The sequence below is a fragment of the Amycolatopsis sp. genome (assembly GCF_035276945.1).
GTDB lineage: Bacteria > Actinomycetota > Actinomycetes > Mycobacteriales > Pseudonocardiaceae > Amycolatopsis_E.
This window is the reverse complement of record NZ_DATELF010000020.1, coordinates 55,676-163,284: the sequence shown is the minus strand read 5'-3', so window position 1 is coordinate 163,284 and position 107,609 is coordinate 55,676. Positions and strand designations below refer to the sequence as shown.

At 69.9% G+C, this 107,609-nt stretch carries 104 protein-coding genes and 1 pseudogene; 71 read left to right on the top strand and 34 right to left on the bottom strand.

The window, feature by feature from the left end; genetic code table 11:
• Nucleotides 1–139 precede the first annotated feature (139 nt).
• From VJT49_RS02935 to VJT49_RS02925, 3 genes and pseudogenes are all read right to left on the bottom strand, one after another.
• Nucleotides 140–640, bottom strand: a complete 501-nt coding sequence (locus VJT49_RS02935) for a DUF3455 domain-containing protein (RefSeq protein WP_324162854.1) — start codon at nt 638–640, stop codon at nt 140–142.
• Nucleotides 641–679: 39 nt separating this feature from the next.
• A complete protein-coding gene (locus tag VJT49_RS02930) occupies nt 680–1,615 on the bottom strand; it encodes a sensor histidine kinase (protein WP_324162852.1) in 936 nt (311 codons plus the stop codon).
• Between the two features lie 70 nt (nt 1,616–1,685).
• Nucleotides 1,686–4,631: pseudogene (locus VJT49_RS02925) on the bottom strand (HAMP domain-containing protein); the annotation flags it as partial.
• Between the two features lie 177 nt (nt 4,632–4,808).
• Between VJT49_RS02925 and VJT49_RS02920 the strand changes: the two are divergent.
• Genes VJT49_RS02920 through VJT49_RS02905 form a run of 4 tightly spaced genes read left to right on the top strand, consistent with a single transcriptional unit; the run spans nt 4,809 to nt 8,458 of the window.
• The gene (locus VJT49_RS02920; protein WP_324162848.1) at nt 4,809–7,082 is read left to right on the top strand and encodes a SpoIIE family protein phosphatase; all 2,274 of its coding nucleotides are present in this window, start codon (nt 4,809–4,811) and stop codon (nt 7,080–7,082) included.
• Nucleotides 7,083–7,136: 54 nt separating this feature from the next.
• Nucleotides 7,137–7,487, top strand: a complete 351-nt coding sequence (locus VJT49_RS02915; protein ID WP_324162846.1) for an STAS domain-containing protein — start codon at nt 7,137–7,139, stop codon at nt 7,485–7,487.
• A gap of 14 nt (nt 7,488–7,501) precedes the next feature.
• On the top strand, nt 7,502–7,918 hold the full coding sequence (locus VJT49_RS02910; protein ID WP_324162844.1) for an anti-sigma factor antagonist: 417 nt from the start codon (nt 7,502–7,504) through the stop codon (nt 7,916–7,918).
• Nucleotides 7,919–7,957: 39 nt separating this feature from the next.
• Nucleotides 7,958–8,458: an ATP-binding protein gene (locus tag VJT49_RS02905; RefSeq protein WP_324162842.1), complete on the top strand. Its 501-nt coding sequence runs from the start codon at nt 7,958–7,960 to the stop codon at nt 8,456–8,458.
• A gap of 4 nt (nt 8,459–8,462) precedes the next feature.
• Here the strand turns inward: VJT49_RS02905 and VJT49_RS02900 are convergent, their stop codons facing one another.
• Nucleotides 8,463–8,828, bottom strand: coding sequence for an STAS domain-containing protein (locus VJT49_RS02900; RefSeq protein WP_324162840.1), 366 nt, complete (start codon nt 8,826–8,828; stop codon nt 8,463–8,465).
• A gap of 112 nt (nt 8,829–8,940) precedes the next feature.
• Between VJT49_RS02900 and VJT49_RS02895 the strand changes: the two genes are divergently transcribed.
• From VJT49_RS02895 to VJT49_RS02860, 8 genes are all read left to right on the top strand, one after another.
• A complete protein-coding gene (locus VJT49_RS02895) occupies nt 8,941–9,468 on the top strand; it encodes a hypothetical protein (RefSeq protein ID WP_324162838.1) in 528 nt (175 codons plus the stop codon).
• Entirely contained in the window at nt 9,450–9,800 is a 351-nt protein-coding gene (locus VJT49_RS02890; protein WP_324162836.1) for an STAS domain-containing protein, read from the top strand. Before VJT49_RS02895 ends, VJT49_RS02890 begins: the two co-directional genes overlap by 19 nt.
• Complete coding sequence (locus VJT49_RS02885; RefSeq protein ID WP_324162834.1) at nt 9,800–10,144, top strand: STAS domain-containing protein; 345 nt, start codon at nt 9,800–9,802, stop codon at nt 10,142–10,144. Before VJT49_RS02890 ends, VJT49_RS02885 begins: the two co-directional genes overlap by 1 nt.
• Nucleotides 10,141–10,530, top strand: coding sequence for an ATP-binding protein (locus VJT49_RS02880; protein ID WP_324162832.1), 390 nt, complete (start codon nt 10,141–10,143; stop codon nt 10,528–10,530). The genes VJT49_RS02885 and VJT49_RS02880 overlap by 4 nt, the downstream gene beginning before the upstream one ends.
• On the top strand, nt 10,530–11,501 hold the full coding sequence (locus VJT49_RS02875; RefSeq protein WP_324162830.1) for a SpoIIE family protein phosphatase: 972 nt from the start codon (nt 10,530–10,532) through the stop codon (nt 11,499–11,501). Before VJT49_RS02880 ends, VJT49_RS02875 begins: the two co-directional genes overlap by 1 nt.
• A gap of 282 nt (nt 11,502–11,783) precedes the next feature.
• Nucleotides 11,784–12,113, top strand: coding sequence for a GAF domain-containing protein (locus VJT49_RS02870; protein ID WP_324162828.1), 330 nt, complete (start codon nt 11,784–11,786; stop codon nt 12,111–12,113).
• Nucleotides 12,114–12,115: 2 nt separating this feature from the next.
• Nucleotides 12,116–12,826: a PP2C family protein-serine/threonine phosphatase gene (locus tag VJT49_RS02865; protein WP_324162879.1), complete on the top strand. Its 711-nt coding sequence runs from the start codon at nt 12,116–12,118 to the stop codon at nt 12,824–12,826.
• Nucleotides 12,823–13,119, top strand: coding sequence for a hypothetical protein (locus VJT49_RS02860; protein WP_324162826.1), 297 nt, complete (start codon nt 12,823–12,825; stop codon nt 13,117–13,119). The genes VJT49_RS02865 and VJT49_RS02860 overlap by 4 nt, the downstream gene beginning before the upstream one ends.
• Here VJT49_RS02860 and VJT49_RS02855 read toward each other — a convergent pair.
• Complete coding sequence (locus tag VJT49_RS02855; RefSeq protein WP_324162824.1) at nt 13,116–14,234, bottom strand: AI-2E family transporter; 1,119 nt, start codon at nt 14,232–14,234, stop codon at nt 13,116–13,118. The two genes, VJT49_RS02860 and VJT49_RS02855, sit on opposite strands and share 4 nt — an antisense overlap.
• Before the next feature lie 375 nt (nt 14,235–14,609).
• Between VJT49_RS02855 and VJT49_RS02850 the strand changes: the two genes are divergently transcribed.
• Complete coding sequence (locus VJT49_RS02850) at nt 14,610–15,041, top strand: hypothetical protein (RefSeq protein WP_324162822.1); 432 nt, start codon at nt 14,610–14,612, stop codon at nt 15,039–15,041.
• A gap of 133 nt (nt 15,042–15,174) precedes the next feature.
• On the opposite strand, the gene VJT49_RS02845 is transcribed toward VJT49_RS02850, so the two are convergent.
• Nucleotides 15,175–16,023: a hypothetical protein gene (locus tag VJT49_RS02845; RefSeq protein WP_324162820.1), complete on the bottom strand. Its 849-nt coding sequence runs from the start codon at nt 16,021–16,023 to the stop codon at nt 15,175–15,177.
• Nucleotides 16,024–16,517: 494 nt separating this feature from the next.
• Between VJT49_RS02845 and VJT49_RS02840 the strand changes: the two genes are divergently transcribed.
• Nucleotides 16,518–17,051, top strand: a complete 534-nt coding sequence (locus VJT49_RS02840) for a hypothetical protein (RefSeq protein ID WP_324162818.1) — start codon at nt 16,518–16,520, stop codon at nt 17,049–17,051.
• A gap of 278 nt (nt 17,052–17,329) precedes the next feature.
• Here the strand turns inward: VJT49_RS02840 and VJT49_RS02835 are convergent, their stop codons facing one another.
• Complete coding sequence (locus VJT49_RS02835; RefSeq protein ID WP_324162816.1) at nt 17,330–17,953, bottom strand: alpha-ketoglutarate-dependent dioxygenase AlkB; 624 nt, start codon at nt 17,951–17,953, stop codon at nt 17,330–17,332.
• An 84-nt stretch (nt 17,954–18,037) separates the two neighbouring features.
• Here VJT49_RS02835 and VJT49_RS02830 point away from each other — a divergent pair, with 84 nt between their 5' ends.
• Complete coding sequence (locus VJT49_RS02830; RefSeq protein WP_324162814.1) at nt 18,038–19,504, top strand: LCP family protein; 1,467 nt, start codon at nt 18,038–18,040, stop codon at nt 19,502–19,504.
• 36 nt (nt 19,505–19,540) lie between these two features.
• Here VJT49_RS02830 and VJT49_RS02825 read toward each other — a convergent pair whose 3' ends face one another.
• Both VJT49_RS02825 and VJT49_RS02820 read right to left on the bottom strand, forming a co-directional pair.
• A complete protein-coding gene (locus VJT49_RS02825) occupies nt 19,541–20,269 on the bottom strand; it encodes a murein transglycosylase (protein WP_324162812.1) in 729 nt (242 codons plus the stop codon).
• A gap of 287 nt (nt 20,270–20,556) precedes the next feature.
• Nucleotides 20,557–21,276, bottom strand: a complete 720-nt coding sequence (locus tag VJT49_RS02820) for an IclR family transcriptional regulator (RefSeq protein WP_324162810.1) — start codon at nt 21,274–21,276, stop codon at nt 20,557–20,559.
• Nucleotides 21,277–21,386: 110 nt separating this feature from the next.
• Between VJT49_RS02820 and leuC the strand changes: the two genes are divergently transcribed.
• The 3 genes from leuC (at nt 21,387) to VJT49_RS02805 (ending at nt 24,327) form a co-directional block, all read left to right on the top strand.
• Complete coding sequence (gene leuC / locus VJT49_RS02815; RefSeq protein ID WP_324162808.1) at nt 21,387–22,817, top strand: 3-isopropylmalate dehydratase large subunit; 1,431 nt, start codon at nt 21,387–21,389, stop codon at nt 22,815–22,817.
• A gap of 101 nt (nt 22,818–22,918) precedes the next feature.
• On the top strand, nt 22,919–23,521 hold the full coding sequence (gene leuD, locus VJT49_RS02810; RefSeq protein WP_324162806.1) for a 3-isopropylmalate dehydratase small subunit: 603 nt from the start codon (nt 22,919–22,921) through the stop codon (nt 23,519–23,521).
• A gap of 215 nt (nt 23,522–23,736) precedes the next feature.
• Complete coding sequence (locus VJT49_RS02805) at nt 23,737–24,327, top strand: HU family DNA-binding protein (protein WP_324162803.1); 591 nt, start codon at nt 23,737–23,739, stop codon at nt 24,325–24,327.
• Nucleotides 24,328–24,396: 69 nt separating this feature from the next.
• Here VJT49_RS02805 and VJT49_RS02800 read toward each other — a convergent pair whose 3' ends face one another.
• From VJT49_RS02800 to cofC, 3 genes are all read right to left on the bottom strand, one after another.
• Complete coding sequence (locus VJT49_RS02800) at nt 24,397–25,344, bottom strand: NUDIX hydrolase (protein ID WP_324162801.1); 948 nt, start codon at nt 25,342–25,344, stop codon at nt 24,397–24,399.
• A complete protein-coding gene (locus VJT49_RS02795; protein WP_414635794.1) occupies nt 25,341–27,521 on the bottom strand; it encodes an RNA degradosome polyphosphate kinase in 2,181 nt (726 codons plus the stop codon). The genes VJT49_RS02800 and VJT49_RS02795 overlap by 4 nt, the downstream gene beginning before the upstream one ends.
• 128 nt (nt 27,522–27,649) lie before the next feature.
• The gene (cofC, locus tag VJT49_RS02790) at nt 27,650–28,267 is read right to left on the bottom strand and encodes a 2-phospho-L-lactate guanylyltransferase (RefSeq protein ID WP_324162875.1); all 618 of its coding nucleotides are present in this window, start codon (nt 28,265–28,267) and stop codon (nt 27,650–27,652) included.
• 74 nt (nt 28,268–28,341) lie between these two features.
• Here cofC and VJT49_RS02785 point away from each other — a divergent pair, with 74 nt between their 5' ends.
• The 3 genes from VJT49_RS02785 (at nt 28,342) to VJT49_RS02775 (ending at nt 30,839) form a co-directional block, all read left to right on the top strand.
• Nucleotides 28,342–29,055, top strand: a complete 714-nt coding sequence (locus tag VJT49_RS02785) for a lysophospholipid acyltransferase family protein (RefSeq protein WP_324162799.1) — start codon at nt 28,342–28,344, stop codon at nt 29,053–29,055.
• 14 nt (nt 29,056–29,069) lie between these two features.
• Nucleotides 29,070–30,095 (top strand): NAD(P)H-dependent glycerol-3-phosphate dehydrogenase, encoded by a 1,026-nt coding sequence (locus VJT49_RS02780; protein WP_324162797.1) that lies wholly within the window; start codon nt 29,070–29,072, stop codon nt 30,093–30,095.
• Nucleotides 30,096–30,359: 264 nt separating this feature from the next.
• On the top strand, nt 30,360–30,839 hold the full coding sequence (locus VJT49_RS02775; RefSeq protein ID WP_324162795.1) for a cysteine dioxygenase family protein: 480 nt from the start codon (nt 30,360–30,362) through the stop codon (nt 30,837–30,839).
• 148 nt (nt 30,840–30,987) lie between these two features.
• On the opposite strand, the gene VJT49_RS02770 is transcribed toward VJT49_RS02775, so the two are convergent.
• Nucleotides 30,988–31,659: a pyridoxamine 5'-phosphate oxidase family protein gene (locus VJT49_RS02770; RefSeq protein ID WP_324162793.1), complete on the bottom strand. Its 672-nt coding sequence runs from the start codon at nt 31,657–31,659 to the stop codon at nt 30,988–30,990.
• Between the two features lie 68 nt (nt 31,660–31,727).
• On the opposite strand from VJT49_RS02770, the gene VJT49_RS02765 reads away from it, so the two are divergent.
• Together VJT49_RS02765 and VJT49_RS02760 are read left to right on the top strand one after the other, a co-directional pair.
• Entirely contained in the window at nt 31,728–33,089 is a 1,362-nt protein-coding gene (locus VJT49_RS02765; protein WP_324162791.1) for a PLP-dependent aminotransferase family protein, read from the top strand.
• Between the two features lie 120 nt (nt 33,090–33,209).
• On the top strand, nt 33,210–34,301 hold the full coding sequence (locus tag VJT49_RS02760) for a D-alanine--D-alanine ligase family protein (RefSeq protein WP_324162789.1): 1,092 nt from the start codon (nt 33,210–33,212) through the stop codon (nt 34,299–34,301).
• A gap of 25 nt (nt 34,302–34,326) precedes the next feature.
• Here the strand turns inward: VJT49_RS02760 and VJT49_RS02755 are convergent, their stop codons facing one another.
• On the bottom strand, nt 34,327–34,863 hold the full coding sequence (locus tag VJT49_RS02755; protein ID WP_324162787.1) for a DUF3515 domain-containing protein: 537 nt from the start codon (nt 34,861–34,863) through the stop codon (nt 34,327–34,329).
• A 20-nt stretch (nt 34,864–34,883) separates the two neighbouring features.
• A complete protein-coding gene (locus VJT49_RS02750; RefSeq protein WP_324162873.1) occupies nt 34,884–35,117 on the bottom strand; it encodes an Lrp/AsnC ligand binding domain-containing protein in 234 nt (77 codons plus the stop codon).
• Nucleotides 35,118–35,230: 113 nt separating this feature from the next.
• Between VJT49_RS02750 and VJT49_RS02745 the strand changes: the two genes are divergently transcribed.
• From VJT49_RS02745 to VJT49_RS02730, 4 genes are all read left to right on the top strand, one after another.
• Complete coding sequence (locus tag VJT49_RS02745; RefSeq protein ID WP_324162785.1) at nt 35,231–36,193, top strand: thiamine-phosphate kinase; 963 nt, start codon at nt 35,231–35,233, stop codon at nt 36,191–36,193.
• Between the two features lie 7 nt (nt 36,194–36,200).
• Nucleotides 36,201–36,653 carry a GNAT family N-acetyltransferase gene (locus VJT49_RS02740; RefSeq protein ID WP_324162783.1) on the top strand — a complete coding sequence of 151 codons (453 nt, stop codon included), beginning with the start codon at nt 36,201–36,203 and terminating at the stop codon, nt 36,651–36,653.
• A 131-nt stretch (nt 36,654–36,784) separates the two neighbouring features.
• Nucleotides 36,785–37,309: a gamma carbonic anhydrase family protein gene (locus VJT49_RS02735; protein WP_324162781.1), complete on the top strand. Its 525-nt coding sequence runs from the start codon at nt 36,785–36,787 to the stop codon at nt 37,307–37,309.
• Between the two features lie 83 nt (nt 37,310–37,392).
• On the top strand, nt 37,393–38,067 hold the full coding sequence (locus VJT49_RS02730; RefSeq protein ID WP_324162779.1) for a uracil-DNA glycosylase: 675 nt from the start codon (nt 37,393–37,395) through the stop codon (nt 38,065–38,067).
• Nucleotides 38,068–38,128: 61 nt separating this feature from the next.
• Here VJT49_RS02730 and rpmB read toward each other — a convergent pair whose 3' ends face one another.
• Nucleotides 38,129–38,320: a 50S ribosomal protein L28 gene (rpmB, locus tag VJT49_RS02725; protein WP_324162777.1), complete on the bottom strand. Its 192-nt coding sequence runs from the start codon at nt 38,318–38,320 to the stop codon at nt 38,129–38,131.
• 111 nt (nt 38,321–38,431) lie between these two features.
• Here rpmB and VJT49_RS02720 point away from each other — a divergent pair, with 111 nt between their 5' ends.
• The 6 genes from VJT49_RS02720 to VJT49_RS02695 all read left to right on the top strand — a co-directional run bounded on the left by VJT49_RS02720 (nt 38,432) and on the right by VJT49_RS02695 (nt 49,406).
• On the top strand, nt 38,432–40,021 hold the full coding sequence (locus VJT49_RS02720) for a DAK2 domain-containing protein (protein WP_324162775.1): 1,590 nt from the start codon (nt 38,432–38,434) through the stop codon (nt 40,019–40,021).
• Nucleotide 40,022: 1 nt separating this feature from the next.
• Nucleotides 40,023–42,179, top strand: coding sequence for an ATP-dependent DNA helicase RecG (gene recG / locus VJT49_RS02715; protein ID WP_324162773.1), 2,157 nt, complete (start codon nt 40,023–40,025; stop codon nt 42,177–42,179).
• A 426-nt stretch (nt 42,180–42,605) separates the two neighbouring features.
• Entirely contained in the window at nt 42,606–43,160 is a 555-nt protein-coding gene (locus VJT49_RS02710) for a hypothetical protein (RefSeq protein WP_324162771.1), read from the top strand.
• Between the two features lie 10 nt (nt 43,161–43,170).
• Nucleotides 43,171–44,331, top strand: coding sequence for an erythromycin esterase family protein (locus VJT49_RS02705; protein ID WP_324162768.1), 1,161 nt, complete (start codon nt 43,171–43,173; stop codon nt 44,329–44,331).
• Between the two features lie 310 nt (nt 44,332–44,641).
• Nucleotides 44,642–48,016 carry a pyruvate carboxylase gene (locus VJT49_RS02700; protein WP_324162766.1) on the top strand — a complete coding sequence of 1,125 codons (3,375 nt, stop codon included), beginning with the start codon at nt 44,642–44,644 and terminating at the stop codon, nt 48,014–48,016.
• A gap of 70 nt (nt 48,017–48,086) precedes the next feature.
• Nucleotides 48,087–49,406 carry a cyclopropane-fatty-acyl-phospholipid synthase family protein gene (locus VJT49_RS02695; RefSeq protein ID WP_324162764.1) on the top strand — a complete coding sequence of 440 codons (1,320 nt, stop codon included), beginning with the start codon at nt 48,087–48,089 and terminating at the stop codon, nt 49,404–49,406.
• 231 nt (nt 49,407–49,637) lie between these two features.
• Here VJT49_RS02695 and VJT49_RS02690 read toward each other — a convergent pair whose 3' ends face one another.
• Nucleotides 49,638–50,636 carry an LLM class flavin-dependent oxidoreductase gene (locus tag VJT49_RS02690; protein ID WP_324162762.1) on the bottom strand — a complete coding sequence of 333 codons (999 nt, stop codon included), beginning with the start codon at nt 50,634–50,636 and terminating at the stop codon, nt 49,638–49,640.
• Nucleotides 50,637–50,805: 169 nt separating this feature from the next.
• Entirely contained in the window at nt 50,806–52,929 is a 2,124-nt protein-coding gene (locus VJT49_RS02685) for a HelD family protein (protein ID WP_324162759.1), read from the bottom strand.
• Between the two features lie 141 nt (nt 52,930–53,070).
• On the opposite strand from VJT49_RS02685, the gene rsmD reads away from it, so the two are divergent.
• From rsmD to VJT49_RS02645, 8 genes are all read left to right on the top strand, one after another.
• A complete protein-coding gene (rsmD, locus tag VJT49_RS02680; protein WP_324162757.1) occupies nt 53,071–53,646 on the top strand; it encodes a 16S rRNA (guanine(966)-N(2))-methyltransferase RsmD in 576 nt (191 codons plus the stop codon).
• 22 nt (nt 53,647–53,668) lie between these two features.
• Nucleotides 53,669–54,154, top strand: coding sequence for a pantetheine-phosphate adenylyltransferase (coaD, locus tag VJT49_RS02675; RefSeq protein WP_324162755.1), 486 nt, complete (start codon nt 53,669–53,671; stop codon nt 54,152–54,154).
• 268 nt (nt 54,155–54,422) lie between these two features.
• On the top strand, nt 54,423–55,109 hold the full coding sequence (locus VJT49_RS02670) for a DivIVA domain-containing protein (RefSeq protein WP_324162751.1): 687 nt from the start codon (nt 54,423–54,425) through the stop codon (nt 55,107–55,109).
• A gap of 44 nt (nt 55,110–55,153) precedes the next feature.
• Entirely contained in the window at nt 55,154–55,699 is a 546-nt protein-coding gene (locus tag VJT49_RS02665) for a YceD family protein (protein WP_324162749.1), read from the top strand.
• A 95-nt stretch (nt 55,700–55,794) separates the two neighbouring features.
• A complete protein-coding gene (gene rpmF / locus VJT49_RS02660; protein ID WP_324162747.1) occupies nt 55,795–55,977 on the top strand; it encodes a 50S ribosomal protein L32 in 183 nt (60 codons plus the stop codon).
• A gap of 14 nt (nt 55,978–55,991) precedes the next feature.
• Nucleotides 55,992–56,738, top strand: a complete 747-nt coding sequence (gene rnc, locus VJT49_RS02655; RefSeq protein ID WP_324162745.1) for a ribonuclease III — start codon at nt 55,992–55,994, stop codon at nt 56,736–56,738.
• Nucleotides 56,739–57,267: 529 nt separating this feature from the next.
• Nucleotides 57,268–58,125, top strand: a complete 858-nt coding sequence (mutM, locus tag VJT49_RS02650; RefSeq protein ID WP_324162743.1) for a bifunctional DNA-formamidopyrimidine glycosylase/DNA-(apurinic or apyrimidinic site) lyase — start codon at nt 57,268–57,270, stop codon at nt 58,123–58,125.
• A 44-nt stretch (nt 58,126–58,169) separates the two neighbouring features.
• The gene (locus tag VJT49_RS02645; RefSeq protein WP_324162741.1) at nt 58,170–59,165 is read left to right on the top strand and encodes an alpha/beta fold hydrolase; all 996 of its coding nucleotides are present in this window, start codon (nt 58,170–58,172) and stop codon (nt 59,163–59,165) included.
• Here VJT49_RS02645 and VJT49_RS02640 read toward each other — a convergent pair.
• On the bottom strand, nt 59,162–59,674 hold the full coding sequence (locus VJT49_RS02640) for a general stress protein (protein WP_324162739.1): 513 nt from the start codon (nt 59,672–59,674) through the stop codon (nt 59,162–59,164). The two genes, VJT49_RS02645 and VJT49_RS02640, sit on opposite strands and share 4 nt — an antisense overlap.
• Nucleotides 59,675–59,752: 78 nt before the next feature.
• Nucleotides 59,753–61,585, bottom strand: a complete 1,833-nt coding sequence (gene asnB, locus VJT49_RS02635; RefSeq protein WP_324162737.1) for an asparagine synthase (glutamine-hydrolyzing) — start codon at nt 61,583–61,585, stop codon at nt 59,753–59,755.
• Between the two features lie 116 nt (nt 61,586–61,701).
• Between asnB and VJT49_RS02630 the strand changes: the two genes are divergently transcribed.
• From VJT49_RS02630 to VJT49_RS02580, 11 genes are all read left to right on the top strand, one after another.
• On the top strand, nt 61,702–61,893 hold the full coding sequence (locus VJT49_RS02630; protein WP_324162735.1) for a hypothetical protein: 192 nt from the start codon (nt 61,702–61,704) through the stop codon (nt 61,891–61,893).
• Nucleotides 61,890–61,991 carry a K(+)-transporting ATPase subunit F gene (gene kdpF / locus VJT49_RS02625; RefSeq protein ID WP_324162733.1) on the top strand — a complete coding sequence of 34 codons (102 nt, stop codon included), beginning with the start codon at nt 61,890–61,892 and terminating at the stop codon, nt 61,989–61,991. The genes VJT49_RS02630 and kdpF overlap by 4 nt, the downstream gene beginning before the upstream one ends.
• Before the next feature lies 1 nt (nt 61,992).
• Complete coding sequence (kdpA, locus tag VJT49_RS02620; RefSeq protein ID WP_324162731.1) at nt 61,993–63,654, top strand: potassium-transporting ATPase subunit KdpA; 1,662 nt, start codon at nt 61,993–61,995, stop codon at nt 63,652–63,654.
• Nucleotides 63,651–65,735 (top strand): potassium-transporting ATPase subunit KdpB, encoded by a 2,085-nt coding sequence (gene kdpB / locus VJT49_RS02615; protein WP_324162729.1) that lies wholly within the window; start codon nt 63,651–63,653, stop codon nt 65,733–65,735. The genes kdpA and kdpB overlap by 4 nt, the downstream gene beginning before the upstream one ends.
• On the top strand, nt 65,732–66,337 hold the full coding sequence (locus VJT49_RS02610) for a potassium-transporting ATPase subunit C (protein ID WP_324162727.1): 606 nt from the start codon (nt 65,732–65,734) through the stop codon (nt 66,335–66,337). Before kdpB ends, VJT49_RS02610 begins: the two co-directional genes overlap by 4 nt.
• Nucleotides 66,338–66,341: 4 nt before the next feature.
• Entirely contained in the window at nt 66,342–68,891 is a 2,550-nt protein-coding gene (locus tag VJT49_RS02605; RefSeq protein ID WP_324162725.1) for a sensor histidine kinase KdpD, read from the top strand.
• Nucleotides 68,888–69,574 (top strand): response regulator, encoded by a 687-nt coding sequence (locus VJT49_RS02600; RefSeq protein ID WP_324162722.1) that lies wholly within the window; start codon nt 68,888–68,890, stop codon nt 69,572–69,574. Before VJT49_RS02605 ends, VJT49_RS02600 begins: the two co-directional genes overlap by 4 nt.
• Before the next feature lie 62 nt (nt 69,575–69,636).
• Nucleotides 69,637–70,050, top strand: a complete 414-nt coding sequence (locus tag VJT49_RS02595) for a hypothetical protein (RefSeq protein WP_324162720.1) — start codon at nt 69,637–69,639, stop codon at nt 70,048–70,050.
• 258 nt (nt 70,051–70,308) lie between these two features.
• On the top strand, nt 70,309–70,605 hold the full coding sequence (locus VJT49_RS02590) for an acylphosphatase (protein ID WP_324162871.1): 297 nt from the start codon (nt 70,309–70,311) through the stop codon (nt 70,603–70,605).
• Nucleotides 70,606–70,718: 113 nt separating this feature from the next.
• Nucleotides 70,719–74,411, top strand: a complete 3,693-nt coding sequence (locus VJT49_RS02585) for a chromosome segregation protein SMC (protein ID WP_324162718.1) — start codon at nt 70,719–70,721, stop codon at nt 74,409–74,411.
• Between the two features lie 437 nt (nt 74,412–74,848).
• Nucleotides 74,849–77,434: a glycoside hydrolase family 172 protein gene (locus VJT49_RS02580; protein WP_324162716.1), complete on the top strand. Its 2,586-nt coding sequence runs from the start codon at nt 74,849–74,851 to the stop codon at nt 77,432–77,434.
• A 380-nt stretch (nt 77,435–77,814) separates the two neighbouring features.
• Here VJT49_RS02580 and VJT49_RS02575 read toward each other — a convergent pair whose 3' ends face one another.
• On the bottom strand, nt 77,815–79,359 hold the full coding sequence (locus VJT49_RS02575) for a sodium:solute symporter (protein ID WP_324162714.1): 1,545 nt from the start codon (nt 79,357–79,359) through the stop codon (nt 77,815–77,817).
• An 8-nt stretch (nt 79,360–79,367) separates the two neighbouring features.
• Nucleotides 79,368–80,609 carry an anhydro-N-acetylmuramic acid kinase gene (locus VJT49_RS02570; RefSeq protein WP_324162712.1) on the bottom strand — a complete coding sequence of 414 codons (1,242 nt, stop codon included), beginning with the start codon at nt 80,607–80,609 and terminating at the stop codon, nt 79,368–79,370.
• A 121-nt stretch (nt 80,610–80,730) separates the two neighbouring features.
• Here VJT49_RS02570 and ftsY point away from each other — a divergent pair, with 121 nt between their 5' ends.
• The 7 genes from ftsY to VJT49_RS02535 all read left to right on the top strand — a co-directional run bounded on the left by ftsY (nt 80,731) and on the right by VJT49_RS02535 (nt 85,991).
• Nucleotides 80,731–82,059 carry a signal recognition particle-docking protein FtsY gene (gene ftsY, locus VJT49_RS02565; RefSeq protein ID WP_324162709.1) on the top strand — a complete coding sequence of 443 codons (1,329 nt, stop codon included), beginning with the start codon at nt 80,731–80,733 and terminating at the stop codon, nt 82,057–82,059.
• Between the two features lie 125 nt (nt 82,060–82,184).
• A complete protein-coding gene (locus VJT49_RS02560) occupies nt 82,185–82,637 on the top strand; it encodes a hypothetical protein (RefSeq protein ID WP_324162707.1) in 453 nt (150 codons plus the stop codon).
• The gene (locus VJT49_RS02555) at nt 82,637–83,959 is read left to right on the top strand and encodes a putative T7SS-secreted protein (RefSeq protein WP_324162704.1); all 1,323 of its coding nucleotides are present in this window, start codon (nt 82,637–82,639) and stop codon (nt 83,957–83,959) included. Before VJT49_RS02560 ends, VJT49_RS02555 begins: the two co-directional genes overlap by 1 nt.
• Before the next feature lie 12 nt (nt 83,960–83,971).
• On the top strand, nt 83,972–84,463 hold the full coding sequence (locus VJT49_RS02550) for a hypothetical protein (protein WP_324162702.1): 492 nt from the start codon (nt 83,972–83,974) through the stop codon (nt 84,461–84,463).
• Complete coding sequence (locus VJT49_RS02545) at nt 84,460–84,933, top strand: YbaB/EbfC family nucleoid-associated protein (protein WP_324162700.1); 474 nt, start codon at nt 84,460–84,462, stop codon at nt 84,931–84,933. The genes VJT49_RS02550 and VJT49_RS02545 overlap by 4 nt, the downstream gene beginning before the upstream one ends.
• Nucleotides 84,933–85,664 (top strand): hypothetical protein, encoded by a 732-nt coding sequence (locus VJT49_RS02540; protein ID WP_324162698.1) that lies wholly within the window; start codon nt 84,933–84,935, stop codon nt 85,662–85,664. The genes VJT49_RS02545 and VJT49_RS02540 overlap by 1 nt, the downstream gene beginning before the upstream one ends.
• Entirely contained in the window at nt 85,665–85,991 is a 327-nt protein-coding gene (locus VJT49_RS02535) for a DUF4333 domain-containing protein (RefSeq protein WP_324162696.1), read from the top strand.
• A 10-nt stretch (nt 85,992–86,001) separates the two neighbouring features.
• Here VJT49_RS02535 and VJT49_RS02530 read toward each other — a convergent pair whose 3' ends face one another.
• Complete coding sequence (locus VJT49_RS02530; RefSeq protein ID WP_324162694.1) at nt 86,002–86,778, bottom strand: IclR family transcriptional regulator; 777 nt, start codon at nt 86,776–86,778, stop codon at nt 86,002–86,004.
• 85 nt (nt 86,779–86,863) lie between these two features.
• Here VJT49_RS02530 and aceB point away from each other — a divergent pair, with 85 nt between their 5' ends.
• Together aceB and VJT49_RS02520 are read left to right on the top strand one after the other, a co-directional pair.
• Complete coding sequence (gene aceB, locus VJT49_RS02525) at nt 86,864–88,438, top strand: malate synthase A (protein WP_324162691.1); 1,575 nt, start codon at nt 86,864–86,866, stop codon at nt 88,436–88,438.
• Nucleotides 88,439–88,441: 3 nt separating this feature from the next.
• Nucleotides 88,442–89,644, top strand: a complete 1,203-nt coding sequence (locus VJT49_RS02520; protein ID WP_324162690.1) for a DUF6986 family protein — start codon at nt 88,442–88,444, stop codon at nt 89,642–89,644.
• A 34-nt stretch (nt 89,645–89,678) separates the two neighbouring features.
• Here the strand turns inward: VJT49_RS02520 and VJT49_RS02515 are convergent, their stop codons facing one another.
• Nucleotides 89,679–91,136 carry a PucR family transcriptional regulator gene (locus VJT49_RS02515; protein ID WP_324162688.1) on the bottom strand — a complete coding sequence of 486 codons (1,458 nt, stop codon included), beginning with the start codon at nt 91,134–91,136 and terminating at the stop codon, nt 89,679–89,681.
• A 62-nt stretch (nt 91,137–91,198) separates the two neighbouring features.
• Between VJT49_RS02515 and VJT49_RS02510 the strand changes: the two genes are divergently transcribed.
• The 6 genes from VJT49_RS02510 (at nt 91,199) to pucD (ending at nt 97,202) form a co-directional block, all read left to right on the top strand.
• Entirely contained in the window at nt 91,199–91,543 is a 345-nt protein-coding gene (locus VJT49_RS02510) for a metalloregulator ArsR/SmtB family transcription factor (protein ID WP_324162686.1), read from the top strand.
• Entirely contained in the window at nt 91,543–92,151 is a 609-nt protein-coding gene (locus tag VJT49_RS02505) for an SRPBCC family protein (protein ID WP_324162684.1), read from the top strand. Before VJT49_RS02510 ends, VJT49_RS02505 begins: the two co-directional genes overlap by 1 nt.
• A gap of 125 nt (nt 92,152–92,276) precedes the next feature.
• Entirely contained in the window at nt 92,277–93,143 is an 867-nt protein-coding gene (locus tag VJT49_RS02500; RefSeq protein WP_324162683.1) for an FAD binding domain-containing protein, read from the top strand.
• Entirely contained in the window at nt 93,134–93,589 is a 456-nt protein-coding gene (locus tag VJT49_RS02495; protein WP_324162681.1) for a (2Fe-2S)-binding protein, read from the top strand. The genes VJT49_RS02500 and VJT49_RS02495 overlap by 10 nt, the downstream gene beginning before the upstream one ends.
• Entirely contained in the window at nt 93,586–94,923 is a 1,338-nt protein-coding gene (locus tag VJT49_RS02490) for an 8-oxoguanine deaminase (RefSeq protein WP_324162679.1), read from the top strand. The genes VJT49_RS02495 and VJT49_RS02490 overlap by 4 nt, the downstream gene beginning before the upstream one ends.
• Nucleotides 94,920–97,202 carry a xanthine dehydrogenase subunit D gene (gene pucD, locus VJT49_RS02485; RefSeq protein WP_324162677.1) on the top strand — a complete coding sequence of 761 codons (2,283 nt, stop codon included), beginning with the start codon at nt 94,920–94,922 and terminating at the stop codon, nt 97,200–97,202. Before VJT49_RS02490 ends, pucD begins: the two co-directional genes overlap by 4 nt.
• Before the next feature lie 109 nt (nt 97,203–97,311).
• Here the strand turns inward: pucD and VJT49_RS02480 are convergent, their stop codons facing one another.
• The 7 genes from VJT49_RS02480 to VJT49_RS02450 form a co-directional block, all read right to left on the bottom strand.
• Nucleotides 97,312–97,440, bottom strand: a complete 129-nt coding sequence (locus VJT49_RS02480) for a hypothetical protein (protein WP_324162675.1) — start codon at nt 97,438–97,440, stop codon at nt 97,312–97,314.
• A gap of 147 nt (nt 97,441–97,587) precedes the next feature.
• A complete protein-coding gene (locus tag VJT49_RS02475) occupies nt 97,588–98,025 on the bottom strand; it encodes a CPBP family intramembrane glutamic endopeptidase (RefSeq protein WP_324162673.1) in 438 nt (145 codons plus the stop codon).
• Complete coding sequence (locus tag VJT49_RS02470; RefSeq protein ID WP_324162671.1) at nt 98,026–98,187, bottom strand: hypothetical protein; 162 nt, start codon at nt 98,185–98,187, stop codon at nt 98,026–98,028.
• Between the two features lie 300 nt (nt 98,188–98,487).
• On the bottom strand, nt 98,488–99,369 hold the full coding sequence (gene pucL / locus VJT49_RS02465; protein WP_324162669.1) for a factor-independent urate hydroxylase: 882 nt from the start codon (nt 99,367–99,369) through the stop codon (nt 98,488–98,490).
• Between the two features lie 5 nt (nt 99,370–99,374).
• Nucleotides 99,375–99,689 (bottom strand): hydroxyisourate hydrolase, encoded by a 315-nt coding sequence (uraH, locus tag VJT49_RS02460; RefSeq protein WP_324162667.1) that lies wholly within the window; start codon nt 99,687–99,689, stop codon nt 99,375–99,377.
• Nucleotides 99,686–100,156 carry a 2-oxo-4-hydroxy-4-carboxy-5-ureidoimidazoline decarboxylase gene (uraD, locus tag VJT49_RS02455; protein WP_324162664.1) on the bottom strand — a complete coding sequence of 157 codons (471 nt, stop codon included), beginning with the start codon at nt 100,154–100,156 and terminating at the stop codon, nt 99,686–99,688. The genes uraH and uraD overlap by 4 nt, the downstream gene beginning before the upstream one ends.
• A gap of 42 nt (nt 100,157–100,198) precedes the next feature.
• Nucleotides 100,199–100,666 carry a helix-turn-helix domain-containing protein gene (locus VJT49_RS02450; RefSeq protein ID WP_324162662.1) on the bottom strand — a complete coding sequence of 156 codons (468 nt, stop codon included), beginning with the start codon at nt 100,664–100,666 and terminating at the stop codon, nt 100,199–100,201.
• A gap of 91 nt (nt 100,667–100,757) precedes the next feature.
• Here VJT49_RS02450 and VJT49_RS02445 point away from each other — a divergent pair, with 91 nt between their 5' ends.
• Genes VJT49_RS02445 through alc form a run of 4 tightly spaced genes read left to right on the top strand, consistent with a single transcriptional unit; the run spans nt 100,758 to nt 104,813 of the window.
• Nucleotides 100,758–101,540, top strand: a complete 783-nt coding sequence (locus VJT49_RS02445; protein WP_324162660.1) for a hydroxypyruvate isomerase family protein — start codon at nt 100,758–100,760, stop codon at nt 101,538–101,540.
• 15 nt (nt 101,541–101,555) lie between these two features.
• Nucleotides 101,556–102,440, top strand: coding sequence for a 2-hydroxy-3-oxopropionate reductase (locus VJT49_RS02440; RefSeq protein WP_324162658.1), 885 nt, complete (start codon nt 101,556–101,558; stop codon nt 102,438–102,440).
• Between the two features lie 58 nt (nt 102,441–102,498).
• The gene (allB, locus tag VJT49_RS02435) at nt 102,499–103,818 is read left to right on the top strand and encodes an allantoinase AllB (protein WP_324162869.1); all 1,320 of its coding nucleotides are present in this window, start codon (nt 102,499–102,501) and stop codon (nt 103,816–103,818) included.
• Nucleotides 103,815–104,813: an allantoicase gene (alc, locus tag VJT49_RS02430; protein WP_324162656.1), complete on the top strand. Its 999-nt coding sequence runs from the start codon at nt 103,815–103,817 to the stop codon at nt 104,811–104,813. The genes allB and alc overlap by 4 nt, the downstream gene beginning before the upstream one ends.
• Before the next feature lie 149 nt (nt 104,814–104,962).
• On the opposite strand, the gene VJT49_RS02425 is transcribed toward alc, so the two are convergent.
• The 3 genes from VJT49_RS02425 to VJT49_RS02415 are packed head-to-tail and all read right to left on the bottom strand — an operon-like array spanning nt 104,963 to nt 107,536.
• A complete protein-coding gene (locus VJT49_RS02425) occupies nt 104,963–105,730 on the bottom strand; it encodes an MBL fold metallo-hydrolase (RefSeq protein ID WP_324162654.1) in 768 nt (255 codons plus the stop codon).
• A 40-nt stretch (nt 105,731–105,770) separates the two neighbouring features.
• Entirely contained in the window at nt 105,771–106,250 is a 480-nt protein-coding gene (locus tag VJT49_RS02420; protein WP_324162652.1) for a CoA-binding protein, read from the bottom strand.
• Nucleotides 106,247–107,536 carry an O-acetylhomoserine aminocarboxypropyltransferase/cysteine synthase family protein gene (locus VJT49_RS02415; RefSeq protein WP_324162650.1) on the bottom strand — a complete coding sequence of 430 codons (1,290 nt, stop codon included), beginning with the start codon at nt 107,534–107,536 and terminating at the stop codon, nt 106,247–106,249. Before VJT49_RS02415 ends, VJT49_RS02420 begins: the two co-directional genes overlap by 4 nt.
• Nucleotides 107,537–107,609: the final 73 nt, after the last annotated feature.

The window sequence follows — 107,609 nt, the reverse complement described above, 5'->3', positions numbered from 1 at the left end:
ACACCGTTCGACTGGACCTTCACCCGAGACGACCTCCGCGACCTACTCGCAAGGATCGACCGACACGAACAACAAGAGACCGCCGTTCGCATCCCACAGGCCGCCTGATCACCCCCGAAAGACTTCCAAAACCCACCACTTAGGGAGCCCAGAACAGGTAGTTGGCGGTGTAGGGCACTGACGTCGTTGTTCCCTCTTCGCACGAGCCGGCCGGGGCGGCGCCACCGCGGGTGGCCAGGCGCTGGACGTAGGTGACCTTCGCGAGCAGCCCCGGCCCCCGGTTGCCGGTGGATTTCAGCAGCAGCTCGGGAATCGTGCCGGTGACGGGGGAGTTCGCGATCGCCGTTCCGGTCACCGAACTGCCGTCCAGGACCGATGTCCACACCGGACCGCGCGAGTGCAGCACCTGCGGGAGCCCCCGGTATTCGAGGATCGCGTCCGGCTGGACGAAGGTCCAGACGTTGTTCGCGCACTGATAGGTCTGGACACCGCGCGCCGACATCGAGGCGATCATCTGGTTGCCGTCGGGCACTCGTAGTTGCGGGGGCACTGGACGGTCCTCGGGGTGGGCGCTGGCGGAGCCGGCCGCCGCTCCCGCCATCAGCACCGTGGTCAGCAGCGCGACCAGCACATGTCTCATCCTCATGACTATGTATACGGATGCGCGCTTCACCCGGTTTTAACGAATATGGCAGTGAATCTGAATGGTGGTACCGGTGGGGGTGGTGTGCGTCCGGACCAGATCGGCGAGGTGGTTGACCAGCAACAAGCCTCGCCCGCCGAGCTGCCCCGGCTCGGTCGGCCGCCGCCCCGCGAGCGGATCGCGGAGGTAGCCGCTGTCGCCCGTTTCGGCGATCACGTCCGCGCCCTCGCGCCAGATCCGGATCCGGCAACTGCTGCCCGCGTGCGCCAGGCTGTTGCTGGCCAGTTCGTTGATCATGAGCGTGAGGTCTTCGACCCGCTCGCCGGCCAAGCCGAGTTCGCGGGCCCGGGTGGCGACGAACTGGCGGGCGAAGGCCAGGCCGGCGGTGTCGTTCACGACACACGTCGGAGCCTCCGCGGGGGCGGGAAGCTCCTGGTTGTAGTCGGCGACCACGCGTTCCGGCGCGTACTGTTCGCTGATCGACCGGCGGTCGCCCTCCCACAGCACGGGATGCGTGGCGACGGCATCCATGAGCGTGCGCGAATCGAGCCCGTCGGCGTCGTACGGGCAGACGATGGTGACGTCCCGGCCGGTGAAGGCCAGGTTGATCAGCGCCTCGTGCTGCACGCAGGCGGGATACTCGCGATCGGTGCGGCCGGGCCAGATGGGCTCGCCGATGATCCGCACATGCCCGCCGGTGTGCTGGTCCGCGAACTGCCGCAGCACCCCGGGGATGATCCGTCCCGGGTTGCGGCCCGCCCGGGTCATGTCGAGCATCCGCACCCCGTCCGCCGTCGGGCCGAGCGCGTCGCGCAGCAGGGCGAGCCGGTCGGCGGGGACGGCCATCGCCACCGGCTCGTCCAGGGAAAGACCTTCTTCGATGAACGGAACGAGACCGGCCAGGTACTCCTGGTCGCCCCGGTAGAAGAGCGCGGGATGCGTGAATCGCTCCGTTTGCTGGATTGCCGTCATAACACTGGCCAAGGATTCGGGGGATCTCCCCAGAAGGTTTCCCGGCCGTCCGACGTGGCAAACGTGCCCTTCATCCCAACCACCTTCGCAGGCAGGCGAGCAACTCGTCGGGTTCGATGGGTTTGATCAGATAGTCGTTCGCGCCGGCGGCCAGGCATTTCTCCCGGTCGCCGCGCATCGCCTTCGCGGTGACCGCGATGATCGGCAGATCGGCGAACCTCGGCATCTCGCGGATGGCGGCCGTGGCCGCGTAGCCGTCCATCTCCGGCATCATCACGTCCATCAGCACCAGGTCGACGTTCTCGGTGCCGAGCAGGGTGTCGATGCCCTCGCGGCCGTGCGAGGCACGAAGCACCAACGCGCCGTGATCTTCCAGGACACCGGTCAGCGCGAACACGTTCCTCGGGTCGTCCTCGACGAGCAGGATCTTGCGGCCGCGCAGTTGCCCGTCCGCTTCCGGTCCGGCCTCGTCCGGGCGGGAGGTGATCACCAGGGACGACGCGGGGCGCTCGGCGGGCGCGGTCACCGGCAGGTAGAGGGTGAACGTGCTGCCGCGGCCGAGTTCGCTCCGCACCTGGATCTCGCCACCCAGCCGGTCGGCGACCTCCCGGCTGATCGACAGTCCCAGCCCGGTCCCGCCGTAGCGGCGGCTGGTGGTGCCGTCGGCCTGCCGGAACGCGGTGAAGATGGCCGGGATGTGCTCCTTCGCGATGCCGACGCCGGTGTCGCGCACGTCGAACGCGATCCTGTCGCCTGCCATTCGCACGTGGAGCTCGACCTGCCCGGATTCGGTGAACTTCACCGCGTTGGACACCAGGTTCCGCAGCACCTGGCGCAGCCGTTGCTCGTCGGTGACCAGCTCGGCCGGCACGTCCGGATCGGCGGTCAGGGTGAACTCCAGCCGCTTCTCCGCGGTGAGCGGTTGGAAGGTGACCTGCACGTAGTCCAGCAGCTGGCGCAGCGGGAGCGGCGCCGGATGCACGTCGACCTTGCCGGCCTCGACCTTCGACAGGTCCAGGATGTCGTTGATCATCTGCAGCAGGTCGGTGCCCGCCGAGTGGATCACTTCGGCGTACTCGACCTGCTTGGTGGTGAGATTGCCCGCGGTGTTCTGTGAGAGCAGCCGGGCCAGCACCAGCAGGCTGTTCAGCGGCGTCCGCAGCTCGTGCGACATGTTGGCGAGGAACTCCGACTTGTACTTCGAGGCCAGCGCGAGCTGTTCCGCGCGTTCCTCCAGCTCGTCCTGCTGCGCGCGCAGTTCCGCGGCCAGCCGCTGCGACTCCTCCAGCAGCGCGTCGGTGCGGGCGCTGGCGATGATCGTGTTGAGGTTGACCCCGATGGTGTCCATGAGCTGCTCGAGAAACGCCTGGTGCACCGGGGTGAACGGGGCGAAGGCGCCGATTTCGAGCACCCCGAGCGTGCGGCCCTCGAACACGATCGGCAGCACGATCAGGCTGGCCGGCGCGGCCTCGCCCAGCCCGGACGAGATCTTGATGTACCCCGGCGGGGTATGGTCGACGATGATCGGCCTCCGGCTCCGCGCCGCCTGCCCGACCAGCGACTGGCCGAGTTCCACCTCCACGGGACCTTGGTCGTATCCGCCGTAGGCGGCGATCCGGCGCAACCGCCGGGGGTTTTCGGTGGCGGTCAGGAAGAACGCGCCGTACTGCGCGGACACCAGCGGCACCAGCTCGTCGAGGATCAATTCGGCGACCGTGGTGAGGTCGCGCCGGCCCTGGGCCAGCCCCGACAGCCGCGCCAGGTTGGTCTTGAGCCAGTCCTGTTCCTGGTTGGCCTGCGTGGTCTCGCGCAGCGACCGCACCATCGTGTTGATGTTGTCCTTGAGCTGGGCGACCTCGCCCTGCGCTTCCACGGCGATGGATCTGGTCAGGTCGCCGGTGGCGACCGCGCCGGCGACCTCGGCGATCGCGCGCACCTGGCGGGTCAGGTTGCCCGCCAGCTCGTTGACGTTCTCGGTGAGGCGCTTCCAGGTGCCGGAGACGCCTTCGACCTCGGCCTGGCCACCCAGCCTGCCCTCGCTGCCCACCTCACGGGCCACTCTGGTGACCTCCGCGGCGAAGGAGCCGAGCGTGTCGACCATCGTGTTGATGGTGGTCTTCAGTTCGAGGATCTCGCCGCGCGCGTCGACGTCGATCTTGCGGGTCAGGTCGCCCGAGGCGACGGCGGTGGTGACCTTGGCGATGTTGCGCACCTGGTTGGTCAGGTTGTTGGCCATCGAGTTGACGTTGTCGGTGAGGTCCTTCCAGGTCCCGGCCACGTTCGGCACCCTGGCCTGGCCGCCCAGGATGCCTTCGGTGCCGACTTCCCTGGCCACTCTGGTGACTTCGGCCGCGAAGGCCGACAGCTGATCGACCATCCGGTTGATGGTTTCCTTCAGCTCCAGGATCTCGCCGCGCGCGTCGACCCGGATCTTCTGGGACAGGTCGCCCTCGGCGACGGCGGTGGCCACCTGGGCGATCGAGCGGACCTGACGGGTCAGGTTGCCGGCCATGGAGTTGACGGACTCGGTCAGCGCGCGCCAGGTGCCGCCGACGCCCGGCACCCTGGCCTGGCCGCCCAGGATGCCTTCGGTGCCGACTTCCCTGGCCACTCTGGTGACCTCGTCGGCGAACCCGGAAAGCTGGTCGACCATCGTGTTGATGGTGTTCTTGAGTTCGAGGATCTCGCCCCGCGCGTCCACCGCGATCTTCTGGGACAGGTCGCCCCGCGCGACCGCGGTGGCCACCTGCGCGATGTCGCGCACCTGATCGGTCAGGTTGCCCGCCATGGCGTTCACCGAGTCGGTGAGGTCCTTCCAGCTCCCCGACACCCCGGTCACCTCGGCCTGCCCGCCGAGCTTGCCGTCCGTGCCGACCTCACGCGCCACGCGGGTCACCTCGGCGGTGAACCGGGCCAGCTGGCTGACCATCCCGTTGAACACCCGGGCGATCTCGTCGGTCAGCTCGTCCCCGACCTGGGGCAGGCGGGTGCTGAAGTCACCGTCGCGGACCGCGGTCAACCCGGCGAGCAGTTGCTTGAGCCGGGGGTCGCGCCAGCCCTTTTCCACCGCCGCCGTCGTTTCGGTATCCGTCACCAGCGCACTCCTGTCCGCCCGTGAAATAAGCGCCGCCACTGCAAGAATCTACGCTGTCATGGCTAGGATGAGATCTTCCGGCGGCGAAATGAGGGCGCGGTGACGACCGACCAGCCCGGCACCACCGACGCGACGATCGCGCGGCTGGCCGCCGTCGTGGAACGCCAGCAGCGCGAAATCGAAACGCTCCGCGCCGGCGATGCGCGGCGCAGGCTCGTGCACCTGGCCGAAGGCATGCTCATCGAGCAATTGCGCTGCCTGCCAACGGAAGCGGCCGAGCATCTGCGCCGGCTGGCCGAACGGGCCGGGGTCTCTTCGGCCGAGCTGGCCGCGGATCTGGTGGGGCAGCCGGAGGCCGTTGCGGGCACGGCCGGCCGGGATCAGCGGGTCCGGCTGAGCGTGGTCGACGCGGCCGCGCAGGTGGCCCGGGACGGGTCCGAGCTGGCTTCCGCCTTGCTGGGCGAAGCGCTCGGTACCGCGGGCGCGGTCGCCGTCGCGCTGTGGCAACTCGTCGGCGACGGTGCGCTGGAACTCGCCGGGCACGCGGGATTCGACGTGCTGGAAGCGAGCCGGTGGCAGCGCATTCCGCCGCAGATGGACGCGCTTCCACAGCGGGTCGTGCGCACCGCGCGCCCGCTCTGGCTCGCCAGTACCGTCGGCGTTCCGGTGCCGATCTTCGGCTCCTGGCCCGGCGGTGCCCGGGCGCTGATTCCCTTGTCCGGAGCCAAGAGTCTGGTCGGGGTGCTGGAGGTGGTCTGGCCGGACGAGCGGGCGGAGATTCCCCAACGGCTCCGGCGCGAACTGACGACGCTGGCCGGAGTCTGCGCACGTGCCGTCGACTTCCGGCTCGCACTCGGCGAACCGATGCGCCCCGACAAGACCGAAGCCGCGCTGATCTCCTCGGGGCTGCTCGCCCGTCCCGTCCGCGACGAGGCGGGCGAGGTGGCCGACTTCGAGATCACGCATGCCGGCGAGCACCTGGAGGATCCGGCGGGCCGTCCGCCCCGGCAGATCGTCGGGCGCGGCCTCACCCAGGCCTTCCCGTGGCTCGGCGCGAGCGAGGCGTTCGAGAAGGCGGTGGAGGTCTTCGAGACCGGCGCACCCTGCCGGCTCGACCGCGTGCCGTGCACCGCCCTGTCCCACGACGCGGTCACCCCGGCGGTCACCAGCGTGCGGATCATCCGGTTCTTCGACGGTGTGCTGATCGACTGGCGGCTCGATTACGACGCCGAACGGCTGGCCGCCCTGTTGCAAACCATGCAGCGCCTCGGCCGGATCGGTGGCTGGGAGTACAGCCTGGTGACCGGCGAGACGAGCTGGACCGGCGAGACCTTCGCGCTGTTCGGGCTGCCGGCCTCGGCCCGCCCGGCCGGCCCGCTCGAACTCCGCGACCACGTCCATCCCGGCGATGTGGCGGCGGTGAGCGTCTTCCAGGACATGTTGCGGCGCCGCGACGACGCGGTCGCCACCTTCCGGCTCATCCGGCCGGACGGCACGCTGCGGCAGGTCCGCGCACACGGCGAACCGGTGGTCTCCGAAGCCGGGGAACTGACCGCGCTGCGCGGGATCTACCAGGACATCTCCGCCCAGTACCAGAGCCAGGTCGCGCTCGCCGCCACCCAGGACCGGCTCGCCGACACCGAGGAGGAGGTCCGGCAGCAGCACCGGATCGCCCGGCAGTTGCAGGAGGCGATCCTGCCTCCGTCGCTGCGGCCGTCGGTGACCGGGCTGGAGGTCGCCGTCCGGTACCGGCCCGCCGAGCACGAGCACGAGGTCGGCGGCGACTGGTACGACGCGGTGATGCTCGCCGACGGCCGGGTGCTGCTGGTCATCGGCGACGTGGCCGGGCACGGCATCGAAGCGGCGACCGACATGGTCGCGCTGCGGAACATGCTGCGCGGGCTGTCCATCACGGGTGCCGGACCGGGCAAGCTGCTCGGCTGGCTCAACGCCACGGCCTGCCAGCTCGCGCGCGGCACGACCGGCACCGTGGTCTGCGGTCTCTACGAACCGGACAGGCGCGAACTTCGCTGGGCCAGGGCGGGGCATCTGCCACCGCTGCTGATCCGTGGTGACACGGCGGAGTTCCTGCCGCTGCCCAAGGGGGTCCTGCTCGGCGCGGTGCCGGACGCGGAGTTCCGGGAGGCCACCATCGAGCTGTGCCCGGGGGACACCCTGGTGTTCTACACCGACGGGCTCATCGAACGCCGTTCGGTGCTCATCGACGACAGCCTCGCCCGGCTCGCCCGCTCCGCGACGAGCCTGGCCGGAGACATCGAGCAAGTCGCCGACGAACTGCTGCACCACACCTCGGTGGACACCGACGACGACACATGCCTTATCGTGATCCGGCCCAGCCAAGCGGCCCCCTAGCCACCGCCGTTCGGCCCTGCCACGCCACGGCTTCGGTCGGGTATCTTCTGGTGGTTGACTGACCACGGAGAGAACATGGACGGCCAGCTCCTGCAAGTCGCGACCGAGCGACACGGTTCCGGCGTCTTCGTGCGCGCCGGTGGTGAGGTGGACATGAACACCGTCACCACTTTCCGCCGCGCGCTGGACGAGGCATGTGAAGCCGCCAAGCCACCGTTGAGGGTGGTCGCCGATCTGACCAAGGTGACCTTCCTCTCCTCGGCCGGGCTCACCGCTCTCCTGGACGCTCATCACCGATGCCGGGAGCAGGGCACACCGCTGCGGGTGGCGGTCACGCACCACACGGTCCGGCGGGCACTGGAGATCACTGGTGTGGACCAGATCCTGGACCTGCACGAGGACTGAGTAGTGTCGCGCAGGTGAAACCTGCCAGTGACGAACTGACGCCGGACGGCGGCGAGCGGGCTCGCGAAAGACCCGACCTCGAACAGCTGATGACCGCCCGGACCGGCGATCACGAAGATGTGATCATCGTGACGGTGGAGGGCGAGATCGACGGGCTGACCGCGCCCCGGCTGCGGACCGTGCTCGCCGAGGCCTTCGACCGGCTCGACGGACGGGTGCTCGTCGTCGATCTCACCCGAGTCGGCTTCCTGGGCTCCGCGGGCTTGCGCACGCTGGGCAACAGCGCCACGGAAGCCGTGCGGCACCGTGGTTTCCAACCCCTGCGTATCGTGGTCGACGAGTCCCGCCCGGTGATCCGGCCGATCGAGATCGTCGGACTGGACCAGATGCTGGCCTTGTACCACACGGTCACCGACGCGCTCACGCCCTGAAACCAAGCAGCATCACCGGAAACTGGGACAATAACTCTCGTGCCCCCGACATCCGAGCAGCAGGATGAACATCCAGCACACAGTGCGCAGGCGCCGGACGACGGCCCCGCCACGACACTTCATCTCCTCCTGCCCGTCGAGTGGGTTTCCCCGTCCATCGCGCGTGATCGCGTGCGGCACTGGCTGCGCGCTCACGAATGTTCCCCCGCGCATGTCGACGAACTCGTGCTCGCCGTCAGCGAAGCGGTGAGCAACAGCATCGAGCACGGCTATGGAGTAGCCCCGGAAAGCGCGGAACAGCTCACCGATCCTCCCGGTGTCATCGAGTTCGACGCCGAGGTGGTCACCGGTGACGACGGCCGCCGTGTCGAGTTCACCATCGCCGACAAGGGTCGCTGGCTCGACCCGTCACCCGTGAAGGGCTGCCGCGGGCACGGCCTCACCATCATCCGGGCCTGCGCCGACGAGGTCCGCATCGACGGGGGCGCGGGCGGGACGGTGCTCTTCCTCCGCAGCCGTCCCATCCCGCCACCGCTCTAGCTCGCTAGCCGGCGCCCTCCGTCGCCACGTCTTCTTCGACCGTGAACGAGGAAAGCAGGCCGGTCAGGTCGAGGATCCGCCGCGCGTACCGGTCGAGGTTGGCCAGCATCATCGTGCCTCCGCGGTCTTCGGCCTGCGCCCGCGCCCTGACCAGCGCGCTGATGCAGGCGGAATCGAAGAACGACAGGTTTTCGAAATCCATTACGAGCCGGACCGCACCGGCGTCGAGCAGTTCGTGCAATGCCTGGTCAAGCTGCGCGACCGCGCCGTGATCGATCTCACCGAACAGCAGGACGCGTGCCGTATCGCCGTCCACAACTGTCCGGACCACGGACGCGCCCGGTTCGCGGATTCCTTCGTGCCTGGTCATGGTCGGTTTCTCTTTCCCTCGTCGTGCCAGTCGTCCACGGGTCCAAGTTGTGTGGTGACCACGTCGTCACCCAAGTTTGCCGGAAGGCAACGAACTTCGCGGGCCGAGGACGATGACGACGACTTCCGAACGCAGGGCCACCGGCATCGTGGGCGATTTCCTGGCCGACCGCAGCGAAGAGCTGGTCACCGAGTCCTCCCGCGCACCGTTTTTCGGCCTGACGGGCGCCGAGGAGGAGCAGGTCGCCCGTGACTGTCGGGAAGTGGTGACCGGCTTGCGACGGGCCATCCTGGCCGACGCGGCGGAAAACCCGGCGGCGGAAGGCTTTTCGGAGCCGCGGGCGCTGCTCGCCGCGCTGACCGCGCAGCACGGCGGTGACGACCTGACCGCGGAAACCGCTGTCAAGACAAGCGGGCTCAAGGGGCCCTTGCTGCGGCTGTGGCTGGCCGACGAGCGGTCCGCCGAGGTGGCGACCGAAGGTGTCGTGCTGCTCTCCGCGGTGGTCGACACGCTGCGGCTGGTGTTGCTGGACACCACGTTGGGCTCGGTCCGGGAACCGTTGCCACACAGCGCGAGCAGCTCACCGAGCTGTCCACTCCGGTCGTCAAACTGTGGGACGGGGTGCTGGCCATCCCGCTGATCGGCACCCTGGACAGCATGCGCAGCCAGGTCGCCACGGAAAGCCTGCTCCAGACGATCGTGACGCACCAGGCACGGGTGGCCATCCTGGACATCACCGGCGTGGAGACGGTGGACACGATGGTCGCGCAACATCTGCTGAAGACCGCGCAGGCGGCCCGGCTGATGGGCGCGGAATGCGTGATCAGCGGCATCCGCCCGCAGATCGCCACGACCATGGTGCAGCTCGGCATCGACCTCGACGACGTGGTCACCAAGGCGCGGCTGGCCAGCGCCTTCGAGTACGCGCTCGGCCTGCTCGGCCTCACGGTTTCCGCCGTCGGTTCACGCTGATGCCGGCCGTCCCCATCGCCGACCTCGATGGTGTGCTCCTGGTCACGGTCGGCGAGGAACTTCAGGACCGGACGGTCGCCGAGCTCCAGCGGGAGCTGACCGAACGGGTCGTCGACACCGGCGCGCGCGGCGTACTGATCGACATCTCGGTGCTCGACGTGGTCGACTCCTACCTGGCCCGCGCCCTGCACGAGATCGCGGCCGCGACGGCGCTGCTGGCCGCCCGCACGGTCCTCGTGGGCATGCGGCCCGCGGTCGCCTTCACCCTGGCCGAACTCGGCCTGACGTTGCCCGGAATGAGTACCGCGTTGTCCGTCCGTGAAGGTATGGCGGCCCTGCGGTGACCTCGGCCTCCGCAACGAGCACGGCGCCGATCAAGGACGAAGGCGACATAGTGCCTGTCCGGCAGGCCGCCAGGGAAGCCGCGGCCGCGGCCGGGTTCACCCTGGTCCAGCAGACGAAACTGGTCACCGCGGCGAGCGAACTGGCCAGGAACGCGCTGGTGCACGGCGGTGGCGGGCAGGCCGAGATCTTTGCCGGGGCCAGCGGGGTGCGCATGGTCTTCCGGGACTCGGGGCCGGGCATCGCCGACATCGAGCAGGCCATGACCGACGGCTTCACCACCGGTTCCGGCCTCGGCCCCGGACGCGGCGGCGCCAGAAGGCTCGCCGACGGGTTCCGGATCGACTCCGCGCCCACCGTCGAGATCAGCATGTCCGCGCACCGCTGATGACCCGTGACGACATCGTCGTGTCGGAGCCGGGTCACGTCGGCCGGGCCCGGCTGCTGGCGCTGGCCGCGGCGCGGCGAGCGAATCTTCTCGGGCAGCGGGTTTCGCTGGCCGCCACCGAGCTCGCCTCCAATCTGGTGAAGCACGCCGGGCGCGGGCTGTTCGGCGTGGTGGCGTGGAACGGCCGGCTCGACCTGCTCGCGATCGACTCCGGGCCGGGCATCCGCAGGCTGGCGGACAGCCTGCGGGACGGCTACTCGACCACGGGCACGCTCGGCGCCGGGCTCGGCGCGGTCCGCCGTGCCGCCGACCTTTTCGACGCCTACACCCTTGCGGGGGCCGGCGCAGTGGTGCTCGCGCGATGGCGTTCCGAGCCCACGTCAGGGCCGCGGGTCGGGGCGGCGTTGTTCACCGCACCGGGTGAAACCGACTGCGGCGACATGTGGACGGCGGTCGGTTCCGCGGGCGCGTTGACGATCGCCGTCAGCGATGGTCTTGGCCATGGCACGCCCGCCGCCGAAGCCAGCCGGGTGGCGATCTCCACCGTCTCGGAGAGCGCGGCACGTGCTCCTGGTTCTATCCTGGAATCGGTGCAGCCGAGGATCGCCCGCACCCGTGGTGCGACCGTCGCCGTCGCCCAGGTGCGTCCTGCCGAAGGAAAAGTGCGTTTCGGCGGGGTCGGAAACGTCGCCTGCCGGCTCTATTCCGCTCCGGGCGCCCGTGCCGCGCGCCTGGTTTCGCGGCCGGGCATCGTGGGCGCGGCCGGGGCAAAGCGTGCCGTGGAGTCGACGGCCGACTGGTCGAGGGAAAGCCGGCGGCTCCCGCGGACCGACGGCGTGTCGGACCGGTGGAGCGCGGGGGACTGGCCGGGACTGTTCGGCCATGATCCGGCAACGGTGGCGGCATGGGTGCTCGGCCGGCGCGGCCGCGGGCGTGATGACGCGTGCGTGGTGGCGGTGACAGGTGAGTGACAGACGGGACGGCCACCGGATTTTCCCTGCCGATCCTCGCACGGAGGCGGAAGAACTGATCCGTTCCCTGCGCGAAATCGTCGAGCAGCAGCGAGAGGAACTGGAACTGCAACCGGAGCGAATTGGCCCAGACCAACGCGGGGTTGCTCGCGTTGCATACCGAGGTCGAGCGCCAGCGCCAGCAATTGGCCTTTCTCGACGAAGTGACCAGGACGGTTTCCTCGTTCCTGCGCGGACACGAGGTCGTCAAGGCGCTCGTGCGGTTGATCGAGCGGGAAAAGCGTGGCCAGCTCGGCCGCCGTGTGGCTGTGCACCGACGGAGAACTACGCCGCGAGCCCGCGGACGGCATCCCGGACGCCGATGTGGAGCGGGTGCTGGACAACGGCAGGCCCGTGGTCCGCCCCCGTCGCCTGCTGATCCCGCTCACCGTCGGGCCCACCCTGCTCGGTGTGCTCGGACTCGCCCGCGAGACCGAGGATTTCACCAGGGAGGAACTGACGTTCCTGACCGCGGTCGCCGCCCGATCCGCGGTGGCCCTGCGCAATGCCAGTGAGTACGAACGGGAACGCGAGCTGGCCGAGCGGTTCAGCGGGCGATGTTGCCCACCTTGAGCGTGCCCGGTCAGCTGGAACTGTGCGCGCGTTACCGCCCGGCCGCGACCGGCGTGCACGTCGGCGGGGACCGGTTCGACGCGTTTTCCCGCCCGGACGGCACGATCACGCTGACCGTCGGGGACGTCACCGGGCACGGCCTGGACGCCGCGGTGATCATGGGGAAGCTGCAGAACGCTTTGCGCGCCTATGCCACCGAAGGCCACGGTCCCGCCGCGACCTTGAGACTGGCGCACGAACTGTTGCGCGGCTGGAAAAGCCCGCTGTTCGCCACCGCGGTGGTGGCCGGTCTCGACCCGGCCGCCGGTGTCCTCCGTTGGGCCAGCGCGGGACATCTGCCGATGCTGCTCGACAACGGCGCCGCGGACACGCGCTTTCTCGAATGCCCTGCCGCGCCGCTGCTGGGCTTCCCGTTCGGGTTCGAGATCACCGAGTACGAGACCGAACTCTCGCCCGGCGCAAGCCTGGTGCTCTACACCGATGGACTCGTGGAGCGCCGCGTCGAGCCGATCGACGCTGGTCTGGACCGCCTCGCCGAGGCCGTCCGGGCGGCCGCGAACCTGCCCGGCGAGGACGCGGGCGACCTGATCCTGTCCCACATGCTCGGCGACGACGAGCACGAGGACGACGTCTGCCTGCTGCTGTGCCGGTGGACCGGACCGGAGCCGGCCCCGTGTTTCGCCAACCCGGAACATGGGAAACCAGGGGTATGACCAGATCGCGAGTCTACGGCACCGGCCATCTCACGGCCGCCCGGTTGATCAGTGGAATCGGCGCCCTGTTCGCGCTCATCGAGGCCATCTACATCGTGATGGTGCTCCTCGGCGCCAACCAGGCCAACGCCTTCTTCGGCTTCATCCGCTCGCTGGCGGAACCGCTGGCGCTGTTCTTCCCCGGGCTGTTCCCGATCGGCAACTTCCAGCTGGCGGTCCTGGTGAACTACGGTCTCGCCGCGGTGTTCTGGCTGGTGGTAACCGGAATCATCGCCCGCATCTTCGCCCGCTAACCGCGGTCGAGTTTGGGGAAGAAGACCTCGTTGAGGAGCAGGCCGATCACGGCCGCGACCGGAATCGCGATGAACGCGCCGATGACGCCGAGCAGTGCGCCACCGACGACGAAGGCGACGATGGTGGTGACCGCGGGCACCCGCACGGTCCGGTCGATGATCTTCGGGACCAGCAGGTGGTCCTCGGCCACGCGGTAGGCGATGATGTATCCGCCGGTCGCCAGCGCGAGCGGCGGGGAGACGGTAAGCGCCACCAGCGTCACCACCAGCCCGGCGATGGTCGAGCCGACCACCGGGATGAGGTCCATGATGGCCACGAACAGCGAAAGCAGCACCGGGTAGGGAATCCCGGTCGCTTCCGTCCACGCGAACGTGGCCAGCCCCGCGATCAGCGACGTGATCAGGTTCCCGAGCAGGTACCCGCCGATCCGGGAGAAGATCTCGTCGCCGATCAGGATGACGCGGGGCCGCCGGGAATGGGGCACCATCCGGTAGATCGTGCGCCGGATGCGGGGCATGTCGGCGAGGAAGTAGATGGTGAGCACGACGACCGTGACCATCGACGCCACCGCGCCCAGCACGATCTGACCGGCGCCGATGACGCCCTGCAGCAGGCTACCGGCGTCGCCGCTCACCAGCGAGGTGAGCCGGTCCTGAAGGTGGAACCGGTCGTTGAGCCTGCCCAGCAGGGAGCTGTGGTTCTGCAGGTCCTGCCACCAGCGCGGCAACTGGCCGGCGAACGTGGTGGCCTGGCTGACCAGTGGCGGGATCGCGGCGGCGATGAACCCGCCGACGACGACCAGGACCGCGAACAGCACGACCAGCACCGCGGCCCAGCGGGGAAAACGCCGCCTGATCAGCCATTCGACCGCGGGATTGAGCCCGATGGCGAGAAACGCGGACAGCCCGATCAGGACCAGCACGTGGTTCGCGGTGACGAGCACCTGGAACAGGCCATAGGCGACACCGACGCCCAGCGCGCCGAACGGTCCGACGAAGAAGGGGGAGCGGCGGTCCATCGGCCGCCCCGGCGCGCCGAGCGGCCGCTCCCGCGTGCTGAGCCGGGCGGCCTCGCCTTCGGCCGCCGCGATCGGTTCTCCCTCGGCGCCGGCCACGAGTTCCGCATCCAGCTTGGTTCCGTCTCGTCCGGCACGGGGCCTGTGGTGGATTCGGCCGGTTCGTGGCGCCCCGGCGCCTGTGCTGCCCGCCATTCCCGGCGGCGCTCCCGGAGCGCCGAAAGCGTGCGCCGGATCGCCTGCCACGCCGTCATAACGGGAGCGGTACCCAGAAAATTGATCAGCCATGCCTGCGCCGCCCGGAAATCCTGGCGGCCGAGGCTGTCCACTGTGTACGTCCACTGGAAGAGCCCTGTACCTGGCCGGCTCGCGGTGGCTACCGTCTCCCCGTCCTTTGCCACTCACCGGTAGGAGGAACCGGCGCGACGGAGCAGGAGCGCGGCCCTGACGGGAATACTGGCCGAGGGAGTCCTCATGGCCCTTCCCGGCTCGCCGGCCACGGCGGGTGTGCGCAGAGTCGAAACACCGGTCGTGTCGAACTCGCCGGTGACCGGCGTGATCGAAACCCTGGTCCGGCTCCGGATCCCGGTGCCCGCTTCGGCCGGACCCCAGCCCGCCGAGTGCGACTGGATTCCCTACCTCCGGGACTTCCTGAACTTCCTGAACTTCCTGACCGGCAAGCCGTCCATTGAGGACTTCCGGCTGACGAACGCGGTGGCGCTGGGCGCGCTGATGGACGACAACCCACAGCCGCTCGCCTTTCTCGAGACCGGTGTCGGGTTCTTCGCCGGCGGCAAGGTGGCGGACAAGGACATCCCGTTCCCCAACGACGTCGGGGGCAATCCGGCGCTGATCTCCACCAGCCTGGCGCGGGTTAGCGCCGAGCCGCTCCCTTTTCGGACTTGACCACCGCGTTGCGACGATCCACGGCCGCACACCCGCGTCCGCCGGCTTCCGCTCGGTGAAGGGGACGAGTCCGGTGCCGGCGGACGCTCCTCCATCCTCTGCTGCTCCGCCTCGACAACCCCACGAGTGGCCCCTACCGCCGCTCGAGCCGCTTCTCCGCGGCCGAGACGGCCCGCTCGGCGGCCTTGACCGCCTTGCGGGCACCGGCGGCTTGCGCGCGTTTGTCCCGCGCGAGTTCGACGGCTTCGGCCAGCCGGGTGCGCAGGTCGGCCAGCGCCGCCGCGGCCTTTTCCGCTTCGCGTTCGGCCTTCGCCAGCGCCTGCCGGGCCCGGTCGCGCTCTCGGGCCGCTTCCTTGGCTTCCCTGCGCGCCTTTTCGAGTTCACGCTTTTCCGTCGCGCGCGTTCGAGTGGTGTGAGTCGCGGGCTTCTCCGGCGCGGGTACCGCCGGCTTCCGGCGCGGCCCCGGCTTCTGGGTCGGCACCGGCTTTTGGATCGGGACGGTGCCGGCGGTGAGCCAGTCCTCCGCGGAGCCGGGGGACAGTGCCGTGCTGAGCCGGGCGCCACGGACCGCCTCGGCGGCGTCGGGGCTGGAAACCATGGCTTCGAAGGTGTCCTCGATTTGGCGCGCCGTCGCGTCCCCGAACGGGTGGCCCGCCTTGCGCGCCAGCCATCGTGCGCGCTGGTTCAGTACGTCGATCAGCTCGTGCCGTTTCTTCGACAGTGCGCGCAACTCGGCCCCGGCGAGGTTCTGGTGGGCCTGCCGCAGGTCCTCGCCAAGCCGCGCGAGGCGGTTGATCTCCTCGGGATGCGTCCGGCTCACCTGGTTGACGAGCCAGGCCGCCACCGTCGGCTTGCGCAGCCGTCCGATCTTCTTCGCGAGCTCGGCGTCGGGGCGGGCCTCCCGCGCCCGTTGGTCGCGGAGCGTGGTGAACTCCTCTCGCGCCCCGGCGAACAGTTCGTCCGCCACCGACTCGAAATCCATCGAACCAGTCAAGCACACCGAATTGCCGATGTCAGATTCATGACCTTGCCCGACCGCCCAACGAGCCCTTGGACGGGCGGTCGCCGAAGCGCTTTCGGTCCCATGCCCCGAATTCGACGCGGGCGGCGGTGCGGCCGGTTGTGACGATACCGGCCGGTGGGAAGCCCGGGCGGCCAGCACGGAACGTGACCCCGCCCCATTCGTTCGGATGATGTCGGATCCGCACCGGCCATGCCAGCATAGAAGGGCCCAGCATAGAAGGGCAGTGTGCTGATCTTTTCCGGCTGTGACGGGCAGCTCACAGCGGCTTTGGTCTCGTTCGCGAGCCAATTCGGGTACCGGCACGGCAAAGTGGGTATCGGCACAGTGTTCGTCGTGTTCGTCGTGTCCACCATGTCCACCATGTCCACGAGAAAGGGGGACGGAAGATCGTGAACGGACCATTCGGGCGCCTTGCCCGATTCTGGCGCCGTATCCACCTTGGTTCAAACCCGTTGGCCAGAACCTCTGACCGGGTCGAGGGCGTGCTGCTGCTCGTCGTCATGCTCGGGCTGGTCGTCGCGCTGCCGCTGGCCGTGCTGATCGGCGTCGGCACCTACCATGGACAGGCCGCGGTGTCCGCGCAGCAGCGGGCCTCCCGCCACCTCGCCGTCGCGACGCTGCTCGAGAACGCGCCGACGCCCTCCACCGACGGTGCCTTCGCCGGCAACAACGCCGCCGGGGTGCACGCCCGGTGGACCATCGCGGGGGGAGCCGAGCGGGTCGGCATCATCGCGGCGGATCCCGGCACCGCGGCCGGCACCCCGGTCCCGATCTGGCTCACCGACTCCGGTGACCCGGCTCCGCCGCCGCTGAGCGATTCGGACGTCACGACCACCGGGGTGCTCGCGGGCGTGTTCGGCTGGCTGGTCATGGGACTGGGGCTGGCGGCCGTGTACTGGACCGCCCGGTTGGTCCTCGACCGGCGCCGGGTCCGGCGGTGGGACCACGAATGGGCGACCGTCAGCGAGAAGTGGGCGCGGAGTTAGGCAGGGCTCAGCGCACGGTGGTTTTCGCGGCGTGCGCGGGCGTGGACGTGTAGGCGGATCTTGGGTTTGGTTCCGTGTTGTCGTGGGGTCTTCGGCCTGGTGCGTTCGGTGGTCGGTTTGGGGGCCGCGCGTTGCGTTTCGCTCGGCGTACTGTGGTTCTCGCGCCTGCGCGCGGGTGTGGACGTGTAGATGGATCTTCGGCCCGCTCCCGTGTTCTCGTGGGGGCTTCGGCCTGGTGCGCTCGGTGGTCGGTTTGACCGCCGCGCCTCCCCTTTCTCTCAGCGTACGTTGTGCGGGCGGAACTGGATGCTGATCCGGGGACCGACCGGTCTGGCCGTCTTCGGGATGGCGTGCTCCCAGGTGCGCTGGCAGGAGCCGCCCATCACGATCAGGTCCCCGGGCCCGAGCAGTTGCCGGACCGTCCGGCCGCCCTTGCGGGGGCGTAGCAGCAGGTTCCGCGGCGTGCCGATGGACAAAATGGCGACCATGGTGTCCTCCTCGGCGCCCCGGCCGATCGTGTCGCCGTGCCAGGCCACGCTGTCCCGCCCGTCGCGATAGAAACACAACCCGGCCGTCACGAACGGCTCCCGCAGCTCACCCCGGTAGTGCCGGCTCAACGCGGAGCGCGCCTCCTCCAGGACGGGATCGGGCAGCGGATCGCGCTCGTCGTAGAAGCACAGCAGCCGCGGCACGTCGACCACCCTGTCGTACATCCGCCGCCGCTCGGCGTGCCACGGAACCTGCTCGGCCAGCCGCTCGAACAGCACGTCCGCCCCGGTCAGCCAGCCTGGCAGCAGGTCGATCCACGCGCCCTCGCTCAACGGCGTGCGCCGCACGGCGTCGAGCGGGCCCAGCGCGACCGTCTCGGTCGCCCCGAACAGTGACCCCTGCAGTCCCGCCACACCGCCACCATACCCCAAGATCGAACATCTGTTCTACCCGAATTCTTCACCGGATCCGAATACCGGGGATGTTTGACTGGTCCCGTGGGAGTGTCACGTGTCGCGGGGCGGGTCCTGGCCGGCCTGGTCTCCGCGCTCGTTCTGGGCAGCACCGGCCTCGGCTGGGTGCAGTTGAACCGGCTGAGCGGCCTGTCCACCGCCGACGTCATCGATCCCGGCGTGTCCTCGGTCGGCGCCGCGGACGAGCAGAACATCCTGCTGGTCGGTTTGGACACCCGGACCGACGCCCAGGGCAACCCGCTGCCCCAGTCCATTCTGGACCAGCTGCACGCGGGGGAGTCCTCGGACGGCGGGGACAACACGGACACCATGATCCTCATCCACATCCCGGCCGGTGGCCAGGGCGCGGTCGCCTTTTCGATTCCCCGTGACGCCTACGTCAGGTTGGCGGGCGGCTACGGCATGCACAAGATCAATTCCGCCTACACCTTCGCCCAGGTGGCCGCGGCGAACCGCCTGCGCGCGCAGGGAATCGACGGGGCACAGCTCAACGTGCAGGCCGCCCAAGCCGGGGCCAAGAACGCGATCCAGACCGTGGAGCAGCTCACCGGGCTCACCGTCAACCACTTCGCCTCGGTGAACCTGGTCGGTTTCTACGACATCAGTGAGGCGGTCGGCGGGGTTCCCGTCTGCCTCAAGGAGGCGGTCGACGATTCGTTCTCCGGTGCGAAGTTCCCGGCCGGGCCCCAGACCGTCGCCGGCGCGCAGGCGCTGGCCTTCGTGCGGCAGCGACACGGCCTGACGGGTGGCGACCTGGACCGGATCAAGCGGCAGCAGGCGTTCATGGCCGGGATGGCGCGCACCGTGCTCTCCGCGGGCACCCTGGCCAACCCCGGAAAGCTGAACGCGCTCATCGACGCGGTCAAGAAGAACGTCACCCTGGACCAGGGCTGGGATGTGCTGTCCTTCGCGCAGCAGATGCGGAACCTGAGCGCGGGCCGGATCCAGTTCGAGACCATCCCGGTGGTCGATGTGGACTACAAGACCCCCGATGGCGATTCGATCGAGGTGGACCCCGCACAGATCAAGAAGTTGGTCTCGGCCGTGGCCGGCCCGTCCGCGCCGTCGGGTCCCGACCCGTCCTCCTCACCGGTTTCCCCCGGTCTTGAACTGCGGGGTCCGGCGCGGGTGACGATCGATGTGGACAACGGTACGGGGATCACCGGCCTCGCCGCCCGGCTGATGCAGGACCTGGCCGCCCACGGGTACACGGCCGGGACTGCGGGCAACGTCGCCGCACGGGGTTCCACCGTCGTGAGCTACGCCGGCGGTGAGCGTGCCGAAGCGGAGAAGGTGGCGCAGTATCTGGGCAGTGGCGTCACCGTGTCCGCCGGTACCGGTCTGCGCGCGGGCCACCTCCGGGTCCTGCTCGGTGCCGGATACACCGGGCCGGTCAGCCAGGCGGACACGGCCGCCGTCACCGCGCCGGCATCGTCCACAAGCAACACGCCGCCGGCCATCACCGCGGGCCAGCAGAACTGCGTGGACTGACGCGCTCCCCGGCACGCGAGTCCCCTCCCGCGGTACTCAGGGTGCTCGTGCGTAGGCGTCGGCGTTGCCGAAGACGTCCTGGGCGTAGCCGACGGAGTTGTTGTAGGCCAGCACCGCCTTCCACCAACCGTCCGGGGTGCCGAGATTCCCGCCTTGGGCGCACAGGTACCGCGCGGCGGTCACGGCGGCGTCGTCGATGTTCTGCGGGTCCGGGGACGCACCGTCGCCGGAAGCGTGCACGCCCCACCTTCGCCACGTCTGCGGCAGGAACTGCAGCGGCCCGACGCCGCGGTCCCACACGGGATCTCCGTCGAGCTTGCCGTCATCGGTGTCGGAAACCTTGCGCAGGCCGGGGGATCCGTCCAGCGCGACGCCGATCACGGGCGGGGAAGCGACGCCGTCCGTGCCGATCCTGGACTCGCCGTGGTTGCCGTGCCGGGATTCGGCTCTGCCGATGCCGGCGAGGGTGGCCCAGTCGAGGTGGCAGGCCGGAGTGCCCGACCGCGTCCGCACTTCCGCGGTCGCGTAAGCGGTCAGCGCCCGGAGCGGAAGGTCCGTCGTCGACGAGAGGTGCGTGAGCCAGGGTTCCCGGTCCTCGGGAACCCGCGTTACGGCCGGGATCGCCGAACGGGGCGCGGGCTTCAGTTCCGGCACCACGAACGGCGGAGGACCGGTCCACTCCGGTGGCCGCGAAGCGTCGTGGAGCGCGATCCCGCCCCACACCCCGGCGGCGATCAGGACGACCGCGAGGACGACGCGGGCCACGGGGCGGCGCCGTGGAGGTTCGCAATAGGGCGACGGCAAGCGATCGCTGCGCGAACTCGGCGGCGGAAGGCCCACGGTTCCACCGTACGCGAGCCCACCTCGCCGCCCCGGCCGGTCAAGACCCGCGCGAGTCCCATGTTGGCCGCGCGCGAGTTCGGCGGCCGACGACGGGAATGTGGCACACGCGCGACCGGAGTGTGGGACTCGCGTGACGGGAGTGTGGGACTCGCGTGGAGGCCGACGTGGTGTCCGGCTTGTTTGTTGGCCGGACGTCATCCGGGTCGTTCTTACAGGCGTTCCTGGAGCGCTTCGGCGGCGGCGAGGAGGTCGGCGGCCCACCGCACGCCGGGTTTGCGCCCGATGCGTTCCACCGGGCCGGAAACGGAGACGGCGGCGATGATGCTGCCCGAGGAGTCGCGCACGGGCGCGGAAACGCTGGCGACCCCGGGCTCGCGTTCGGCCACACTTTGCGCCCAGCCGCGCCGGCGGACCTCCAGCAGCGTCCGCTCGCCGAACACCGCGTCGGCGAGGATCGCGCGCTGGGTGTGCGGATCCGCCCACGCGGCCAGAACTTTGGCGCCTGAACCGGCGGTCATCGGCAGCCGTGTGCCCACCGGAACGGTGTCCCGCAGACCACTGGCCGGCTCCGAGGCGGACACGCAGACGCGCTGCACGCCGTCGCGACGGTAGAGCTGGACACTTTCCCCAGTGATGTCACGAAGTTTCGGCAGGATCGAACTCGCGGCGTCGAGCAGTGGATCGGTGGTGCCGCCGGCGAGTTCGCCCAGCGCGGTGCCCGGCCGCCACCGGCCGTCCGGTCCGCGGCGCAGCAACCGGTGCACCTCGAGACCGACCGCGAGGCGGTGCGCGGTGGCTCGCGGCAGTCCGGTCCTGCTGCACAGTTCGGCCAGCCCGCAAGGATCCTCGGCGACGGCCTGCAGCACGGCCACCGCCTTGTCGAGAACGCCGATACCGCTGTGCTGTTGAGAAGAGCTATGCTGTCCCACGACGCGATACTATCTTCCCGAATCATGGGAAGTCCACAATCTGGGAACCGCCGGACTCGAAGTGTGACGAGTTCTTTGCTTCCCAACCAAACCTCGTGGGAGGAGCGCAGATGACCACCACCCGGGCCCGCACGCTGGCCGAGAAGGTGTGGGAGGCGCACACGGTGCGCCGTGGCGAAGGTGCGGAGCCCGACCTGCTCTACATCGACCTGCACCTGGTGCACGAAGTGACCAGCCCGCAGGCATTCGACGGGCTGCGGCTGGCGGGCCGGCAGGTCCGGCGGCCGGATCTCACCATCGCCACCGAGGACCACAACGTCCCGACCGTCGACATCGAGCTGCCCATCGCCGACCCGGTTTCCCGCACGCAGGTCGACACGCTTCGCCGCAACTGCAAGGAGTTCGGCATCCGGCTGCACCCGATGGGCGATGCCGAACAGGGCATCGTGCACGTGATCGGACCGCAGCTCGGCCTGACCCAGCCGGGAATGACCGTGGTGTGCGGGGACAGCCACACCTCCACGCACGGCGCGTTCGGCGCGATGGCCTTCGGCATCGGCACCTCCGAGGTGGAGCACGTGCTCGCCACCCAGACCCTGCCGCTGCGTCCATTCAAGACGATGGCGATCAACGTCGACGGAAAGCTGCGGCCCGGCGTCACCGCCAAGGACGTCATCCTCGCGGTCATCGCGAAGATCGGCACCGGTGGCGGTCAGGGCTACGTGCTGGAGTACCGGGGCAGCGCGATCGAAGCGCTGTCCATGGAAGCCCGCATGACCATCTGCAACATGTCGATCGAAGCGGGCGCGCGCGCCGGGATGATCGCCCCGGACGAGACCACCTTCACCTACCTCGAGGGTCGTCCGCACGCCCCCAGGGGCGCCGACTGGGACGCCGCGGTGGCCGCGTGGCGCGAGTTGCGCACCGACGAGGGCGCGGTGTTCGACGTCGAGGTGCACCTCGACGCGAGCGAGCTGACCCCGTTCGTCACCTGGGGCACCAACCCGGGCCAGGGCCTGCCGCTGTCGGAGTCGGTGCCGGACCCGGCCGCGATCGCCGACGAGACCGAGCGCTTCGCCGCCGAGAAGGCCCTGTCCTATATGGATCTTGAGCCGGGCACCCCGCTGCGGGAGATCGCCGTGGACACGGTGTTCCTCGGCTCGTGTACCAATGGCCGGATCGAGGACCTCCGGGCCGCCGCGGAGGTGCTGCAGGGCCGCAAGGTGGCCGCCGACGTGCGGATGCTGGTGGTGCCGGGCTCGATGCGGGTGCGGCAGGCCGCCGAAGCCGAGGGGCTGGACAGGGTGTTCCTGGACGCGGGCGCGGAGTGGCGGCAGGCGGGCTGCTCGATGTGCCTTGGCATGAACCCGGATCAGCTCAAGCCGGGCGAGCGCAGCGCGTCCACCTCCAACCGGAACTTCGAGGGCAGGCAGGGCAAGGGGGGCCGCACGCACCTGGTTTCCCCGTTGGTGGCCGCCGCGACCGCGGTGCGGGGCACGCTGTCCTCGCCGGAGGACCTGCTTGCAGGGTCCGACCGTTGACGTTGAGGACCTGCTTGCAGGGTCCGACCGTTGACGCTGAGGACCTGCCCGCCGGGTCCGACCACTGACCGTACGAGACCTATCGACAAGGAGCCGACCAGATGGAGCCGTTCACCAGCCACACCGGCATCGGGGTGCCGCTGCGCAGGTCCAACGTGGACACTGACCAGATCATCCCGGCCGTCTACCTGAAGCGGGTCAGCCGCACCGGTTTCGAGGACGGGCTGTTCGCCGCCTGGCGCGCGGACGAGAACTTCGTGCTCAACCAGGAGCCCTTCAAGGCGGGCAGCGTGCTGGTCGCCGGGCCGGACTTCGGCACCGGCTCGTCGCGCGAACATGCTGTCTGGGCACTGATGAACTACGGGTTCCGGGTGGTCATCTCGTCCCGGTTCGCCGACATCTTCCGTGGTAACGCGGGCAAGCAGGGTCTGCTGGCCGCCCAGTGCGAGCAGGCCGACGTCGAGCAGTTGTGGAAGATCCTGGACAACGGGCCCGGCACGGAGGTCATCGTGGACCTCGAGGAGAAGACCGTGCGAGCCAAGGACTTCACCGCCCCCTTCACCATCGACGACTACACCCGCTGGCGGTTGCTCGAGGGCCTCGACGACATCGCCCTGACCCTGCGACACGCCGAGGAGATCGACAAGTTCGAGTCCGGGCGTCCCAACTGGAAGCCGGTGACCACGCCGCAGCCGGTCTCGTAGCGAAGATTCCCTGCTCAGCAAGGGAATGGCGGGCCGGGCGAGAGCACGCCGGACGGCACGCGGAGCCCCCTGGAGGGTCGCTCAAGAGGCGGAAACCACTCTCGGGTGCGAAAAAATTCCGCGTGCCGTTTGGAATTTCCGGTGGTTTGGTAATACCGTGTGCGCAAGTCGGCCGTTGTGGCCGTATGACAGGTAGTTCTTCATGGAGGACTGGAATGGCCAACAAGGCCCAGCTGATCGAGGCGCTCTCGGAGCGTTTGGGCGACAAGAAGGTTGCGTCGGAGGCCGTCGACGGTCTCGTCGACATCATCATCCGCACCGTGAACAAGGGCGAGAAGGTGAACATCACCGGCTTCGGTGTGTTCGAGAAGCGCGCCCGTGCCGCCCGCACCGCGCGCAACCCGCGCACCGGTGAGACGGTGAAGGTGAAGAAGACGAACGTGCCCGCCTTCCGCGCCGGCACCACGTTCAAGGATGTCATCAGCGGCGCCAAGAAGCTGCCGAAGGCCACCGCGGTCAAGCGGGCGAGCACGGCGTCCACCCGTGCCACGGGCACCACCGCCTCGCGGGCCACCACTTCCCGGGCGACCGCGACCCGCCCGACGGCGACCCGCAGCACCACCACCCGTGCCCGCACCACCGCGGCCGCCACCAAGACGGCGGCGCCGAAGACCCCGGCCAAGACCACCGCGGCGAAGAAGCCGGCCGCCACCAAGGCGGCGGCGCCGAAGGCCACCGCGGCGAAGACCGCGGCGACCAAGACGACGGCGGCGAAGAAGACCACCGCCGCCCGCAGGAAGAAGTAACGCTGGAACGACGGCAAGGGCCCGCACTTTCGTGTGAAGTGCGGGCCCTGCCGCGTGTTCGTGGGGTTCTCAGGCGTGCGCGGGCTGGGGAGCGGGCAGCGCGGTGGGGTAGTAGTCCGCGGCGGCGAGCACGGGGCGGCCGTCGGATCCGGTGGGGTGGAAGGACAACATCCACACCGAGCCCTTCTTGCACGGCACCTGTCCGTTCCCGTTCAGCGGCAGTGCCACGCCGGTGTGCTCGGCGACCGTGGCCACCACGTCCGGAATGACCCCGCCCTGGCTGCACACCAGCGGACGGCAGTCGCCGGAAACGATCGTGAGCAGGCGGGACAGTCCCCGCGCCCGCGCCGGCCAGTAGCCTTCCTCGGACAGCAGGCGTTCGACACCGATCTCCACACCGAGGTCCGCCGCGGCGCCTTCAACCGTCTCCCAGCACCGCGAGGGTGGCGCGGAGAACACCCGGTCCACCCCGAACAACGGCGCCAGCTTCCGCACCGCTTCCGCCTGGCGCCGCCCGGCGGGCGAAAGCGGCCTCAGGTCGTCTTCTCCGGCCCACTCGGACCGCTTGCCGGCCTTCGCATGCCGGACGAGGAGAAGCGTGCCCAGCGACGCGGGCAGGGCCGTGAACGCGCGCAGCACATCGACGTCCGCCCGATAGCTGAGCAGATCCTTTGCATCCTCCGGGGAGAGCCAGCGCAACTCGTCGACTTCGTCGTTCGGGTGAAAAGCGCCCTCGACGGCCTGTGCGCTGAAGTACTCGACCGTCTTCGTCCCGGCGGCCACCGGATACCGGACCGTCCGCAGCCGCCTGCCGAGCACGGCGCGGAAACCGGTCTCCTCCGCCAGCTCACGGATCGCCGCGGCCGGCACGGTCTCCCCGGAGTCCAGCTTGCCCTTGGGCAGCGACCAGTCGTCGTACCGCGGCCGGTGCACGACCGCGATCCGCGGCTCCCGCGAGGCTTTTCGCCACAGGACCGCGCCGGCCGCCCTGATCTCGCGTGGCGGCCGTTCGCTCACCCTTCCGCTCCGTGCAGCCTGATCATCTCGACCTGGTGGTCGCGCACCTTCGAGCCCTCGGCGGGCGAGGGCGTCCACTCGCCGGCGGCGGTGAGCACCCAGCAGCGGGTTTCCGGATGCAGCGCGGAGTCCAGCATTTCGTCCAGCCGCGTGGTGAGTTTCGGGCCCTTCACCGACACCAGCGCCTCGATGCGGCGGTCCAGATTCCGGTGCATCATGTCCGCGCTGCCGATCCAGTGCGTGCCGCCGGCCCGGAAATGGAAGATCCGCGAATGCTCCAGGAACCGGCCCAGAATGGACCGGACCGAGATGTTCTCGCTCAATCCCGGCACTCCGGGTTTGAGTGCGCAAATACCGCGGACCACCACTTCGACCGGTACGCCGTGCCGGGACGCGCGGTAAAGCGCGTCGATGACCTGCTCGTCGACCAGCGAGTTGCATTTGACGCGGATCCCCGCGTCCTCACCGGCGTGCTTGCGGTCGATCTCCTCGGAGATCAGCCGCAGGATGCCTCGCCGGATTCCGCCGGGCGAGGTGAGGATGTTGCGGTAGGTCTGCTGCCGCGAGTACCCGGTCAGCACGTTGAACAGGTCGGTCAGGTCGGCGCCGATCGCGGGGTCGGCGGTGAGCAGCCCGAGGTCTTCGTACAGGCGCGCGGTCTTCGGGTTGTAGTTGCCGGTGCCGATGTGGCAGTAACGCCGGATCGTCGAGCCCTCCTGGCGCACCACCATGGCGATCTTGCAGTGCGTCTTCAGGCCCACCAGGCCGTACACCACGTGCACCCCGGCGCGCTCCAGCGTCCGTGCCCAGGTGATGTTGGCCTGCTCGTCGAAGCGGGCCTTGATCTCCACCAGCGCCACCACCTGCTTGCCCGCCTCGGCCGCGTCGATCAGCGCGTCCACGATGGGCGAGTCGCCGGAGGTGCGGTAGAGGGTTTGCTTGATCGCCAGCACCTTCTCGTCGTGCGCGGCCTGTTCGATGAACCGCTGCACGCTGGTGGAGAACGAGTCGTACGGGTGGTGCACGAGCACGTCGCCCTCCCGCAGCGTGGCGAACACGCTCTTGGGCGTCTCGTGCTCACCGAAGGCCGGATGGGTGCCCGGGACGAAAGGGCGGTCCTTGAGCTCTTTGCGGTCCAAAGCGGACAACTGGTGCAGGCAGGTCAGATCCAGCAGGCCCGGCACCTCGACCACGTCGTGCGGGTCCACCTCCAGTTCGCGCAGCAGCAGATCGAGGACGTGCTCGGTCATGTCCTGCGCGATCTCCAGGCGCACCGGTGGCCCGAACCGGCGCTGCGCGAGCTCGCGTTCCAGCGCCTGTAACAGATCTTCGTCACGGTCCTCGTCGACTTCGAAGTCCGCGTTGCGGGTCACGCGGAACACGTGGTGCTCGATGACCTCCATCCCGGTGAACAGATCGCCCAGATGCGCGGCGATCAGTTCCTCCAGCGGCAGGAAGGTCGCCGTGCGGTTCTCCCGCCGCTGCTCGACCCGGATCAGCCGCGGCACGTTGTTGGGCACCTTGACCCTGGCGAAGCGTTCGGTGGCGCCCTCCGGGTCCCGCACGGTGACCGCGAGGTTGAGGGAAAGCCCGGAGATGTAGGGGAACGGGTGCGCCGGGTCCACCGCGAGCGGGGTGAGCACCGGGAAGATCTGCTCGATGAAGTAGGTGGACAGCCGCTGCTGGTCCTCGTCCGCCAGGTCCGTCCAGGTGACGATGTGGATGTCGTGTTCGGCGAGTTCGGGGCGGACGTGCTCCTCGAAGGCCAGGGCGTGCCGCTCGACCAGATCCTGGTTGCGCTTGGCGATGTAGGCCAGCTGTTCGCGCGGGGTCAGCCCGTCCGCGCTGCGGACCGGGAGCCCGGTCTCGTCACGGCGTTTCAGCCCGGCCACCCGGACCATGTAGAACTCGTCCAAATTGGACGCGAAGATGGCGAGGAACTTCGCGCGCTCGAGCAGGGGTTCGAAGGGATCTTCGGCCAGCGCGAGTACCCGGGCGTTGAAGTCCTGCCAGGAAAGTTCCCGGTTGAAGTAGCGGTCGTCGGGCAGTGCTTCGCCCGCGGGCTCGGCCGAGGTGGTCACGGCCGGTGGTGCGGACGGCACGGCCCGGAACCGCGCCGCGGCCCGCCCGGCCGGATTTTCGGTGCGTTCGCTGGGTACGATCTCGTCGCTGCTCACACCCGCATTGTTCCCTACCTCGGCCTTGTTTGCCGATACTCCGGCCGCCGGGTTCAGCGTGAGATTCAGCAGTTCGCCGGTGGTCCGGAGGACGACGGCCAGAAGCCGACCGATCGGGCGCGAAAGGTTCACGCGACCCTCCTCTCCCACAGCAGTCCGGCGGTCTGCTCGCCGAGGCCGAGTTCCTCGGCTTCCGCCAGATCCGCCGGCGTGTCCACGTCGCGTCGCAGGCTGGGAGCCGTGACCGTGACCGCGATCGCCCCCGACGAGGCATGCGCGGCCGCGGAACCGGTCCCGAAGCGCGGATCGAGCGGCCCGCCCGCCGCGGACAGCAGAAGCGTTGTGCCGGTGCCTTCCGAGTCGGCGACGAACGCTCTTCGCCCGGCCGCCTCGGCGAGCGCGGCGGCCAGTTCCCCGGCGCGCAACGCGGGCAGGTCGGCCTGCAGCGCGCCGATCACCGCGTCCGGATCGGCGGCCCGCAGCAATGCCTCGCCCCGGCGCAGCGCGGAGTTGAGGTCGGGTGCCCCGGCGTCGTCGGCGATCTCCGCGCCGAACCCGCGCAACCGGGTGACGGCGGACGGATCGGTGGCCACCACCAGGATCCGGCGCACGACCGTGCTCGCCGCGGCGAGGGTGTCCGCGGCCAGCGCCAGCACGAGATCGGCGTGCGCCGCCTCGTCGACCGCGCCACGCAACCGGGACTTGCCGAGGTATGGCGGCTTCATCGGGACGAGCAGATCCACCATGGCCACATCCCCATCTTTCCCGACGAAGCGGCTTAGGATCACTCAGAGCCGTACACACCACAGCAGGAGGAGTCTTGGCCGGTCGCGAGAAGGGTGGCTTCTGGGTCGGAGCCGCCGCCGCCCTGTTCTACCCCGTCACCTGGCTCGCGCGGCGTGTCTACCTGGGAGCCGAACGGATTCCCCGGGAGGGCGCGGCGCTGCTGGTGCTCAACCACGTTTCGCACATGGACCCGGCGGTGGACGCGGTGTTCGTGCACCGGAACAAGCGCGTGCCGCGGTTCATGGCCAAGGACAGCGTGGCCAGCGCGCCGGTCTTCGGCAGGATCTTCCTCGGCTCCGGGGGCATCCCGGTGTACCGGGGATCCGCGAGCGCGGGCGACAGCCTGCGCGCGGCGCACCAGGCGCTGCGCGACGGCAAGATCGTGGTCATCTATCCGGAGGGCACGGTCACCAAGGAGCCCGGCCACTGGCCCAAGCGGTCGTTCACCGGGGCCGCGCGGCTGGCGCTGGAGAACGACGTGCCGGTCATCCCGATCGCGCGCTGGGGCACCCAGGACATCCTCGACTTCTACAAGAAGAAGGTGCGGTTCTTCCCGCGCGGGACGGTCACGCATTCGGTAGGCGAACCGATCGACCTGTCCGCCTACCGTGGCACCGAGCCGACCGCCGCCGTGCTCCGTGAGGTGACCGAGTTGATGATGGACCGGGTGACCGAACTTCTGGCCGACATCCGCGGCGAGCGGCCCCCGGCGACGAAGCCCCCGGCCGACGACACCACCTCGAAGTGAGGGGGCGGCCGGCCTTGCCCGAAGAACGAGCGGACGTGCAGCGCATCGCGGTCCTCGGCGCGGGTTCCTGGGGTACGACCTTCGCGAAGGTGCTCGCCGACGCCGGGCGGGACGTGACGATCTGGGCCCGCCGGGCGGAGGTCGCCGGGGAGATCCGCGACCGGCACGGCAATTCCCGTTACCTGCCGGGCGTGGCGTTACCCGCGCGCCTGACCGCGACCGCCGACGCGAGCCTCGCGCTGGAGGGCGCGCAAGCCGTGGTGCTCGCGGTGCCGAGCCAAAGCCTGCGGGCGAACCTCACCGCGTGGCGCGGGCTGCTGCCGCCCGGAGCGATCCTGGTCAGCCTCGCCAAGGGGGTCGAGCTGGGCACCCTCAAGCGGATGAGCGAGGTGGTCGCCGACGTCGCCGGCGCACGGCAGGACGAGGTGGTGGTGGTCTCCGGGCCCAACCTGGCACGGGAGATCGCGCAGGAGCAGCCGGCCGGTGCGGTGCTGGCGTGCACGGACCACGAGCGGGCGGTGGCGATCCAGCGCGCCAGTTCCACCGGCTATTTCCGGCCCTACACCAACACGGACGTGGTCGGTTGCGAGCTCGGCGGGGCCTGCAAGAACGTCATCGCGCTCAGCTGCGGGATGGCGGCCGGACTGGGCTACGGCGCCAACACGATGGCGACGCTGATCACCCGCGGGCTGGCCGAAACGGCCCGGCTCGGGGTGAAACTGGGCGCGGACCCGCTCACCTTCGCCGGGCTCGCCGGGGTCGGCGACCTGGTGGCCACGTGCTCGTCCGCGCTGTCGCGGAACCGGACCTTCGGGGAGCGGCTGGGGCGTGGTGAAACCGTGGAGCAGGCACAGGCGGCCACGGGCGGGCAGGTCGCCGAGGGCGTGATGTCCTGCACGTCGATCCGGGAACTCGCGCAGGCGCAGGGCGTCGACATGCCCATCACCGACGGCATGCACCGGGTCTGCCACGAGGGTGTCGACCCGCGCAAGGTCGGTGCGGAACTGCTGGGCCGGCAGCAGAAGCACGAGTGGTCCTGACCCGTCATCGTCGCGAGCGCCCTGGCGACCCGATCGCGGTCGCGCGCGGACGCGCGGGGAAGCGGTTTTGATCCTGTTCAGATAGTGAAACCCGGTTGACGCGGGCGTGACCGGGCTGGTTTCCTGGAGCCCATGTTGACGCGTGGCGGTACCGCACGGCGAGGCTGGCTTGGCCTTCGCCGGGTCGCCAGCGCGCTGTGTCCTTGTCGGTGATCCACCCCAACCTGGAGACCGACCCTTCCCGCTTCGAGGACACTTTTCTTCATGTTCGCCGTTCCGGACAACACCGTCGCTTTGACCGAAAAGCCCGTTCTGCGCCACCCGGTGCGCGTCGCCCTGGCCTACGCCGCCGACCGCGACACCTGGCGGCACCTGCTCCGTTACGACCCTGACCAGCGGTTCTCCACCTTGGTGACGCGGGACGAGGAGCAGGAGGTGTGGCTGATGGGCTGGCTTCCCGGCCAGCACACCGATCTACACGACCACGCCCTGTCCACCGGCGCTTTCACGGTGGTCAGCGGCCACCTGACCGAAACGGTCGCCCGCCGCGCCCCCGACGGCCGCGCCATCACCGAACTGCACGCGCTCGCGGCCGGCCAGTCGCGGGTCTTCGGCCCCGGCTACGTCCATCAGGTCCGCAACGAAGGCCCGGACCCGGCGATCAGCATCCACGTCTACCGCTCGGGCGGCCGCGCGATGCGCCCCTACCACCTCGACCCCCTCACCGGCCCGGTCCGCGCCTGACCCCCACACGCGAGTCGGCCTTTCGCGACGCGCGAGTCGGCCTTTCGCGACAGGCGAGTCGGCCTTTCGTGACAGGCGAGTCGGGCTTTTGTGACAGGCGAGTCGGGCTTTTGTGACAGGCGAGTTCCGGTTTCGCGTCGCGTGACAGTCAGCGGCGCCGCTGCCCGGCTCGACAACGTTCCGTCACGTGTGGCGGAATCGGCGTGTCCGCCGGGATGTAGCCGGCCGGAATCGGGGCGCGGAAGGTCGTGCGGACCGGCAGGACTCCGGCCCACGCGGTTCCCGTGGCGACGTCCTCGGGATCGTCGATCGGCTCGCCGGCGCGGACCTTGACCGACGCCTCGGCGAGATCCAAGGCGAGCACGCTGACTCCCGCGAACTCCTTGCGGTTGACGGCACGAGCGTGGTCCCACGAACCCGGGGCGAGATGTTCGGAAACCACGTGGAGGCCGTGCATTTTTTCGTCCTCGTTGTCAATGAGGCGTGCCGCGCCGTGGATGATCGCGCTGCGGTAGTTCATCGAATGATGGTTGAGGGAGCGCGCGTAGACGATTCCGTCCACCAGCGTGACGGTGACGCACACGTCGATTCCCGTCATGGCCGCGCGCAGGTTTCCGGAGCCGGGCGAACCATGCAGGTAAAGGGTGTCGCCGTCGCGGCCGTACCCGGTGGGCAGCACGACCGGCGAACCGTTGAGCACCAGGCCCAAATGGCAGATCAGGGCCTCGTCGAGGACTTCGTACAGGGCCGCGCGGTCGGTGGCGGCGCGGTCCTTCTTCCGGGTCAGGGTGCTGCGATGGGTGGGCGAAAGCGTGGTCATACGCCGAGCCTTCCTCGTATAGTGGCCTTGTCAAAGAGCCACTGTTGGATCAATGAGAAAGTCCACTTGTGCCTACCGCCCTCCCCGTCACCCTCGACCGCGATTCCGGCGTGCCGCTGGCGGTGCAACTCGCCGACGCGCTCCGCAAGTCCGCCGCCGGCGGGCACTTGCGCGGCGGCGATCGCCTGCCGTCCACCCGCGCGCTCGCGCAGCGGCTCGGCGTAAGCCGCACCGTCACTTCCGCCGCGTACGAGCAACTGCACGCCGAGGGCTGGATCTCGGGCAGGCACGGCTCCGGTACCTACGTCACCACTTCGCCGCCGAGCGACCGTCCGGTGCGCAAAGCGGTTCTGGGCGGAGTGCCCGAACCGGACGCACTTCTCGACCTCACCCCCGGCGCGCCCTGGGCGGCGGGGGTCGACCGGGCGGCGTGGCGTCGCGCCTGGCGTGCCGCCGCGGACACGCCACCGCTGGTGCGCGCCCCGAGCGCCGGGCTGCCCGAGTACCGGGCGGCGATCGCGGAACATCTGCTGCGGCACCGGGGCCTGGTGGTCGGCACGGCTTCCGTGCTGGCCACCGGCGGCACCAGCGCCGCGGTGGCGGAGCTGGCCAGCGCGGTGTTCGACGCGGGCGACGTCGTGGCCATGGAGGAACCCGGTTACCAGCGGGCGATGCGGGCACTGACCGCGGGGGGCCTGCGCGTCACCGGTGTGCCGGTGGACGAAGAGGGCCTGCGGCCGGACGCGGTTCCGGCGGGTGTGCGCGCGGTCTATTGCTCGCCCGCGCACCAGTACCCGATGGGCACCCGGATGAGCGCGGCTCGCCGGGTGGAGCTGGTCGAGCGGGCCCGCGCGGAGAACATGCTGGTCATCGAGGACGACTATGACGGCGAACTGCGCTTCGACGTCGCGCCGCTGCCCCTGCTGGCCGCGCTCGCCCCGGACGTGGTCGTGCATCTGGGCACCACGAGCAAGATCCTCACGCCCACGCTGGGTGCGGGCTGGATGGTCGCGCCCACCGCGGTCACCTCCGCGGTGCTGGCCTACCGGGACGGCACGAGCGTCCGCCCGTCACCGGCCGGGCAGCGGGTGCTCGTCGAGCTGGCCCGGCACGGCGATCTCGGCCGTCACCTGCGTAAACTCCGCCGCGCACTGGCCGAGCGCCGTTCGCTGCTGGTCGCCGCGTTGTCCTCGGCGGGCATCCGCGTGCTCGGTGACGACGCCGGCGCGTACCTGGTCGTACCGCTCGCCTCGGCCGAGGAGGAACGGAAGCGGCTCGCCGCGGCGCGGGCACGCGGGATCCGGCTCGACGGCCTGGGCTGGCATTTCGCCGGCACACCGAGCACTTTCGGTATCGCGATCGGATACGCGGGGTGTTCTCGCGAGGCGTTGCGCGACGCGCTGGACGTGCTCGTGGATCTGTTGTGTTGAGTCACCGGTAGTGTGCGGAGTCATGCGTAGCTCGGGGCAGGTCGCGGCAGCCACGGTGACCGGAGCGCGCGGCCCGGCGGCACGATCGCGGTCGCGCGCGGACTCGCGGAGGACAATGGCATGAGCGCACGGAAGACGCGGGTGGCCGTGGTGTTCGGCGGCCGCAGCACCGAGCACACCATCTCCTGTGTGTCGGCGGGCAGTGTGCTGGCCAATCTCGATCCCGACCGCTTCGAGGTCGTGCCGATCGGCATCACCCCCGAAGGCGGCTGGGTGCTGGGCGACTCGGACCCGGCGGCACTGGCCATCCGTGGCCGCGAGCTGCCGTCGGTGAGCGACGGAAAGGCGCTGGTGCTCGCCGGTGACCCAACGCTGCGCGAGCTGGTCAGTGTCGAGCCCGGCGCGGAGGCGCTCGGGGGCGTGGATGTCGTGTTCCCCGTGCTGCACGGGGCGTTCGGCGAGGACGGCACGATCCAGGGACTGCTGGAGATGGCCGGTATCCCGTATGTGGGCGCCGGAGTGCTGGCCAGCGCCGTCGCGATGGACAAGGAGTACGCGAAGAAACTCCTTGCCGCGGAAGGGCTTCCGGTGGGCCGGTACGCGGCTCTCCGCCGTGGACGGTCGACTTTGGACGACGAGGACCGGGAGCGGCTCGGGCTCCCGGTGTTCGTCAAGCCGGCCAGGGCGGGCTCGTCGATCGGGATCAGCAAGGTGACCGACTGGGCCGGCCTGGACGCCGCGATCGCGCTCGCCCGCCGGACCGACCCGAAGGTGCTCGTCGAGGCCGCGGTGGTGGGTCGCGAGGTCGAGTGCGGGGTGCTGGAGTTCCCGGACGGCCGGGTCGAGGCGTCGCTGCCGGCGGAAATCCGGGTGCTCTCCGAAGACGCCGACGCGTGGTACGACTTCGAGACCAAGTACCTCGGTGAGGAAGCCGAACTCGACATCCCGGCGAAGCTCGACGACGTGGTCACCGAGCGGCTGCAGGCGCTGGCGGTGCGGGCGTTCGAGGCGTTGGACTGCCAGGGCCTGGCCAGGGTGGACTTCTTCGTCGGAGAGGACGGCACGCCGACCATCAACGAGGTCAACACCATGCCCGGCTTCACCTCGACCTCGGCCTACCCCAAGATGTGGCAGGTCACCGGCGTCGATTACCGGACGCTGGTGACCACGCTCGTCGACACCGCGCTGGCCAGGGGCACGGGCCTGCGGTAGGCGGCCGCACCCCCGGAAGAGGCGATCAGCCGAACCGTGGCGGCACCTGCGGCAGCGTGGCCGCGACGGTGTCGGAAATCTCCTGCAGCGGCCCGGTTCCCGCCGAGTCGGGCACGGTCAGCGCGATGTAGACGGCCCGGTCGACGATGTACCAGGTCGAGGTGCCCTGGCCCGCCACCGGCAGCCACTCCACCCCGGACACCGCCCGCAGCTGCGTGCTCGGCGTCAGCTCCGACGGCCGTTCCAGACCGCACCGCAGCACGATCGCATCGGGCTGGCCCCAGGCCACGGTCGCCGGGGGAGCCGGGGCGGCCAGCTCGCGGCGGCCGAGTTCGGTGCCCTTGGAGGTCAGTTCGGGCGGGAGCGCGGCCAGCAAGGTGCCGCAGGCCGGCTCGTTCGCCTGGGGCGCGGGCACGGACGGCACGGCCAGCTGGTCCCTGGACGGCTCGTTCGAGGGGGCGAAGACCGCGACGACCGCGACGCCCGCCGCCAGCACGGCGGCGACGATCGAGGCGAGGACGATCAGGCGTCGCGGCGGTGCTCCGGTGTCTTGTGCGGGCACGGGTTTCCCGGGGGCGATCGTCACAGATGGACCACGGGACAGGTCAGGGTGCGGGTGATTCCCTCCACACCCTGAACCTTGGCGACGACGAGTTGCCCGAGCTGGTCCACGTTGTCCGCTTCGGCCCGGACGATGACGTCGTAGGGCCCGGTCACGTCCTCGGAGCTGGCGACACCGGGGATGGCCGCGATCTCCGTCGCGACCGCGGCGGCCTTGCCGACTTCGGTCTGGATGAGGATGTATGCGTGAACCACGGCGCGCCCCTTCGTCTTCTCCACCGAATTCAAGGTAGGAACGTGCGAAGAACCTACCCCACGCCTAATGACGATAGGCAATCCGACTTTCCGACCAAAAGCAGGAGGGCGGCATGAGCCACGCTGACGGAGCCTCGGGCGAGACGGTCGCCGCGCTCGGCGAGTTCGGGCTGATCCGCGCCGTGACGGAGAACCGAAGACAACCGGAGACCACGTTGCTCGGCCCCGGCGACGACGCCGCGGTGATCGCCGCGCCCGACCGCCGGGTGGTGGCCACCACGGACGTGCTGGTGCAGGGCGTGCACTTCCGGCTCGACTGGTCGACGCCGGAGCAGGTGGGGCGCAAGGCCGTCGCGGCCAACCTGGCCGATGTCGCCGCCATGGGCGCGGCGCCGACGTCGGTTCTGGTCGGGCTCGCCTGTCCGGCCGATACGCCCGCGGAGGTGATCACCAGGCTCGCGGACGGCATGTGGGCGGAGGCGGAGCGGGCGGGTGCCGGGGTTTCCGGCGGGGACATGGTGCGGGCCGATCAACTGGTGGTGAGCGTCACCGCACTCGGCGACCTCGCGGGGTGTGCCCCGGTGACCCGTTCCGGAGCGCGTGTCGGAGACGTCGTGGCGGTCCACGGCAGGCTCGGCTGGGCGGCCGCGGGACTCGCCGTGCTCGGCCGCGGGTTCCGTTCGCCGGTCAACGTCGTCAACGCCCACCGCGTGCCGGAGCCGGAGTACGCGGCCGGCCCGGCGGCGGCACAGGCGGGCGCCACCGCGATGATCGACGTTTCGGACGGGCTGCTGGCCGATCTCGGGCATATCGCCGAGGCCTCGAAGGTCGGCATCGACGTGCGCGCCGGACTTCTCGATGTGCCCCGCAGGCTCGTCGAGGTCGGCAGCGCGCTCGGTGCCGATCCGCTGCGGTGGGTGCTGACGGGTGGGGAAGACCACGCGCTGGCGGCGACCTTCCCGCCCTACGTGGAGGTTCCCGACGGCTGGCGGAAGATCGGGCTGGTGACCGAGTCCGGCGTCACGGTGAACGGTGAGCCGTATCACGAGGAAACGGGTTGGGAGCACTGGCGATGATGGGTACATGGATCTCCGCGTGGTGCCCTACGACGACCCCGACGCCCGGAAGCTGATCGCCGAAGTCCAGCAGGAATACGTCGTCCGCTACGGGGAGCCGGACATCACGCCGGTGGATCCGGCCGAATTCGCGCCGCCGCAAGGGCTTTTCGTGATCGGCTTTCTCGACGAGGTGCCGGTTGCCTGCGGTGGCTGGCGGGCGCACGACCACGATGCCGAGATCAAGCGCATGTATGTCGTCGCCTCCGCGCGGGGCAACGGATTCGCGCGAGGCGTGCTCGCCGAACTCGAGCGCACCGCGGCGGTGGCCGGGCATTCCCGCGTGGTGCTGGAAACCGGCACGATGCAGCCGGAGGCGATCAGCCTCTACCGGTCCTCCGGTTATCGCGAAATACTGGCTTTCGGGGTTTACAAGGACTCGGCGGACTGCGTCTGCTTCGCCAAGGATCTCTCACGGTAGCGGAGTACACGGTGGAGCTGTCTGTCGCTTGTGGACAGTCGACGGGATCGTCCTCGTGGCCAGGTGGACCCGGTTCTCGCCGCCCGAGCATGAGCGTGGTCCAATCTGACCAGACGTGAGTTGGAGGTTTCGTGGCCATCTACGCCCTGGGCGATCTCGAGCCCCAGATCCATCCGCAGGCCTATGTTCATCCGGACGCCACGGTCATCGGGGACGTGCGCATCGCCGCGTTCGCCTCGGTGTGGCCGCAGACGGTGCTCCGCGGTGACCACGGCTACATCGAGATCGGCGAGCGGTCGAACGTCCAGGACGGGTGCGTCGTGCACTGCACCCGGCAGGAACCGACGATCCTCGGCCCGGATTCGGCCGTGGGACACGCGGTGCACGTCGAGGGCGCGACCATCGGCACCGGCTGCCTCATCGCGTCCGGATCGGTGGTGCTCAACGGGAGTGTCATCGAGGACGGCGGGATGGTCGGCGCCGGCGCGGTGCTGTCCTACCGGTCTCATGTCCCCGCCGGGCACATCGCGCTCGGCGTGCCCGCCAGGACGCGGCCGAACTCCTCGTTCGGGCCGGAGGCGATCCAGCGGGTGGTCGACAGCTACGTGCGGCGCGCGCAGTTGTTCCGTGAGCAGTTGCGGCGGTTGGCTCCCTAGGGCACGCCCCTCTCCCACCACCCTCAACGACGGACACCGCGCCGCTGTCCGGAGCCGGGCGGGCCACCGCTAAAGTGCGGGCCGTGGCGAAATCGTTGCAGGAGATCATCGATCCAGGTTGGGCAGAGGCGCTCGCCCCCGTCGAGGGGCGCATCACGGCGATGGGGGAATTCCTGCGCGCCGAAATCGCGGCGGGGCGGAAGTACCTGCCGGCGGGGGAGAACGTGCTGCGGGCGTTCAAGCAGCCGTTCGACGAGGTGAAGGTGCTCATCGTCGGGCAGGACCCGTATCCCACACCGGGCCATCCGATCGGGTTGTGTTTCGCGGTCGCGCCGGACGTCCGGCCGCTGCCGAAGAGTTTGATCAACATCTACCAGGAGTACTGCGAGGACCTCGGCCACCCGACGCCGTCGAACGGGGATCTCACCCCGTGGACCGAGCAGGGCGTGCTGCTGCTCAACAGGGCGCTGACCGTCCGGCCCGGCTCCCCGAACTCCCACAAGGGCAAGGGCTGGGAAGAGGTCACCGAGCAGGCGATCCGGGCGCTGGCCGCACGCGGCAAGCCGCTGGTCGCCATCCTCTGGGGCAGTAACGCGCGCAGCCTCAAGCCGCTGCTGGGCGGTTACCCGGCGGTCGAGTCGGTGCACCCGAGCCCGATGTCGGCGCACAACGGCTTCTTCGGCTCACGCCCCTTCTCGCGGGCCAACGACCTTCTGGCCAAGCAGGGCGCGACCCCGGTCGACTGGAAGCTCCCGTAGTCATCGGCACGAAAAAATGGCGAGCGCTCTCCGCGAGCACTCGCCACCCAGCCCTGCGCGGTTACCCGCGGACGACCTTGCCCGCCTTGATGCACGAGGTGCACACGTTCAGGCGCTTGCGCTGGGACAGACCGATCTTGGCGTGCACGGTCTGGATGTTCGGGTTCCACCGGCGGTTGGTACGCCGGTGGGAGTGTGAGACCGACTTACCGAAGCCGGGTCCCTTGCCACAGACGTCGCACACGGCAGCCACGTCGAACTCCTCAACCAATAGGGAAAGTCAAAGCCCGACCATGGTAACCAGTGCTCCCGGTAACTGTCGGACCGGGTCGCTACCCTGGGGCTGACCTGGGAGGAGGCAGGAGTGGACAAGGCGGCGGTGCAGGCCTGGGCGTGGGCCTGCGTGCACAGCCTCGACGTGCTGCGCCCGGCGATCAACGGGATCAACGTGTACCCCGTCGCCGACTCCGACACCGGGTCGAACCTGCTGCACACGATGACCGGCGCGAGCCAGGCGCTGGCGGCCGAGCCCGGGGTGAGCGGGGCGGGGCAGGCGCTGGCCGTGCTCGCCCGCGGCGCGCTGCACGCGGCCAAGGGCAACTCCGGGGTGATCATCTCCCAGGTGCTGCGTGGTCTGGCCGAGGCCGCGCGGGAGGCCGGGGAGTTGGACGGGCCCACGCTGGCGAAGGCGCTCGTGCACGCGGACAAGGTGGCCACGGAGGCGGTCGCGCGGCCGGTGGCGGGCACGATGCTGACCGTCATGCACGCGGTCGCGGACGCGGTGTCCGGTGAGCCGCACCCGCTGGGCGATGTCGTCAAGGTCGCCGCGAAGGCCGCGTCGGAGGCGCTGGAACAGACCCCGCAGCAGTTGCCGGTGCTGGCTTCGGCCGGGGTGGTGGACGCCGGTGCCCGCGGCCTGGTCGCGGTGCTCGACGCGCTGGCCGCCGTGGCCAACGGCACTTCCGTCGAGCCCGTCCCGGCCCGAGAAACGGCGCCGCTCGCGGACGCCGAGCCCGCGCCGTACGCGTGGGAGGTCATGTATGTCCTGGAGGGTGAGCCCGACCTGTCGGCGTTCCGCCGCGCGCTGAGCGGGCTCGGTGACAGCGTGACGGTGGCCGGCGACGGCATGGGTGGCTACGCGGTCCACGTGCACTGCGCGGACATCGGCGCGGCCATCGAGGCTGGTCTGGACCACGGCCGCCCCCGCCGGATCCGGGTCGAGCCGCTGGTCACGCCCACCCCGCTGGAGCCGGCGGGGCCGGACCGCGAGGTGGCGGCGGTGGTGCACGGCGAAGGCCTGGCCGAACTGCTGCGTGCCGAGGGCGTCGCCGTGCTAGCGGTGCCCTCGGGCGCCGTGCCGAGCGTGGAGGAGTTGCTCGGCCTGATCGTCGAGCGCGCCGTCGGGCATGTCACCGTGCTCGCCGGTGGTCCGGAACTGACCACGGCGGCGGACGACACGGCGGGCCACCCGATGATCGGCGACCGGGACGTCGTGGTGATCCCGTGCATGTCACCGGTCCAGGTGCTGGCCGCCCTCGCCGTACACGATCCGGCCCGGCGCGCGAACGACGACGTGGTGGCGATGGCCGAGGCGGCCGCGGCCACCAGGCGAGGCGAACTCGTTGTGGCGCAGGAGGAATCGATAACCTGGGTGGGGCGGGCACATCCCGGTGACCTGATCGGCTTCGTCGACGGCGAGGTCGTGCTCGTCGAGCCGGCCGCGCGGCGGCCGGAAGTCGACCGGGCGGCTTGCCTGGTCACCGCGGCCATGACCGTGCTGAACCGGATGCTCGGCGCCGGCGGCGAACTGGTCACCGTGCTGACCGGGGAGGCCGCGCCCGAGGGGCTGGCCGAAGAGCTCGCGGACCGGTTGCGGGCCGGGCGGCCCGAGGTGGAGCTCGTGAGCTACCCCGGTGGCCAGACCGACGCCGTGCTGCTGATCGGGGTGGAGTGAGATGACCGTTCTGGGTGACAAGCTGACGATGCTGCTCGGCAAGTCGACGGCCAAGGCGCTGGGCGAGCAGCTCGGCCTGCACACGGTGGGCGACCTGCTCCGCCACTACCCGCGCCGCTATGCCGAACGCGGCGAGCTGACCGACATCGCCGGCCTGGAGATCGGCGAGCACGCCACCGTGATGGCGAGGGTCGAGAAGGTCGAGAAGCGGCGGATGCGCAACAAGCCCGGCTGGCTCACCGAAATGGTGATCAGCGACGGCAACCGCAGGGTCTCCTGCGCCTTTTTCGGCAACAACACGCTGCGGGACCGGGAGCTCCGCGTCGGCCGCATCGGATTGTTCGCGGGCAAGGTCAACGTGTTCCGCAAGACACTGCAACTGGCCAACCCCGAGTACCAGCTGCTCGACAGCGACGACGCGGGCGCGGTGGACGACTTCGTGGGCGAGCTGATCCCGGTCTACCCGGCGGCTTCCGGGCTTCCGTCCTGGGGGATCGCCCATTGTGTGCGCCAGATCCTGGCCACTTTGGAGCGCGAAGAGGACCCGATGCCGTCGGAGCTGCTGGCCAGGTACGGGCTGATGGATCTCTTCGACGCCCTCCATGCGGTCCACCGCCCGGTCGACCGCGGCGCGATCGCCTCCGCGCACCGCCGCCTCAAGTGGGACGAGGCGATGGCGGTGCAGCTGATCTTCGCGCAACGCCGGTACTCCGCGGTTTCCCGGCTCGCGCGGGCCTGCCCGCGCAAGCCCGGCGGTCTGCTCGACGCCTTCGACCGGCGGCTGCCCTTCGAGCTCACCGCGGGGCAGCGCGAGGTGGGGGCGAAGATCGAACACGACCTGTCCGGGCAGCATCCGATGAACCGGCTGCTCCAGGGCGAGGTGGGCAGCGGCAAGACGGTTGTGGCCCTGCGCGCGATGCTCCAGGTCGTGGACTCCGGACGGCAGTGCGCGATGCTCGCACCCACCGAGGTGCTGGCCGCGCAGCACGCCCGATCCCTGCGGGAAATGCTCGGAGACCTGGGCGCGGCGGGGGAACTGGGCGCGGCCGAAGAGGCGACGAAGGTGACGCTGCTGACGGGGTCGTTACCGGCCAGGGAACGCAAGCAGGCGCTGCTGGACACCGCCAGCGGCGAGGCCGGCATCGTGGTGGGCACGCACGCGCTGATCCAGGATTCGGTCTCCTTCGCCGATCTGGGTTTCGTCGTGGTGGACGAGCAGCACCGGTTCGGCGTCGAGCAGCGGGACGCGCTGCGGTCCAGGGGTGCCAACTTCACCAGCCCGCACGTGCTGGTGATGACGGCGACCCCGATCCCGCGCACGGTCGCGATGACGGTGTACGGCGACCTGGAAACCTCGTCGCTGCGGGAGATGCCGGCCGGGCGTTCGCCGATCGCCACCACCGTGGTGCCGGTGTCGGAGAAGCCGTTTTGGCTGGACCGGGTGTGGCAGCGGGTCGTCGAGGAGGTCGGCAAGGGGCACCAGGCCTATGTGGTGTGTCCCCGGATCGGCGACGAACCCCCGGCGAAGAACGGCGGTGACAAGCGGCCGGCGCTGGCGGTGCTCGACATGGCGGAGGAACTGTCCAGCGGGCCGCTGTCGGACCTCCGGCTGGGCGTGCTGCACGGGCGGCTGCCCAGCGACGAGAAGGACGCGGTGATGCGCGACTTCGCCGGCGGGAAGCGGGACGTGCTCGTGGCCACCACCGTGATCGAGGTCGGCGTGAACGTGCCGAACGCGACCATGATGGTCGTCCTGGACGCGGAACGGTTCGGTGTGAGCCAGTTGCACCAGTTGCGCGGCCGGGTCGGCCGTGGCGACGTGCCCGGCCTGTGCCTGCTGGTCACCGAGGTCCCGGAGGGCACGTCGACCCGGGACCGGCTGGCCGCGGTGGAGTCCACAACGGACGGTTTCGAACTGTCCAGGCTGGACCTCGAACTGCGCCGGGAGGGCGACATCCTGGGCTCGGCGCAGTCCGGCAGCCGCTCCGGCCTGAAACTCCTTTCGCTGCTGCGCGACGAGGAGGTCATCGCCGAGGCCCGCGCCCGGGCCCAGGAAATAGTCGCCGATGATCCAGCTCTGGGCAACCATCTCGGCCTCGCCCACCTCGTCTCCGCCGTCATCGACACCGACAGCGCCGAATACCTCGAAAAAACCTGACCCCCCGCGAGTCGGGCTTTCGCGTTGGGCGAGTCCGGCTTTCGCGCCGCGCGAGTCGGGCTTTCGTGTCGCGCGAGTCGGGGTTTTGTGTCGCGCGAGTCGGGCTTTTGTGTCGGGTGAGTTGGGGTTTCGCGTTGGGCGAGTCGGGGTTTCGTGCCAGGTGAGTCGGGCTTTCGCGCCAGGCGAGTCGGGCTTTCGCGATGGGCGAGTTGGGTTTTCGCGCCGCGCGAGTCGGGCTTTCGCGTCGGGTGAGTTGGGGTTTCGTGTCGGGCGAGTCGGGGTTTCGTGTCGGGCGAGTCCGGCTTTCGTGTGGGGTGAGCCCGACCCCCGATACGGCGGCTGGCCCTACCGACGAACCGGACGCCGTGAACTACGTTGGCGCCACGGAAAACGCGTTTCCTGCCCGGGCTGCACGGGGTCTGCCTGATGATCGGACCGGTTCTGTTCGTGCTGTCCACGTTCTTCTGGCTGCCGAACGGCAGCTACGGTGCCACCGCCGGCGCACTGATCGTGCTCTCTCTCGTGTTCTGGATCGCTGGGCTGCTCGGCGTCCTGGACACCTTGCGCGTGCGGATGCCGGTGTACTCGGGCCTGGTGCTGCTGGTGTTGGTGTACGGCGCGATCGGCGGGGCAACGATCAGTGCGCGCGGCCTGTTCGAGGAGACGATGCACTGGACGCGTCACGACTCGACGGCAGTGCTGTCGGCATCCGGGCTGGAGTCGAACGTGGTCTACTACTGGTCCGCTCCGCTGTTCCCGCTCGCCCTGCTCCTGATCGGCGCCGGGCTGGCGAGAACTCGTCTGGTGCCGCTGTGGACGGCCGGGCTGGTCTGCGTGGTCGGCGTCGCCTTCCCGCTGTCCCGGGTGCCGCGGGTTTCCTGGCTCGCGCACGTCGTTAACTTGATGATCGTCGTTGCGTTCGGCTACCTGGGCTACCTGTACGCCGGAAAACGTGTGGCCGGGGCCGCGCGGACCGCGTAGCTTCCGGACAATGCTGCCGTACAACGCCTTCGATCTGGACGACCTCGAACCGCTCGGTGAGTTGATCGGCGATGCGCGGATCGTGGCGATCGGCGAGAACAACCACCACATCCGTGAGTTCGGCGAGATGCGGGACCGGATCCTGCGGTTCCTGGTCGAGCGCAGGGGTTTCACCGTGCTCGGCTTCGAGTCGGGCTTCGCCGAAGGCCGTCTTGTCGACGAGTGGCTACACGGAGGTCCCGGCGACGTCGAGGACATCGGCCGCCACGGGTTCACCTTCACGCTCGGCGAATCGGCCGAGGTGCGCGAGATGCTCACCTGGCTTCGCGCGCAGGGCGGTGTGCGTTTCGCCGGGCTGGACGTGCCGGGTTCGGGAGGTTCGCCACTGCCCGCGCTGGCGGAAGTCCGGAAATACTTGGAGCACAAGGCTCCGGAGGCAGTGTCCTTCGTGGACGAAGCGATCGCCCGCACCGAGCCGTACTCCGCGGCCAGCAACGCGCTCGCGCCTGCCCGGTACAACTCGCTCGAACAGCCCCAGCGGGACGCGGCGATGGCGGCACTCGCGCGGCTGGTCGCGCACCTGGAGTCACTGGCACCGGTCTGTCCCGATTCCGCCGTGGCCTTGCACCACGCTCGTGGCGCCCTCCGGGTGGACACGTATCTGCGCGAACTTTCCGACCTGATGGCCGGCCGGGCCCCGGTCCTGCAGAGCAGTTCCCGGGACACCTATATGGCGCAGACCGTCCGGCTGCTGGGCGACGCCAGGATCGTCCTTATGGTCCATAATGGACACCTGCAGCGCGTGCCGGTCCGCTTGATGCCCACCGCGGTCACGCCGTCCATGGGCACTCACCTCGCCGCCGAACTCGGCGACGACTACTTCGCCCTCGCGCTGACGGCCGGCACCGGCACCACCACGGGCGTCCGGCCGGACCAGGACGAACGGCTCGGGTTCCGGGTGTACGAGCAGCCGCTCGACGATCCCGCGCCCCGTAGCGCGGAGCACGCCCTGTCCGGCCGGGGCCCGAGCCTCGTGAACCTTCGGGCCCTCCGGTCGACCGCCGGGCCGACGAGCATCCGCCACGCGCACCTGTACTCCGAAGTGGACGTCGTGTCGGCTTTCGACGCCCTGATCTACCTGCCGGAGATGCACAGCATCGCGGCCCGGTAGCCGGACGTTCCGGACTCGCGGGTCGCGGGAGGTGGACTCGCGGGTCGCGAAAGCTGGACTCGCGGGTCGCGGGAGGTGGACTCGCGGGCGATGGCCAGGCCGTCACCGGGGCGGGCGCCCCGGCACTCGGCAGTACCGCGTACGCGCCGGAAACCTCATGTTATTTCTTACTGCGCGGTTCCGGTTGTTGGTGAAATGTAACCAGGTGAGGGCGTTGTGTCCATCACGTGGGCATGAACTCCCGGTAACCGGGAATGACACGGTAACGTCAGTCACCTACCGATCCCGAACGCTCCAGGAAGGACCGGCCATGTTCCGCAAGGTGCTCGTCGCGAACCGGGGCGAGATCGCCATCCGAGCCTTCCGCGCCGCCTTTGAGCTCGGCGCGGGGACGGTCGCCGTGTTCCCGTACGAGGATCGCAATTCCCTGCACCGGCTCAAGGCCGACGAGGCGTACGAGATCGGAGAGCAGGGGCATCCGGTCCGGGCCTACCTGTCGGTGGACGAGATCGTCCGCGCCGCCCGGCAGGCCGGTGCGGACGCGGTCTACCCGGGCTACGGCTTTCTGTCCGAGAACCCGGACCTGGCCAGGGCGTGCGAGGAGGCCGGGATCGCCTTTGTCGGCCCGAGCGCGGAGATCCTCGAGCTGACCGGCAACAAGGCGCGCGCGGTCGCCGCGGCGCGCGAGGCGGGGGTGCCGGTGCTGGGGTCCTCGCGGCCGTCCACCGACGTGGACGCGCTCGTGGCGGCGGCCGGCGAAATCGGGTTCCCGGTGTTCGTCAAGGCGGTCGCCGGTGGCGGCGGCCGCGGGATGCGCCGCGTGGACGACCCGGCGACGCTGCGGGAGTCCATCGAGGCCGCCGCGCGCGAGGCGGAGTCGGCCTTCGGTGATGCCACGGTGTTCCTGGAGAAGGCCGTGGTCGAGCCGCGCCACATCGAGGTGCAGATCCTGGCCGACGGCGAGGGCAACGTCATCCACCTGTTCGAGCGGGACTGTTCGGTGCAGCGGCGGCACCAGAAGGTGGTGGAACTCGCCCCCGCGCCCAACCTCGACCCGGAGCTGCGGGAGCGGATCTGCGCCGACGCGGTCGCGTTCGCCCGTAGGATCGGTTACCGCAACGCGGGCACGGTGGAGTTCCTGCTCGACCGCGACGGCAACCACGTCTTCATCGAGATGAACCCGCGGATCCAGGTCGAGCACACGGTGACCGAGGAGGTCACCGACGTCGATCTGGTCTCCTCGCAGCTGCGGATCGCGGCCGGGGAGACGCTGGCCGACCTGGGGCTCTCGCAGGACGGGATCTACCTGCGCGGCGCGGCGCTGCAGTGCCGGATCACCACCGAGGACCCGGCCAACGGGTTCCGCCCGGACACCGGGATGATCAGCGCCTACCGCTCGCCGGGCGGCTCGGGCATCCGGCTCGACGGCGGCACCGCCTTCTCCGGCACGGAGATCAGCGCGCACTTCGACTCGATGCTGGTGAAGCTGACCTGCCGGGGCCGGGACTTCGGCACCGCGGTCCGCCGCGCACGCCGGGCGGTCGCCGAGTTCCGGATCCGCGGGGTGTCCACGAACATCCCGTTCCTGCAGGCCGTGCTCGACGACCCGGACTTCCGGGCGGGCCGCGTGACCACCTCGTTCATCGAGCAGCGGCCGCACCTGCTCACCGCGCGTCATTCCGCCGACCGCGGCACCCGCTTGCTGACCTATCTCGCCGACGTCACGGTGAACAAGCCCAACGGCGAACGTCCTCGCCTGATCGATCCGGCGGCGAAGCTGCCGCGGGTGCCGGTCGGGGAGCCGCCTGCCGGATCGAAGCAGAAGCTCACCGCGCTCGGCCCGGAGGGGTTCGCCCGGTGGATGCGGGAATCGCCCACCGTGGGCGTCACCGACACGACCTTCCGCGACGCGCACCAGTCGTTGCTGGCCACCCGCGTCCGGACGAAGGACCTGATCGCGGTCGCACCCGTCGTCGCGCGCACCGTGCCGAACCTGCTGTCGCTGGAATGCTGGGGCGGTGCCACCTACGACGTCGCGCTGCGCTTTCTCGCCGAGGACCCGTGGGACCGGCTGGCCAAACTGCGGGCGGCGGTCCCCAACATCTGCCTCCAGATGCTACTGCGCGGCCGCAACACGGTCGGTTACACGCCTTACCCGACCGAGGTGACCAACGCCTTCGTCGAGGAGGCCACCGCCACCGGCATCGACATCTTCCGCATCTTCGACGCGCTCAACGACGTCGAGCAGATGCGGCCCGCGATCGAGGCCGTTCGTGAGACCGGCACGGCGGTCGCCGAGGTCGCGCTGTGCTACACCTCGGACCTCTCGGATCCGGGCGAGAAGCTGTACACATTGGACTACTACCTGAAGCTGGCCGAGCAGATCGTCGGCGCGGGCGCGCATGTGCTGGCCATCAAGGACATGGCCGGGCTGCTCAGGGCGCCCGCCGCGGCGAAGCTGGTTGCCGCGTTGCGCAAGGAGTTCGACCTGCCGGTGCACATCCACACCCACGACACGGCGGGCGGCCAGCTGGCGACCTATCTGTCGGCCATCAACGCCGGCGCGGACGCGGTGGACGGCGCGGTGGCGTCGATGTCGGGGACGACGTCGCAGCCGTCGCTGTCGGCCATCGTGGCCGCGACCGATCATTCCGAGCGGCCGACCGGGCTGAGCCTGCGCGCTGTCGGGGACCTCGAGCCGTACTGGGAGATCGTGCGGAAGATCTACGCTCCGTTCGAGGCCGGGCTCGCCTCGCCCACCGGGCGCGTCTACGACCACGAGATCCCCGGCGGCCAGCTGTCGAACCTGCGCACCCAGGCGAAGGCGCTGGGCCTCGGCGACCGGTTCGAGGAGATCGAGGCGATGTACGCCGCCGCGGACCGGATGCTGGGCAGGCTGGTCAAGGTGACCCCGTCGTCCAAAGTGGTCGGTGATCTCGCCCTGCACCTGGTCGGCGCGGGCGTTTCGCCGGAGAAGTTCGAGACCGAGCCGAACCGCTACGACATCCCGGACTCGGTCATCGGGTTCCTCCGCGGCGAGCTGGGCGACCCGCCCGGCGGGTGGCCCGAGCCCTTCCGCACCAAGGCGTTACGGGGCCGCGCCGAGCCCAAGCCCGTTTCGGATCTGTCCCTGCAAGACCGCCGGGCCCTCGCCGAGAACCGCCGTGCCACCCTCAACCGGCTGTTGTTCCCCGGGCCGACGAAGGAGTTCGAGACGCACCGGGAGGCCTACGGCGACACCAGCGTGCTGCCCAGCAAGGACTTCTTCTACGGGCTGCGGCCTGGGGAGGAGTACTCGGTGGACCTGGAGCCCGGGGTGCGGCTGATCATCGAGTTGGAGGCGATCGGCGAGGCCGACGAGCGCGGTATGCGCACGGTCATGTCCACACTCAACGGCCAGCTGCGGCCGATCCAGGTGCGGGACCGCTCGGTCGCCTCCGACCTGCCCACGGCGGAGAAGGCCGACAAGAACAACCCCAAGCAGGTCGCCGCGCCGTTCGCCGGGGTGGTCACGCTGTCGGTGGCCGAGGGTGACGAGGTGGCCGCCGGTGCCACGGTCGCGACCATCGAGGCGATGAAGATGGAAGCCGCGATCACCGCGCCCAGTGCCGGCAAGGTCGGCCGGCTGGCCATCAACGCCGTGCAACAGGTCGAGGGCGGGGATCTGCTCATCGTGCTGGAGTAGGCCCCGATGGTGGTTTTCGCCACCCGTTTTCCACGGGCGGAAAGACAATGAACGTGCTTGAATCCATTGTGTGATCAGTGCGCATGGGGTCGCGGGTACCTTGGCGGATCTGGTGTCCACCGTGCTGGGCGACGAACTGCCGATTCGATTCCGGTGCTGGGACGGCAGCGTGGCCGGGCTGCCGGACGCGCCCATCCGGCTCACCTTCCGGCATCGCCGTGCCCTGCGCAGGCTGGTCTGGGCGCCGAACGAACTCGGCCTCGCCCGCGCGTACGTCTCCGGGGAGCTCGACGTCGAAGGCGACTTCGTGGACACGCTCACCGGGCTTTACCGGCTGATCAGCGACGGCTCGCTGCGCGCCGAACTCGGCTGGGCGGCCAGGCGCGACGTGGTCCGCGCCGTCGCGCGGGTCGGCGCGGTCGGCCTGCCGCCGAAACCACCGGCCGAGGAGATCAGGCTGACGGGCCGGATCCACTCGACGCGCCGTGACGCCCGGGCGATCAGCCATCACTACGACGTCGGGAATGATTTCTACGCGCTCGTTCTCGGCCCGTCGATGACGTATTCGTGCGCCTATTGGGACGATACGGCCGGAACGCTCGAACGGGCGCAAATCGCCAAGGTGGATCTGGTGGCCCGCAAGCTCGGGCTCACCGAGGGCATGCGGGTGCTCGACGTCGGCTGTGGCTGGGGCACCTTCGTCCTGCACGCCGCGCGGGAATACGGCGTGCGCGCCGTGGGCATCACGCTTTCCCAGGAACAGGCCCGGTTCGCGCGCAAGCGGGCCGCCGAGGAAGGGCTGGCGGACCGGGTCGAGATCCGGGTCCAGGACTACCGGCACGTGCCCGACGGGCCGTTCGACGCGATCGCCAGCATCGGCATGGCCGAGCACGTCGGTGAGGCGATGCTCCCGACCTACGGCCGGACGCTGTTCGACCTGCTCCGCCCGGAGGGCCGGTTGCTCAACCACGCGATCGCGCAAAATCCGCTGGTGCCGCCGCGGCCGGACCGGACGTCGTTCATCTCCCGGTACGTGTTCCCGGACGGCGAACTGGAGCCGTTGAGCGTGGTGATCGGCGCGCTCGAGGAGTCGGGTTTCGAGGTGCGGGACGTCGAATCGCTTCGCGAGCACTACGGGCGCACTCTGCGCGCTTGGGTGGCGAACCTGGACGAGCGCTGGGCCGAGGCCGTGCGTCTGAGCAGCCCCGGCCGGGCCCGGGTGTGGCGGCTCTACATGGCGGCCTCCGCGCTGGCCTTCGAAGGCGGCCGGATCGGGGTCAACCAGGTACTCGCGATCAAGCCCGGCGAACACGGCGCGAGCGGTATGCCCGCCACCCGCGCCGCGCTGCTGTCAGGCCGCTGGCCGGGTATTCCGCACATGAGCCGCTGACCTGCGGTGATACCCGGGAGATCATCTTGGTGCGGCCCGCTGAACAGCCGAAACGTGTCCATGTGCGGAGAACCGGGGTTAGGAGTGCGCTGAACAATGCCGATTTTGGGTGTTTATCACTTCAAAAAGGCTAGGTCAAAGACTTGCCATCCGAGACGAAACAATGTTATTCAGCGGTGCTCCGAGCGCTTTGTTTTCGGCCGGCGCCCGCGCGCGGGCACCAATTGTGAGTCAGTGCGTCAAATCCGCGACGAGTTCGTAGGAGCGCAGCCGGTCTTCGTGGCCGTGCGTCATGGTCGTGATGATCAGCTCGTCGGCGCCGGTGTCGGAAACCAGTTCTTCCAAGCCTTTCCGGACCGTCTCGGGCGCGCCGATGATGTTGCTGTCCATCCGGCCGGCGATGATCTGCCGTTCCACCTCGGTGTACGGGTAGGCGGCCGCCGCCTCGGGGGACGGTAGCGGGATCGGGCGGCCCCGGCTCAGGCTCAGGAAGGTCAGGCCGCTGGGCGCGGCGAGCCATTCCGCGCGTTCGTCCGTCTCGGCGCAGAACACGGCCGCGCCCAGCGCCAGGTACGGTTCGGGCAGTGTCGCCGAAGGGCGGAAGGACTCGCGGTAGAGCCGGACCGCGGGCAGCGTGTTCCGCGCGCTGAAATGGTGGGCGAAGGCGAACGGCAGCCCGAGCATCCCGGCCAGCTGTGCGCTGAACCCGCTCGACCCGAGCAGCCAGAACGGCGGCTTGTTCCCGGCCGCGGGAACCGCGTTGACCGCGCGGCCCTCGTCCGGCTCGAAGTAGGCCATCAGCTCGGCAAGTTGCTGCGGGAAGTCCTCCGCGCTCAGCGCCGCGCGTGAGCCACGGACCGCGAGCGCCGTGCGCTGGTCTGTGCCGGGCGCGCGGCCGATGCCGAGGTCGATACGACCGGGGTGCAGGGCCTCCAGCATGCCGAACTGCTCGGCCACGATCAGCGGCGCGTGGTTGGGCAGCATGATCCCACCGGAGCCGACCCGGATCCGCTCGGTCGCGTCGGCCACGTGCGAGATCAGCACCACGGTGGCCGAACTCGCGATGCCCGGCATGTTGTGGTGCTCGGCGACCCAGTAGCGGTGGTACCCGAGCCGTTCGGTGTGCCGGGCCAGGTCGATCGTGTTGCGCAGGGCCGTACCCGCGTCACTCCCGTCGGGGATCGGCGCCAGGTCGAGCACGGAGAGCCGGACATCGCTGAGAGAACTCACGGTCAATCCCAACGCGGCTCGCGTCCGGTTCCTTCCCGGGTGAACACGCCTCACGCATCTCCGCGATCGTGTTCAGGACATCATCGGCCCTGACCGCCGAGCGGGCCGCGATGGCGCGCCCGTTCCAGCGTCGGCGTTTCGGCTTCACCGGTGTGGGGCATGGACGGCGTCACAGCCAGTCGCGGTTGGTCGCCAGCACGGTGAGCTGCTGGGTGGCGCGGGTGAGCGCGACGTAGAGGACCCGGCGGCCGGTGGTGGACTCCGTGATCAATTCGGTCGGCTCGACGAGCACCACGGCGTCGTACTCCAGGCCCTTGGAATCCAGGCTGCCGACCACCTTGAGCCGCTCGTCGCCGAAGTTCCGCAGCCAGTCGGCGACCTCGGGCACCCGGTCCATCGCGCAGATCACGCCGACCGTGCCCTCGACCGCGTCCATCAGCTCCTTGGTCGCGGTCAGGACGCCGTCCTCCAGTCCGGCCGGGTCGACCATCCGCACGTCCGGTTGGATGCCGGTGGTCCGCACCGCCTTCGGCAGGTCGCCCTCCTCGGCGTGCCCGGCGACCACCCGCGCGGCCAGGTCGAAGATCTCCGCGGAGTTCCGGTAGTTGGTGCGCAGGGTGTACCGCCGCCGTGGGGTGCGCAGCCCGAACGCCTGGTCACGCGCCTGCGCGGCCTCCCCGGGGTCGGGCCAGGAACTCTGCACCGGATCGCCGACCACCGTCCAGCTCGCGTATTTGCCGCGACGGCCGACCATCCGCCACTGCATGGGCGACAGGTCCTGCGACTCGTCCACCACGATGTGTGAGTACTCGTCGTAGTGTTCCGGCCGATGCGGCCCGTGCTGCTCGGTGCCTCTGGCGGGCGGCGCCGCGTCGAGCTCGACGGCCTGTAGCCGGCGGCGGCGTTTCGGCGGCGGGCCGAGCAGGACGCGCAGCTCGTCGAGCAGGGCGATGTCCGCGACCGTCCGTTCGTGGGACTCCTCACCGAACGACGCCGCGAGCAGCTCGACCTCGCCGGAGTTGAGCACGCCCTTGGCGGCGCGCGAAAGGCGGGGCGCCTCGCCGAGCCACCGCAGGATCTCGCCCGGGTAGAGCACCGGCCACCACACGACCAGGAACCGGTGGAAGTCGATCCGCTCGCCGAGTTCGGTGATCAGCTCCTGCCGGTCGACCGACCTGCCGTCGGCGCGCGCGTTCTCCTCCGCCTTGTCCGCCAACGCCTCCAGCAGCGTCTCGGCGGCCCGCACCCGCGAGCGGTTGGGCGGCCCGCCCTGGGTATGGACCTTGCGGCGGACCTTCTCGAGCTCTTTGCCCTGCAGCTTCAGGACTTCGCCGCGGTAGACGATGCGCATTTCGTCCGGCACGTCCGGCGGGGCCTCGCGCAACGCCCGCAGCAGCACCTTGCGCATCCGCAGCGAGCCCTTGATCGCCGCCAGCGGCGCCGGATCCTGGCGGGTGGCGACCACACGGTCGAGCACTTCGCCGAGCGCGCGCAGTTCGACATTGGTCTCGCCCATCGACGGCAGCACGCGGGAGATGTAGTTCGTGAACACCCCGGACGGGCCGATCACCAGAACCCCGGCGCCCCCGAGCTGGCGGCGGTGCCGGTAGAGCAGGTACGCCGCGCGGTGCAGCGCGACCGCGGTCTTGCCGGTGCCCGGGCCGCCGGTGATTTCGGTGACACCTCGCCACGGCGCCCGGATCACCTCGTCCTGCTCGCGCTGGATGGTGGCGACGATGTCGCGCATCTTCTCCCCGCGCGACCGGCCAAGCGCCGCCATCAGCGCGCCTTCGCCGACGATCCGCATGTTCTCGGGCACGGCGTCGGGGATCAGCACGTCGTCATCCACGTCGAGCACCGTCTGGCCCGAGCAGCGGATCACCCGGCGGCGCACCACGTCCATCGGCGTCTCGGCGGTGCCCTGGTAGAACGCGGCCGCGGCGGGCGCGCGCCAGTCGGTGACCAGGTTGTCGAACTCGGCGTCGCGGATGCCCAGCCTGCCGATGTAGATCAGCTCCCCGGTGGTCTGGTCGAGCCGGCCGAACACGAGCCCTTCGTATTCGGCGTCCAGGGTCTGCAGCGTCTGATTGGCGTGGAACACCATCAGGTCGCGCTCGAACAGCATGGATGCCTGCTCGAAAACCGCCTCACGCTGGGCGCCGTGCCCCAGTTCGTAACCCTTGGCACGCATTGCCTCGGCTTGCGCCCGAAGCTCGGCGAGACGGGTGTACACGCGATCGACGTGGCTTTGCTCGATGGCGATCTCGGCCCGTCTGACCCGAGGTTCCGACACGCAGCGCTCCTACAGCTCACTCGCCGGCAACAGGAAGAACGACTCTACGCTGAACCTGTCGCGAATTGGCGTGGCGGTCCCGGTCTGCCGCCCTCCGTCGCGCGAAAACGGGAGAAAACACCCTGCGGAAAGGTGGTGTGGGTGACCAGGATCGTCGCCGGAAGGGCGGGAGGCAGACGGCTCAAGGTGCCGTCGCGGGGAACCCGGCCGACCTCGGAGCGGGTGCGGGAAGCGCTGTTCAACGCACTCGAAGCGGGCGGGGAGCTGCGGGACGCGCGGGTGCTGGACCTGTACGCCGGTTCCGGTGCGCTCGGCCTGGAGGCGTTGTCCCGTGGCGCGTCCGAGGCGCTGTTCGTCGAGGCGGACCGGAAGGCGGTGCGGGTCCTGCGCGAAAACGTCGCCGAGGTCGGGCTCGGTGGCTGGGTGCGGGCCGGGAACGTGGAGATGGTGCTGGCCCACGAATCGCCCGCCGCGCCGTTCGACATCGTGTTCGCCGATCCGCCCTACGTGCTCGACGGCGCGCGGATCAGCGCGATGCTCACCTCGCTGGCCAAGGGCGGGTGGATCGTGGACGACGGCCTGGTCGTGCTCGAGCGCTCCACCCGGGACAGCGAGCCGGACTGGCCGCGTGGCTACGAACTGATTCGCAGCATGCGGCACGGCGACACCGTCATGTACTGGGCGGAGTACGTCACGTCCGCGGGCCGGGAGGGCTGAGGGCTTGATAGCGTCGGGCACCATGCGGCGAGCGGTGTGTCCCGGCTCCTACGACCCGGCGACCAACGGGCATCTGGACATCATCGAACGGGCCGCCAAGCTCTTCGACGAAGTCGTGGTGGCCGTGCTGGTCAACCCGAACAAGAAGGGCCTGTTCCCGATCGAGGAGCGGCTCGAAATCCTGCGCGAGATCACCGCGGGGCTGCCGAACGTGCGGGTCGACTCCTGGCAGGGGCTGCTCGTCGACTACTGCCGCCAGCACGGGATCATCGTGATCGCCAAGGGCCTGCGCTCGGTCAGCGACTTCGACTACGAGCTGCAGATGGCGCAGATGAACCGTGAGCTGTCCGGGGTGGAGACCCTGCTGATGTCGAACAACCCGGCCTACGGTTTCGTGTCCAGTTCACTGGTCAAGGAGATCGCGAGCTACGGCGGCGACGTGAAGAACCTGGTGCCCGACGTGGTGTTCCAGCGCCTCTCCACGAAGCTCGCCCGCCCGGACAGCTGAGCCCGCCCGTCGCCCACCGCCACCCTCGACGGAGACGCCGCGCGTCAGCTCGTGCCGCCGGGCACCGAGTCGGCGTGGGTCGACCGGGACCGCGAGTACGGGCTGCTGGCCGGGGGTGAGCGGTGATGGCGGTCCCGCCGAAGCCGAAGCGGATGAGTGACGACGACGTTCGGCGTCACAGACACGCCGGGGGCTCATCCGTGGCCTTTCCCGGCCGAGCGGGCAGACTGGAACAAGCCAGTGGGGAAGGGCTATCAAGGGAGTTGCCGTGTACCGGGTTTTCGAGGCTCTTGACGAGCTCGTGACCATCGTCGAAGAGGCACGCGGGGTGCCGATGACGTCCAGTTGCGTCGTCCCTCGCGGAGACCTGCTGGAGCTCCTCGACGAAATCCGGGACGCGCTGCCCCGCGAGGTCGACGACGCGCAGGACGTACTCGACAAGCGCGACGACCTGATCGAGCAGGCACGCGCCGAGGCCGGGCGCACGCTGGCCGACGCGAACGCCCAAGCCGAGCGCCTGCTCGCCGAGGCACAGGCCCGCGCGGAGGGCATCATGGCCGACGCGCGGGCCGAGGCCGACCGCACGATCGCCGCGGGACAGGCCGAGTACCACAAGCTCACCGACCGCTCCCGGGCCGAATCCGACCGGGTGATCCAGGCCGGCCGGGAGGCCTACGAGCGGGCGATCGAGGACGCGCGGCACGAGCAGGCCCGCCTGGTCTCCCAGACGGAGGTCGTGCAGGCCGCGCACGCGGAGTCGGCGCGGATCGTCGACGAGGCGCACGTGGAGGCCGACCGGCAGCGCACCGAATGCGACGTCTACGTCGACGGCAAGCTGGCCGAGTTCTCCGAACTGCTCGCCACCACCCTGCGCACCGTCGATTCTGGCCGCAACCACCTGCGCACCCCGGGAAATTTCCCCGGCCGCGGCCAGGTCTATGACTTCCAGCCCTGACGGCATCACGCACCCGTGGCCGGCGTGCGTATCCTTGATGGGTCATGTCTGATCAGAAGAGTCCCTGGGTCGTCGACACACGTGAACTCGGCCGCCGCGCGGGCCTGAGCCGCGAGGTGCACCGGGCCGTCCCGGTCACGAAGGCGCTCGGCGTGCCCGACGTCATCGTCGTGCCCGAGGGTGCCGAAGTGGTGCTCGACCTGCTGCTGGAGTCGGTCGTGGAGGGCGTGCTGGTGACCGGCACGGCCTCGGCGCCCACCGCCGGTGCCTGCTCGCGCTGCCTCGACCCGATCGGCGGAAAGGTCGAGGTCGAGCTGACCGAGCTGTTCGCCTACCCGGACTCCACCACCGAGGCCACGACCGAAGAAGACGAGGTCAGCCACCTCGTGGACGACCGGATCGACCTCGAACCGATCGTGCGGGACGCCGTCGTGCTGGCCCTGCCGCAGGTGCCGCTGTGCGGTGAGGACTGCCCTGGATTGTGCCCGGAGTGTGGTGGGAAGTGGGCCGATCTCGAGCCCGGACACGGGCATGAGACGATAGACCCTCGGTGGGCCGCACTGGTCGAACGTTTCGGCGATTCCACTTAGTGGCGCAGCCCTCGGGCGAAGGCTTGACGAGTATTGGCTCGCAAAGCAAACCAGGCTCGCGCGAGCGAGCGAACACCTGATGAGGAGATCTAGTCGTGGCCGTCCCGAAGCGGAAGATGTCGCGAGCGAACACGCGCTCCCGCCGTGCCCAGTGGAAGGCGACCCCGGTGCAGCTGGCGCCCTGCTCCAACCGCGCCTGCCGGCAGCTCAAGCCGCCGCAGGTGGCCTGCCCGACCTGTGGCCAGTACGCCGGCCGCCAGGTTGTCGAGCCCGCCTGAGGTCGCTGACCGATATGGGGGGTAAGTCGAAGCCGGGACCGGCTACCGACCCAGCACCGTTACTGGAAGCGCTCGGCGTCACCGTGGACGCCGAGCTGCTGACCCTCGCGCTGACGCATCGCTCCTATGCGTACGAGAACGGTGGGCTGCCGCCGAACGAGCGGCTCGAGTTCCTGGGCGACGCCGTGCTCGGCCTGGTCGTCACCGATCATCTCTACCGGACGCATCCCGAGCTGCCCGAAGGTCAGCTGGCGAAGCTGCGGGCCAGCGTGGTGAACATGCATGCGCTGGCCGGTGTGGCACGCGCCCTCGGGCCGGGCGGGCTCGGCGCCCATCTGCTGCTGGGCAAGGGCGAGGAGCTCACCGGCGGCCGGGGCAAGGCGAGCATCCTCGCGGACGGGCTGGAGGCGCTCATCGGCGCGGTCTACCTGCAGCACGGGATCGAAGCCGGCCGTGGTCTGGTGCACCGGCTGTTCGACGGGCTGCTGGCCGAGGCGCCGCTGCGGGGTGCGGGGCTGGACTGGAAGACCAGCCTGCAGGAGCTCACCGCGCAGGCCGGGCTCGGCGTGCCCGAGTACAAGGTCGAGGACACCGGCCCGGATCACCGCAAGGAGTTCACCGCCACCGTGCTCATCGGCGGCCGCGATCTCGGCCGCGGGGAGGGCACCACGAAGAAGGAAGCCGAGCAGAAGTCCGCCGAGGCCGCTTGGCGCGCCCTTACCGAAGAGTTCAAGCCGAAATCCGAAGACGACGCCGAGTAGCCCGGCGACTCGCCGTTGCCGGGCTCAGCGGAAGCGGCTGGTGTCGAGGTGCCTCTCGATCGGCTTGGGGAGGTAGAACGGTCTCGTTGAACGGCAGCGTGGCGCCGCGCTGGTACTCGTCGTCGGCGGGTGCTGAGTAGTCACACGTGGACGGGGTTCGTCCCAGCGGTCGATCAGCAGGTAGGCCTCCACGCCACCTCGTGCGTAAGGCCTCTTCTTGGTGCTTCGGTCCGGGACGGGACCGTCCTTCGAAATGATCTCCACCTCATCAGGGCGTCTGTGGACAGCACGACTGTTTCTTCTTCCGGGTTGTCCACCAGTTCTTCGGGGACGACCACAATATTCGGGATGGAGCAACGCCTTTCCCCCGGCGATCTGTAATCCGAGCGTGTGGTGGATGCCCCACTCGTCGGGAAGGGCGCGGACGAGTTGCTTCGTTACCAGGGTGGAGATCAGGGTGGAGATGCTGTGCGCACAGCCTGGCGGCGTCTTTTCCTGTCAGGAGTGTCCCCTGGGGTAGGGTCCTGTCGTGCCTGAGCTTCCCGAGGTCGAGGTGGTGCGCGCCGGGTTGCAGGCGCACGTGGCGGGCCGCGTCATAGCCAAGGCCGAGGTGCTGCACCCGAGGGCGATCCGGCGGCACGAACTGGGCGCCGAGGATTTCACGGGGCGGCTCGAAGGCGTCCGGATCGAGGCCGCGCGCCGCCGGGGCAAGTACCTCTGGCTGGAGCTGGGGGAGGCTCAGGCGGTTTTGGCGCACCTGGGGATGAGCGGGCAGATGCTCGTCCAGCCCGAGGGCGCTCCCGACGAGAAACACCTTCGTGTGCGCTTCCGCTTCGCCGATGGTGGCCCGGAACTACGCTTCGTCGACCAGCGCACCTTCGGCGGGCTCGCGCTGGCCGAGCTGGTCGACTCCGAAGGCGAATCGCTTCCGTCGACGATCGCGCACATCTCCAGGGACCCGATGGACCCGGCCTTCGACCCCTCGGCGGCCGTGCGTGCGCTGCGGTCGAGGCGTACGGAGGTCAAGCGTGCCCTGCTCGACCAGACGCTGGTGTCCGGCATCGGCAACATCTACGCCGACGAGGCGCTCTGGCGCGCGCGCCTGCACGGGGCCAGGCCCACCGAGCGGCTGACCCGCGCCCAGGGCACGGCGGTGCTCGAGGCCGCCGGCGAGGTCATGGCCGAGGCGCTGCGGGCGGGCGGGACGTCGTTCGACGCACTGTATGTGAACATCAACGGGCAGTCCGGATACTTCGACCGCTCACTGAACGTGTACGGCCAGGCCGACAAACCCTGCCGCCGCTGCGGCACCCCGATCCGCCGGGAGCCGTTCATGAACCGGTCGTCCTACCTCTGCCCGCGCTGCCAGCCGAAACCACGTTGTTAGGAACAGGGCACAAGCCGGAAACGGAAGAGTGTTTGGCTGGGCGAGTGCGCTCCCAGGACGCAGCACTGACGAGTGTCGGGCCGGACACGTTCGACCTTCGTCACCGCGTGATACACGGCTACCGCCGCGCCTACCGGATGGCGGGCAGCGGTCCCGCCGTGCTGTTCATCCACGGCATCGGGGACGACTCGTCGACCTGGCTCGACGCGCTCGCCTCGCTGGCGGGTGACTTCACCGTGATCGCGCCCGACCTGCTCGGGCACGGCGGCTCCGACAAGCCGCGTGCCGACTATTCGGTCGCCGCCTACGCGTGCGGGATGCGGGACCTGCTGGCGACCCTGGACATCGACCGGGTGAGCGTGGTCGGCCATTCCCTGGGTGGCGGTGTGGCGATGCAGTTCGCCTACCAGTTCCCGGACCGCTGCGAACGTCTGGTGCTGGTCGCCTCGGGCGGGATCGGCCCGGCCGTGCACCCGATGCTGCGGCTGGCCGCCGCGCCGGGCACCGCCCTGCTGCTGCCGCTGATCGGCACGCCACCGGTGCGGGAGGCCATGAAGTGGTTCCACGGTCTGCTGATCGCGACCGGCGGGCTCGGCCTGGGCGAGGATCTGGACTACGTGTTCTCCAAGTACGTCCGGCTCGCCGAGTCCCCGAGCCGGCAGGCGTTCCTGCGGACCCTGCGCGCGGTGGTGGACTGGCGGGGGCAGGTGGTCAACATGCTCGACCGGGCGTACCTGACCGAGGGCGTCCCGACGATGCTCGTGTGGGGTACGGAGGACCATGTCGTGCCGACCGAGCATGCGGCGCTGGCGCACGAGACGATGCCGGGCAGCCGGCTGGAGATCTTCGAAGGCGCCGGTCACTTCCCGCACCACACCTCGCCACAGCGGTTCCTGGCGATCCTGCGGGAGTTCATCACCCAGACCCGGCCTGCCGAGCACGACGTCCAGCGCTGGCGCCGGCTGCTGCGGACAGGCCGAGGGCCCCGCGCCGAGCGTGCGCGCGAGGCCATCGATTCCGGAATCTCCAGCGGCTCCTAAGCGGTCTTCGCGGCGAGCTTGGCCAGCAGATCACGACCCTGCTCGGCGTTGCGCGGCTGACTGAGCACGTCGTAGCGCTGGGCGACCAGCTGGCTGGTGGAGACGAAGTCACGGCGGCCCCGGGTGGCGCCGTAGCCGATGGCCGCGAACACCACGTTGAACCCGACACCCGCGACCAGCCCGATCACGATCGGCAGCAGGCCGGACCCGGCGGTGAACATGCTCAGCAGCAGACCCACGAACAGACCGAACCAGGCGCCCGAGAGCGCCGCGTTGCCCAGCACCCGCCCCCAGCTCAGCTTGCCCGCGACCCGCTCGACGAGCATCGGCCCCACGCCGACGATGGTGACGTCGGCGACCGGGAAGTCGTTGTCCGCGAGGTGGTCGACGGCCCGCTGCGCTTCCTCGTAGGAGGAGTAGGAGCCGATCGGCCAGCCGGTCGGCATGGTGGGCAGGCTCGGGTTGGCTCGGGCGTTGGTGAAGGCGGTCTGCGTGAAGGCTGTGGTCATCTTGTCTCACCTCTCTACCTCGTCCAACGCCGATGGGTACCCACTTGTGCCCTATGCCCGATCTTTCACAGAGAAATTTCAGGATGTGAGCCGCAGCTCAGGGCGGTAGAGGTCGAACCAGTGGTAAAGGTCCAGAGCACGGTCCAGTCCGGCGCGTTCCTGCATCGTGATCTTCGCCGGGTCGCGCTCGACGGCCTCGGTGAGCCAGGACCGCTCCATGACCCCGAACACCGGGCTGTCGTGCTCGGCGAGCACCTCCTTCGCCTGCTGCTGCAGGGCCGCCGCGTAGCCGGGGTCCTGAGTGGACGGATAGGGGCTCTTAACCCGGTCCACAACGGACTGTGGCAAAACGTGTTTCGCCGCGTGCCGCAGGAGGCTCTTTTCCCGGCCGTCGAAGGTCTTCAGCGACCACGGTGTGTTGTAGACGTACTCGACCAGCCGGTGGTCGCAGAAGGGCACCCGCACCTCCAGCCCGACCGCCATCGACGCCCGGTCCTTGCGGTCGAGCAGCATCCGCACGAAACGGGTCAGGTGCAGGTGACAGACCGTGCGCATCCGGCCTTCGAGTTCGCTTTCACCGTCCACGTGCTCGACGGACGCGACCGCCGCGGCGTACTGGTCGGCCACGTAGGACTCCATGTCCATCTTCTCGACGACATCCCGCCGCAGCGGGGAAAGGCGGTCGAAGAAGCCGCTCTGGAAGGCCAGCCACGGGAAGGTGTCCGCGTCACGTGCGCGCCCGTCGTGGAACCACCGGTAGCCGCCGAACACCTCGTCCGCGGACTCCCCGGACAGCGCGACCGTCGACTCCGCCCGGATCGCCTTGAACAGCAGATACAGCGAGATATCCAGATCCCCGAGCCCGGCCGGGATGTCCCGCGCGGTGATGACGGCGCGGCGGGCGGCGGGGTCGGTGAGCGCGCCCGGGTCGAGCATCACGTCCTGATGGGCCGAGCCGACCAGCCGTGCCACGTCCCGCACGAACGGCGAGTCCGGCGTGCCCCGCATTTCGTCAGGCTGGAAGTTCTCCTCCTGCCCGAGGAAGTCGACGGAGAAGGTGCGCAGCTGCTCGTCGAGGCTCGCCGCGGCAAGGCCGGTGACGGCGCTGGAGTCGAGCCCGCCGGACAGCAGCACGCACCGGGGCACGTCGGCGACGAGTTGCCGCTCGACGATGTCGGTGAGCAGTTCGCGCACGCGGCCGACCGTTGTCTCCTGGTCGTCGGTGTGCTGCCGGGCCGGCAGTTTCCAGTAGGTACGGGTGTGCACGCCCTCGGCGTCGACCCGGACGATGGTGCCCGGCTCGACCTCCGACATGCCGTGCCACAGCGACCAGCCCGGCGCCTTCGTGAAGGCGATCAGCTCACGCAGCCCGTCGAGGTCGACGACCTTGCGGACCCTGGGGTTGGCCAGGATCGCCTTGGGCTCCGAACCGAAGAGCACGCCGTCGGCGGTCGGGTAGTAGTAGAACGGCTTGATGCCCATGCGGTCGCGGATCATGACCAGCTTGGCCTCGCGCGCGTCCCAGATCGCGAAGGCGTACATGCCGTTGAGATGGTCGGCGACCGCTTCGCCCCATTCCAGGTATCCGTGCAGCACCACCTCGGTGTCGCTGCCGGTCCGGAAGCGGTGGCCGAGGCCGGTCAGCTCGGCCCGCAGCTCGCTGAAGTTGTAGGTCTCGCCGCTGTAGACCATGACGACCTCGCCGCCCGGCGTGGGTACCGACATCGGTTGCCGCCCACCGGGCAGGTCGATGATCGCGAGCCGCCGGTGCCCGAGCGCGACGTGCCGGTTTACCCAGGTGCCGGAGTCGTCGGGGCCGCGGCAGGCCATGGTCGCCGTCATCGCGTCGACGGTCTCGCGCTCGCGGGTGAGGTCGGAATCGAAGGAAACCCAGCCGGTGATACCGCACATGCGCACGAACCTCCCAAGTGCTTAGCTACTGCAAGTGTGAGTAACACCGTGGTAACACATGACTGCGGTGAGTGTCTGCCCGAATTGGGCGGTTCACGACCATCGTTACCAGACGTGTGGCAGAGGTCACCGTTCGTCAAGAACGCGTTAACGGGAGCCGGTGGCACGTCAAGAGGCCGTCAGGAGGACTTAAGCGGACCGCCCGGCGCACGCACGCTGTCGGTGTGACTGATCTGCTGTACGGCGTCCTGCTGATCGCGGTGTTCGCGGTCCTGGCGCTCATCCTGCGCGGGCTGGAAAAGCTTTGAGCGGCACCGATCCGGTGGCCAACATCGTGGCGGGCGTGCTGGCGCTGGGACTGCTCGGCTATTTGTTCATCGCCCTGATCAAGCCGGAAAAGTTCTGAAATGACCGACTTCGAGGCTGGCCTGGCGCAGGTCGGCATCCTGCTGGTTACCCTCGCGCTGGTCTACAGGCCGCTCGGCGACTATCTGGCGCACGTGTTCACCAGTGAGAAGGATCTGAAGGTCGAGCGCGGTCTCTACCGGCTGTTCCGGGTGGATCCGAAATCCGGGCAGCGCTGGGTCACCTACGCCCAGGGCGTGCTCGGGTTCTCGCTCGTCTCGATCGTCGTGCTGTACCTCCTGCAGCGACTGCAGCCCTTTCTGCCGCTGAACTTCGGCCGGGGCGCGGTGGATCCCGGCGTCGCCTTCAACACCGCGGTCAGTTTCGTGACCAACACGAACTGGCAGTCGTATGTCCCGGAAACCACCATGGGCCACGTCGTGCAGATGGCCGGGCTGACCGTGCAGAACTTCCTGTCCGCCGGGGTCGGTCTCGCGGTGGCGATGGCGCTGGTGCGGGGGTTCGTGCGGTCGAGGACCGACCGGCTCGGCAACTTCTGGGTCGACCTGACCCGCGGCACGATCCGGGTGCTGCTCCCGATGTCGTTCGTGTTCGCGATCGTGCTGATCGCGCTCGGGGTGACACAGAGCCTGCACCAGGGTGTCGCCGTGACCAACCCGGGCGGTTCCCGGAGCACGATCGCGCTCGCGCCGACCGCGAGCCAGGAGGCGATCAAGGAACTCGGCACCAACGGTGGCGGGATCTACAACGCCAACTCCGCACACCCGTTCGAGAACCCGAACTCGTGGAGCGATCTTCTCGAGATCTTTCTGCTGCTGTGTATCCCGGTCTCGCTGACCCGGACCTTCGGGAAGATGGTCGGCAACCGGCGGCAGGGCTATGTGCTGCTGTCGGTGATGGGCGTGCTGTGGGCCGGCGTCCTGGCGGTGACCTGGTGGGCCGAGGCGCACCCGAACGGCCCGGCCGCGTTGCTGGCGGGCGCCGGCATGGAGGGTAAGGAACAGCGGTTCGGCATCAGCGCCTCGTCGCTGTTCGCCACGAGCACCACGGGCACCTCGACGGGCGCCGTGAACTCGATGCACGACAGCTTCAGCGGGCTCGGCGGCGGCGGGCCGCTGCTGAACATCCTGCTGGGCGAGGTTTCGCCGGGCGGTGTCGGCACCGGCCTCTACGGGATTCTGGTGCTGGCGGTGATCGCCATGTTCCTGGCCGGGCTGATGGTCGGCCGCACACCCGAGTACCTGGGCAAGAAACTCGGCAGGCGCGAAGTCACCGCAGCCGCGGTCTCGATGCTCGCGATGCCGACCGTGGTGCTGCTGGGTGCGGGGCTCGCGCTGACTTTCAAGAGCACGCCCGGATATCTGGGCAACAATGGTGGGCACGGCCTGTCGGAAGTCCTCTACGCCTACGCCTCGGCGGGCAACAACAATGGCAGCGCGTTCGCCGGCATCACTGCCACGAGCCCGTGGTTCCAGTCCAGCCTGGCGGTGGCCATGGCGATCGGCCGGTTCGTCCCGATCCTCGCGACGCTGTGCCTCGCCGGATCGCTGGCCGGGCAGAAGAAGGTGCCCGAAACCGCCGGCACGCTTCCCACCACCGGGCCGCTGTTCGCTTCGATGCTCGGCGGCACCGTGGTTCTGGTCGCGGCCCTGACGTTCATCCCGGCGCTGGCTCTCGGCCCGATCGCGGAGGCTCTGGCATGACTGTGACGGAAGAGAAACCCGTTACCCGGCAACCGGTCGAGCAGGCGGGGCGGGTCGGGGCGGGCGTGTTCAACGCCAGGCAGTTGTGGTCCTCGCTGCCCGAGGCGCTGCGTAAGCTGAACCCCGGGCACCAGCTCCGTAATCCCGTGATGTTCGTGGTGTGGATCGGCTCGGTCCTGGTCACGGTCTTCGCCATCACGGACCCGACCGTGTTCTCCGTCCTCATCGCGGTCTGGCTGTGGTTCACGGTCCTGTTCGCCAACCTGGCCGAGGCGGTCGCCGAGGGCCGGGGCAAGGCACAGGCGGAGTCCTTGCGCCGCACGAAGAAGGAGACCGTCGCGCGGCGGCTCACGCCCACCGGTGAGGAAGAGGAGGTGCCGGGCGTCGATTTGCGGGTCGGCGACCTGGTGGTGGTCGAGGCCGGTCAGGTGATTCCCGGTGACGGCGACGTCGTCGAGGGCATCGCCACGGTGGACGAGTCGGCGATCACCGGCGAGTCCGCGCCCGTCATCCGGGAGTCCGGTGGGGACCGCTCCGCGGTCACCGGTGGCACCACCGTGCTGTCGGACCGGATCCTGGTGAAGATCACCACCAGGCCGGGTGAGACCTTTGTGGACCGGATGATTGCGCTGGTGGAGGGTGCCTCCCGGCAGAAGACGCCGAACGAGATCGCGCTCACCATCCTGCTGTCCACGCTGACGATCATCTTCCTGCTCGCGGTGGTGGCGCTACAGCCGATGGCGGCCTACTCGGGCAGCCGGCAGTCGGTGATCGTGCTGACCGCGTTGCTGGTGTGCCTGATCCCGACGACCATCGGCGCGCTGCTGTCGGCGATCGGCATCGCGGGTATGGACCGGTTGGTGCAGCGCAACGTGCTCGCCACCTCCGGGCGCGCGGTCGAGGCCGCCGGCGACGTGTCCACCCTGCTGCTGGACAAGACCGGCACCATCACCTTCGGCAACCGGAAGGCGACCGAGCTGATCCCCCTCGGCGAGTCCACAGTGGACGAGCTTGCCGCCTCGGCCCGGCTGTCGAGCCTGGCCGACGGCACGCCGGAAGGGCGCAGCATTGTCGAACTCACCGAGCGGGAGCATGGCCTGGCGCCCGAAGCGGGGGCGGCGGCGGAGAGCGGCGAGTTCGTGCCGTTCACCGCACAGACCAGGATGTCCGGTATCGACCTCGACGGCCGTCAGGTCCGTAAGGGAGCGGCGAGCGCCGTGCGCGATTGGGTCACCGAACGCGGCGGGGAGTTCCCGGCCGAGACCGGCCGGGTGGTCGACGAGGTCGGCCAGCAGGGTGGCACCCCGTTGGTGGTTGCCGAACTGACCGATGGGACCGCGTTCGTGCGCGGTGTGATCCGGCTGTCCGACGTGGTGAAACCGGGCATGCGGCAGCGTTTCATGGAGCTGCGGGCGATGGGCATCAGGACGGTGATGATCACCGGGGACAACCCGTTGACCGCCAGGGCGATCGCCGAGGACGCCGGAGTCGACGACTACCTCGCCGAGGCCAAGCCCGAGGACAAGATGGCCCTGATCCACCAGGAACAGGAGGGCGGGCGGCTGGTCGCGATGACCGGGGACGGCACCAACGACGCGCCCGCGCTGGCGGCCTCCGACGTCGGGGTGGCGATGAACACCGGCACCATGGCGGCCAAGGAGGCCGGGAACATGGTGGACCTGGACTCCGACCCGACGAAGCTGATCGAGATCGTGGAGATCGGCAAGCAGTTGCTGATCACCCGCGGCGCGCTGACCACGTTCAGCATCGCCAACGACCTCGCGAAGTACTTCGCCATCCTGCCGGCCATGTTCGTCGCCATCTATCCGCAGCTGGCCGGGCTGAACATCCTGCACCTGGCCACACCGCGGTCGGCGATCCTGTCCGCGGTGGTGTTCAACGCGCTGATCATCGTCGCGCTGATCCCGCTGGCGCTGCGCGGGGTCCGGTACAAGCCGTCCAGCGCGTCGTCCCTGCTGCGGCGGAACCTGCTGGTCTACGGCGTCGGCGGGATCATCACGCCGTTCGCCGGGATCTGGCTGGTCGATCTCGTCGTTCGGTTCATTCCGGGAATCGGGTGAGTTTCGTGGTCAAACAGAGCTTGGCGGGCCTGCGCGTGCTGCTGGTGTTCACGGTGCTGCTGGGGGTGCTCTACCCGCTCGGCGTAGGGCTGGTGGCCCGAGTTCCGGGCCTGGAGGCGCACGCGGAGGGCTCGGTCGTCTCGGTGAACGGGCAGGCGGTGGGGTCGTCGTTGATCGGGATCGACCCGGTCGCACCGGACCCGGCGCACGACCCGTACTTCCACACCCGGCCGTCGGCGACCGCTTCGGACCCGCTGGGTCAGGGCAACCCGGCCATCTCCGGCGGCTCGAACAAGGGCGCGTTCAACGACGACCTGGTCGCGGCGATCCAGCAGCGCAAGAACGCGATCGCGGAGCGTGAAGGGGTTTCGCCGGCGGAGGTGCCAGCCGACGCGGTGACCGCCTCGGCCTCCGGCGTCGACCCGGACATCAGCGTCGCCTACGCCGATCTCCAGGTGGCCCGCGTGGCGCGGAACACCGGACTGTCCGAGGGCAAGGTGCGTCAGCTCGTGGCCGAGAACACCACCGGCTACGGGATCGGCCTTCCCGGGGTGAACGTGCTGACGCTGAATCTCGCGGTTCGGGCGGCGGGAGCACACTGAACCCGTGGACGGGCAGCGGCACACCGGCAGGCGGCGGCGAGGAGAGCTTCGCATCTACCTCGGCGCGGCCCCCGGTGTGGGCAAGACCTTCGCGATGCTGGGGGAGGCGCGCAGGCGGGTGGAACGCGGCACCGACCTCGTCGTCGGGCTGGTCGAGACCCACGGCCGGAAGAAGACGGCGGACCTGCTGGAGGGCCTGGAGGCGGTGCCGCGCCGCCGCGGCACCTACCGGGACCGGGAGTTCACCGAACTGGACGTCGACGCGGTGCTCGCGCGCAAGCCCGAAGTGGTCCTCGTCGACGAACTCGCGCACACCAACATCCCCGGTTCCCGCAACGGGAAACGCTGGCAGGACATCCTGGAACTGCTCGAAGCCGGGATCGACGTGGTGTCCACGGTGAACATCCAGCACCTGCAGAGCCTCAACGACGTGGTCGAGAAGATCACCGGCGTCCCCCAGCAGGAGACCGTGCCGGACGAGGTGGTGCGCCGCGCCGAGCAGGTCGAACTGGTCGACATCACCCCGGAGGCGTTGCGGCGGCGGCTCGCGCACGGCAACGTCTACCCGGCCGAACGGATCGACGCCGCGCTCGGCAACTACTTCCGGCCCGGCAACCTGACCGCGCTGCGGGAACTGGCCCTGTTGTGGGTCGCCGACCAGGTCGACGTGGCCTTGCAGCGGTACCGGGCGGAGCAGCGGATCACCGACACCTGGGAGGCCCGCGAACGGGTGGTCGTGGCGGTCACCGGCGGACCGGAAAGCGAGACGATCATCCGCCGCGCCAGCCGGATCGCGGCACGGGCCGGGGCGGATCTGCTGGTGCTGCACGTGCTCCGCGGCGACGGGCTGGCCGGTCTCGGGCCCGCCGAGATGGGGAAATACCGCAAGCTGGCCGAGGATCTGGGCGCCACCTTCCACACCGTGGTGGGCGACGACGTGCCGACCGCGTTGCTCGACTTCGCGAGCGGCGTCAACGCCACGCAACTGGTGCTGGGCACTTCCCGGCGCTCCCGCGTGGCCCGGCTGTTCGACGAGGGGATCGGGGCGGCGGTCGTGCAGTTGTCCGGCCCGATCGACGTGCACATGGTCACGCACGCCGAGGCCGGTGGCCGCCTGAGGACCTGGCTGGACCGGCGCAGCCCGCTGAAGCCGTCCCGGCTGACCGTGGGCTGGGTGCTGGCGTTCGCCGCCCCCGCGCTGGCCACGATCGCCGGGGTGCTGCTCCGCCGCCATCTCGACTTTTCCACCGACGTGGTCAGCTACTTCCTCGCGACGGTGATCGTGGCGCTGGTCGGCGGGCTGGGGCCGGCCCTGCTGGCCTCCGTGCTGTCGGCCGGGCTGCTCAACTTCTTCTTCACCGAGCCGTACTACAGCCTGGTGGTGCATTCGCCCCGCAACGTCGTCACGCTGATCGCGATGGTGATCGTGGCGGTGCTCGTCGCGCTCGTCGTGGACGCCGCGGCTCAACGCGCGGTGCAGGCCGCTCAGGCACGAACGGAGGCCTCCCTGCTGGCGTCCTACGCCCGCACGGTGCTCACGCACGCCGCGCCGCTGAACCGGTTGCTGGAGAAGGTGCGGGAGAACTTCGGACTGGATTCGGTGGCACTGCTGGAAAGGCAGGAAGGCCGGTGGCAATGCGTCGAGCAGGTCGGCGGCAACCCGTGCAAGGAACCGGACGAGGCCGACGCCGACATCCCCGTCACCGCCGACGTGCACCTGACCCTGCGCGGCCGGGCGCTGCCGGCGGCCGACCGGCGCGTGCTCGAGGCGGCGGCGGGGCAGGCGCTGCTCGCGTTGCGGCAGCAGCGGATGGCGGCCGCGACGGCACGGGCCGAGCGCAAGGCGGAGGCGACCGAACTGCGCACCGCCCTGCTGTCGGCGCTGGGTCACGACCTGCGCACGCCGCTGACCTCGATCAAGGCGGCGATCGGCAGCCTGCGGGCGCGCGACATCGACCTCTCCCCGGAGGACACCGAGGAACTCCTTGCCACGGCGGAGGAATCGACCGACCGCCTGGCCGGGCTGGTGGACAACCTGCTCGACTCCTCCCGGCTGGCCACCGGAGCGGTCCGGCCGCAGCTGCGGCCGGTCGGCTACGACGAGGTCGTCGCGCACGCCCTGTCCCATGTGGACGGTTCGGCGCCGGTGGTGGTGGATGTGGACGAGCGGCTGCCCGCGGTGCTCGCCGATCCCGGGCTGCTGGAGCGGGTGGTGGCCAACGTGGTCGACAACGCGCTGCGGCACGGCACGGGGCCCGGGCCGGTTTCGGTCCGGGGCAGCAGCTATGCCGAATACGTCGAGCTCCGGGTCGTCGATCACGGACGCGGGCTGAAGAAAGGCGCGGCGGAGTCGGCTTTCGCTCCGTTCCAACGGCTGGGGGACCGGGACACGACGCCGGGCATCGGCCTCGGGCTTTCCGTGGCGAAGGGCTTCACCGAGGCCATGGGCGGCACGATCCGGGCCGAGGACACCCCGGGCGGTGGGCTGACCGTGGTCATCTCGTTGCACACGTACCAGGCGCCTCAGGTGGTGCCACTGCAGGAGGTGCTATGAGCGGCAGAGTCCTGGTGGTGGACGACGAGCCGCAGATCGTGCGTGCGCTGCGGATCAACCTGTCGGCCCGCGGGTACACCGTGATCACCGCGCACGACGGGACGGCCGCGCTGCGCGCCGCCGCGGAGGCCAGACCGGATGTCGTGGTGCTGGACCTGGGGCTGCCGGACATGGACGGCAGCGAGGTGATCGCGGGCCTGCGCGGGTGGACCACGGTGCCGATCATCGTGCTCTCGGCGCGCAGCGATTCGCCGGACAAGGTCCAGGCGCTGGACGCGGGCGCCGACGACTACGTGACCAAGCCGTTCGGCATGGACGAGCTGCTGGCCCGCCTGCGCGCCGCCGTCCGCCGTTCCTCGGTGTCCACTTCGGACGATGCGGAGGCGGTGGTGGAGACCGGGGACGTGACCATCGACCTGGCGGCCAGGAAGGTCCGGCGCGACGGCGGCGAGGTGCACCTGACCAAGACCGAGTGGGGCGTGCTCGAACTCCTGGTGCGCAACCGCGGACGGCTGGTTTCCCAAAAGCAGTTGCTGCGCGAGGTGTGGGGCCCGGCGTACGAGAACGAGTCCCACTACCTGCGCGTCTACCTGGCCCAGCTGCGCCGGAAACTGGAACGCGAGCCCTCCCGGCCCCGTCACCTGCTCACCGAACCCGGCATGGGCTACCGGTTCGAACTCTGATCCCTCAGGCGCCCGCGCTCGATGCGCTGCTGCTGGTCGTGGTCGACGGCGGGGGATCGGACGTGGGGGGCGTGGTGGGCGGTTCCGACGACGACTCCTGCGGTTTCGAGGTCGGTGGTGGTGGCGGTGGCTGGAACCTGCTCGCGGTCGTCGTGACGACGCCCGGTGGAATCGGGCTGCCCGGCGGCAGGGTGACCGCGGTCTGGGACGAACCCGGCGGGGGCAGGAGGGTGACGGTCCGCTTGCCGTCCGTGCCGACGCTCACCAGCGCGGTCGGCGACGAGGACGTCGACGCAGGCACCGTCTCCGACGCCGGCTCGTCCACGGTGCCGCCCGGGAGCACCTGCTGGGAACCCGGGTTGTTGCTGCCGCCGTGCGAGTCCGCGCCGTCGGACGACGTCGACCGCGAAGCGAGCTGGGCGATGCCGCCGAAGGCCGTGGCGAGCACCACCCCGCTGACGGCGAGGACGAGGTAGGCGCTCCGCCGCGCGCGCGAGGCCGGCTCGGGCGGCGATGCCACCTCGATCGGCTGAGGAGATGATGACCCCGGATGGGCCATTGCCTGGCTCCTTGCTGGAAAAAACCCCGGACTCTGACCAGGCGAAATGGCCCGGACGGAGGATTTGACGCGAACATTAGCACCGTGAGGTGACCGAGCGCGAGCGGGAGTGCGCCCGTCGTTAACTGTCCGTAGTCGCCCTGGGTGGGGCGCCATGGGCGAAAATGGGCACGTGATGGACACCGTGGGAGACGAAGACGACATCGTGCGCCTGACCGCCTGGGTCGCCGGCCGCGTGCAGGGCGTGGGTTTCCGCTGGTGGACGCGGAGCCGGGCGCTCGAGCTGGGCCTGGTGGGCAGCGCGGCCAACCTCCGTGACGGCCGGGTCGAGGTGGTCGCCGAGGGCCCGAGAGATCACTGTGAGCAGCTTTTGTCGGCGTTGCGGTCCCCTTCATCGCCCGGATGGGTGGACCATGTGGTCGAGCACTGGTCCGAGCCTGCCGGCGACCTCACGGGCTTCGACGAGAAATAGCGCCACGGCGCGCCGGACGGGGTTACGCAGGGTGCCTCGGTAGACTTTGCCGACCGGCTGGTTCGGCCAGTGCCCCCGTGTCCGATGTCCCGCTTCGGAGGGTCCTAAGCGACGTGCACCTGAAAAGCTTGACGCTGAAGGGCTTCAAGTCCTTCGCCTCGGCTACCACCTTGCGTTTCGAGCCGGGCATCACCTGCGTGGTCGGCCCGAACGGCTCCGGCAAGTCCAACGTGCTCGACGCGTTGCGCTGGGTGATGGGCACCCAGGGCGCGAAGGACCTGCGGGGCGGCAAGATGGAGGACGTCATCTTCGCCGGCACCTCCGGCCGGGCCCCGCTCGGCCGCGCCGAGGTGACGCTGACCATCGACAACTCCGACGCGGCGCTCCCCATCGACTACACCGAGGTCTCCATCACCCGGCGCATGTTCCGTGACGGCGCCAGCGAGTACGAGATCAACGGCGGTTCCTGCCGCCTCCTGGACATCCAGGAACTGCTGTCCGACTCCGGTATCGGCCGCGAGATGCACGTCATCGTCGGCCAGGGCCAGCTGGCCCAGATCCTGGAGTCCAAGCCGGAGGATCGCCGCGCGTTCATCGAAGAGGCCGCGGGGGTGCTCAAGCACCGCAAGCGCAAGGAAAAGGCGCTGCGCAAGCTCACCGCGATGCAGGCCAACCTCGACCGCCTCGGCGACCTGACCGCCGAGCTGCGCCGCCAGCTCAAGCCGCTGGGCAGGCAGGCCGAGATCGCCCGCAAGGCCCAGGCCGTGCAAGCCGAGCTGCGCGACGCCCGGCTCCGCCTGCTCGCCGACGATCTGGTCACCCAGCGCGCCGCCATCGCCAAGGAGGAGGCCGACGAGCACGCCGCCCGCGCGCGCCGGGCCGAGGTCGAGCAGGCGCTGGAAGTGGTCAGCGCGGAGGAGAACCAGCTGGAGGTGCTGCTGGCGGAGGACGCGCCACGGCTGACCGCCGCACAGGAGACCTGGTACAAGCTTTCCGCGCTGGCGGAACGGTTGCGCGGCACGGTCCGGCTCGCGGTCGAGCGCCAGCGGCACCTGTCCGCCGAGGTCGAGACCGGCACGGGAGGGCGCGATCCGGAGGAACTGCTGGCCGAGGCCGAGCAGGTCGCCGAGCGTGAGGAAGAACTCGACGAGGCCGTCACCGAGGCGCGCGCCATGCTGTCGCAGACCGTGCAGCGCCGTGAGCAACTGGAGTACGCGGTCCAAGCGGCCGAGCGGGCGCACATGGCCGCCGTGCGCGCGATCGCGGACCGCCGCGAGGGCCTGGCCAAGCTGGCCGGTCAGGTGGAGGCCCTGCGCAGCAAGAACGGCGCCACCTCGGACGAGATCGACCGGCTCACCGCGGGCATCGGCGAGGCCGAGGCTCGCGCCGAACTGGCCACCGAGGAGCTGGAAGAGGCCAGGGCCGAGGGCGGTGTCGAGGAATCCGACGACGCCGAGCTGCTGGTGCGCCACGATCTGGCGGTCGAGGCCAACAACGCGGCCAAGGCCAGGGTGGAAGAGCTGGTCAAGGCCGAGCGAACGGCCGAGCGGGAGATCGCGTCGGAGAAGGCGCGGGTCGACGCGCTGTCGATGGGGTTGCGGCGCAAGGACGGCGCCGGTGCCCTGCTGGCCGCGACCGATCAGCTGCCCGGGCTGCTCGGCTCGGTCGCCGCGCTGCTCACCGTCGAGCCGGGATACGAGGTCGCGCTCGCCGCGGCGCTCGGACCCGTGGCGAACGCGGTCGCGGTACGGGGCGGGGAAGACGCCCTAGCCGCGCTGAAATACTTGAAGGACAACGACTCCGGCCGCGCGGGTGTCCTGCTCGGCGCGCTGGAACCCAGCTCGGGTACGGGTGTCCCGCCTTCTGGCTCGGGTACGGGTGTCCCGTATTCCGGTTCGGGTGTGGGTGTCCCGCCTTCCGGCTCGGGTGTGGGTGTCCCGCATTCCATTGTGGACGTCTCGTCCCGGCCGTCGCTGCCGGAGGGGGCCCGCTGGGCGACCGACGTCGTCAGGGCTCCCGAGGCGCTGCGTCCCGCGGTCGGGCGCGCGCTGACCCACATGGCCATTGTGGACACTCTGGAGAGCGCGCGGCGGCTGGTGGCCGTGCATCCCGAGATCAGCGCGGTCACCGCCGATGGCGACGTGTTCGGTTCGTACTGGGCGGCCGGGGGATCGGCGGCGCGCGGCGAGAGCGTGATCGAGATCCAGGCCGCCGTCGACGAGGCGCAGGACCGGTTGCTCGCGGCCGAGCGCTTGCTGGAACGCACCACCGCCGAGTTGGAGGGCGCGCGCGCCGAGCAGCAGGCCCGCCGTGAAGAGGTCGGCCGGGCCAAGGACGCGCTCGGCGAGGCGAAGGTTCGCAAGGCACGTTCGTCGGAACGGCTGAACCGCCTGCAGCAGGCCGCGCGGTCCGCGGAGGCCGAGGTCGCCCGCCTGCGGCAGCAGCGCGAAAAGGTCGAGTCCAGTCGCGAAGAGGCGTGGACCAAGCTCGCCGAGCTCGAGGAGCGGCTGGCCGCGGTCGCCGAGCAGCCCGTCGACGAGGACCCCGACACCACGGAACGCGACCAGGTCGCCGAGGAACTGGCGGTCGTCCGGCAGGAGGAGGTCGAGGCGCGGCTCGCCCTGCGGACTTCGGAGGAGCGCGCGCGGAGTATCGCGGGCAAAGCCGAGTCCCTGCGCCGTGCCGCGCATGCCGAGCGGCAGGCCCGGGAGCGTGCCGAGCAGGCGCGGTTGGCCCGGGCGAAGGGCGCGGCCATCGCGACCGCGGTCGTCGACGCGGGTGAGCTCGCGCTGGACCGCATCGAACTGTCGGTGCAGCGTGCCGCCGCCGAGCGTGACGAGGTCCAGGCCATGCGCCAGGAGCGGGAGAGCGCGCTGGGCCGGGTGCGCGGCCGGGTCCGTGAACTCACCGGCGAGCTGGAAAAGCTCACCGACGCCGTGCACCGCGACGAGGTGCTGCGGGCCGAGCAGCGGCTGCGCCTGGAGCAGCTGGAGATCAAGATCGCCGACGACTTCGGCATCGGGCTCGACGAGCTCGTGGCCGAGTACGGCCCGGAGGTTCCGGTGCCGCCGAGCCCGGCCGAACTGGCGGAGTACGAGGAGGCCAGGGAACGCGGCGAGACGGTGACCGCGCCACCTGCCATTCCCTACGATCGCGGCACGCAGGAGCGCCGCGCGAAGCGCGCCGAAAAGGACCTTTCCCTGCTGGGCAAGGTGAATCCGCTGGCACTGGAGGAGTTCGCCGCGCTCGAGGAGCGTTACAAGTTCCTGTCGACGCAGCTTGAGGACCTCAAGGCGACCCGGAAGGACCTGCTCCAGGTCATCAAGGAGGTGGACGAGAAGATCCTCGAGGTCTTCAGCTCCGCCTACCAGGACGTGGCGCGGGAGTTCGAGGTCGTGTTCTCGGTGCTGTTCCCCGGCGGTGAGGGCCGGATGGTGCTGACCGAGCCGGGTGACATGCTGGCCACCGGCGTCGACGTCGAGGCGCGGCCGCCGGGTAAGAAGGTGAAGCGGCTTTCGCTGCTTTCGGGCGGCGAGAAATCGTTGGTGGCGGTCGCCATGCTGGTGGCGATCTTCCGTGCCCGGCCCTCGCCGTTCTACGTGATGGACGAGGTCGAAGCGGCGCTGGACGACACCAACATGCGCCGGCTGATCGGCCTGCTGGAGCAGTTGCGCGAATCCTCGCAGCTGATCATCATCACCCACCAGAAGCCTACGATGGAGATCGCGGACGCGCTCTACGGGGTGAGCATGCAGGGTGACGGCATCACGAAGGTCATCTCTCAGCGCCTGAAGCAGGACGCATAGCCGGCCACCTTGAAAGCTTTCTGCCGGAGGCGCGTCGGGTGCCGCGACACGCTTTTCGTCGCGGCACCGGTCGACACAGCCCGAAGCAGGACGCGTCGTCACACAATGGGCGGATCCGCGGCCGCCACACCTTGCACGGGCCGTTTTCGTCGGACCTGATCGGTAGAGTTCCCTCGTCCGGTTTCGCACGAAATGGGTGGTGAGGAATGGCGGTCGAGCCTGAACAGGTGAGTGTTCTCAGTGTTCTCAGTGTTCTCCACGAGGAAGGGATGCGACCCACCTGCCTGGCGGTGAAAGCGCTTCCTCACCAAGGATGACGGTATAGACCACCCTCGTGGCGGGTTGCCACGTGGGTGTTACGGTGGCTTAACTTAGCCGGCAATCGTTTACTCGTGTTTTCCGACGCGGGTCCCCTGTCATGCTGTGGAGTCCACATCGTGCCCAAGAGTTGGTTTGTCGCGCCCAAAAACGCGCGAAGATTCCTCGCCGCCGCCCTGCTGCTCACCCTCGCGCCGAGCGCGTTGCCCGCGCGGGCGGCGGCAGCGTCCCCGGCGGTGTCGTCGGCGGTGTCCTCGGTCGAGGCCGACAAGGGACCGGTGGGCTGGGAGACCTACCGCTCCCTCAACGCCCTCGCGCGGCTGCGGCCCGGCGAACAGGTCAAGCAGTTCTCCAGTTACGACCGTACCGGCGACAACGAGGACGGGTTCAAAGGAATCTATTCCTGCCTGCGCGATGAGCCCGACGGCCAGTGCGTGATCGCCGAAGCGCACGGCGCGGGCGAGATCTCCTCGATCTGGTTCACCTACGCCAACACGTCGGTCTCCGGGATCGGCCGGATCACCGTCGAACTGGACGGCCGTGTGGTGCTGCAGGGTTCCCTGCAGGACATCGTCAACGGTGCCAGGGGCGCCCCGTTCGTGTGGCCGCTGGTGGGGAACTCGGCCGAAACCATGGGCGGCTCGGTGATCAAGGTGCCGATGCCCTACACGAGCACGATGAAGATCGTCACGCAGAACAATCCGCGCTTCTACCACGTGACCTACCGCCAGTTCGCCGATGCCACCGGGGTCCGGACCTTCGACCCCACCGACCAGGCGCTGGACGTCATTCAGCGGCTGCGCGGCTACGGCGTCCGTGACCCGAAACCGGCCGCCGCGGGCGCGGAGACCCAGCAGGCCCCGCTCACGGCCCTCGGCCCCGGCGCCACGGCCTCGATACCGCTCACCGGGGGTTCCCGGCAGATCACCCAGCTCGCCCTGCGCATCCCGCGGGCGGTGGCCGGGCCGGGACTGTTCGACGACGGCCGCGCGTACGGTCCGGGTGGCAGCTCGTTCACCGCCACGATCGACCCGGCCAACCAGGGGGTCCGGATCACCCGGCGCTTCGACGCGGGAATCGGCGACCAGCACGCGAGCCTCAGCGTGGACGGTCAGCGCGTCGGCGAGTGGGCCAGCGGCGCGGCCGTGCCCGGTGGTGGCTGGGTGGACCAGACCATTGAGGTACCCGCGTCGGTGACCGCGGGCAAGTCGCGGATCCGGATCGCCAGCACCTTCCTGTCGTCGAGCCAGGACGTCAACGAGTTTCGCTACGAGGTGCACAGCCGGGTCGGCGACGTGTGGGTGCGCACCGATGTCATGGATGTCGGCAACAACCACGTCAGCGACGAAGGCGTGCACGGCTACCAGATCGCCGGTGCGCGGTGGGAGGGGCTCCGGTGGTTCCGGTACGCGGCCAACGACGACCTGGTCTCGGCGTCCGAGACGCTGTTGAACGGGCTGCGGCTGCGGATCACTTTCGACGGTCAGACCACAGTGGACGCTCCGGTCGGTGAGTTCTTCGGCTCCGGGCTGGGCAAGTACGCCTCGCGTACCCTCATGCACTCGATCGACACCACCGAGAACGGCGCGTTCACCTCCTGGTGGCCGATGCCCTACGCGCGCACGGCGACGATCCAGCTGGTCAACACCACCACCGTCGGAATCCTCACGGGCAACCTCCTGATCACCACGGCGCCGGACCCCACGGCGGCCACGGGCCTGGCGGACGGCTCGCTCGGCTACTTCCACGCCACCCAGCAGCGGGCGGACACCCAGGCGGGCAAGGACTGGAACTTCCTGACGACGTCCGGGCGAGGACTGTTCTACGGGGTGACCACCACCATGCGCGGGCTGATCCCGAGTGGTCAGGTTCCCCAGATGAACTACCTCGAAGGCGACGAACGGATGTACGCCGACGGCGCGGCCAGCCCGACCGTGTACGGCACGGGTTCGGAGGACTTCTACGAATCCGGCTGGTACTTCCAGGACGGCCGTAACGGCGGTCCCGAAGGCGTGCCGTACGCGATGCCGCAGGCGGGCCTGGTCGCCCACCAGACGGCCGAGTACGGATGCCAGTACGTGTGCCTGGGCGCCTACCGCCTGATGATGTCCGACGCGGCGCCGTTCGGGAACGGCATCGAGTTCGACATCGAACACGGGAACCGGTCGTCGATGCCGGCGAACTACAGCTCCACGGCCTACTGGTACGGCCAGTCCTCGCCCTCCCTGGCGAGCAGCGACATCGTGGACATCACCGGCACCAACAGCCGCGCCGTGCACGGCTACTCGGCCACCGGCGAGACCACCGGCACGCTGACCTCCACCTTCGAGGGCAAGGGCGACCGGACCCAGGTGACCATGGGCACGTCGGCGTCCACCGGGCCGGTCCGGTTCACCGCCAAGGCCGACCCGGCCAACGAAGGGGTGCGCCTGCGCCGGACCTCGGACCAGAACATCGGTTACCAGCGGGCCAACGTCTTCATCGACGACCGGTTCGTCGGCGAGTGGTTCCAGCCACTCAAGAACACCTACTCGCGCTGGCTCGATGACTCCTTCGACGTCCCGGGCTGGGCCACCGCGGGCAAGGTGGCCGTCCAGGTCCGCCTGGAGCCGGTCGGGGGCGCCCCCGCCTGGTCGGCCGCGCGCTACTCGGTGTTCTCCCGGACCGGCCAGCTCACTTCGACCGGCACCGCCTCACGTGCGTAGCCCGCCTTGTCCCGGCCAGGTCAATCCTGGCCGGGACAAGCGGTCAAAAGACCCCCGGATCCGTGAAGCCACCCGCGAGCGTTCGGATCTCGCGATCGATTTCGATGCGGTACAAGCTCTCCAGCACGGAGGGCGCACGGTCGAGGTCTTCCGGGGCGTGACGGCGAGGAGCCTGGGGAAGCTCGACCTCGACGAGTGCGGACGCCACGCGTGGCAGCTGGACACGTCCACCCAGCCAAGTGGTCAGTTCTCCGCTGTGGGCCTCGGTGTGCCGATGTGGGCCACCACCTCCGTGACGTTCGACTTCAGCCACGGACGACAGGAAGTTCACGCACGACTCGGCCGTGCGTGTCCGTGTTTCGGCATCCACCTACATCCACCTACACCGACTCCGCTTCCTTTTCGGCCTCTCGGGCCACATTCGGGTCGGGCGTGCGGTGACGGAGGGAAAGCAGCCCGCCGACGACGAGCGTGATCAGCACGCCGAGCAGCGTGTACCAGGGGAACGCCAGCCCCACGGCCTTCGCACCGGGCGCGGGAGTGATCCTCACATCGAGCACCACATACGCCATCGCGGCGACGGTCACCGCGAACGCGATGATCGCGTCGAGCTGGCGGGCACGCTTGATCAGCAGCCCGAGGAAGAACGCCCCGAGCATCGCGCCGTAGGTGTAGCCGGTGATCGACAGGCCCTGCTCGATCACCGGGTTGTTCGTGCTGCTGAACAGGGACCCGAACACGGCGAACACCACCGCCCACGCCAGCGTCCAGATCCGCCCGTGCCGCAGCACCTTCGAATCCTCCGCGGGCCGCTTGGTGAACCGCTGGTACAGGTCGGCGACGGTCGAGTTGGACAACGCGTTGAGCGCCGAAGCCAGCGCGCCCATCGTGGAGGCGAGGATCGCCGCGATGAGCAGGCCCGCCACGCCGACCGGCAGTTCGCTGGTGATGAAGCCGGTGAAGATGTCGTCGCTGCTCTTGACGCCCAGTTCCTTGAGGTTGCGGAACCCGTTGTGCGCCCAGAGCATCGCGCCGACGAGCAGGAACAGCGCGAACTGGATGGTCACGGCCACACCGCTGCCGATCAGCGCCTTGCGCCCGTCGGCCACACTGCGGCAGGCCAAGAACCGCTGGACGATCAGCTGGTCGGCGCCGTGCGAGGCCATGGTGAAGATCGCGCCGCCGACCACCGCGGTGAGGAAGGCGTACTGGCTGGTCAGCAGGTGCAGCCCGGAGAAGTCGAAGTCGAAGAGCTTGAAAACGCCCTTCTCGGCGGCCTGCGAAGTCCAGCCCGGCGGCAGCTTGGTGCCGAGCACGATCAGCGCGGCCACGGCGCCGCCGACGTAGACCGACAGCTGGATGACGTCGACCCACACCACCGCCTTGATCCCGCCGACCAGCGCGTAGACGACGGTCAGCGCGGTGAGCACGATCACGATCTGCCAGTACTGGGTGCGCAGGCCGTAGTGGACGAGGATCACCTGGATCGGGATGGCGCCCGCGAACAGCCGCACCCCTTCGGCGAGGAGCCGGGTGACGATGAACGCGACCGAGGACACGCCCTGCATCGTCGAGCCGAACCGCTCACCGAGGAACGCGTACGCGGTGGACTGCTTTCCCTTGAAATAGCGGGGGAGCAGGATGAACGACACCAGGGTCCGGCCGATGATGTAGCCGAAGGGCAACTGCAGGTACGTGAACCCGTTGTAGTTGCCGGAGGCCGCCCAGATCAGGCCGGGTGTGCTGATCACCGTGAGGGTCGAGGTCTCGGTGGCCACGATCGAGAAACAGACCGCCCACCAGGGCAGGCTCCGCTCGCCGATGAAGTAGTCGGCCGCCGAGCGCTGCCGTCTGCCGACGAGGACGCCGATCGCGGGCATCGCGGCCAGATAGACCACGATGATCGCCAGATCCACCGGATGCATCGTCTCTCCTACTCTCCCTGGCTGTGCGCTCTGGGGGTGCGACCTCGGGACCCCGCCCGGGGGCAAGCCCTCGGCCCCCCGCCGTCCACGCGCAGGCGGGTCACGGGCGTGGTGTGTGGTGCGGGCAAGGTCAGTGGCCCGGCGCCGGGGGTGATGCTGCCGAGCAGGCGTGGCGCGCGAGCGCCGGTGGCGCTGGGTACGTTCGCCGGGACGCCGTGCCAGGTCAACCACCCGAGCAGCGCGGTGAGGTAGGCCTCCTTGGCTCCGGTGGGCAGGCCGAACTCGGAGCTGGTGGCCAGCCGCGTGTTCCCCAGGTGCTCGGCGAGAGCGTGCATGAGTGTGGGGTTGCGCACTCCACCACCCGAAGCGACCTCCGTCCGTGCGTGGTGGCGCGAGCATGCCTCGCCGATGGTCTGCGCGGTCAGTTCGGTGAGCGTGGCCAGCAGGTCCTCGGGCCTGGGCGCCAGGCCGTCGGTGGCTTTCCGGAGGTAGCCGGCGTGGAACAGTTCCTTGCCGGTCGACTTCGGGGGTTCCGCCCGGTAGTAGGGCTCGGCGAGCAGGCGCGCCAGCAGTTCTTCGCACACCCGTCCCTTTGCGGCGATGGTGCCGTCGAGGTCGCTGGGCTGACCCGTGACCTGCCGGGCCGCGAGGTCGAGCAAGGCGTTGCCGGGTCCGGTGTCGTAGGCGATCGTGTGGCCGCCGGGTTCGACGACCGTCACGTTGGCGATCCCACCGATGTTGAGCGCGATCACGGGGTGGCCGGTGCGTTCGGCGAGGTCACGCAGCCAGAGGCGGTCGAGGGTGCCGGCCAGCGGCGCACCCTGCCCGCCCGCGGCGACGTCCCTGGCCCGCAGGTCGGAGATCACCGGCAGTCCCGTGCGCTCGGCGATCCACGCGGGTTGCCCGAGTTGGAGGGTGCCCATCGCGTGGCCGCCTTCGACCCAGTGGAACACCGTCTGGCCGAGCGAGCTGACGAGATCGGCGGGGCCGAATCGATCGAGGGCCTGCCGGGCGGCCTCCGCGAAGGCCTGGCCGACCAGCGTGTCGAGTTCGGTGAGCTGTTCCGCGGTGGTCGCGGCCGGCGGGAGGGCCGTGAGCAGGGCCGCCCGCAGGTGGTCCGGGTAGCCGAGTTCGAGGTCCCCCACCGGGGTCAGTTCGGCCAGGCCCGCCGAGGCGTGCAGGTCGGCCACCGCCACGTCGATCCCGTCCATCGAGGTGCCCGAAATGAGCCCGACGACCCGTACCGCCATGAGCGAGTGGTCTAGTCCTGCCTTGGCGAGGGCGCAACCCGGCTCGTGACTTCTTGTCCACACGGTTACCCGGCGCCGACACCCCTGATGTGGCCTGACCGGCGGATGCGAGGATTACGGAGTGTCCAACTACCTCTGGCTATGGATCGTCATCGTTGTCGTCGTGCTGCTGGCGATCGCGCTCGTCGCCGGACTGACCGTCGCGCGCAGACGGCGGATCAGCCTGATCGAGGCGGAACGCACGGAGGCGAGGCCGAAAGGCGGCGGATACGCCACCGACAACGGGATCGCGCTGGCCCCGGGCGGTGAACGGGCGCCGAGAGTCGAGCCTGAAGAGCGGGAAGAGCCGGAAGAGAGCAAGGCGCCACCGCATCCCGCCGGGGAACGGACCGAGGTCGACGGCCAGCCCGGGGTCGGCGACGACGCCGCGGTACCGCGGGACGCGGCCCGCCGGGCCATCGTGGACGTCGTCCTGCCCGAGGAAAAGGTCGTCCTGCCCGAGGAAAAAGAGGAGATCGCGCCCGCGGCCGGGCGGATGGAACGGCTGCGCGGCCGGCTGACCAAGTCGCGTTCGGTGTTCGGGCAGAGCCTGCTCGGCTTGCTCGGCGCCGGCGACCTCGACGAGGACTCGTGGCAGGACGTCGAGGACACCCTGCTGATGGCCGATCTCGGCGCCGCGACCACGACCGAGATCGTCGAGAAGCTGCGTGCCGAGATCACCAGTCGTGGCGTCCGGACGCCCGAAGAGGCCAAAACCGTCCTGCGGACCGTGCTCATCGGAGCGTTGCGGCCCGACTCGGACCGCTCGGTGCGCGCGCTGCCGCACACGGTCGACGGCCGGAAGCAGCCCGCGGTGGTGCTGGTCGCCGGGGTCAACGGCACCGGCAAGACCACCACCACCGGCAAGCTGGCCCGCGTGCTGGTCGCGCAGGGCAGCCGGGTGCTGCTCGGCGCCGCGGACACGTTCCGCGCGGCCGCCGCCGACCAGCTGCAGACCTGGTCGGAGCGGGTCGGCGCGGAGGTGGTGCGCGGCAAGGAGGGCGCGGACCCGGCGGCGGTCGCCTTCGACGCGGTCAAGCGCGGCGTGGAGGCCGCGGTGGACGCGGTGCTGATCGACACCGCGGGCCGGCTGCACACCAAGACCGGCCTGATGGACGAACTGGGCAAGGTCAAGCGGGTGGTGGAGAAGCAGGCCAAGGTGGATGAGGTGCTGCTCGTGCTGGACGCCACCACCGGGCAGAACGGCCTGGCCCAGGCCCGCGTGTTCGGTGAGGTCGTGAACGTGACCGGAATCGCGCTGACCAAGCTCGACGGCACCGCGAAGGGCGGCATCGTCTTCCAGGTGCAGCGTGAACTGGGCGTGCCGGTCAAGCTCGTCGGGCTCGGCGAGGGCCCTGACGACCTGGCGCCGTTCGAGGCCGGCGCTTTCGTGGACGCGCTCCTGGGCTGACCTGTCGCCAGTCACAGCCCGGAGCCGAGCATTGACAAACCGTACCGGGCTGTGAAAAGTTCACCCCCGAAATCAGCGGGTGCCGGCGAGGGGCCGGCGGGTGATCCGCTCGAGGGGGGAACCACATGGCGGACGGATTCCGTGCCGTCTTCGACGACCTGCACCAGGCGGCAAACGAGATCGGCGACTGGGTGCAGGGCGTCGCCGGACTGCCGTGGCAAGGCCCGAGCGGGGACTACGGGCATGCCGGTGTGCGGGCGGGCTGGACACAGTTCATCGGGGATGCCAGGGCGGAAGTCGCGCAACTCGCCGCGAAGGCGGGCGAGCACCGCGATGGGCTCCGGGCCGCGGCGGGCCGCTACCTCGAGTCGGACGACGAGAGCGGTTTCGTTGTCGCCGACCTCGGCACCGTGCTCGATTCGAGCGGCGGATTCACCGGAGGAATCTCCGACGTCGTCGGCCGAGCGACCGGTGAGGCCGGTGGACGGCCGGGGTTCGTGAACCCCGGCGTGACCGCGCGGCCGGATCCGGACGGTGGAATCGCGAGCCGGCTCGACCCCGAAGGACCGCTCTACTGATGGCGGCCGGACTGGGGGAGACCACCGATCCCCACGAGCTGATCCCGGGCGAGCCGGATCTGATCGCCGAGGATCTCCGCCTGCTGGTCGCCAATGTCGAGCGGATCGGCCTTACCGGCGGCGGTCTCCGGAAAATCGACCCCGGGCAGTGGACCGGCGAAGGGGCCGACGCGTTCCGGGAAGCGTTCGGTGAAGAACCGCCCAAGTGGTTCCAGACCATCGACGTTCTGCTCCATGGCGGCCAGTTGCTCGCCGACTACGGCGACGTACTCACGTGGGCCCAAGCCGAGGCGCAGCGTGCGATCGAGATGTATGTCCAAGCGCAAGCGGCCTCCCGTTCCGTCGCCGCGATCCCCGGGCTGTTCGACGACGCGGCCGAGATGCTCGCCAAGGAGGCGCAAGCGGTCCTGGACAACGCCCGCGAGCGGCTGGCGGCGGCGGGTGGGCTCGCGGCACGGGCCTTCGGCTTCGAACCCGATGGTGCGGGCGGCTACTCGATGGACCTCGGTGACGGCAAGGAGTTCGGTGCCGCCGAGCGGAAGAACGACGCACCGGGCCGGCAGAAGGGCAGAGACGGAAAGACCTACCGGGGCGAGTGGGGCACCACCCAGTCCGACGGAATGCTCACCGACACGGTCGGTGACACGCTCAGGGCGCTCGGCTTCGACATCTCCGAGAAGACCTGGGCGGCTTCCGCGGGAACCGCGGTGTTCGGCGGAAGTCTCGACGGACAGTTCGCGTCGGGGCCGTGGTCGGGTACCGGCAAGCTCGGGGGCTCGATGTTCGGAGCCGATGCCGACGCCACGGCGACCGCGAGCGCACTGGGCGTCACGGGAGCGGCCGGTGCCGAGGCGTACCTGGCGAAGGGAAGCGCCGAGGGCGAGGTGAAGCTGGGCGATCACGCCGGAGTTTCGGGCCGGTCCGAAGCGATCCTCGGCGCGGAGGCCGGCGCCAAGGGAAGCCTCGGCTTGAGCGGGGTGCAGGGCAGCGGGGAGGCCTTCGCCGGAGCGAAGGTCGAAGGCGACGCCCGTGCCGAGGTCGCCGGTGTCAGCGCCGGCGTGCACGGCGAAGCGTGGACGGGCGCCGGCGTCGAGGCAAGCGGTCAGCTGGGCATGGGCGACGATGGCACGTTCCACGTCGGCGCTTCGCTGGGCATCGGGCTGGGTATCGGTGGCGAGATCGGTTTCGACATCGCGATCGATCCGGAAGAGGTCGTCGATACGGTGAAGGACGTGGCGGACGATGTCGCGGACATCGCTTCCGACGTCGGACACGGGATGACGGACACCGCCGAGGCCATCGGCGACTTCCTCGGCTTCTGACGGGAGAAAGGCGTGGCTACCACGATTCCGGTGCCGATCGAGTTCTCGCTGCCCGAGGGGTGGCGAGCGGTACCGCCGGACGCGGTCAACGCGGGCGAAGCGGGTTTCGTCGCGTTGCACCCGCCCGCGCTCAAGGGATTCACCCCCAACATCACGATCGGTGGCGAGCTCCACGATCGCGGCGTGACGCTGAGCCAGCTGGCCGACGAGGCCCTGGAACGGCTGCGCAGGGGCGCCCCCGACGTTCGACCCGGGCGCCGCAACGAGGTCGGTTCGGTAGGTGGTCCGGGCCTCACCCAGGCCGTGCGCCTGTCGCTCCTGCTGAACAACCAGCCCGAACAACTCGTGCAGCTGCAGGTGTTCCTCGGCATGCGGGACACCGGCGACGAAAGCCGGTACGCGGTCCTGCAGATCGTGCTGAGCGCCTTGGCGGAGCAGTTCGACCAGGTCGTCGGCGACTTTCAGAAGTTCCTCTCGACCATCCGACCCGAAGGGGCACGATGAGCGAGTACGCCAGGCAGTTGTCGCGGCGCATAGAGGCCATCGATACCGCGGTGGCCGACAACCGCCGGCGTGCCGAGGCCTACCAGCGGATGGCGGGCGAGCTGAAGGACGTGGAAGGCCGTGCCGCCTCGCCCGACGGTGTGGTGAGCGTGGTCGTCGGGCCTGGTGGAGAGGTCAGGGGAATCACCTTCGGCGACCAGATCGACGCCGTCAGCCCGGCCGCGCTGTCGGCCACCGTCATGCGCACGGTTGCCGCGGCAAGAATGGCGGCCGCCCGGCAGCAGGCCGAAGTGGTGCGGCGCGGCCTCGGCGACACGGGATTGCTGGACAAGGTGCTCGACTCCGACGAGCGGTTGTTCGGCGACCGGCGGCCGCGCGACCCCGGCCCGGCGCCGGTCGCCATCCGTCGTCCAGAACCCGCGCGGGACGACGAGTTCTTCGAGAATTTCGCCGCGCTCGGGGACGGGTGATGAGCGTCGGAGCGGCCATCGCGCTGGCCGTCGGCGGAACCCTCCTGATGGCCGCCGGGCTCACCTGGATGGCTCTCCGCTTCAACCGGGAGTACAACGAGCACGAGAAGGCGGCGCTCGCCCGGCTCCGGCAGGAGTTGCCGAAGCGAGGCTGGACCTTCGCGCCGCGCGACGACTCGATCGTCGAGTTGTACAACTGGTGGACCGAGGAACGCACCTGGCGCAACCCGCTTGAGCCCTTCGTCAAGCCGCCAAGGGCCAAGGCCGCCCGTGACGTGATCACCGGATCCCACCGGGGACGACCGTTTGTCGCCGCGGTTTTGGACACTCACTACCAAGGCGAACACGTGTGGGCGCGATGCATCTGGATCCGCACACCGGCGGTCCGTCCCGCGCTGGGCGTGAGCAAAGTGCCCGCACTGGAGAGCGGGATCAACGCCGGCCCGGGCATGGGCGACCTCCGGTTCGGCAATCCGGAGTTCGATGACAAGTTCGAGGTCAGGACCGGCAGCGACGCGTTCGCGGCCGCTGTGCTCAACCCCGCGGTGATCCGGTTCCTCCTCGCCGAGCGGTGCAGGTTGAGAGGGCTGCGGTTCTTCGGCGACCAGTTCGATGTCTCCGACCAGTACACCTTTGATCATCGTGATCCCGCGGAACTGATTCCGGCACTGGATCTGCGTTGCGACATTCTCGACCGAATTCCATCCGCTGTCTGGGCTCAGGGGGCTTGATTGTTCCGCCGTATTTTCGGCGTCGCGCTGTTGTGCTTCGGGTCGATGGCGCCGGGTGCCTGCTCCGTGACGGTGACCGCGGGCCGCACGGTCGACAGGGACACCCTGGAACGAAAGATTTCCGACGTGCTGGCGACGAAGGTCCGCCGGCCGGAGTCCGTGGCGTGTCCCGGTCCGATCAAGGTCGAGGCGGGGGCGAAAGCCTGGTGTGTCCTAACCGGTGACCGGGTGCGCTACGGCGTCACCACGACGGTCACCGCGGTGGACGGCGCCAGGTACAAGTTGGACGTCAAGGTCGGTGACAGGCCTTTGCCTGCCGGGGCCTGACCAGCGGCGCTCACGCGCTCAGGTCCGTGCTTGCCAGATGGGCCGACAAGGTCGCGGCGACCCGCTGGACCACGGGCGCGATCCGCGACACCGCCTCCTTGGTCAAGCGGCCTTCGGGGCCGGACACCGACACCGCCGCGGGGGCGGGCGTACCGGTGAGCGGCACGGCGATGCAGCGGACGCCCAGTTCCTGCTCGCTCTCGTCGACGGCATAACCCTGGTTGGCGACCTTAACCAGGTGCCGCAGCAGCTCGTCGGGGTCGGTGTAGGTGTGTTCGGTGTAGGCGGGCATGCCGGTGCGGGTCAGGAGCGCGCGCACCTCGTCCGGCGGCAGCCGCGACAGGATCGCCTTGCCGACGCCGGTGCCGTGCGGCAGGACCCGCCGGCCGACTTCGGTGAACATGCGCATCGAGTGCTTTGACGGCACCTGGGAGACGTACACCACTTCGTCGCGTTCGAGCACCGCGAGGTTCGCCGTCTCGCCGACCTCGTCGACCAGTTCGGCGAGCAGCGGCCGGGCCCAGGTGCCGAACTGCATACTCGCGTTCTCGCCCAGGCGGATGAGCCGGGCGCCGAGCGCGTAGCGGCGGTTGGTGTTCTGCCGCACGTATCCCAGCGCCACGAGGGTCCGGATCAGCCGGTGGATGGTCGGCATGGGCAGTCCGGAACCGCTCGCCAGCTCGGACAGGCTCGCCTCGCCCCCGGCGTCGGCCAGCCGCTCCAGCAGTTCGAAGGCCCGCCGGAGCGACTGCACGCTCCCGTCGCGCCCGCCCTTGTCCTCGGTCACCCCGGTCTCCTCGCGTTGAGTTTCCGCTATGCAGAAACTATAGTCCGAGATGTAAAAATGTACGGACGTCTTTTGGGAGTGTCGCATGTCTGAGGTCAAGGTGCTCGGCGGCTCGATCGAGCGGGGCGACGAGATCCTCACTAAGGAGGCACTGGAGTTCCTGGCCGGCCTGCACGACAACTTCGCGGCGCGCCGTGACGAACTGCTCGCGGCCCGGGCCAAGCGCCGCGAAGAGGCCAAGCGCACGGGGCGACTCGACTTCCTGCCCGAGACGAAGGAGATCCGAGAGTCGGACTGGCAGGTCGCCGAGGCGCCCCCGGCGCTGCGTGACCGGCGGGTCGAGATCACCGGTCCCACCGAGCGCAAGATGACCATCAACGCGTTGAACTCCGGTGCCAAGGTGTGGCTGGCGGACTTCGAGGACGCCAACACGCCGCACTGGGCCAACGTCGTCGGCGGGCAGGTCAACCTCCGTGACGCGATCCGGGGCACCATCGAACTCGACTCGGGCGGGAAGCACTACGCGCTGCGTGACGACATCGAGCACGCGACCATCGTGGTCCGGCCGCGCGGCTGGCACCTGGACGAGCGGAACCTGACCTTCGGCGGCCGCAAGGGCGTCGGCGCGCTGGTCGACTTCGGCCTGTACTTCTTCCACAACGTGCGCGCCCTGCTGGCCTACGACAAGGGCCCGTACTTCTACCTGCCGAAGATGGAAAGCCACCTCGAAGCCCGGTTGTGGAACGACGTGTTCAGTTACGCGGAGAAGGAGCTGGGCATCACGCACGGGACGATCAGGGCGACCGTGCTGATCGAGACCATCCCCGCCGCCTTCGAGATGGAAGAGATCCTTTACGAGCTGCGTGAGCACGCCTCGGGCCTGAACGCGGGCCGCTGGGACTACCTGTTCAGCATCATCAAGTACTTCCGGGACGCCGGACGGAAGTTCGTGCTGCCGGACCGCAACAGCGTGACCATGACCGCGCCCTTCATGCGCGCCTACACCGAGTTGCTGGTGCGCACCTGCCACAAGCGCGGCGCGTTCGCGATCGGCGGCATGGCGGCGTTCATCCCCAGCAAGGACCCCGAGGTCAACGAGACGGCGTTCGCGAAGGTCCGCGACGACAAGGCACGCGAGGCGAGCGACGGCTTCGACGGCTCGTGGGTCGCGCACCCGGGCATGGTGGACCTCTGCCGCGAGGAGTTCGACCGGGTTCTCCGCGACAAGCCGAACCAGTTGGACCGCGCCCGCGACGAGGTCTCGGTGACCGCGGAGCAACTGCTCGACGTCGCCGCCACCGAGGGCGAGGCGACCGAGGCCGGGTTGCGCGGCGCGGTCGACGTCGGTGTCCGGTATCTGGCGTCCTGGCTGGGCGGTAACGGCGCGGCGGCGATCCACAACCTGATGGAGGACGCCGCGACCGCGGAGATCTCGCGTTCCCAGATCTGGCAGTGGGTCAGCAACGGTGTGGAGCTGTTTAATGGCGTCAAAGTGACCGAGGAACTGGTGCGCACGGTGCTCGACGAGGTGCGTAAGGAGCTCGACGGGGTCATCCCGGCCGAGTTGCTGGACCCGGCGGTCGAGCTGTTCGAGCAGGTGGCGCTGGCCGACGAGTTCCCGGACTTCCTCACCCTGCCCGCCTACGAGCGGATTTCGTAAGCGGTGCCCGGCCGGCTCACGGAGGAGGTCTACGCGGGCGTCGACGCCCGGCTGTCCGAAGTAGACGCCCGGATCGCCGCCCGCTATCCCGGTGAGCCGGCCGGGCGGCAACCCGTGCACACGGTCTACGTTCCGGCGAACCGGTTTTCGGCGGACCTGGTCGCGAAGTGGGGCGAGCAGGCGAGCGAGGTCTTCGCGAAGCACGGCGACGAACTCGGGCTGGATCCGGAGATCGCCGAACGGGTACGCCGGAAGCTCGCCCGGGAGCCGATCGAGGACCTGCGGATCGACTTCGAGGACGGCTACGGCCATCCTGGCGACGAAGCGGAGGACGCCGCCGCCCTCGCCTGTGCGCGCACCCTCGCGGGGATGGCCGTGCGGCCCCCGTTCGCCGGCATCCGGTTCAAGAGTTTCGAGCGGGCGTCCCGGCGGCGGGGTATCCGCACGCTCGACGTTTTCCTGGACGGGCTGGAGGGTGTGCTGCCGCCCGGGTTCGTGGTGACCCTGCCCAAGGTGACGGCCGTGGAGCAGGTCTCCGCCGCGGCCGGGGTGATCGCGGACCTGGAAGCCGTCTACGGCCTGGCGCCGGGCGCGTTGCGGTTCGAGGTGCAGATCGAGACCTCGCAGTCCATTGTGGACGCCGAGGGGTCCGTCGCGGTGGCCAGGATCGTCCAGGCGGCGGCGGGCCGGTGCACCGGGCTGCACTACGGCACCTACGACTACAGTGCGGGACTGGGCATCGCCGCCGGGTACCAGAGCATGGACCATCCGGCGGCGGACTTCGCCAAGGCGTTCATGCAGGTCGCCGCGGCGGGCACCGGGGTGCGCCTGTCCGACGGCTCGACCAACCTGCTTCCGGTCGGCGATGCCGTCCTGCCCGCTTGGCGCGAGCATCTCCGGCTGGTCCGGCGTTCGCTGGAGCGGGGCTTCTACCAGGGCTGGGACCTGCATCCCCACCAGTTGCCCACGCGGTTCGCCGGCACCTACGCCTTCTTCCGGGAGGGCCTGCCTTCGGCCGCTGCCCGGTTGCGCGACCATGTGGGCCAGGCCGAAAGCGGAGTCCTCGACGAACCCGCCACCGTGCAGGCGCTGGCGACTTTCCTGTTGCGCGGCCTCGACTGTGGCGCGATCGACGAGGACGAGGTGACCAAGCTGACAACGCTGGAACGGTCACACCTCTTCCGCTACGCCCGGCGGACCGGTTGACGGAACGGGAAGCTACTACTCGTTGAAGCGGCCCTCACCTGGCTTCCAGCGCGAGATACACGTCGACCTGGGTCGGGAAGTCGGTGAGGTCGAGGCCGAGCACTTCGCAGGCGCGGGCGATGCGGTAGCGCAGGGTGTTGACGTGGACGTGCAGGGCCTTCGCCGCGGCGGTGGGGGAGCAGGCGCTTTCGAGGAACACCCGCACGGTCCGCACGAGGTCGGTACCCTGCGCCTGGTCGTAGGCCAGCAGCGGGCCGAGGACCCGGTCGCGGACCGACCGGCGCAGTTCGTCCGGCGCGCCCGCGACCAGGAGCCGGTGCACGGGGATGTCCTCCCCGGCTACCACTCCGATCCGCTCGCCCCGCCGCGCGGCGACTTCGACCGCGTAGCGCGCTTCCTGGCTCGCGCCTCGTAATCCGCTCACCGTCGCCGGGCCGCCGATGCCGATGAAGACCGGTGAAAGCCCGGCTACCTGATCCAAAATGGACAGCGCGTCGCTGGCGCGGGCCGGCCATTCCCACGGCCATTTCTCGTCGGCCGCCACGACCGCGTAGGTCTCGTCACCGACGACGCCGGCACTCGAGGACACGTCGGCCAGTAGCTCGCTGAACACTTCCAGGCCGAGTGCGGTGTCGTCTGGTGTCCTGGCGAGCAGCACCCGCACCGGTGCTGCCGCGGGCAGGCCGGTCGCCGCGAAGGCCCCCGCCGGGTCCCCGGCGCCGCCGGCGAGTAGCCGGAACAGCGGCGCGGCCGCCCGGTCGCCGGTCTGCCGGACCTGGTCGGCCCGCGCCCGCGCCAAACCGATCAGCCCCGCCAGCTCGTCGGCGATCGCCTCCGGCCACGAGGTCGCGCGGATGGCCAGCAGCCACGGGATGCGGAACCGGCCGCCGATCGGCAGCAGGGCGTGCTCGCCGTGCACCGGCCGGTGGGGCGCGAACCGTTCGACCAGCCCGGCGGGCGCGTCCGGCTCGGTGCCTGCGACCACCCGCCCGGTGCCCGAAATCACCCAGCACGGGGCGCCCAGCTCGATCGCGCCCTGACGCAGCAGCACCGGCAGTGACATGTCCCCGGCCGCGGACAGCAACCGGCGGTGCGCGTCACCCGGCGCGGTGCCCCGGTCGGCGGCCAGCGCCAGCACGACCCGTTCGGTGATCACCGCGAACGACAGGTCCGCGGGCACCTCCAGCAACGGAATCCCGTGCTGCGCGCAGGCCTGGATGACGTCGTCGGGAATTCCGCCGGTGTCGGCGCCGGACGCGGCAAACGCCGCCACCCCCGCCCGCGCGAGCGCGCCGACGAACCGCTCGGCGTCACCCGGCCGCCGCCACCACAGCAGCCCGCTCAGCACCAGCTCACCGGCCGAGACATAGCGGCTCGGGTCGGGCAGCTCGGTGACATAGATGCGGCTGATCGCGCGGCCGAGCAGCCGGGATCCGGTACGCACCCGCAGCCGGAGCCCGGGAATCTCCAGCAGCGTCTTGACCAGTGTCACGGGCGCGAATCCTAGCAATTTAAGCGTTGACTTATATAAGGAGCGATTGAGATGATTCCGGCGTGCACGCGTTCGACGTTCTCGGTGATCCCGTCCGGCGGCGGATCCTGGAACTGCTGGCCGACGGCGAACGGGCTTCCGGCGCGATCAGCGAGGTCATCGAGCGGGAGTTCGGGATCTCCCAGCCCGCGGTCTCGCAGCACCTCAAGGTCCTGCGGGACAACGGGTTCACCACCGTGCGAGCCGAGGGCTCCCGGCGTCTGTACGCGGTGGACAGTGCCCCGCTGGAGGAAATCGATCTGTGGCTGGGGCGTTTCCGCGGGTTCTGGGCGGGACGGCTGGACGCGCTGGGCACCGAAATCGCGCGCGGCAAGCGTGCACGCCGTGCTGGAGGAAAGGACACGTGATGGATATCGTCGGGCAGATCAACTCGGTGCACCGTGCGGTGCGGTCGGTGGGGGAGACCAACTCGGTGCTGCTCCGGAGAACCTATGAGGCGGAGGTCGAGGACCTCTGGGACGCGTGTACCGAACCTGACCGGATCAGCCGGTGGCTGACGCCCGTGACCGGCGACTTCCGGCTCGGCGGCACCTACCAGCTGAAGGGCAACGCCGGCGGGAAGATCCTCCGTTGCGAACCTCCTCGCCTGCTCAGGGTGAGCTGGGTGTTCGGCGACATGCCGCCCTCCGAGGTCGAGGCCCGGATCACCCCGGCGGGTGACGGAAAGGCCCAGCTCGAACTCGAGCACGGCGCCTTGGCCGATGACGACCACTGGGACTCCTACGGGCCGGGCGCGGTCGGGATCGGCTGGGACCTCTCCCTGCTCGGTCTCGGCCTGCATCTGCGCGGCGAGCACCTCGAAGACCCCCAGGCGTGGATGGTGACGGCGGAGGCGAAGCAGTTCATGACGCGGAGCAGCCAGGATTGGGGATCGGCGTATGAGGCCTCCGGGGCGAGCCCGGAGCGAGCCGCCGCCGTTACCGAGCGCACCACGGCGGCCTACCTCGGGGGCTGAGTTTTTGAAGTTTTCACCGCCGTCATCCGCCTTGTACGAAAGTACAAATTCGGCTCGTCGGGCCGGCCGCCGTTCGTACGCCGGCACCGTTGTCGTGCCGTGGGTCGCGGAGGTGTACTGGCAGCGTGGACTTCCTGCGACCGAAGACGCTTGACGAGGCGCTGGCCGTCAAGGCCGGGCGCCCGGACGCGGTGCCCATCGCGGGCGGCACCGACGTCATGGTCGAGCTGAACTTCGACCACCGCCGCCCGGCGGCCCTGCTGGACCTCAACGGTGTCGCCGAACTCGCCGAATGGTCCGCCGCGGACAACGGCATCCGTCTCGGCGCGAGCGTGCCCTACACCCGCGTGATCACCGAGCTGGGTGAGCGGCTGCCCGGGCTGGCGATGGCGTCGCGGACCGTCGGGTCCCCGCAGATCCGCAACCGCGGGACCGTCGGTGGCAATCTCGGCGCGGCCTCTCCGGCCGGGGACACCCATCCCGTGCTGCTGGTCACCGGGGCGGTCGTCGAAGCCCGGTCGGTTCGCGGCACCCGCCTGATTCCCGCCGACGAGTTCTACCTCGGCGTCAAGCGCAACGCCCTCGCCGAGGACGAGTTGATTACCGCGGTGCGCCTGCCCGCGGACGCCGGGGCTCAGCAGTTCGCGAAGGTCGGCACCCGCAACGCCATGGTCATCGCGGTCTGCTCGTTCGCGATCGCGCTGAAGGCGGGCTCGGCGCGGGCCGCTATCTCCTCTGCCGCGCCCACCCCCCGGCGGGCGCCGGAGGCCGAGGAGTTCCTGAACGCCGAGCTGCCCTGGGATTCGGAGCGGGCGCCACTGAACGATTCGCTCAAACGCCGGTTCGGGGATCTCGTCGCCTCGGCGGCCGCGCCGATCGACGACGTGCGCGGCACCGCGGCCTACCGCAGGCACGCACTGTCCGTCCTGGCCCGGCGTGCGCTGGGCTGGGCTTGGACCGAGTTCGTTTCCCAGGAGCAGGTATGCGCGTGAATGTCACCGTGAACGGCGAAGCCAGGCAGGCCGACGACGTCTGGGAGGGCGAGAGCCTGCTCTACCTGTTGCGCGAACGGCTCGGGCTCCCCGGCGCCAAGAACGCGTGTGAGCAGGGCGAATGCGGCTCGTGCACGGTGTACCTGGACGAGGTCGCGGTGTGCTCGTGCCTGGTGGCGGCCGGGCAGGTGGAAGGCCGTGCGGTGCGCACGGTCGAGGGGCTGGCCGAGGGCGACCGGCTCGACCCGGTCCAGCAGTCCTTTGTGGACGCGGGCGCGGTGCAGTGCGGGTTCTGCACGCCGGGACTCGTCGTCGCCGCACACGACCTGCTCCGGCGCGTCCCCGACCCGGGCGATGAGGAGATCCGCGAGGCGCTGGCCGGGAACCTGTGCCGGTGCACCGGATACGAGAAGATCATCGAGGCCGTGCGGATGGCGGCACGATGATCACCGTGATCGAGCACGCGGCGATTTCCACGGTGGACGCCGACGGCACCGAGTTCCGCGACGGCCACGTGGTCATCGACGGCGAGCACATCGTCGCCGTCGGCGAGGGCACGGCCGAGGTGGCCGCCGGCCGGCGCGTCGACGCGGGCGGGTGCCTGCTCACCCCCGGCCTGGTCAACACCCACCACCACCTCTACCAGTGGGCGACCCGTGGCCTGGCCGCCGATTCGACGCTGTTCCAGTGGCTGGTCGAGCTGTACCCGATCTGGGGAAGGCTGGATGCCCGGATCACGCACGCCGCGGCGAGCGCGGGCCTGGCCCGGCTGGCGCTGACCGGGTGCACCACGGTCGCCGACCATCACTACGTCTTCCCCGCCGAAGGCGGCGATCAGGTGGCGGCGCTGGTCGCGGCGACCCACCGCATCGGTGTCCGCTCGCACATCGTGCGCGGGTCGATGGACCGGGGCGCTTCCGACGGCGGCCTTCCGCCCGACAACCTGGTCGAGGACACCGAGGCCGCGCTGCTCGGCACCGAGCACGCCATCGACGCCCACCACGACGGGGCGCCGAACGCCCGGGTCCGGATCGCGGCCGGGCCGTGCTCGCCGTTCTCGGTCAGCGAGCGGCTGATGACCGGGGCGGCGGAGCTGGCCCGCCGCAAGGGCGTCCGGTTGCACACCCACCTCGCCGAGACCCTCGACGAGGAGACCCGGTGCCTGGCGGAATTCGGCTGCACCCCGGCCGAATACGCGGACAAGCTCGAATGGCTCGCCGACGACGTGTGGCTGGCGCACACCGTGCACCTCGCCCCCGCCGCGATCCGCAGGCTGGGCGCCACCCGCACGGGTTCCGCGCACTGCCCGACGTCCAACGGCCGGCTCGGCACGGGAATCGCCCCGGTCCGCGATCTGCTCGACGCGGGATCGCCGGTCGGGCTCGGTGTGGACGGTGCCGCGTCCAACGAATCCGGCGGACTGGCCGAGGAACTGCATCAGTCGCTGATGCAGGCGCGGCAGCGCGGTGGCCCGACGGCGCTGACCGTGCGGCAGGCGCTGTGGATGGGCACCATGGGCGGGGCGCGCTGCCTCGGCCGGGAGCGCGAGCTGGGCTCGCTGGAGCCCGGCAAGCTGGCGGACCTGGCCATCTGGGACTTGAGCGGCCTGCGCTACGCCGGAATCGAGGACCCGGTGGCCGCACTCGTGCTCGGCGCGGTCCCGCCGCTGAAACTGTTGCTGGTCTCGGGCGAGACCGTGGTGGCCGACGGGGAGCTCAAGACCGCCGATGAGTCCACTTTGGCCAGTGAGCTCGCCGCCGCGAGCAGGAGGCTGCGATGACGACTTCCCTCCAGGAAACGGCGAACGGGGTGGGCGCCAGCGCCCGGCGCCCGGACGCGACCGTCAAGGTGCGCGGGGAGTTCGCGTACTCGTCGGACATGTGGCACGAGGACATGCTGTGGGGCGCCACCTTGCGCAGCCCCCACCCCTACGCCGGGATCACGGGCATCGACATCACGGAAGCCGTTGCGGTGCAAGGGGTTTACGCGGTGCTCACGCACGAGGACGTACCCGGGGTGAACCGGTACGGGCTGGAACGGCCCGACCAGCCGGTGCTCGCCGCGGACGTGGTGCGGTACCAGGGCGAGCCGGTGGCCCTGGTCGTGGCGGATCATCCCGAGACCGCGCGCCGGGCGATGCGGCGGATCAAGGTGGGCTACGAGGTTCTCGAACCGGTCACCGACGCCGAGCGTGCCGTGGCGGGGGAGGGACCGGAGCTGCATCCAGGTGGGAACGTGGTGCGGCACGTCCCCGTCCGGTTCGGCGATTCCGATGCGAAGGCCGACATCGTGGTCTCCGGTTCCTACGAGGTCGGCATGCAGGACCAGGCGTTCCTCGGCCCGGAGTCCGGGCTGGCCATCCCGGCCGAGGACGGCGGGGTCGACCTGTATGTCGCCACCCAGTGGCTGCACGTGGACCAGCGGCAGATCGTCACCGCGCTCGGGCTGCCCGCGGAGAAGGTGCGGCTGACCCTCGGTGGCGTCGGCGGCGCGTTCGGCGGGCGCGAGGATCTGTCCATCCAGGTGCACGCCTGCCTGCTGGCGCTGCACACCGGAAGACCGGTCAAGATGGTCTACAACCGCGAGGAGTCCTTCTACGGGCACGTCCATCGCCATCCGGCGAAGCTGTACTACGAGCACGGCGCCGACCGCGACGGCAAGCTGGTCTACGTCAAGGCGCGGATCTTCCTCGACGGCGGCGCCTACGCCTCTTCGACCCCCGCCGTGGTCGCCAACGCCGCGACACTGGGCGTCGGGCCTTATGTGGTGCCGAACGTGTCCGTCGACTGTTGGGGCGCGTACACGAACAACCCTCCGTGCGGTGCGATGCGCGGATTCGGTGCGGTCCAGGCTGGTTTCGCCTATGAGTCGCAAATGGACAAACTCGCCGAGGCATGCGGTCTCGACCCCGTCGAGGTCCGCGTCCGCAACGCGATGAGCCAAGGTTCGCGGCTGCCCACCGGCCAGGTCGTCGATTCACCCGCACCGGTCGCGGAGTTGTTGCGGCGCCTGGAGAACAAGCCGTTGCCGCCGGAACCGGCCGGCGAGCGGGACCTGCGGACGCTGCCGGGCGGCGTATCCAACACCACGCACGGCGAGGGCGTGGTCCGCGGCGTGGGTTACGCGGTGGGGATCAAGAACATCTGTTTCTCCGAAGGTTTTGACGACTACTCGACCGCCCAGGTGCGGCTGCAGGTGGTCGGCGGGGAGGCGGCGGCGACCGTGCGGACCGCCGCGTGCGAGGTCGGGCAGGGCCTGGTGACCGTGCTGCAGCAGATCGTCCGGACCGAACTGGGGGTGGAGCGGGTCGCCATCCTGCCGGTGGACACCGGCATCGGGAACGCGGGCTCCACCTCGGCGTCCCGGCAGACCTACGTCACCGGTGGCGCGGTCCGGGCCGCGTGCCTCGCCGTCCGGTCGGCGCTGTTCGACCACGCGAAGGGTCGGTATGGCGACCTGGCCGGGGAATACCGCGTCGCGGGCGGCGAACTGGTGTCCACTCAGGACGGTGTGATCGCGGACCTGGCGGAGGTGCTGGGGTCCGAGGTGCTCGAGGAGACCGTCGAGTGGCGGCACCGGCCCACCGGGACGCTCGATCCCGAGACCGGCGCGGGCAACGCGCATGTGCAGTACGGGTTCGCCGCGCACCGGGCGGTCGTCGACGTGGACACCGAGCTGGGCCTGGTGAAGGTGGTCGCGCTGGACTGCGCCCAGGACGTCGGCCGGGCGATGAACCCGCAGGCCGTGCTGGGGCAGATCCAGGGCGGGTCGGCGCAGGGCCTCGGGCTGGCGGTGATGGAGGAGATCCAGATCGCCGGCGGCCGGATCCGCAACCCGTCGTTCACCGACTACCTGATCCCGACCGTGCTCGACATGCCGCCGATGGACATCGACGTGCTCGAGTTGGCGGACCCGAACGCGCCCTACGGCCTGCGCGGGGTCGGCGAGCCACCGACGATCTCGTCCACTCCGGCGATCGTGGCCGCCATCCGGGCCGCGTCCGGCCGGGCGCTCACCCGCGTCCCGGTGCGGCCGGAGCACATCACGGGAGTTGGCTGAGCGAAACGTCCGGCGGCCTGGAGCCGGCCCGGCGCCATCCGAACTGGCGACCGGGTCTGCCGGGGGAGCCCGCGCGCTGGCGACGGCTGTCAGGCGGCACGATTCAGGGCTACCCGAGCCTGCCCGTGTAGGCGACCACGACTCCCGCCCCGATCGTCGCGATGACCAGGGCCGTCAGTACCGCCAGGGGCAACTTCGGTTTGAAGGACACGGGCGATCTCAGCCGGTGCCGGGCCATGATCCCTCCTGGCGGTGTGCGGTCGATACGGCCTGCACACGGTCCGCACGGCGGCGCCGGTTCAGAATTTGCCGATACTGGTCAATGCGGGGCGGAAAACCCTCCCTCGCGGGCAAACAGGTGCCGCTCACGCCTCGTGCCCGTGGATCAGCGGAGAACCAGGACGAGCGGCAGCGCGCTGACGAACGCGCCGGAGGCGGAGTGGACGATGATGCCGAGCCAGGCGCTCCGGAATCTCCGGGTGGGATATGCGTACAGGAGTGTGCGGCCGACGAGGCTGCTCGGGATCGACCACGGTTCGTGCGGGTGGTGGAGACCGGCCAGGATGCCGTTGACGGTCCAGTCGGCGCGCCCGGACGCACCGCGCATCCGCGGCAGCAACAGGTTGCGGAACAACAATTTCTCACCGAGCACTGTGTTGAACAGCAACATGGTCACGACCAGGGCGAGCCGGCCCCCGTTGCCGCTGAAGGCTTCCTTGCCCGCCGTGGAGGAAAGAAAGGCGTTCAAATTGTGCCCGTCCGGCGCGGGAAACTTGAGGCGAAGCAGTTGCAGCGCCGCCGTGCCGGCTGTGAACACGAGCACCTACCACCACTTCCGGCCACCGCGGCGTCCCGTGGAGCCCGACGGTGCGCGCAGCCACCGCGCATCACGCAGCGCCCGCCAGGGCAGGCCGCGCTGCTCGTGCGCGAGCAGCACCACGACCAGAACGAACTGCCGGATCAAGCCGGCGGTCAACGCCTTCACAGCGCGACGAAGAACTGTCTGCCGCCGGACCCGGTTCCGGCCAGCGCCGGGGTGAGGCACCCATGCCGGCGGTCCCATCGGCACCGCCGCGGCGGCCCGCACCGCCAGTACCATCGAGCGTGAATACCGGCGTGGCAACCACGCCCGGCGGGTTGGCCACGACGGCGGACATAGTGGCTCCCAGGGCTGCGGCAACCAATCCGGCTCCGCAACCTGGCATGCCCAGGCACCGCGGTCACCGCGGGAATCCCCCGGTCTTTCCCTGAACGTCCCGGTCAGGGATCTCCCGGGGGCGAGGGATCAGCCCAGTTCCCAGGCCGGCCCGGGATCTTCGGCGTCGTCGCGGAGCACGGTGCCCTCGATCAGGCCGTACGGGCGGTCTGCCGCGTAGAAGACCTCGTTGTCGTTGGTCAGCCCGAACGGGCTGAGGTCCACCAGGAAATGGTGCTTGTTCGGCATTGACAGCCGGATCTCGGCCACCTCCGGCCGCTGCCGCAGCACCGCTTCGCCCATCGAGTACAGCGTCTGCTGGAGCGAGAGGCTTTGCTTGGTGGCGAAGGTTTCCAGCAGGATCCGGCGGATTTCGCCGAAGCTTTTCCGCCAGTCGATTTCCGTGCCCTGATAACGCCAGCGGGCGCTCACCGCGGTGGCGAGGACGCGGTCGTCCGTTTCGGCCAGCGTGGTGTATTTGTCCTTGGGAAAACCGTGGAACTCCGACCCCGTGGACTTGAGCACCACGAGATCACGCAGCCCCGAGACGACCCACGCGCGATGGGGCTGAACGGTCACCGCGGTGGTTCGTTTCTCGTCGCTCGTCCGGGAGAACGAGTGGTCGTGCGGCTTGCCGTCCACGCTGATCCGGTCCCAGCCGTGTTCGTCGATCATGATCCGCGCTTCGCCGATGCTGGCGAACTCGCCGGTGAAATGGCGGCCGAGGCGCAGTGCGAAGTCCTCGATCTCGCCGATTCCGCCTTCCTTCGCGAAGGCGTACACGGTGTTCTTCTGGGTGTCGGTCGCCACGACCGCGGCGTTCTCCCCGGTGAGGTGCGTCGCGGCCAGGTCGCCGCGCAGCGCCGTGGACACCGTGAGGTCCTTGATGTGGTGGACCTCGCCGGTCCGGGTGACCGCGACCAGCCGGACCTCGGCCTTGCCGTACTGGTTGGGGCCCAGGGTGATGGCCACGCGGATCAGCTCCCTCGGTAGGTGGAGTAGCCGAACGGGCTCAGCAGAACCGGGACGTGATGGTGTGCCTCGCCGTCGAGGATCCGGAAGCTGATGGCGATTTCGGGGAAGAACGCGTCCGGGCCGAGATAGTCCTCGACGTCGAAGACGAGCCGGTACACCCCCGGCGCCAGCCGGTCCGGGCCCAGTTCGCGGATCCGGCCGTCCTCGTCGGTCCGCGCCCGCGCCAGGATCGTGCCCTGGAACTCCAGCCGCACGTCGACGCCCTGCGCGGGCTTGCCCGCGGCGGTGTCCAGCACATGCGTCGTCACCAGGCTCACGAGACGGCTTTCCGCAGCCGCAGTTTGGCGATCTCGATCAGTTCCCGGCCGGCGACCGCCAGCTCGGTCTCGGGGTCGTTGCCCATCCGCCGCTGGAGGTCGGCGAGGAGTTCGTCACCACCGCGGCCGCTCGCGCACACCAGGTACACGTGCCCGAACCGCCGCTCGTACTCGGCGTTGGCGGCGCGGAACTTCTCCGCGGCCGCACTGTCCACACCGGACTGTTCGGAGCGTGACCAGCCGGTGGCCTTCTCGCCGATCCGGGGATGCGCCCCGATCGCCCGCCGAGTTTCCCCGGCCGGCAACGGGCCGGCGGCCTCGGCCGCGGCCACGAGCGCGTCGAGGTCCGGGTAGGGGCGTCCGGCGAGCACGGCGTCCACCCAGCGCGGGACCGCGAGGCAGGCCGTGAGCACGGGCCGGACTTCGTCGGGCGGCGCGGCGTTGAATCCGGCGAGGTCGAGGGGCACCGGGCGATCGTGCGTCAACATTTTGTTGAAGTCAACCACGGGTCAGCCGTCCCGGTTCAGGTAGTTGTAAACCGTGAACCGGGTGACGCCGAGCGCTTCGGCGATCGTGACCACGGCCTTCCGCATCGCGAACGCGCCCCGTTCCTCCAGCAGCCGGACCGCGCGCTGCTTCCCGGGCCGGTCGAGTTCGCTCAACCTGCCACCAAGCTGGCCTTCGACGTCCTGGATGAGGCGCGCAAGCGTTTGCGGTGGCGGCTCTGGCCGGCTGGACGTGCGTCCTGTGGACAACTGGAACGTCAACCGGGTGGCGCCGCCGTCGAGGGCGGCTCGGGCGATCGACGGCAAGGCGTCCAACACCGTCTCGGCGTCGCCGCGCGCGGTGGTCCCGAGCGGGCCGAAATCCACGGTCAGTCCCGCCTCGGCCGCCGCGTCACGGGCGCGCACCGCGTGCTCGGGTGGCTCGCCCTCGCCGTGGAACGGCTCCGTCGTGAACTCGGCTTTCAGTTCCACGCGGCGACGGTAGCGGAGTTGACGCGGGGAACGCTACGGGGATACTCTCGTTTTACGGAAATATATTTCCGTATTGCGGAAGGTGTGATCCATGCGGTACGACGTGAACCTGTCCATCCTGTTCACCGAGCTTCCGTTGCTCCAGCGCGCCGAGGCGGCCCGCGAGGCCGGGTTCGGCGCGGTCGAGTTCTGGTGGCCGTTCGGCACCGCCGTGCCCGCCGACGCCGAAGTGGACGCGTTCGTCCGCTCGATCGCGGACGCCGGGGTGAACCTGGCCGGGTTGAACTTCTTCGCGGGCGACCTGCCCACGGGTGACCGTGGCGTGGTCTCCTGGCCCGGCCGGGAACGGGAGTTCGCCGACAGTGTCGAGGTCGCGGTCGGCATCGCCGAACAGCTCAGCTGCCGCACGTTCAACGCCCTGTACGGCAACAGGATCGAGGGGGTGGACCCGGCGGCCCAGGACGAGCTCGCACTGTCCAATCTCGACTTCGCGGCCACGGCGGCGAAGCGGATCGGCGCGACGCTGGTGATCGAGCCGCTTTCCGGCGCGCCGCGCTACCCGTTGCGCACGGCCGTCGACGCACTCGGTGTGATCGGCAAGACGGGCCGGGACAACCTCGCACTCCTGTTCGACCTCTACCACCTCGCGGTCAACGGTGACGACCTGGACGCGGTGATCGCCGGCCACCTCGAGGGCATCGGTCACGTCCAGATCGCCGACGTGCCGGGACGGCACGAGCCGGGCACCGGTTCGCTGGACATCGAGGGATACCTGGCCAAACTCGCCACGGGCGGCTACGACGGGTATGTCGGGCTGGAGTACCGGCCGTCCGGCCCGAGCGTGGAGTCCTTCGGCTGGCTTGAAGATCGTTGATTTCAGGGAGGCGTGGTGACCAAGGTCGGTTTTGTCGGGCTGGGGATCATGGGTGGGCCGATGGCCGCGAACCTGGTCAAGGCCGGGTTCGACGTCACCGGGTACAACCGCAGCAGGTCCAAAGTGGACAATCTGGTCGCGGCCGGCGGCCGTGCCGCGGACAGTGTGGCGGAGGCGGTCTCCGACGCCGACGTGGTGGTCACCATGCTGCCCGACTCGCCCGACGTCCGCGCGGTCGTGCTCGGTGAGGACGGAGCGCTGGCCAACGCCCGCGAGGGCACCTTGCTGATCGACTGCAGCACCATCCACCCCGGCGTGTCGCGCGAGGTCGCCGAAGCCGCCGCGGCCAGGGGAGTCCACGCCCTGGACGCGCCGGTGTCCGGTGGGGAGCAGGGTGCGGTCGAGGGCAGCCTGTCGATCATGGTGGGCGGCGAGGCCGGGGCGTTCGAGGCCGCCCGGCCGGTGCTGGCGGTCCTCGGCGACACGATCGTGCACGTCGGCGCCGCCGGGGCGGGACAGACCGTCAAGGCGGCCAACCAGCTGATCGTCGCGGGCACCATCGAACTGGTCGCCGAGTCGCTGGTCTTCCTGGAGGCCCACGGGGTCGGCACGGATGCGGCGATCAAGGTGCTCGCGGGCGGGCTGGCGGGAAACCGCGTCCTGGACCGCAAGGCCGCCGCGATGGTCCGGCGCGAGTTCACCCCGGGGTTCCGGGTCGAATTGCACCACAAGGATCTCGGCATCGTGACCGACGCCGCGCGCGAAGCGGGCGTGGTGATCCCGCTCGGCGCCGTGGTCGCGCAGCTGATGGCTTCGCTGCGGGCCCAGGGGCACGGCGCGCTCGACCACGGCGCCCTGCTCAAGCTCGTCGAACAACTTTCCGGTCGCGAACAGGAGTAGTTTCACGCCCGGGGTTCTGGTGATGCGGTTCCGGTTGAAGCACAGGCGGGAGGCGGCGTTGGACCTGGTGTTCCGGGCGCGGCGGGCGGTCACCGCCGCGGGGGAGGGGCCGTGCGAGGTCGGCGTTTCCGGCGGCAAGATCGTCAGCATCGACACCGCCGGTTCGGGTCTCACCGGCGAGAAGGTCGTGGAACTCGACGGCGACGTCGTGCTGCTGCCCGGGCTGGTCGACACCCACGTGCACGTCAACGACCCCGGCCGTACCGAGTGGGAGGGTTTCGAGACCGCGACCCGTGCCGCGGCCGCCGGTGGCGTCACGACCATCGTCGATATGCCGCTGAACAGCCTGCCGCCCACGGTGGACGTGCCTTCCCTCGAGGTCAAGCGCAAGACTGCGGAAGGTCGCGGGTACGTCGACGTGGGCTTCTGGGGCGGCGCGATTCCGGGCAACGGCGGCGCGCTGGCGGCTCTGCACGAGGCCGGGGTGTTCGGATTCAAGTGCTTCCTGCTGCCTTCCGGTGTCGACGAGTTCCCGCCCCTGGACGAGGCGGAGCTCGAAGCGGATCTGCGGCGGCTGGCGGACCTGGGCGCGATGATGATCGTGCACGCCGAGGATTCCGGCACCATCGAGCACGCCCCGGAACCACACGGCTCGCGGTACGCCGACTTCCTGCGGTCACGGCCACGGGGAGCGGAAAACCTGGCCATCGCGCGTGTGATCGACCTCGCCCGCCGGACCGGCGCCCGCGTGCACATCCTTCATCTGTCTTCTTCGGACGCTCTCCCGGTGATCGCGAGTGCCCGCGCGGACGGCGTCCGGGTGACTGCCGAGACCTGCCCGCACTACCTGACTTTCAGCGCCGAGGAGATCACCGACGGCGCGACCCAGTTCAAGTGCTGCCCGCCGATCCGCGAGTCCGGCAACCGTGAGCTGCTGTGGCAGGGGCTGCGCGACGGCGTGATCGACTGTGTGGTCAGCGACCACTCGCCGTGCACACCGGAACTGAAACGCTTCGACACCGGCGATTTCGGCCAAGCCTGGGGCGGCATCTCGGGTCTGCAACTGGGCCTGCCCGCGGTGTGGACCGAGGCACGGCGGCGGGGGTTCACGCTCAGCGACGTGGTGCGGTGGATGGCCGAACGCCCGGCCGGGCTGGCCGGCCTGTGCGGCAAGGGAACGATCGAACCCGGCCGCGACGCCGATCTCTGCGTGTTCGCCCCGGAGGAGGAGTTCGTCGTGGACGCGAAGTCGTTGCGCCACCGGAATCCGGTCAGCGCTTACCACGGCCGGCGGTTGACCGGCGTGGTCCGGAGTACCTGGCTGCGGGGACGGGAGATCGAGCAGGCGGACGGCAGGCTCCTGAGGAGGATGCCGTGACCGGCCGTCCGGAGTGGACCCGGCAGCCCGATCTCGCGTCCCGGCGGGTGGGCGGCAGCGTGCTCTGGGCCAACGACGAGCTGTTCGCCGAGCGGGAAAACCTGATCAAGCCGGCGCCGCCGGAGTTCCAGCGCTGGAGCTTCGGCCACAAGGGCCAGATCTACGACGGCTGGGAGACCCGGCGCCGCCGCGAGCCCGGCAGGGACCAGGCGATCGTCCGGCTGGGCCTGCCGGGCGTGGTGTCCGGGGTGATCGTGGACACCACGTTCTTCACCGGCAACTACCCGCCGTTCGCCTCGGTCGAGGCACTGGCGGTGGACGGCTACCCGAGCCCGGCCGAACTGTCCGAAATGGACTGGACGACGATCGTGCCGCACGCTTCCCTGACCGGGGACGCCGAGAACTTCTTCCCCGTCGGCTCGGCCCGCCGGCACACCCACGTGCGGCTGACCATTTGTCCCGACGGCGGCGTCGCCCGGTTCCGGGTGCACGGCACCCCCGTCGCCGACCCCCGGCTGCTCGACCTCGGCTCGCTCGATCTCGCCGCGCTGGAGAACGGCGCACGGATCGTCGAGGCCAGCAACATGTTCTACGCCTCGCCCGGCAACCTCATTTCGCCCGGTTTCGCCGCCGTCATGGGCGAGGGCTGGGAGACCGCCCGTCGCCGTGACGACGGCAACGACTGGGTGATCGTCGAGTTGGCCGCCGAGGGCGTGCCCAGGCTGGCCGAGCTGGACACCACGCACTTCAAAGGAAACGCCCCAGGCTGGGCCGCCCTGAGTGGAAGGCGTGACGGGTCATGGTTCGAGGTGCTGCCACGCACCCGCCTGCAACCCGACACGCGGCACCGCTTCCTCATCGAGGACTCCCGCGAACTCACCCACCTCCGCCTCGACATCTATCCCGACGGCGGGATGGCCCGCCTCCGCCTCTACGGCGCCCTGACCGCCGCCGGCCGCGAAACCCTCACCACCCGCTTCCACCAAACCACCTAACCGCCCGCGAGTCGGCCTTTCGCGACAGGCGAGTCGGCCTTTCGCGACAGGCGAGTCGGGCTTTGGTGACGCGCGAGTTCCGGGTTCGGCGCGTGTCCGCGACCATGGCGGCCCATCCACGGCTTCACCCGCGCCGTCCCACCTGAAGTTCAGGCCTCGAGCGACCAGGTTTCGCCCGGTTCCAGCAGATGGAGGCGGTCGGTGAGGCCCGCCTCGGCGAACGCCTTGCGGACGCGGTCGGGACCTTCGCTGAAATGTTTCCAGCCGCGGGTGTGCAGCGGGATCACGTGGCGGGCTCCCAGCATCCGGGTGGCTCCCGCGGCCGCTTCGCTGGTGAGCGTGAGCGGAGCCCCGCCGAACAGCGACGTCCGGGCCGCGCCCGCGAACATCAGCGCGACGTCGACGCTCCGTAGCCGCCGCGAGATCTGCTGTACCACTTCCAGGGAAGCGTTGTCGCCGCTGACGTAGACCGTCGGGAGGTTAGCGCCGCTGAGCACGAATCCGGTGACTTCGCCGGTGACCCGCTCGGCCCCCGGTGGCCCGTGCTGCGCCGGCACGAAGGTGACCTCCACCGGGCCCAGCTTGATCGTCGCCCAGGGCGGCAGGCCCTGCGCGGTGCCGCCAAGCCGCTTGGCGCCGCTGAGCGTGGTCAAGGTCAGCAGCATCCGCTCGACCAGCTTGCGTCCCGCCGGGTCGAGGTTGTCGGCGTGCTGGTCGTGCGACAGCAGCACGGCGTCGACCTCGCCGATCTCGTCGGCGCTTATCGCGGGGTCCTCGGTCTTGGTCAGCGGACGCCCCGGCACGGTCTCGTAGACCGCTGCCGGGCTGAACGTCGGGTCGGTCAGCAACCGCTTGCCGCCGATCTCCAGCAGGGCGGTCGGCCCGCCGACGAACGTGACGCGCAGAACTTCGATCATATCAGCCGTAACTTCCCACACCCATGCATTCTTCCGCCCCTCACGGCTCGATCCGGCGGCGCGAGCTGATCACACCCGTGTTGAACCCGGCCAGATGCAGGCCTCCGGCGAACCGGGCGTGCTCGATCTTGACGCACCGGTTCATCACCACGTCGAGCCCGGCTTCCGCGCCGCGCTCGGCCGCCGCTTCATGCCACAACCCGAGCTGTAACCACAATGTGGAAGCACCCGCTTTGACGACCTCCTCCGCCACCTCCGGCAGGTCGTCGTGCTTGCGGAACACGCTGACCAGATCCACCCCCCCGGGAACATCGGCCACCGAGGCGTACACGGGCTGCCCGAGCAGTTCGTTCAGCCGGGGGTTGACGAAGTTCACCCGGTACCGGCTGGAGGACAGCAGGTAGGTGGCCACGAAGAAGCTCGGCCTGGCCGGGTTGGCCGAAGCGCCGACGAGGGTGACCGACCTCGTACGGGAAAGGATGGCCAGCCGCTGCCTGGCCGTGGGCGGAGTCCAGGTCACTGCTTCACCGCCGCGGTGAGTGCCTGGTCGATGTCCCAGAGGAGGTCGCCGACGTCTTCCAGCCCGATCGAGAGCCGGATCAGGTCCGGCGTGACCCCGCCTGCGCGCATTTGCTCGTCGGAGAGCTGCCGGTGTGTGGTCGAGGCGGGGTGGATGACCAGTGTGCGCGCGTCGCCGACGTTTGCCAGGTGAGACAGCAGTTCCACCGACTCGACGAACTTCTCGCCCGCCGCGCGCCCGCCCTTGACACCGAACGAAAACACCGCCCCCGGACCCTGGGGCAGGTACCGCTTCGCCCGCTCGTGATGCGGGTGATCGGGCAAGCCCGCGTAGCTCACCCACGCGACGCGGTCGTCCGCCGCCAGGAACTCCGCGACCGCCCGGGCGTTGGCCACCTGCGCGTCCATCCGCTGCGGCAGCGTCTCGACTCCCTGCAGCAGCAGGAACGCCGAGTGCGGGGACAGCGCCGCCCCGATGTCCCGCAACTGCTCGGCCCGCAGTCGCGTGCAGAACGCGTACTCGCCGAAGTTCTCCCAGTACTTCAGCCCGCCGTAGGAGTCGACGGTTTCGGTCATCCTCGGGAACTTCCCGTTGCCCCAGTCGAACTTGCCGGACTCGACCACGACCCCGCCGAGTGTGGTGCCGTGCCCGCCGAGGAACTTGGTCGCCGAATGGAGCACGATGTCGGCGCCGTGCTCGATCGGGCGGCACAGGTACGGCGTGGCCAGCGTCGCGTCGACGACCAGCGGGATGTCGTGCGCGTGCGCGAGGTCGGCGAGACCGGCGAGGTCGGCGATGCCGCCGCCCGGGTTGCCGATGACCTCGGTGTAGATCAGGCGCGTCTGGTCGGTGATGGCGGCGGCGTAGCCGTCCAGCCCATCGCCGGACACGAACGTCGTCCGCACCCCGAACCGGCGCAAGGTGCCGTCGAGTTGGGTGACCGTGCCGCCGTAGAGCCCACTCGCCGACACGATGTGCTGCCCCGCTTCGGTCAGCGCGGCGAAGGTCAGGAACTCGGCGGCCTGGCCGCTGCTGGTGGCCACCCCGCCGATGGCGCCTTCGAGGCTGGCAAGGCGCTCTTCGAAGGCGCTCACGGTCGGATTGCCGATGCGGCTGTAGATGTTGCCGTACTTCTGCAGGGCGAACAGGTTCGCCGCGTCGGCCGCGTCCTCGAACACGAAGCTCGTGGTCTGGTAGATCGGCACCGCGCGGGCCCCGGTGGCCGGATCGGGCGTGCCACCGGCGTGCAGGGCGCGGGTGCGGAAGCCCCAACTGCGATCACTCACACGGCTGACCGTACCCACTCACTCAGGATGGGGCTATTTCTTCCAGTGGACGGACTTGCCGAACATCCCCCGA

What these genes read in the sequence shown, in the direction of transcription:
- VJT49_RS02935 (WP_324162854.1), bottom strand. Translation starts at nt 640, where the DNA reads ATGAGACATGTGCTGGTCGCGCTGCTGACCACGGTGCTGATGGCGGGA.
- VJT49_RS02930 (WP_324162852.1), bottom strand. Translation starts at nt 1,615, where the DNA reads ATGACGGCAATCCAGCAAACGGAGCGATTCACGCATCCCGCGCTCTTC.
- VJT49_RS02900 (WP_324162840.1), bottom strand. Translation starts at nt 8,828, where the DNA reads ATGACCAGGCACGAAGGAATCCGCGAACCGGGCGCGTCCGTGGTCCGG.
- VJT49_RS02895 (WP_324162838.1), top strand. Translation starts at nt 8,941, where the DNA reads ATGACGACGACTTCCGAACGCAGGGCCACCGGCATCGTGGGCGATTTC.
- VJT49_RS02885 (WP_324162834.1), top strand. Translation starts at nt 9,800, where the DNA reads ATGCCGGCCGTCCCCATCGCCGACCTCGATGGTGTGCTCCTGGTCACG.
- VJT49_RS02875 (WP_324162830.1), top strand. Translation starts at nt 10,530, where the DNA reads ATGACCCGTGACGACATCGTCGTGTCGGAGCCGGGTCACGTCGGCCGG.
- VJT49_RS02860 (WP_324162826.1), top strand. Translation starts at nt 12,823, where the DNA reads ATGACCAGATCGCGAGTCTACGGCACCGGCCATCTCACGGCCGCCCGG.
- VJT49_RS02850 (WP_324162822.1), top strand. Translation starts at nt 14,610, where the DNA reads ATGGCCCTTCCCGGCTCGCCGGCCACGGCGGGTGTGCGCAGAGTCGAA.
- VJT49_RS02845 (WP_324162820.1), bottom strand. Translation starts at nt 16,023, where the DNA reads ATGGATTTCGAGTCGGTGGCGGACGAACTGTTCGCCGGGGCGCGAGAG.
- leuC (WP_324162808.1), top strand. Translation starts at nt 21,387, where the DNA reads ATGACCACCACCCGGGCCCGCACGCTGGCCGAGAAGGTGTGGGAGGCG.
- leuD (WP_324162806.1), top strand. Translation starts at nt 22,919, where the DNA reads ATGGAGCCGTTCACCAGCCACACCGGCATCGGGGTGCCGCTGCGCAGG.
- VJT49_RS02805 (WP_324162803.1), top strand. Translation starts at nt 23,737, where the DNA reads ATGGCCAACAAGGCCCAGCTGATCGAGGCGCTCTCGGAGCGTTTGGGC.
- cofC (WP_324162875.1), bottom strand. Translation starts at nt 28,267, where the DNA reads ATGGTGGATCTGCTCGTCCCGATGAAGCCGCCATACCTCGGCAAGTCC.
- VJT49_RS02775 (WP_324162795.1), top strand. Translation starts at nt 30,360, where the DNA reads ATGTTCGCCGTTCCGGACAACACCGTCGCTTTGACCGAAAAGCCCGTT.
- VJT49_RS02770 (WP_324162793.1), bottom strand. Translation starts at nt 31,659, where the DNA reads ATGACCACGCTTTCGCCCACCCATCGCAGCACCCTGACCCGGAAGAAG.
- VJT49_RS02760 (WP_324162789.1), top strand. Translation starts at nt 33,210, where the DNA reads ATGAGCGCACGGAAGACGCGGGTGGCCGTGGTGTTCGGCGGCCGCAGC.
- VJT49_RS02745 (WP_324162785.1), top strand. Translation starts at nt 35,231, where the DNA reads ATGAGCCACGCTGACGGAGCCTCGGGCGAGACGGTCGCCGCGCTCGGC.
- VJT49_RS02740 (WP_324162783.1), top strand. Translation starts at nt 36,201, where the DNA reads ATGGATCTCCGCGTGGTGCCCTACGACGACCCCGACGCCCGGAAGCTG.
- recG (WP_324162773.1), top strand. Translation starts at nt 40,023, where the DNA reads ATGACCGTTCTGGGTGACAAGCTGACGATGCTGCTCGGCAAGTCGACG.
- VJT49_RS02710 (WP_324162771.1), top strand. Translation starts at nt 42,606, where the DNA reads ATGATCGGACCGGTTCTGTTCGTGCTGTCCACGTTCTTCTGGCTGCCG.
- VJT49_RS02705 (WP_324162768.1), top strand. Translation starts at nt 43,171, where the DNA reads ATGCTGCCGTACAACGCCTTCGATCTGGACGACCTCGAACCGCTCGGT.
- VJT49_RS02700 (WP_324162766.1), top strand. Translation starts at nt 44,642, where the DNA reads ATGTTCCGCAAGGTGCTCGTCGCGAACCGGGGCGAGATCGCCATCCGA.
- coaD (WP_324162755.1), top strand. Translation starts at nt 53,669, where the DNA reads ATGCGGCGAGCGGTGTGTCCCGGCTCCTACGACCCGGCGACCAACGGG.
- VJT49_RS02665 (WP_324162749.1), top strand. Translation starts at nt 55,154, where the DNA reads ATGTCTGATCAGAAGAGTCCCTGGGTCGTCGACACACGTGAACTCGGC.
- rnc (WP_324162745.1), top strand. Translation starts at nt 55,992, where the DNA reads ATGGGGGGTAAGTCGAAGCCGGGACCGGCTACCGACCCAGCACCGTTA.
- VJT49_RS02640 (WP_324162739.1), bottom strand. Translation starts at nt 59,674, where the DNA reads ATGACCACAGCCTTCACGCAGACCGCCTTCACCAACGCCCGAGCCAAC.
- asnB (WP_324162737.1), bottom strand. Translation starts at nt 61,585, where the DNA reads ATGTGCGGTATCACCGGCTGGGTTTCCTTCGATTCCGACCTCACCCGC.
- kdpA (WP_324162731.1), top strand. Translation starts at nt 61,993, where the DNA reads ATGACCGACTTCGAGGCTGGCCTGGCGCAGGTCGGCATCCTGCTGGTT.
- kdpB (WP_324162729.1), top strand. Translation starts at nt 63,651, where the DNA reads ATGACTGTGACGGAAGAGAAACCCGTTACCCGGCAACCGGTCGAGCAG.
- VJT49_RS02600 (WP_324162722.1), top strand. Translation starts at nt 68,888, where the DNA reads ATGAGCGGCAGAGTCCTGGTGGTGGACGACGAGCCGCAGATCGTGCGT.
- VJT49_RS02590 (WP_324162871.1), top strand. Translation starts at nt 70,309, where the DNA reads ATGGACACCGTGGGAGACGAAGACGACATCGTGCGCCTGACCGCCTGG.
- VJT49_RS02575 (WP_324162714.1), bottom strand. Translation starts at nt 79,359, where the DNA reads ATGCATCCGGTGGATCTGGCGATCATCGTGGTCTATCTGGCCGCGATG.
- VJT49_RS02570 (WP_324162712.1), bottom strand. Translation starts at nt 80,609, where the DNA reads ATGGCGGTACGGGTCGTCGGGCTCATTTCGGGCACCTCGATGGACGGG.
- VJT49_RS02560 (WP_324162707.1), top strand. Translation starts at nt 82,185, where the DNA reads ATGGCGGACGGATTCCGTGCCGTCTTCGACGACCTGCACCAGGCGGCA.
- VJT49_RS02555 (WP_324162704.1), top strand. Translation starts at nt 82,637, where the DNA reads ATGGCGGCCGGACTGGGGGAGACCACCGATCCCCACGAGCTGATCCCG.
- VJT49_RS02545 (WP_324162700.1), top strand. Translation starts at nt 84,460, where the DNA reads ATGAGCGAGTACGCCAGGCAGTTGTCGCGGCGCATAGAGGCCATCGAT.
- VJT49_RS02540 (WP_324162698.1), top strand. Translation starts at nt 84,933, where the DNA reads ATGAGCGTCGGAGCGGCCATCGCGCTGGCCGTCGGCGGAACCCTCCTG.
- aceB (WP_324162691.1), top strand. Translation starts at nt 86,864, where the DNA reads ATGTCTGAGGTCAAGGTGCTCGGCGGCTCGATCGAGCGGGGCGACGAG.
- VJT49_RS02505 (WP_324162684.1), top strand. Translation starts at nt 91,543, where the DNA reads ATGGATATCGTCGGGCAGATCAACTCGGTGCACCGTGCGGTGCGGTCG.
- VJT49_RS02495 (WP_324162681.1), top strand. Translation starts at nt 93,134, where the DNA reads ATGCGCGTGAATGTCACCGTGAACGGCGAAGCCAGGCAGGCCGACGAC.
- VJT49_RS02490 (WP_324162679.1), top strand. Translation starts at nt 93,586, where the DNA reads ATGATCACCGTGATCGAGCACGCGGCGATTTCCACGGTGGACGCCGAC.
- pucD (WP_324162677.1), top strand. Translation starts at nt 94,920, where the DNA reads ATGACGACTTCCCTCCAGGAAACGGCGAACGGGGTGGGCGCCAGCGCC.
- VJT49_RS02480 (WP_324162675.1), bottom strand. Translation starts at nt 97,440, where the DNA reads ATGGCCCGGCACCGGCTGAGATCGCCCGTGTCCTTCAAACCGAAGTTG.
- VJT49_RS02445 (WP_324162660.1), top strand. Translation starts at nt 100,758, where the DNA reads ATGCGGTACGACGTGAACCTGTCCATCCTGTTCACCGAGCTTCCGTTG.
- VJT49_RS02425 (WP_324162654.1), bottom strand. Translation starts at nt 105,730, where the DNA reads ATGATCGAAGTTCTGCGCGTCACGTTCGTCGGCGGGCCGACCGCCCTG.